This is a genomic window from Ochrobactrum sp. WV_118_8, from assembly GCF_039631535.1.
In the GTDB taxonomy this organism is placed as follows: domain Bacteria; phylum Pseudomonadota; class Alphaproteobacteria; order Rhizobiales; family Rhizobiaceae; genus Brucella; species Brucella anthropi.
Map to the genome: position 1 here is coordinate 1,935,205 of NZ_JBDIUZ010000001.1, position 112,198 is coordinate 2,047,402.

Genomic DNA, 112,198 nt, shown 5'->3' on the forward strand with positions numbered 1-112,198 from the left:
TTCGTCGTCGCGGTGTCAACGGACAAGTTCGTCTGCCATGGGCGCGAGCTTATGGGCATATCGACGATGGCGCCGATCTTCGAGGTAATCGACGGGGCTCAGGCTGGCGAGACGGTTCAATTCAACGGCCGAGAGCTGAAGGTCGAAGCTGTCTCATAGCAAACGGTCGCCGGGGCCGCAGCGCTAGTTCCGAACGCTCTGCGGCTCGTCCTGGGTTCGTATCATCGCATCGAGAGAGGCGGTGATCATCGGCGTACTCGGACAACGTGTCGCCTTTACCTCGATTGCGGAGCGAGAGCGACCGCGTAGGCCCGCTAACACCGCTAGCATGGTCAGCAGGACAGCAGCATAGACGAACAGCCCACCAGGCCCGACACGATCCATCACCACGCCCCCGACAAGTGGTCCGGCCGCCGTTCCGATCCCGTTGAGCAGCAGAAGCCCTCGCGCGGTGCCGAGCAGCCGCCCTGGAGGAAGGTCGTCGTTCGCGGCGGCGAGACACAGCGAGTAGATCGGGATGCCAAAACCGCCGAAGAGCGCTCCCGCCGCAAGAAGGACGGGCAAAGGGGCGTCTGCCGCCACCGACACGCCGATGGCTGCCACGGCGGATGCCAGCGCCGCTCCTGCGATGACCAGGTTCCTGGACACCCGGTCGGAGAGCCAACCGAGCGGCCATTGCAACACAAGCGTTCCTCCGAGAACCGCGGCCATGAAGGCGGAGATGCCGGCGACGTCGAGACCAATCCTTTGCGCGAAATTAGGCCCCATGCCCCAGAAGCCGCCTATGGCCAGCCCGGCCAAGAAGACGCCGATCGACGCCAAGGGCGAAACAGAAAAGAGATCCCTGAATGCAACCGACTCGTGCCGTACGTCGGCCGGCGAATGACTGGGGAGTAGAGTGATCGGAACCACTGCGGCAGATATCAGCAGCGAGACGATGAGGAAAAGTGTAACATCGGCGGGTGGAGCGATGTTGAGGAGCGCCTGTCCGGTCGCCCAAGAACCCATGGAGACAACGCCGAAAATCGACAAAAGCTGACCGCGTGTGGATTGAACCGCGTGGGCATTGAGCCAGCTTTCCGTTGCGAGGATCATTCCCGCATATGCGAAGCCGGTCACGAGCCGAAGCGGCATCCAAGCTACCGGATTTACGAACGCTACATGGAGAAGGGCGGTCATCGATGCGATCGCCGCAAAGCCGGCGAAGGTCCGTACGTGCCCCACCGACACAATGATGCGAGGCAAAACCAGCGCGCCAATCGTGAAGCCTGCGAAGTAGAACGACATCATCGCGCTGATCGCGGCGGCCGAGAAGCCCTCCTGACCAGCTCTGACGATCAAGAGCGTGCCCAGCAGCCCGTTGCCGAGCAGCAAGATGGCGACGCTCAACAGCAAGGCGGCTACTGGCGCGAGGACGAGACCACGCGTGCAAGCAGCCTTCACGTTGTCCAATGCCTGGCTCATTTCAGAGCCTGTCGCGGAACTCGATACTCCGCAGCGCTGATGAATTGATCAAACGCCTCGCACCAGATGACAACTGCGCTGTAATCGTCAACGTCGACGCCTCTTGGCACCGCCACGATGAACCCAGCGAAGGTCTTCACATCTCCCAGCAGAACTGAAGAGCCTTTGGCTTCAAGGAAGTCCTGTTTGGTGTCTACAAACCGGGGCGCGAGGTAGACTTTGTAATCCGGACCAGGAGACAGACGCCCAAGGTGCACGATCCGATCGGGCGCGACACGAACCTCTCCGTCACCCCAGTGCAGTAGATCACTGCCCTTAAGATCGCGTGCAAACCGCCCCACGTAGACCGCTTTCGAAGCAGAACTCTGGAGCGCGGCTTCAGTGGGCGCAGGCGGCGCAGTCAGGATCGGCAGCAGATAGATCCCACCGGCGAAGCCTATGGACATGACGAGGATGTGAGTCCCGGTGAGGATCAGCCAACGCGGCATAGCGTCACGCCCGCTCCAGTTCCGCCACAAGACGATCTGCTTCTAGATGGAAGTCAGAGAAGACAATGTAGCCATCGGCATCGATCACCACAAACCAAGGCGTTCCCCGGGTATGATAATCCCCCATGAGCGTTGGGAACGGTGCACCTGGTGGTGGCTCGTCGTGACCAAAGGCGACAGGTAAGCCGTACTGGAGCTGATTGACGCGCAGTTTTTCGAATGTGTTCTCTTGCGCGCCTTCGAAAACCGTTTGGACGACCGCAAACCCGACGCCTCTGGATTCCAACGCCCCATGCAATCTTTGAAGCGTGGGAAAGCCATGCAAATGGCAACCACGGCACCAGTGCTGGAACGCGAACAGAATCTTCGGTCCGCTACCGATGTCTGAGAGCTTGAGGGGCACGTCAAGGCGGTGTCCGTCTCCGCCGATCCAATGTTGCACACGAAGCTCGGGCGCTTGTGCTCCGGTAGCGCTCATCCGCTTTCTCCAACCTCAATGCAGAAGCCCGATGTCTGGCCGAGCATTGCGGCGGCAGGCGAACTGCTGTCCTGATCTGCGCTCTTTGGCTTGAGGTCTCTTGATCGATTCGATCGAGTTTTCGTCCGATCCTTGCCTCAGGAAACCAAGATTTCCGCAGCAGCAACTATGAATTGTTACGATCCACAATACCAATAGCTGCTCGGTATAGTTTCCATACCACGTACCCCGTTGGTGGGGCGGTTCTCCCTCAGCGCTCTTGACGGCCACTTCTCGAGCTGTGCGCCACAGGGAGCGCGCGCTTGTGCGCCGTCGCGCGGTATGCGCTTGCGATCGTCCCCGCAACTGACTCATTCACGGCTTTACCTTCGAGGAAATCGTCGATTTGGTCGTAGGTCACGCCATAGACATCCTCGTCCGGTCGCAACGGCGCGCCATCATCCAAGTCTGCGGTAGGAACCTTGCCGATCAGCTTTGCCGGTGCGCCTAAGTACGATGCTATCGCGCGCACGCGCCGTTTGTTCAGGCCCGCTAGCGGCAAGAGGTCGGCTGCTCCATCGCCGAACTTAGTGAAGAATCCCATCACCGCCTCCGCAGCATGGTCCGTCCCGATGACCAAACCCCGCAAGCTGCCTGCAAGTGCGAATTGCGCCACCATGCGCTGACGCGCCTTGATGTTCCCGAGAACGAGATCGCGTTCGCTCGAATCTGCGGGGGCGAGACCAGCATTCAACACCTCTTGCCAGATATTGTCCGTCGCCGGTTTCACATCGATCGTGACTGTTCGGTCGGGCTTGATCGCTTGCAGGGCAAGTTGCGCGTCGGCTTCGTCGGCCTGCGTGCCGTATGGCAATCGGACTGCCACGAATGCACTGTCGTAACCGCGCTCGCGCAGTGTCCTCACAGCCGACTGCGCAAGCAGACCTGCAGTGAGAGAGTCGATACCTCCACTGATGCCCAGGATGAATGCGCGAAGACCCGATCTCTCCAGGTAGTCGCTAAGAAACCTGGTCCGGCCTACCGTCTCACGTCGCGCGTCGAATGAAACGGAGACGTTGAGCGCACCGATGATCTCGGTCTGGATGGTCATCTCGATCTTTCATTGTCGCGCAGCGCGCATCCACGCTCGCAGCGAAGCGTGTGCGCGAGGGAGCATACCCTGGCAGTTTGCCGAGGGGAACGCAGTTGCGACTCTTGCAAAAAGCTATCGAAACTATAGCGAACAGGCATTGGTCAAACTTGGCGATATGCCGCTATAGTATCTATGCAATCGTCGCAGCTCATAGCGGGCGAAACTATTGTTGTATCGTAGAACACGCCGGTGATCCAAGATTCAGCCTATCGGAAAGCTCGACCTTTGCTTGCGCGAAGTTGTTGTACCTAATAGTCTGTAATGAACCCGGCTCCGGTCTGTCGTGACAAGCAAGGGGGTTCGACATGGTCACCAGAGGTTTTACCGGCCGCGGTTCAGGCGGCGACCACTCGAACCGAATCCCGCCTGGTCAGCACCTCGTTGAAAATTTTCCGGTTCTGACAGCGGGACCGACGCCGCGCATTGAGACATCCGACTGGAAGTTCACGGTCAAGATCGGCCCGAGACCCATTAAGGTCTGGAATTGGGGCGAGTTCAACGCCCTGCCTAAAACGAAGGTGACCAAAGACATTCACTGTGTGACGTCCTGGTCCAAGCTCGATACTGCATGGGAGGGCGTGCTCATCGAGGACATCCTTGCGGCAGCAGGGATTGAGCGGCCAACCGACTTCGTCTTGGCGCATTGCTACGACGGGTATTCGACGAATGTTCCTTTGGCCGACATGTTGTCGGGGAAGGCGATGATCGCTCTGAACTACGAGGGCCAGCCACTTCCACGCGATCATGGAGGACCGGCGCGCCTCCTCGTTCCTCACCTATACTTCTGGAAGTCCGCAAAATGGGTGAACGCGCTGCAATTCACAACGCGTGATGAAGCCGGCTTCTGGGAGCTGCGTGGATACCACATCTACGGCGATCCTTGGCGCGAGCAGAGATACACCCATGACTGAGATCGGCGCGCAACCCGCGTTTTGGCAGTCCTGCTTCATCGAAGAAATCGTCCAACAGACTCCGAGTATCAAGAGCTTCTTCCTGCGGTTGGGGAACCCGTTCGCTCATGTCGCGGGCCAGCACGTCGATGTCCGTCTGACCGCGCCCGACGGCTACACCGCGATGCGAAGCTATTCGATCGCCTCGTCGCCCACTTCATCTCCGATCCTTGAACTTGCCATCGAGCGCCTTCACGATGGCGAGGTCTCACCGTTCTTCCATGATATCGCAGCAACCGGCGACGAGATCGAACTCCGTGGGCCGCTCGGTGGCCATTTCCTATGGCCGGAGCCTGCCGACGAGCCAGTCCTACTGATTGGGGCGGGCTCCGGCGTGGTGCCGCTGATGTCGATGATCCGCCAGCGCCGATCCCTAGCGCAGACGGTCCCAGTTGCATTGCTCCTGTCGGCGCGGACCGCCCAAGACGTGCTGTTCTCCAGGGAACTGCACTCAATTGAAACGGACGATCCAGCATTCAGCTTGGCGCTGGCGATCACCCGCGAGGCGCCCTTGCGCGCGTCGGACTTTGATCGGCGCATCGACGGCTTGATGGTCAAGGAGACAATCTCCCGTCTCGGCCGAAACCCTTCGCAGGTGTTCGTCTGCGGCTCCAACGGCTTCGTCAACATCGCAACGGACGGTGCGCTCTCGGCAGGCCTCGACCCCTCAATCATCAAGACTGAGCGGTATGGTGGTTAAACGCAGCGAACCGCCCACGCTCATCCTTCTTTTTCCGATTCCCAGGAGATCAGTATGAGTCGCTTTGCTGAACCTGTTTTCGTCGCGGCTGGGCTGCGGACACCCTTCGGTCGAGGTAGCGGGGCGTTGGCGAACTACGACGCGGTCTCGTTATCCGTGCCCGTGGTTCATGCGATGGCGAATTTAGCCGAGCCCGATCTGGCTGTTTGGGGAACCGTCATACCCAACCTGGGATGGAGCAACATCGCTCGGGAAGTTTGGCTGGACGCCAAGCTCAACCCCAGCATCCCCGCGTTCTCCGTTGTCCTAGCGTGCTCGACCAGCATGACTGCAACCTTCGCTGCGGCAGGACTACTTGGTGGCGGGACAGACCTGACAATGGTCGGCGGCGCAGAGGTCATGAGCAGGCCGTCGCTCGCCTTAACCGCTGAAGCATCCAAGCGATTGACCGATCTGTTCGGGCAGGATCCGGCCGCGGCACTTTCGGCGCTGCAATCGCTGACGCCGCGCGACTTCGTGCTCCCAACCAAGGGGTGGGCCAACCGTATCACCGGTCGGACGATGGGCGATCACATGGAAGAGACCGCCAAAGCTTGGCGTGTCTCGCGCGAAGCTCAGGACGACTGGGCTCTGAAGAGCCACCAGCGAGCCGTCGCCGGTTGGGACAACGGCTTCTTCGACGACCTTGTCATCTCTCTGCCGGAGTTGGCGCGCGACGCGAACCCGCGAGCAGATACGTCTGCCGAGCGCCTCGCCGCCCTAAAGCCAGCCTTTGATCGGGAGAGCGGACAGGGCAGCCTGACGGCCGGCAACAGTTCCCCCATCACCGATGGAGCGGCCGGCTGCTGGGTTGCCAACGACGCGGGTCTGAGGAGACTCCCTGCCGGTACGCCTTTCGCGCGGCTCGTCGACTACGAAGTGTCGGCAGTCGACCTCCATTCGGAAGGGCTCCTGATGGCGCCTTCCTACGGGATACCGCGCTTGCTCGCGCGGCATCGCCTCGGCTTCTCCGACATCGCTCTGTGGGAGATCCACGAAGCGTTCGCTGCCCAGGTGTTGGCCAATGTCGCGGCCATCGCCGATCCGGATTGGGTACGCGAAAAGGCCGGCGTCGAGGCCGCCATGGGCGAGTTCGATTGGAATCGAGTCAACCCCAATGGCGGTTCGGTAGCCATCGGACATCCCTTCGGGGCGACCGGCGCGCGCGATCTTAGCCAAGCGGTGAAGGAACTGTGGGCCCTGCCGGTTGGGTCGCGAGGGATCGTCAGCATCTGCGCTGACGGCGGCCAGGGCACCGTTGCTCTTCTTGAACGCGTTTGACCGGAGGATATTGATGAAGGCAATCCGCTTCCACGAATTCGGTGCTCCCGGCGTACTCCGCTACGAGGATGCTCCAAAGCCCGCCGTCAGGCCAGGCGAGGTTCTCGTCCGAGTGCATGCGGCTGGCCTCAATCCTCCAGATTGGTATCTCAGAGAAGGGTACAAGGCGCTGCCCCCCGAGTGGAGACCGTCGATCGAGTTGCCGGCCATACCCGGCTCGGACGTGTCTGGGATCGTTGAGGCTGTCGCCTCAGATGTCACAGCGTTTTCGCCGGGTGACGAAGTTTTTGGAATGATCCGATTCCCAAGTTTTGGCGAAAGCCTGGGATATGCAGAGTACGTTTCGGCACCGGCATCAGATCTGGCGCTAAAACCTCGCGGCCTCGACCATGTTCATGCCGCTGCAGCGCCGATGTCGGGACTGACCGCGTGGCAGTACCTGATAGAGCTGGGTCATAGCGAACCCAATCCCCTGCAGCCCGGGAGGCACGACCCGGTCCCGTTGGAAGGCAAAAGCGTCATGATCAATGGCGCCGGCGGCGGTGTCGGTCACCTCGCACTGCAGTTAGCAAAACACAAGGGCGCGCGCGTGATAGCTGTCGCGTCAAGCCGACACGAGACATTTCTGCGCGATCTCGGCGCCGACGAATTCATCGACTACACGAAAATCAAGGCGGAAGACTCGGTGCGCGAGGTGGACCTCGTCGTCGATGCAGTAGGTGGCCCGACAGCCAGTCGCTTCTTGCGTTCGATACGTCGCGGCGGCGCGCTTTTTCCAATCTTTCCGCTTGGCTTCGAGGGACACGATGAAGCCGCTAACCTTGGCGTTACGGTCTCTGCAACACAGGTCCGATCCAACGGAGCCCAACTCGCCGAGTTAGGCCGATTGCTGGACAGCGGGACCGTTCGCGTCGCGGTCGATAGCACGTACCCCCTCTCGGAAGCGGCTGCCGCCCACGAGCGTGCTGAGGCGGGTCATATTCAAGGCAAGATTGTCCTCATCGTCGAAGGTGGCGATGCTGCAGTGACGCGTGAGGCTGGGACATCGGCGCGGCAGTGGCCGCCTCGCGTGCAAGGACATTGACGTGCTGAGCCTGAGCGCCAGTGCGGCCGACGTGGGGGCGGTTCAGCGAGCGAAGGCGCTTGCTGAACTCATGGTTCTCGACACACCGGACGAGCAGTCCTTCGACGATCTCGTGTTCGTTGCGGCCAAGGCCTGTGGCGTTCCTATCGCTCTGATTACGCTTCTCGACACAGACCGACAATGGTTCAAGGCCAAGTACGGGCTCGACGTGTGCGAGACGGATATCGAACATTCGGTCTGTCGGATCGACATCGATAAAGGCGACCTCCTAGAGATCGTCGATTTGACAGCCGATGCGCGAACGAAACGCAATCCACTTGTCACCGGCGAAAAGCACTTCAGGGCATATGCTGGCGCGCCGCTTGTCCTTCGATCCGGGGCGGTAGTCGGTCGGCTGTGTGTTATCGATACAGCTCCGCGGCCGGCAGGGCTGAGCGAGATGGAAAGGGCGATGCTCCAGGCGCTTGCCCGTCTCGCCAGCGAGAATCTCGAACTGCGTCGAATCGCCAAGGCTAGCGAGCGCCTAACTGAACTCCAGACCGCTCTTGTTGAGATCGGTGAGGTAATCCGCAGCAGTAGCGGCACAGAGGAGATGACGTCTGGCACCTCTGCCATCGTTGGTCGGACCCTCGCCACGGACCGAGCCGGGTTTGGAACCGTCGACCATGACGTTGAGACGATCAACGTTGAAACACACTGGACCGCACCGGGTGTGATGAGCATCGCCGGTCGACACCGGCTTGACGAGTTTGGGAGTTTGCACAAGCCACTTGTCGATGGCGACCCTCTGATAGTTAGGGACGCCCTGTCTGACGAGCGCGCGCTGCACAATCTCGATGGCGCGTTGCGTATTGGTATTCGCGCAGTGATCGACATGCCAGTGCGCGATCAGGGCAAGACAATTGCCGTTTTCTTTGTGCATTGCGGCACCCCCCGGCTATGGCCTGCCGAAGAGATTGCATTCTTGCGGAGCGCTGCAGACCGACTTGAAGCAGGGGTCGCTCGGCATCGTGCCGAGCAGCGCCAGCACATCGTAAATGGTGAAATCGCGCATCGCCTGAAGAATACGCTCACCATGGTTCAGGCTATCGCGAGCCAAACCTTGCGAACCGTCACCGACCGCGATGCTGTTTATGCCTTCGAGCGCCGGCTGATGGCGTTGAGCGCAGCACACGACGCCCTGCTCCAGACAAGCTGGACACAGGCTGATCTCCAAGCTGTTGCGGCGACCGTCATAGACGCGATCGGATTTTCGGATCGGGTTAGAATGACCGGATTGCCCGTGGCGCTAGGGCCAAGAGCGGCGCTGTCCTTTTCCCTCATCGTGCACGAACTTCTGACGAACGCCTGCAAATACGGCGCTCTGACGAATGACTATGGGAAGGTGTCGCTGTCTTGGGGCGTCAAAGACAGCCAGGACGGCGATCTGCTGAAGATCGAGTGGCGAGAGAGGGGCCGACCTCCCGTTGTGCCGCCGACGCGTAAAGGCTTCGGCTCAAAGCTAATCAGCATTGGTTTGGTCGGTACTGGTGGCGTCGATCTTCGCTTCGATCCAGAAGGCCTCGCGGCGGACCTGCATGCCTCTATGCGCCAGTTGGTCCAGGCTTGATGGAGTACGTGTGTGGAATGAACAAACCAGTCGTGCTTGTCGTGGAAGATGAGCCACTTCTCCGTCTCTTTGCATCGGACATGATTGAAGAAGCCGGCTTCGAAGTGCTGGAAGCATCAGATGCCTCTGCTGCGCTCGTGGCTTTGGAAGAACGGCGCGACATCCGGGTCGTCTTCACCGACGTGGACATGCCGGGCGGCATCGACGGCATCATGCTAGCCATCCGTATTCGAAACAAATGGCCGACCATTCAGATCATAATCACGTCCGGAAGGCCGTGGCCGGAAGAAGCTGTTGTCCCAGCGGATATTCCATTCTTCTCCAAGCCATACCGGCAAGACCGGGTGCTGGATGCGGTCAGGAAAATGGCTGCGTGATGACCTGGATCTTGCGGCCTGCCTCAAATCAGCCGTCACGTAGTTTTGCGCCCTCGCTCCCAGCCGTTCGAGAGTCGCGGTGATACTTAGGTTCTGCCGCGAAGGACTCACGTCACGCGTCAACGATTGGAGATGCAAAATGAAGCCAGAAGTCCTCCTCTATGTCACGAGTTGGTGCCCATACTGCCGCAGAGCGAAAGCGCTGCTTACAAAAAAGGGGGTAGCGTTCACGGAAGTCGACATCGAGGCTAGTGTGCGGGTTTCACTAATTCACGGACACCTTTTTCAGTAATATGCGGACAGCCATTACGGTAATTCGCGGACAGCGATTTCAGTAATGTGCGGACAGTTCGCGCGCGTTTTTGCAGGTGCCGATTGCGCATGATTTTCTTCCTGTTTTCACCAGGAGGAACGATGCCAAGACGGAAGCAAGCAAAGCGTATTACGATGAGAGATATTCGTTCAATATTACGACTGACCTTCGAACAGGGGCTGTCGGTTCGCGAGGTTTCAGAGCGACTTCGCATTGGGAAGACTGCGGTTTCAACCTATCTGCACCGGGCTCGGCAGGCAGGTATTTGCATGTGGCCGATACCTGCTGCCTATGATGATGACATCCAGCTTGAGAGACTGTTGTTCAAACAGGCCGGCCGGCCAGCCCAGGATACGCAGGAACCGGATTTTGCGTATGTTTCGCGGGAACTGAAGCGTAAGGGCGTGACGCTGACCCTTCTGTGGCAGGAGTATCGCACGGCGCATCCTGATGGTTATGGATACACGTGGTTCTGCACGAATTTTGCAGCTTTTGAGCAGAGGCTGTCCCCGACCTATCGCAATCGGCATGAGGTCGGAGCCACCATGCAGACGGATTATGCGGGCCAGACGGTGCCGCTCATCAATCCGAAAACCGGAGAGATCCGTCAGGCACAGATCTTTGTCGCGGTTCTTCCCGCGTCCAATCTGGCCTTCTCCTATGCCAGCGAGAGCCAGAAACTTCCAGACTGGATCGAAGGGCAAAAGCGGGCGCTGATCTATTTTGGCGGTGTGACGAAGGCCATTGTCTGCGATAACCTCAAATCCGGTGTCGCAGTTGCCCTATGGTTCGAGCCAACGATCACCGCGACCTTCGAAGCGTTTAGCGAACATTATGGCACGACCGTATTACCGACACGGGTGAGACGGGCCCGGGATAAGGCAAAAATCGAGGGATCGGTTTTAATCACCGAGCGCTGGATTCTGGCACGGCTTCGCAATCAGACTTTCTTCTCACTGGAGGACCTGAATGCCGCCATTGGCAAGCTTCTGGAAGATATCAACAACCGCCCCATGCGCCATTACGGCAAATCCCGGCGCGAATTGTTCGAGGAGCTTGAGCGCACTGCTCTTGCTCCACTGCCCGCGACAGACTTCGAATATGCGGAGTGGAAATCGGCGAAGGTTCACCCCGATTACCATATTGATGTAGCCAAAACCTTCTATTCGGTACCGCACCAACTGATCGGCAAAAAGGTTACCGTGCGCCTCACACATCAAGTGGTCGAAATATTCTTTAACCACAAGCGGGTCGCATCTCATCGCCGTCGTTCCGAGCGCAACGGGCACGTCACGGTGAAGGAGCATATGCCCAAATCCCATCAGCGGCATGCCGGGATGAATGCGGCAAGCCTGATCCGGGATGCCAGCAAGATCAGCGTCAACACAGGTATCTTCGTTGAACGGGTCATCCGCGACAAACCACATCCCGAACAGGGATACCGTGCGGCGCTCGGCATTCTTTCCCTTGCCCGGCGCTACGAGCATGATCGCCTCGACGCCGCCTGCGAGCGGGCGCTTGTCATCAATGCGCTGACCTACACCTCCGTCCGTTCCATTCTGCAGGCGGGTCTCGACCGGGCAAGCCCGGCCGAGGAAGTCAGAAAGCCACTGCCCACTCATTCCAACATTCGCGGTCGTGGCTATTACCATTGAAATCGCTGGCAATAATGCTGGCGCCCTGCCTGAAGCCCTGAAGCGCTACGCAATGTGGGAAGCTTCGCGCCCCAGGGGCTTCAGGCCTATCGATCGAGCTGACAGCACTAAACGTAGTCTATCAGTATCGGCACCCCCCAAGAAAGAAGGAATGACAATGCTGACCAATCCAACGCTTGAAAACATGTACACGCTTGGTCTGTCGGGCATGGCAATGGCCTGGCGGGAACTGTCTGAACAGCCAGACGCCCGGGCGATGAACAAAGAAGAGTGGTTGGGCCTTATGCTCGACAGGGAGATCGCCGTACGCGCCGACAAGCGGCTGACGACACGTCTGGCGGCCGCAAAGCTACGCTTCCCGGAAGCCTGTGTCGAAGACATTGATTTCCGCGCGGCCAGAAACCTCGACCGCCGTGCGACAATGGCGCTGGCGCAAGGGCAATGGCTTAAGAACCATGAGAATTTGATCGTGTGCGGGAAAACCGGTACGGGCAAGTCATGGCTGGCCTGTGCTCTGGGCCGTCAGGCCGCACGACATGACCATTCGGTTCTCTATGTCCGCGCGCCTCGTCTCTTCGAGGATCTCGCCATGGCAAAGTTGGATGGCCGCTATCCAAGGCTCATGAACCGACTGATGAAAGTGCAACTGCTGATCCTTGATGACTTCGCCACTCATGTCCTCAGCGAACAGCAGCGCTTCCATCTCTTCGAGATTATCGAAGAACGATACCAGCGCAGGTCAACGCTCATCACGGCTCAGGTCCCCGTGAATGCCTGGCATGACCTCATCGCAGACGCCACGGTCGCCGACGCAATATTGGACCGCGTCGTGCACAATGCTCATCGCATCAATTTGGAAGGAGATAGTATGCGCAAAGCCAAATCCGGAATTGACACCATACCCAATATGCACGACGAAAGAACAGAAGGCTGATTAACAACAGACCTGAAAAACGCTGCGGCTGAACTGTCCGCGAATTAGCGAAACAAGTGTCCGCGATTTAATGAAATCGCTGTCCGCGAATTCTGAAATACGCAGCTAGTGCGGAAAACCGAAAAGCGATGATCGACGTCTCAGGTCGAAGGACCGTGCCGCAGATATTCATCAACGGCACGCATGTGGGCGGCTCTGACGAACTCCATGCCCTCGATGCCAGAGGCGGGCTCGACCAGCTGCTCGCCATCGGACGGCCACCAGTGACGTGAAATGGAGGAGAAAGAATTCGATACGGCTTTCGCTAAGCTACCGGACGGATATAGTGGGGGCACTTACAAAGCCCGGCGCTTCGGCGTTACAGTCCGCCGCTCCAAAGATGGCCGACGTAACAGCCTTTTTGCCCGAGAGCTGGCTGGAACCGATATCGTTAGCTTCAACCTGTACCGCGTCTCAGCGGGCAAGGCTTCACTCAAGCCGTGTGAGATGTCCGCAGAAAAGGTCGTGGCGTTCGTGCTCCACTTTCGACCGGACGCATGAGCTTGGCTTCACCGCTAAACGTGGTGACCGTGATGGGCGCGAACCTAGGCCCCTAGGCTCGTTTCTGGTCGCCTGAACTATCGAAACTATAGTTACAGGTCATTGGACTTCATCCTGACGTAAATTCATTTTCTGTACCTTAGCGTGCGAAAGAATCGGCGCTGGTCTGTTGTGCAAGCCATGATCGAGAAAGTCCAAGCGATGACAAACTCCAGTGCTGCAACCGCGCCTTCACCTTCTGACCTGGACGAAAGCGCGACCATGACGGTCGCGGATGCGCTGAAGATCATTTTGGCGAACAGCTATGCGGTCTACCTCAAGACCAAGAACTTTCATTGGCATGTCTCGGGCCCGTACTTCAGGGACTACCACCTGCTTCTCGACGAGCAAGCCGCGGAGATCCTCGCTGCTACCGATGCTATGGCTGAGCGCGCCCGGAAGACCGGTAATACGACCATCCGATCGATCGGCGATATCGCCCGCCACCAGACGATCAAGGACAACGACGCGGAGTTCGTCACGCCGCAGGACATGCTGACGGAATTGCGCGCTGATAATCTTCATATGGTCGAGTCGCTGCGTCGCGCAAAGGACGTCGCCGATCAGGCGAAGGACAATGCGACCTCCGGCCTGATCGATACCTGGACCGACGAGGCGGAACGCCGTGCGTGGTTTCTTTTCGAAGTCAGCCGATAGGATTGCTGCTCAACGGATCGGATCGTTTCATGGCGTCTAACGATGCGCAGACCCAGTTTATTCAGACAGAGGGCGGTAGGATAGCCTTCGACGACACGGGCAAGTCCGACACCGCAGCGTTCCTAGACGAAGTCTCCGTGCCAAGCCTCATCGTGATGGGCTCGAAGGATCCAGACTTCCCGGACCCTGTCGAAGAAGCTCGGAGCTTGGCTTCGAGGATCAATGGCGGAACCATGATTGTCGCGGGCGCCGGGCACTACCCTCATGTCGAAATGGCGGACGATGTCGGACAGCGTATCATCGCGTTCGTAAGCCAGCTCGATAGGTCCGGCCTAGCCGTTTTGCCTTTGCGCAGGAGTTGAGGATGGCAAAGGTCGGCTTTGGTGGAGGCTGCCACTGGTGCACCGAGGGTGTTTTCCAAGCGTTGCGCGGCGTCACGCAGGTCGACCAGGGTTTTCTACAATCGACGGCGCCGGCAAACACCTGGGCAGAGGGGGTGATCGTCACCTTCGATCCCACGGTCATTGGTTTGACGACGCTGTCCGAGGTCCATCTCAGAACGCACTCCGCCAAGCGAGCCCGATCGCTGCAAAGCAAATATCGCAGTGCGATTTATATATTTGAAGAGAGCCAGCGCCATGAAGCTGAGCAAGCAATTGCCCGCTTGGGCGAAGAGACTGGCGAGGCGGTGCACACCTTAGTTCTATCGTTTGTGGGCTTTAGGGCATCGGATGCGCGCTATCAGAACTACTACCGCACCGATCCGAGCAGGCCTTTCTGTCAGAGCTACATTGATCCGAAGCTGGCGTATATCCGGCAGCACTATTCAAAGTTTGCTCTGCCGGGATAGCCAATACGAGTACGCATTTTCCGGGGATCCGCACGCCGAGCCAGCACCGTGTGCTGGGTGACTGCTTTGGCTAGTTCAACGTAGATGAATGATCCGACGACGGGGTCACGACTCGGCCAAGCGCCATAACTTTGGACCATCTCGGAGAGAGACAGCGCACCGAACACGACTCGAACGTGTGGTCTCCACCTTCAACGGTAGCACTGAATGATGGTGCGGGTGGCCGGGGTCGAACCGGCACTCCTCTCGGAACTGGATTTTGAAGGGAATCGCGTCTTTCGTATTCCGCCGTACCCGCCAGAAACTCGGGCCCGAAATCGCCCACATAACCGTTGCGCAGCATCTGCGCGGCACCTGGCGAGTCAACGGAAGCAGTTCGTCCAACCCCGCCTATGTGGCCTATACGGTATCCGTTTCTCCGACCCGAGCCGGGAACGTCTTTCGCGGCGGCGAATGGCGCAGCATGTATGTCCGTGCGGCAGCGTGAGGCACCGGTCTTTGGCCCTTAAAATTAAACCCGAAGCGCCCCTCAAAGAACTACCGCGATGATCAACTCAAGACGCGGCGGCAAGGCCTTGGTCATGCTGCCGAAGGAGGCGGCAGTGCCAGATAGCAAATACCTTACGCCTGAGGAGGTAGCTGAGCGCTACCGAGGTGGTATTTCGGTTGGGACCCTACGGAATTGGCGCGCGATGCGTCTTGGACCGTCCTTCGTCAAAATCGGCAAGGCCGTGCTCTACCCCCTCGATGAGCTTGATGCCTGGGATGAAAAGAATAAAGTGCAATGCCGTGCCCCAAGGGACACGGCGAGCACCTAGGTGATCAAACGTGACGGTCACGTTCACGCATGATCAACCGCCCCCATTCTCCGGCACCAGTCATTATGAAATTTACATTATTTGCTTATTGATCAATGTCTTAGCGTAATGGATGGCATGGTCCACAACCATCCTTCCGGTGATCCAACGCCATCGCGCGCCGACATCGATATGACCAAGCAGCTCGTCAACGCTGCCAAAGCACTCAACATCACGGTGCATGATCATGTCATTGTCGGGAAGCACGGCCATGCCAGCTTCCGTGGACTGGGATTGATCTAACAAAAATTTCCGCATCCAGCAGTTACCGATTGTTAAGCATAGCGCGAAGAATGGTTGCGCATTGCATGGAAATCGCTCGAATTTTCTTAAATTTGGACACAATCAGAGGTGAGACGAGAGCCAGTTCGAAGGCACGGCCTTTCGATGGGTATAATGAATTCAGGCATGTTTCCCGCCAGCGTTTCCAGACGGGAAAATCGGAGTAAAAAATGTTGAAGCGTTCTATCACCGCAGTGGCGCTTGGCGCCGCAATCGTTGCTTTTGCAGGTTCGGCTTTCGCTGCCGACATGATGGGAGCAACCGACTATTCCTATAATGATCCTGTCGCCGCAGGCCCGCATGACTGGTCCGGCAACTATATCGGCGCACAGGTCGGCGCTTCTTCGTCCAGGGTTCCCGGTCCTTTCACCAACCGCACTGGTGCTCTTGGCGGCGTTGTCGTAGGCAAAAACATGCAGAGCGGCAATGTCGTGTTTGGCGGAGAACTCGAAGGAAACTTCGCCGAAGCCGAACATCGCATCGGCAATGGCGGCAGCCTTCAGCAGTCATGGAACGGCAATGCCAAGGGCAAGGTCGGCTATGCTTTCGACAAGACGCTCGTTTACGGCACGGCTGGTTACGGCGTGACCCGCTTCAAGGCCAAGGACAACACCACCTCGGCTCCGGGCTGGGAAGGTGGCGCACTGGTTGGCGCTGGTGTTGAACAGGCCCTGAGCGGCCCGCTTTCCGTAAAGGCCGAATATGACTTCCAGCGCTTTAACGACGTGAAGTCCCGCGTCAACGGCGTGGAACAGCGCAACAATCTGAAGAACCATTCGATCAAGGCCGGTCTGAACTACAAGTTCTAGGCCTCGCGATCCGATGCGAAACTTCATTCTGTTTTAGCATCAAGCAATTCTGCATTTGCACAAAGGGCTGCGTTTCATAGCGCAGCCCTTTCGTTTTGCATAAATTTATCTTCATTTCGCAGTCTGACTACGTCATTCGATGGCTTGACTCCGACAGGCACTAACCGATTATAAATTGGTAGTGGAAGTGCGGGGAACAATAAGAGCGAAAAGCTCAACCACCATATCGGGAGGTTATCTTACCTTGCCGTGTTGTCTCCTCGCGCCTGAACACTTGGATATGTGGCTCTGCTGTCGCAGACCATGCAGTCAGGAATGAAAGAATGCAGCGCGTTTTTGACGGACACAACGATGTCCTTCTGCGGCTTTGGGAAAATGCCCGCAAGGGCCAAGACCCGATCAAGGAATTTATCGACGGGACGGATATCGGCCATATCGATCTGCCCCGTTCGCGCAAAGGCGGTCTCGCCGGTGGAATATGCGCTATCTACATACCTTCGGGCGAGCATATCGAACTGGGCAAGCCTGATGCCAATGGCCACTACGAAACGCCGCTTTCAGTGCCGCTGGAACGTAGTCCCTCCCTCGACATAGCTCTCGAAATCGCAGCCATCGCGTTGAAGCTGGAAGCTGCCGGGGGCTGGAAGCTCTGCCGCAACGGTCGTGAACTCGATGAAACGCTGAACAGCGACACATTTGCCGCCGTGCTGCACATGGAAGGCTGCGAAGCCATCGATGCCGATCTGGCTGCTCTTGAGGTCTTTTATGCTGCCGGCTTACGTTCACTCGGACCGGTGTGGAGCCGCAACAACGTTTTCGCTCACGGTGTTCCATTCGCCTATCCGATGAGCCCCGATACTGGCCCGGGCTTGACCGATGCAGGCAAGCGTCTGGTCAAAGCGTGCAACACCAAGGGCATTCTGATCGACCTGGCGCATATCACCGAAAAAGGTTTCTGGGACGTGGCCAAACTGAGCGATCAGCCGCTGGTCGCCAGCCATTCCAACGCACACGCCCTCACCCCTGTCGCCCGCAACCTGACCGACCGTCAGCTTGATGCGATCCGCGAGAGCAAGGGTCTTGCCGGACTGAACTACGCCACGACGATGCTGCGCGCGGACGGTAAGGAAGACGCCAACACGCCGCTGTCCGATGTAGTTCGCCACGTGGATTACATGGTTGAACGCATGGGCATCGACTGCGTAGCGCTCGGTTCAGACTATGACGGCGCAACAATTCCAGCCGAAATTGGCGATGCCGCAGGCACGCAAAACCTTGTCGATGCACTGCGAAAAGCGGGCTATAGTGAACAAGAGCTAGCAAAACTTTGCCAGGACAATTGGGTACGGGTTCTGAAACAGGCTTGGCACGAAGCGGCCTGATCTGGTGCGCATCCCGAAAAGTGTGAAATGGTTTTCGGAATAAGATGCGCGAAAAAACAAAGACAAAATCCCAAACAAAATCATAGGAAGGGGACTCTCAACATGATGCATTTCGGACGTTTTCGTATTCTGGCTGCGGGTGCAGCACTTGCCGCGGTACTGGCCGCAAATCCAGCCTGGTCGGCCACGCCAGCCGACACACTGGTTCAGGCATGGGCCATCGATGACACGATCACGCTGGACCCGGCAGAATCCTTCGAACTGAGCCCGGCCGAATTCATCGGCAACGCTTATGACATGCTCGTTCGCCTCGATATCAACGACACGTCGAAAGTTATACCGGGCGTCGCTGAAAGCTGGACCGTTTCCGACGATGGTCTCACCTATACGTTCAAGCTGAAGAAGGACATCAAGTTCGCTTCCGGCAACCCGATAACGTCTGCCGACGTGGCTTATTCTTTCGAACGCGCTGTGCGTCTCGACAAGAGCCCGGCTTTCATCCTGACCCAGTTCGGCCTGACCAAGGATAACGTCAACGAAAAGGCGAAAGCCGTAGACGATACTACCTTCGTCTTCACCGTCGACAAGCCATATGCACCAAGCTTCGTGCTGAACTGCCTGACCGCGACCGTCGCTGCTGTCGTCGACAAGAAGCTCCTCGAAGAACACGCCGAGAAGGTTACGCCGACCGACGATTATAAATACGACACCGACTATGCCAACGCATGGCTGAAGACCAAGTCGGCAGGTTCGGGCCCGTTCGCGATCCGCGAATGGCGCGCCAATGAAGTCGTCATTCTGGAACGCAACGACAATTTCTACGGCGAAAAGGCAAAGCTCAAGCGCGTTTTCTATCGTCACGTCAAGGAAAGCGCGACGCAGCGCCTGATGCTTGAATCCGGCGACGTCGATGTGGCGCGCAATCTGGAACCGGGCGACTATGAAGCCGTTCTGAAGAACGACAAGCTGACGACCGCCAGCGCTGCCAAGGGCACGGTCTATTACATCAGCCTCAACCAGAAGAACGAAAACCTGGCCAAGCCGGAAGTTCGCGAAGCGTTCAAATATCTGGTCGATTATGATGCAATCGGTTCAACCCTCATCAAGGGCATCGGTGAAATCCGTCAGACCTATCAGGCAAAGGGCGTTCTTGGTTCTCTCGATGCTGCACCCTACAAGCTCGACGTAGCCAAGGCGAAGGAACTGCTCGCCAAGGCAGGCCTGAAGGATGGTCTATCGGTCACGTTCGACGTCCGTAACGGCCAACCGGTCACCGGCATTGCCGAATCCTTCCAGCAGACCGCTGCTCAGGCTGGCGTGAAGATCGAAATCATCCCCGGCGACGGCAAGCAGACACTGACCAAGTATCGTGCCCGTAACCACGACATGTATATTGGCCAGTGGGGCATGGACTATTGGGATCCGAATTCCAATGCCGAAGCTTTCACCAGCAACCCGGATAACAGCGACGACGCATCGACCAAAACGCTTGCATGGCGCAACGCCTGGGACATTCCTGAGCTGACCAAGCAGACGCAGGCAGCTCTTCTGGAACGCGATAACGACAAGCGTGCTGAACAGTACAAGAAGCTTCAGCAGGAAGCTCTCGACCAGAGCCCGTTCGTCATGCTGTTCCAGCAGGTTGAAGTTGCAGGTATCGCCGGCAACGTGAAGGGCTACAAGCTCGGCCCGACATTCGACTCCAATTTCCTGGCGCCCATCAGCAAGGAATAGTTGGCTGCGCCTCAGCGCATGAAAGCTTTTCATGCGCTGAATCGGCTTAAAAACAAAAGGATGGAGCGGTTTTCTGAATCAAAACGGAAAGCCGCTCCAGAGCATTTCCAGCGAACCGGTTTCGCTCCCGGAAATGCGTCACAACAGGAAATGGAACGGCTCATCGAAACCGTTCTAGGGCTTTTCAAGCAAAGATGACTGAGGCTTCAGACCAGAACCTGTTCTGAAATGCTCTCATTGTCGGAAGCGGTCAAAACATTGAGCAACACTGGAACCACCAAAAAGGTAAGGCGAGCGCCAAGGCGTTCAACGGTCCTTGCCGCGTCGTTAGCCAGTTTTCTGGTCATCGTCGTCACGACCTATCTGGGCCTTCTGGCTGTCACATTCTTTATCGGCCGTGTGGTGCCGATCGACCCCGTGCTTGCCATCGTCGGCGACCGCGCTCCTGCGCATGTCGTGGCGCGCGTGCGGGAAGAAATGGGCTTTAACCTGCCCTATTACCAGCAGTTCTATCTTTACGTTAAGGGTGTGCTACAGGGCGATTTTGGCACTTCGGTACTGACGACCAATCCGGTCATGACCGACATTCGCCGCGTTTTCCCCGCGACCATGGAACTCGCTACCGTCGGCACCATCATCGGCGCTTTGTTCGGCATTCCGCTCGGCGTTCTCGCCGCCGTGAAGCGTGGTAGCCTCGTCGACCAGATTGTGCGCGTGATCGGCCTCGTTGGCTATTCGGTGCCGATCTTCTGGCTCGGTATGCTGGCACTTCTGATCTTCTATGCGCGGCTCGGCTGGACCTCGGGTCCCGGACGTATCGACATCACATTCGAATACACGTTCACGCCGATCACCGGTTTCTACCTGATCGACGCGATCATCCAGCGCGACTGGCCAGCTCTCAAGGATATCGTCTCCCACCTTATCCTGCCGTCGGCTTTGCTCGGCTATTTCTCCTTGGCCTATATCAGCCGCATGACCCGTTCCTTCATGCTCAACGAGTTGGAACAGGAATATATCGTTGCTGCTCGTGCCAAGGGTATTTCGGAAACCCGTATCATCTGGGGCCATGCGCTGCGCAATGCCGCCGTCCCGCTCGTGACTGTGATTGCGCTTTCCTATGCCGGACTTCTGGAAGGTTCGGTTCTGACCGAAACCATCTTCTCCTGGCCCGGCCTCGGACTCTACATCACCAATTCCCTCCAAAACGCTGATATGAATGCCGTTCTCGGTGGCACTATCGTCATCGGGTCGGTCTTTATCGCGCTCAACCTCGTGTCCGATCTTCTCTATCGGGTTCTCGATCCAAGGACGCGCGTACGATGAGCCAAATGACAGTTACTTCCAACCTCTCATGGCGTGAATGGCTGCTTACCGAGCGGCCACAATCACGCACGCAAGCCCGTCTCGGCCGGGCCTATATGGTCTGGCGGCGTTTCACCGCCAACAAGCTGGCCGTCCTCGGCCTCCTGATCATCATCGGATTGCTCGTCGTTGCAGCGCTGGCCGATGTGCTGGCGCCGCATTCGCCAGTTATCGGCGATCTGGCCAATTCCCGCCTGCTGCCGCCGGGAACACCCGGCTATCTGCTCGGCACCGACGATCAGGGCCGCGATATTCTTTCGCGTCTGATCTATGGCTCCCGCCTCACTCTCTATGTGGTGTTGCTGGTCGCCATCATCGCCGCGCCTATCGGCCTTCTGGTCGGTACTGTCGCCGGTTATGCCGGCGGCTGGGTCGATGCCGTACTGATGCGCATCACCGATATCTTCCTTGCCTTCCCGAAGCTCATTCTCGCGCTGGCCTTCGTTGCTGCTCTCGGACCCGGCATCGAAAATGCCATCATCGCCATCGCGATCACCTCATGGCCACCCTATGCGCGTATTGCGCGCGCGGAAACGCTCACGGTGCGCAACTCGGATTATATCTCCGCTGTTCGCCTGATGGGCGCTTCGCCAATCCGCATCGTCGTGCGCCACATCATGCCGCTCTGCACATCTTCGCTGATCGTGCGTGTAACGCTCGACATGGCAGGTATCATCCTGACGGCAGCGGGCCTCGGCTTCCTCGGCCTCGGCGCACAGCCGCCATTGCCGGAATGGGGCGCGATGATCGCTTCCGGTCGCCGCTTCATTCTCGACCAGTGGTGGGTTGCAGCCATGCCGGGTATTGCGATCCTGATCGTCAGCCTCGGCTTCAACCTTCTGGGCGATGGCCTGCGCGATGCGCTCGATCCGCGGGGTAACAATCAATGAAGCCTCTTCTGACTGTTGAAGACCTGCGCGTCACCTTCCCGACGCGCACAGGCGCAATCGAGGCCGTGCGCGGTGTCAGCTTCGAGCTTGGCCGCGAGCGTCTCGGTATTGTTGGCGAATCCGGTTCTGGCAAATCCCAGACCGGCCGCGCCATCATGGGGCTTACCCCGCTCCATGCGAAGATCACCGCCAGAAAACTCGAGTTCGACGGCATCGACCTTCTAAACGCGTCGGCCCGCGAACGTCGCGCCTTGCGCGGCGGCCGCATAGCCATGGTGTTGCAGGACCCGAAATATTCGCTCAACCCTGTCATGACCATCGGCAAGCAGATCGCCGAAACGCTGAAGGCCCATGGCAAATTCAGCAGCGATGAAATCCGCAAGCGCTCAATCGCCATGCTCGAAGCCGTGCAGATTCGCGATGCTGAACGCGTCATGAGCCTTTATCCGCACGAAGTTTCGGGCGGTATGGGCCAGCGCGTCATGATCGCCATGATGCTGGTCGCCGAGCCGGAAATGCTGATCGCCGACGAACCAACTTCGGCCCTCGACGTGACGGTTCAGCTTGAAGTGCTCGGCATTCTGGACAAGCTGGTTGCCGAACGCGGCATGGGGCTGATCTTCGTCAGCCACGACCTGCGCCTCGTTTCTTCATTCTGCGACCGCGTTATCGTCATGTATGCGGGCAAGATCGTGGAGGAAATTGCGGCGAAGGACCTCGCCAATGCGAAACATCCCTATACGCAAGGATTGCTGAACTGCATGCCGAAAATCGGAGCCGATCGCCATCCCCTGCCAACCTTGCAGCGCGAGGAGGCTTGGAAGCTATGACAGGGGAAACTATGAGCACGGCATCTGCACTGAGCGTCGACAATATCGACGTCTATTTCGACCATTTCCATGCGCTGAAATCGGTGAGCATCGACGTAGCGCGCGGCGAATCCTACGGCCTCGTGGGTGAATCCGGTTCCGGCAAGTCGACCCTGCTACGTGCCGTTGCAGGACTGGCACCCGTTGAAGACGGCGAAATCCGCATAGACGGGCAATTGCTGAAGACGCCGCGCGACAAGGCATTCTATCGCAATGTCCAGATGGTGTTTCAGGACCCTTACGGCTCGCTGCATCCCCGGCAAACGGTGGACCGGCTGCTGCTGGAACCGCTTGCCATCCACGGCGTCGGCGACACCGAACAGCGCATCGTGAAGGCGCTCGATGAAGTCGGCCTCGGTTCCGGCTTCCGCTTTCGCTATCCGCACCAGCTTTCAGGCGGCCAGCGCCAGCGTATCGCCATTGCCCGCGCCCTGATCGTTGAACCCAGCATATTGCTGCTCGATGAGCCAACCTCGGCGCTCGATGCATCGGTTCAGGCGGAAGTGCTGAATCTGCTGGAGCAGGTTCGGCGTGACCGCAACCTGACCTTCGTCATGGTCAGCCACGATCTTGGCGTTGTGACCCATATGTGCGACCGGCTTGCTGTCATGCGTAATGGAGAGGTCGTGGAACAGTTGCAGGCAGACGATCTTGTTAGCGGCAATATCCATGCCGACTATACGAAGAACCTGATGCAGGCCAGCGAAGGCTTCCGCAGGTAATGCAAAAGCTTGTCTCCCAGAAGTGGCAACCGGTTTTGGGATAAAGACATGCAAAAAACAAAGGGGACCTGCCGGTCCCCTTTTTCATTGCATCAATCGTCGGATGCCTTGCGCGGTGTGTCGCCATCCTGCCCGCGCCGCCAATAGGCGACAATAAGCTGGCGATCCTTCGCAACATTACGTTCCTTGCGCATATAGGTGCGGATCGACCGGAATGCGTTGAACTCGCAACCGGCCCAGACGTAAATGTCTTCCTCGTCTTCCGGTAGTTCGACCACACGCACCGCATCCTGCAGCAATGTCGTCGTTCCGGCTTCCGCGCCATCGCGGTTCAGCCACTGCAGATCGACATCGGCACGAGAGACAAGTTCCTGCTCTTCCGAAGCACTGCCGATCTCGACGCGCACGACCGCCTTGGTCCCTTCCGGCAGACGCTCCAGAATGCGCCCGATGGCAGGTAGCGCGGTTTCGTCACCCGCAAGCAGATACCACTTCGCATCGCCCGCATCGCCACCGCCCGGCCCCGTCATCCCGACAATATCGCCCGGCTTGGCGCTGACAGCCCAGCCGGAACCCGGCGCGTCGCAATCATCGCCATGGACGACCATATCGATATCCACCCAGCCGGCTACGCTATCGATGTTGCGGATCGTATAGACACGTGTGGCAAGCTTGGCTTCGCCATCCGGCCAGACAGGACGGCCATCTTCGCCGGTTGTGGGCCATTGCGGTTTGGCAAGACCTTCCGGCGGAAACAGCAGGCGGATATGAAGACCCAACTGCGAGAAGCGGAACAGGTTGTCGCCCTTCAGACGAATACGACGCATATGCGGCGTTACGTTCGATACTGCAACGACCTGCATCTCGCGGAAGTAAGGCAGCGGCAACCCGGCGGCCCCATCACCTTCCCAGATGATTTTCGGTTTGGCGCTGCCCTTGTCGAGAAATTCCAACACATGCTCGGCGATGGAATATTTCATATAGGCAAGACCGGTTTCGTCCTCGCTTTTGACGTCGACGCTAACCGTTTCATCATCCCATTGCACATCAGCCTGACCGAAGCTCAGCACCAGCTTGGCCGTGCTGCCCTGCCGATGCACGTCGGCATGCTCGACAAAATGATCGAGGAGCTGATTGACCACATGACCGGCATTTGTGAGCGCAAAGCGGGTATTGGCGTTGAGTTCGGACATGCCCCGTCCTCCTTTGGGAAACAATTTCCCCAGCCTTACCCGAATATAACATGACTATTCAAGTCATCATTTCGATTTGAACCCGCAATAAATTGTGACGGGCAGTGCCTGTCGCCAGACATCGAAAGAGCCAAGTGCACCCGCTTGCGCAACGCCAAGACGCGTCAATTCTCCGCCGAATTTCTCACGCCAGTTGAAAAGCAGCATCTCGCTTTGCAAGGTCACTGCATTCGCGACAAGCCTGCCACCCGGTTTCAGCGCGTTCCAGCAGGCTTCCAGAACGCCGTCATCCGTTACACCGCCGCCGATGAAGATCGCATCCGGCGCTTCCAGCCCTTCCAGTGCACAGGGCGCCCCGCCCTTGACCAACTGCAATCCGGGGACACCCAATGCCGCGCGATTTCGCTCGACCATCCCCTGCCGCTGTTCGTCCGCTTCTATGGCAATCGTGCGACATGAAGGATGAACACGCATCCATTCAATGCCGATCGATCCGCAACCGGCGCCGACATCCCAAAGCAATTGACGCGGCAATGGCTGCAATCGCGATAGAGTGACAGCACGAACGTCGCGCTTGGTCAGTTGTCCGTCATTCTCAAACGCTTCATCGGGCAGACCCGCGACGGGAGAAAACACGCGCGCATCCGGCGCAGCGACACATTCAATCGCCAGTACATTGAGATCGGCGCATCGCTCATGGGACCAGTTTTCGGCGGAACCCTGAACCCGGCCTTCCTTTGGCCCGCCAATATGTTCAAGCACCGTCATCAGGCTTTGGCCAAAACCTTTATCCGTGAGCATTGCCGCGGCTTTGGCTGGCGTCGAACCGTCATCGCTGAGCACAAGAAGTTTCTCGCCCGGCAAGATATGCGGAAACAGCAATTCGAACGGGCGACCGTGCACGCTAACAGACCGCACATCCTGAAGAGGCCAGCCCATGCGCGCAGCGGCGAGTGAAAGAGAGGACGGATAGGCAAGAACAAGCATTTCCTCCGGCGAGAAATGCCGGGACAAAGTCGCTCCCACACCAAAAAACATTGGATCGCCGCTTGCCAGCACAACCACCGGCTGGCCGCGATACGCCTCAATCATCGTGAAAGCTTCGTCGAATGGAGATGGCCAGGCTACGCGCTCGGCTTTGATATCGCCACTCAGAAAGTCCAAATGGCGCTTGCCGCCGAAAATGACCGCAGCAGAGTTGAGCGCCGCGAGCGCGGTATTCCCAAGCCCGTCAAACCCGTCCTCACCGATTCCGATCACTGTCAGCCAGCGTGCCATGCGCGATGCTCCTTTTCCCTGTTCGTATGGCGGGGCAGTAGCAAGTGCAAGCGGCAAGGCGTATAAGGCTGAAATGTCGAGCCAGCAAATCACTCAGTCGCGGCAAGCCCAACCCGACAGGCGCAACGCCTGCCCCGGTCTTTCGCGTATGGTTATGGCCAGGGATGGGGCTATTGCCCGTATCAAACTGAGGCTTGGTCGCCTGTCAGCTGATCAGGCGCGTTCAATTGCAGCAATAGCCGAACGTTTCGATGCAGGCGCGATAGAGCTGTCGATTCGCTCCAATATTCAGTTGCGCGGTATTACGCCCAGACATTGGAACGATGCCGTCGCGGCACTTCACGAGGCTGGCCTTGGCGCCGACAATCCCCGCGCGGATGATATTCGCAACGTGTTGGTCAGCCCCACGGCTGGCATTGACCGGGGCCAGATATGCGACGTCACCGGACTGGCATCGTCTGTGCTGGACATGCTGCAGGCGAATGAGGCTTTTTATGCCCTGTCGCCGAAATTCTCGCTGCAAATCGACGGTGGCGAAAACTGCGCGATGATTTCTCATCCGGGTGACATCTGGCTTTCGGCGATAGACGGCGAAACCTTTGCTTTTGGCCTTGCTTCGTCTCCCGACAGGGAAGCGCTGGGGGCTGTAGACGCGCAGCATGCCCTGCCCTTCATCGAAACGATGCTGCGTCGTTTTTTACGCCATGCCAGCTTTGCGCGGATGAAACATCTGTTTGAAGCCATCCCAGCATCAGAGTTTGTGGCAGGTCTGAGCCGGGAATTGTCGTTCCCGATTCATCCCGCAACCGGCTGGAAGCGCAAGGCACCGATGCCATTTTCGCATCTTGGCAACAACCAGCAGTCTGACGGTTCATTTTATGTCGGCGCCGTGCCGCTCCTGGGACGCCTGACATCGGCGCAACTAGCAGGTCTGGCAGACCTCTCCGACAGCGGAAGGCGTGGACTGCGTCTGACGCCGTGGCAAGGCGTTATCCTGCCTTACGCAGGCGAAACCCAGATTGGTGAACTAACCGAAAAACTTCGTTCGCTTGACCTCGAAACGACAGCCGAAGCCCCACATGCGCGGCTTCGTGCCTGTTCGGGATCAAATGGCTGCGTCTCCGCACTCGCCGACACACAGACAGACGGTAAAAGGCTGGCAACATATCTGGCGCCGGGAAAATCATCCGTGCACATCACGGGATGCGCCAAGTCATGCGCAGCACTTGCACCTTTGCCGCACACGCTTCTGGCGCGCTCGACAGGTCGCTACGATCTTTATGCGCAAGAGACGTTTCCGCAAGACGGGGCTGGACCATCGCGCTTTGGACGGCTATTGGCGACTGATATCACCATTGACGAAGCGGCGTGCCTTCTGAACGCCCGACACTGATTAGAGCGGTCACCATGACAGACTATATTCGCGATGGGCAGGCCATTTACGACCGGTCCTTCGCCATCATTCGCGCCGAGGCCGATCTAAGCCGGATACCAGCTGATCTGGAAAAGCTTGCAGTCCGTGTCATTCATGCCTGCGGCATGGTGGATGTGGTCAATGACCTCGCTTTCTCGCAAGGAGCCGGCAAAGCCGGACGCGACGCTCTGCTCGCCGGTGCGCCCATTCTCTGTGATGCACGCATGGTGGCCGAAGGCATTACCCGCTCTCGTCTGCCTGCCAATAATGAAGTCATCTGCACGCTGAACGACCCATCGGTTCCCGAGCTTGCAACGAAGATCGGCAATACCCGCTCGGCTGCAGCGCTCGACCTCTGGCTCCCGCATCTCGGCAACAGCATTGTTGCAATCGGGAATGCACCGACCGCCCTTTTCCGCCTGTTCGAATTGCTGGATGCTGGCGCGCCAAAACCTGCGCTCATCATCGGCATGCCGGTTGGCTTTGTCGGCGCGGCAGAATCCAAAGACGAACTCGCCACAAACAGCCGCGGTGTACCTTATGTGATTGTACGCGGAAGACGTGGTGGCAGCGCCATGACGGCAGCGGCAGTCAATGCGCTCGCGTCGGAGCGCGAATAATGACGGTAAAAGGCAGACTGTTCGGCCTGGGCGTTGGCCCCGGCGATCCCGAACTGATAACGCTTAAAGCCCTGCGTCTCCTCAAAAGCGCACCGGTTGTGGCTTATCACGCAGCCAAGGGGAAGAAGGGCAATGCCCTCACAATAGTCGAGGAATATCTTTCACCGGAACAGGTTCTGGTGCCGTTGATCTATCCAGTGACGACGGAAAAGCTTCCCGCGCATATGGATTACGAACAGATCGTCAGCGATTTCTACGGCGAGATAACGAGCACGATAGCGAGCCATCTTGATAGAGGTCAGGATGTGGCCGTGATAGCGGAAGGCGACCCGTTTTTCTACGGCTCGTTCATGTATATTCATGACCGGCTTGCCGATCAGTATGAAACGGAAGTCGTGCCTGGTGTCTGCTCCGTTCTTGGCGCTTCAGCTGTGCTGGGCGCCCCACTGGTCTATCGCAATCAGACATTATCCGTTCTCTCCGGCGTCATGAGCGCAGAAGAACTGACGCGACGGCTCGCGGATACAGGCGCTGCAGCTATCATGAAGCTTGGCAAAAATCTCGATAAGGTCCGCGCTGTGCTGGGCGAGCTCGGTCTCATGGACCGTGCGCTCTATGTTGAGCGCGCCACCATGGCCAATCAGCGCATTGTGCCACTTGCCGAAGTCAATGGTAGCGACTGTCCCTATTTCTCGATCATTCTCGTTCCGGGGCAAAAATGGAACGGCGCGTGATTCCTGCGATTCTGGTTCTCGGAGAAGCCGCGGTTCCTGCCGCGCGGCGGATCGCATCGGTGCTGGAACGCGCCGAAATACGCGGCCTCCAGAACCGTGTTGCGTCGCTGGATGAAACCTTCGTGCATTTCGGCGATGCGGTCAGGTCGCTTTATGAGGAGGGCCGCCCCATCATCGCGCTTTGTGCAGCCGGTATCGTCATCCGGGCGCTGGCACCATTGCTGCAGAACAAGCGCGTCGAACCGCCGGTTCTTGCTGTCGCCGAAGATGGAAGCGCAGTTGTGCCGCTTCTGGGTGGTCTCTCCGGTGTCAATGACATGGCTCGGCAGATTGCGGCAGCACTTGAGGTTGCGCCTGCCATAACCACGTCCGGCGAACTGCGGTTCGGTATCAATCTGCTGCACCCGCCTGCCGAACTGACCCTTGCCAATACTGACGACGCGAAAAATTTCACGTCGAACCTACTTGCGGGACAGAAGGTGCAGCTTGACGGAAAATCACGCTGGCTTGCTAATTCCAAACTGCCTTTCGCCAATGACGGTGCGCTGACGATCAGCATAACGCCCCACATCCGCACACCCCAGCCAGACGAGCTGATTTATCATCCGCGCAGTGTGGCGATTGGCGTCGATAGGGTCAGCGAGAACATTCAGAACGATATTGAAGATGCACTTGCCAAGGCGGGGATTGTCCCAGCGTCGCTGGCATTGCTTCTCGCCCACGAAAAAGACTGTACTTCGCCGCGGCTCCAAGAGGCTGCGGCGAAAATTGGTGTCCCGCTGCGCTATGTGGCGAATGCAACCGATGCTCGTGAGATCGTTCTTCATTCGGTGGAACAGCCGGTTCAACTGATGGAGAGCTTGGGGCTTGCCATTGCCGTGGCTGCCACCCCGGCAGATGTTCTGTTTGTCGGTCGAAAACGTGGCAAGCTGGTCGTTATCGGCCTTGGGCCCGGATCACGAGAGCTAATGACGCCTGCCGTTCAGCACGAACTGGAACAGGCCGAAGACATTCTCGGCTATGAGACCTATGTGCGGATGGCGGAAGAAAACCTTCGTCCTTTCCGCGCCGATCAGATCGTTCATATGACTGATAATCGGGAAGAAATGCAGCGGGCGCGTCATGCATTCGAACTCGCTGCTTCCGGGCGACATGTCGCCATGGTTTCTTCGGGAGATCCCGGTGTCTTCGCCATGGCTGCGGCAGTCGTGGAGGCGCTTCACGAAACGGAAAATGCGGCATGGCACGGCGTGGAGCTCGTCATCCAGCCCGGCATTTCCGCTGCAATGGCCGCCGCATCGCGGATCGGAGCGCCGCTCGGACACGACTTCTGCATCATTTCACTGTCGGACAATCTGAAACCCTGGGAAATTATCGAAAAGCGCCTTGCGCTTGCCGCTGAAGCGGATCTCGCCATGGCGTTCTACAATCCCATCTCCAAGGCACGTCCGCATCAGCTTGGTCGCGCGCTTGAAATCCTGCGGCAATATCGGTCTCCCGAAACGCCCGTTGTCCTTGGGCGCGACATAGGCAGACCGGCTGAGACTACACGGACAACCACGCTCGGCGCACTGACACCAGATGATGTCGATATGCGAACCGTTGTGATTGTCGGCTCGTCCCACACGCAAGTTTTTGCGAAATCTGATAGCAGGGAGTGGGTTTATACACCGCGCTGGTACGGCGAAAAGCCAGAGAAATGACAAACAAAAAAGGCAGGGAAAACCCTGCCTTTTTCATGTGTTATCCCTGATTGTTGAATCAGTTCTTCTTCGCCTTAGCCTTTTTCGGCTGGGCAGCGGCGGCTGCATCGGCCTTGGCTGCTGCCGCTTCAGCTGCAACCTGATCGGCGCTCTTCGGCGACGTATCGATAACAGCGCGCACACCGCCCTTGGCGGTCAGCTGGCAAACAGCGGTACGCAGATCAACCTTGAGATCGACATCGGTGCCGCCTGCTGCACCCGGACGGGAGTTGATGGCAGAGATAGCGTGTTCCGGCAGGAAATACTTGTTGGCAGCGGCAGTGATGCACGGCTGCGCGAGCGCCGGATCGACATAAGCCGTCGGCGTGAAGCGAGGCATCGAAATCGTCGGCGCGCTGATCGGGGCATCGGTCTTGCCCGGCGTCGCCGTCGTGGTTGGTACAGTCGTCGTGCAGGCAGCGGCAAGCGGGGCCAACATGGCAATGGCTAGAAAACGGGCTCCGGTGCGGGCGCGTCCGTACATGATCTACCTCATAGGATCTGCTGAGTAGGTAAAATTTTAAGTTCGATAACTATTCGGTTTTGCTCGATTGTCGAGTGGCAGGAAGGTCACATTGCCAGAATTTCGATTCGCATCCACAGTCTGGCATCACTGTTTTGCTAGAATCCAGTTCAGCATCTCGCGCCAGTCGGACATGCGGATCGGCGTGCCGTGATTACCACTTTCGAAACGCCGGAACTGGACCGGATAACCCGGCGCGCGCTTGCGTATCTCGCGATAGAAGGCTTCCTGCTTGTCGATTGCAAAAACCGGATCACGGCTGCCATGTCCGAAGAAGATCGGCACACGTTTCTTGAATGCGGGTGACTTGAAAAATCCGTCATCCCAAAGCGAGCCGAGCAGAATAAGTCCTGCGAGCTGGTTCCCCACCTTTTCATTAGCCGCTATGCGCCAGCATAGTGTTCCGCCTTGCGAGCCGCAGGACAGGATCAACGGAGCGCTCGGTGATGATGCCTTGGCTGCTTCGATCAATCCGGCAATCTGCGCCTCACCCGCATCGGCAAAATCCTTGAAATCCGGCGTGATATAGAGACCGCCATTCAGTGCCGCGAGATTCTTCACACGGTTGAAATTGCCGCCAAAGGTAAAATCATTCATACCTTGCAGGCGATTACCACCCCTACCATGCAGGTAGATGACGATAAAGGACGCGCCTTCGCGCTTGCCTGCTGTCATGGCCTTCACCGGTCCGGCAGCAGTCTGAAAGGTAACGTCCTTCTGGTAAGCGCGCGCCTTCAGCGAGACATAGGCATCTTTCACGCGCTTTTCAGGCACCGCATCGCGCCCGTTGATATCGCGCATCTCGTTGTAATCGATAACCTTGTAATCACCATTGTCAGCGCTGCTGATAATGCCGGGATAGGCGAAATAATCGTCCTTGTATGGCGGCAAAGACGCTGCCCCGGATGCCATCACAGTTGAAAACAGAAACAATGCCCCAAACAGGCCACCTATTCCATGCTTCAACATTCTATGGCTCATCGGATTACAGCTCCAGCGTATGATAGCGCCTGTTGAGATAGACCAGCGCCTCGTCCTCGGCTTTGGACCGCAGGCCCACGACTTCCCCGAAAAGGACGTGATGCGTGGAGTGATCCTGCACGCTGACCACCCGGCAATCGAAAGCAGCAAGTGCACCCTGCAATATGGGTGCTCCGGTCACCTGAACATCCCAGCGCGCCAGTTCGAACCGCTCGTCCTGGGTCAGGCCGATACGGCCCGAAAAAGCGTCTGCGAGCTGTTGGTGCGACCCCGCGAGCGTGTTGACGGCGAACACGCCGTTTTCGATGAACAGCCGGTTTTCTTCATGAATCTTTTGCAGGCAAATTAGGATCGTCGGCGGATTATCCGAAACCGAACAGGCCGCCGTCAGCGTCAGACCACGCCTTCCCGCACTACCGGCAGTCGTGACGATCTGTACTGCGCCGGCGTAATGACTCATGGCATCCCGATAGGACTTGGATTCCACCGAAGCTGCACTTGAAATGATGTTCTTAATCGTTTGCACGTCCAACAGAATCCGTCTCGCCCTATGGCATGTTATCTGAAGCCAGCTACCCTGGTAACAAGTCCGCATAACGAGCCCAAATAACGGGCCCACATAACGGGCATTGCACAAAGGCCAGGAAACAGCTACCCACTTTTCGTTGAAAATGCCACGAATTGTTTAATGAAGACGGATCACGTGATCGAGCTTGGGAAACGTCCGACCGCAGCGCTGACAAGTATCATCCTTATACTGCTTGCCAGTTCAGTACTGGCGCAGGCGGAGGATATGCGCGTCGGGCTCGCAGCACCGCTGTCCGGAACGTTCGCTCCATTGGGCAATCAGCTGGCGGAAGGCGCTCGTGTAGCCGCCACGGCAAAAGGCGCAGAACTCGTTATTTTCGATGATCGCTGCGATGCTGAAGGCGGCAAGGAAGCCGCAGAACGCTTCGTCAAGGAAAACGTCCGGGTCGTCACCGGCTTTCTGTGCCCGGAAGCACTTGAAGCAGCACTTCCGGTTCTCGCAGCCAGCAACATACCTGTTGTGACATCAGGCGTCAGCGAAGCCACGCTAACTGAAAGACGTGCGCCCGCGCCGATGGCGGTATTCCGTCTTGCAACCGGCCTAGACAAGGAAACGCAGGCAACCGGGAGCTTCCTTGGCAGCCTTTGGCGCGCGCAATCTTTCGCAATCATCGATGATGGCACCATCGAAGGACGTGAACGAGCTGCACGCGTTTTAGCCAGCCTTAAAGAGCAACAACTACAGCCGGTTTTCACAGACACCTACCGACCGGGTCTCGATAACCAGAATGCTCTGGTCGCCCGGTTGCGGCGCGCAGGCGCTACCCATGTTTATGTCGGCGGTGAGCGCGACGATATCGCCGCTATAGGCGCAAGCGCTGCCGCGCTCAACTATTCCCTGACGATTGCTGGCGGCAGCCTTCTTGACGCAGCACCTGGCACACAGCCCTTAAGTCAAGGCACGTTGATGATTGCCCCGCTCCGTCCGCAGGAACTCTCGACGGCAAAGCCAGCAATCGATGCATTGCGTCAGGCCGGGAAACTTGCAGACGCCTATGCAATCATTGGTTATGCCAGTGCGGAAATCCCTGCGGATGTGATCAAGCGTGCCGACGAGCAGAAGCTGCCGATTATCGACACACTCCGCAATAATTCCTTTGAAACCGTTCTTGGCTCGATCAAGTTCGATGGCAATGGTGTCCGAACCGACAACCCGAACCGCCTGCAGCGTTTCGATGGCAAGCGGTTCGTGCTAGCCGACAAGTAGCCCAATCAGGCTCGCAGCAATCACCAGTCCGGTCATCAGGCTCATCGTCGACCAGAAAAGATGAAGCGCGGCATCGATATCATCAGCGTTGGCGTCGCGCTTGCCGGATGCATTCAGCATCGGCCCTTCGACTTTCTCCGCCCCATATTGGCGCGGACCGGCAAGCGCCAGCCCCAGCCCGCCTGCAAAAGCCGATTCCGGCCAGCCAGCATTGGGCGAGCGATGTAGACGTGCATCACGGCGCATGACGGAAAACGCTTCTTTGCCTGAAAGCCTGTCTTTCGTGATCGCGGTGGCAAGGGAGGCGAGCAGTCCGGTCAGTCTGGCTGGGATATAATTAGCGACATCGTCCAGCTTTGCGGCAAAACGACCAAAGTCACGATAGCGATCATTCAGATGGCCGATCATGGAATCAGCGGTATTGATCAGCTTGTAGGCGAACAAACCGGGTAACCCACCGACCAGAAACCAGAACGCAGGTGCAACGATACCATCTGAAGCGTTTTCCGCGAGGCTTTCTATCGCTGCACGACTGACACCGCCTTCATCGAGATGTTCGGGATTGCGCCCGACGATCATCGACACAGCCCGACGACCGCCTTCGATCCCTTCCTCACGCAATGCCAGTGCAACCGCCTGCACATGATCGGCAAGGCTTTTCTGTGCAAGCAGCACCGTCACGATCAGGATTTCGGCAACTGCACCGGCAGTCCCGGCGAAGGGTAACGAGAGTTCAAGGATGAGCCCCAGAACCACACAGCCCATCACCAGCCCGATCGTCAGCCACATGCCGTTTCGGCGAAGCACCGAGGCAGAGAGATTGCGATTGTTCCAGCGCTTTTCGCCCCACGAAATTGCTTTCCCGAACAGGACGACGGGGTGCGGCACCTTCTGCCATAGCTGCGGCGGGTCGCCGACAAAGCGATCCAGAAGAAGCGCCAGCGAAAGAATAATCAGCTTTATTTCCATGAGCTTGACCAGAAAAACTGAATCAAAATTTCAACGCCTTTTCGAACCGCACAAGCGCCACATCATCCAAAGGCAAACCAATGCGCAACCAGCGCGGGGCGTAATCGAATTTCCGGATCAGAATATGTCTCTCGCACAATCTGGTGTAAATCCCGATTGCATCCGCGTGTTCGACGAGAGAAAACAACGCCGTGCCGCCAATTTCCCTCAGACCGCTTTTGTCCAGAACAGCCGACAATTCCGCCCGCCGCAGATCAATACGTGTGCGATAATCCGCAAGCGTTCCGGCATCGCTGAAAGCATGATTGGCGATTGCCAGTGCCGGGCCAGAAACCGCCCATGGTCCAAGCCGCCGCTCCAACGCTTCAACAAAACGACCGCCTGTAATTGCAAAGCCCAGACGAACGCCAGCAAGCCCGAAAAACTTGCCGAAGGATTTCAGCACGATCATCGGTGCATCTTCTGCATTTGCCGCAATGGTGACGGCCTCATGCGCGTCGGCGAACGCCTCATCAACAACCAGAAAGCCCCCGCGAGCACCGAGTTTCTGTGCAAGTTGCAGGAGAGCCTCTTTCGAAATCACGCGACCGTCTGGATTGTTCGGATTAACGATGACTGCCGCTGTTGCCTCACTCGGAATTTCATCAAGCGTCACACATTGCACAACCTTCCAGCCGGAAGCGGCGAACGAAGCAGCGTGTTCCTGATAGGTCGGTCCGAGGATGGCTACCGTCGACGGCGCGATCAGCGTTGGAACGAGCTGGATCAAAGCCTGCGTGCCCGGCGCTGCAACGATCGGTGCTTTCTCGTTCAGCCGATAATAGCTGCGGGCCAGTCGCAACGTTTCCTGTAACAATCCTTCATCAGGCAGACGGTTCCAGATTTCAGGTGTCAGTTCGGGAAGCGGAAAATGCTCTGGATTGATGCCCGTCGAAAGGTCGAGCCAGTCTTGCGGCCTGCCACCAAAACGCGCGACGGCCTTGTCGAGCGCGCCGCCATGCTCGATTTCTGCACTCAAGCTTTCTCTCCGCAAAAATCGATGACATGCATGAACGAGCCTGAAACGGAGCCGACTCTCAGGCCTGCCTCGCCAACATCGTCGCCGACAGCATCACGCACACGGAAAAGACGATCAGCCTTTCCTTCACGCACGATGCTGGCATAGTGAAACTCATGCGCGTTCAATGTCTCAGTCCATGGCGAGCCTTCAAGCGGTTCCAGCATGCGGTAGCCGAGATGCAGCTTTCTTTTTGCAAAGCTCGTTTCGAGCGGCAGAAGATCCAGCATCGGGTGTGTGACACCCTCTGCATCCTGCAAGCTTTCGCCGAGAACCATGTAGCCACCACATTCGCCGTAAACTGTTACCCCACGGGCTGCAGCTTCGCTTATGCCCGCCTGAAAACGTCCTGCCTGCGCCAAACGCCCTGCATGCAATTCAGGATAGCCGCCCGGCAGATAGATTGCATCGGCATCCTGTCTCGGAGACTCATCGTCGAGCGGTGAGAAGAATGAAATCTCCACCCCTCGCCTGCGCCAGCCTTCAAACAAATGCGCATAGGCAAAGGCAAATGCGTCATCGCGGGCAACGGCAATGTGGTTGCCCAGCGGCTTCAGGCGCGGCACATTGGCCATCGCATCGAAGCGCTTCGGTCGCGACCAGATCGTTTGTAACGCATCGAGATCGATATGCGTTTCCATTGCATCTGCAGCGTGTTCGAGAAAGCTCTCAAGATCAGAGTGCTCGCCCGCCTGCACCAGCCCCAGGTGCCTTTCCGGCAAGGAAAGAGCAGTATCGCGGGGCAATGCACCAAGAACCGGAATACGGAGCGGCTCCAATGCGCCGCGTAACATAGCCTCATGCCGGGAGCTGCCAACGCGATTGAGGATGATGCCCGCAATCAGCACATCCTTGCGAAACTGGCTGAAACCCCAGACAAGAGCGGCAATGGAATGTGATTGCCGGGCACAATCCACCACCAGCACCACCGGCAGATCGAGAAGCCGGGCAAGATCGGCAGATGAACCCTTGCCGTCCATCGCTCCGTCAAAGAGCCCCATCATGCCCTCGGCAACCAATAGCTTGGCACCACTTTCCGTCATGCGGGAGGACAGTGCACTGATAAGTTCAGGGCGCATCGCCCAAGGGTCCAGATTGAAGCAATCCACCCCGCTTGCAGCCTTGTGGTAGGCGGGGTCGATATAGTCGGGACCGGCCTTGACCGGCGCAAGCGCTTCTCCCCGCCGTTTCAGGGCGCGCAGCAAACCCAGCGTTACCGTTGTCTTGCCAGACCCGGAAGCCGGCGCTGCTATCATGAACCCCTTCATGCGCTTCTCACTCCCTCATTTTGATTTCGTCTGGCAAGCGGATCGCTGGACAGGATTTTACCGTTCAACGCACCCATCCAATCCAGCCCGGCGCGCAGACGAACCACTTCACCTACGACCACAATGGCAGGCGGGTTCAGCCCCGCCGCTTCAACATCTTTTGCAGCCCGCGCCAATGTCGTTTCAAGCACGGTCTGGTTGGGGAGGCTTGCATTGCACACGAAGGCGACAGGCTCATCCGGCGAACGCCCAGCCTCGATCAGCCGCCTGGCGATAAGGTCTATATGTTTCATCGCCATATACATGACGATAACCGGCGCAGACTTGGCGATGCCAGTCCAGTTGATCCCGTCAGGTATCGAGCCGCTGGCATCGTGACCGGTCAGAAAGGTCACCGATTGATTGATATCGCGATGGGTGGCGGCAATACCCGCATAGGCGAGGCCGCCAATTCCGGCAGTCACTCCGGGAACGATGCGAAACGGAATGCCATGCTCCACCAAGGTCAGCGCCTCTTCTGCTCCCCGTCCGAATACGAACGGATCACCGCCTTTCAGGCGCAGCACCTTCTTTCCCGATTTTGCAAGTTCAACAAGCCGCAGGGATATATCACGCTGTTTTGGCGAAGGCTTGCCGCCGCGCTTGCCTGCATATTCCAGAACAGCATCCGCATTCTTGAGAGACAGGCAGGCATCATCCACCAGCGCGTCGTAAACGATGACATCTGCCTGCTGTAAGGCGTTGACAGCGTGAAGCGTCAAAAGACCGGGATCGCCCGGCCCGGCCCCAACGAGCCAGACATGGCCGGGTTCCATCGCAGGCAAGGTCACTTTGCTCCTCGCAATGACACATGCAGCCGTTTCTTCAGCCTTGTTCATTTTCATCAACCACTATTCTATCTGGCGGCACAGCTATCAGATACATTATAAGGCGTCCATGAATGACGAAACCGCTCCAACGAATAAAAGTCAGGAAAAAGCCGAACTCCGCCGCGGCTGGACCACGGGCGCCTGCGCAACCGCTGCCACCAAGGCGGCATTGACGGCGCTTATTACCGGTGAATTTCCTGATCCCGTCGGTATAATTCTGCCCAAGGGGGAAGTACCCTATTTCCAGCTCGCCTATGAAGGGCTGGGCGATGGCTATGCGATGGCAGGCATCGTCAAGGATGCCGGCGACGATCCCGACGTGACCCATGGTGCCACGATCATCTCTACCGTATTCCCGGCCCCACCCGGAACCGGCGTCGTCTTTCGTGCAGGTGAAGGCGTTGGCACAGTTACGCGGCTCGGCTTGCAGATTCCTCCGGGTGAAGCTGCCATCAATCCGGTCCCGCGTCGTATGATGACCGAAATCTGCGAGCAGATTTGCGCCGAATACGGCCTGCCCGCGGATATCGTCATTACGATATCGGTGCCCGGCGGCGAAGAGATTGCCAAAAAGACATGGAACCCGCGTCTCGGTATCGTCGGCGGTATTTCCATTCTCGGCACCACTGGTGTGGTCCACCCATTTTCCTGTTCAGCCTGGATACATTCGATCCATCGCGGCATCGACGTTGCCCGCGCAGCCGGGCAGAAACATGTCCTCGGCGCGACAGGTTCGACGTCCGAGGATGCTGCGCAGGCGCTCTATGATCTGCCCGATTTTGCCATTCTCGACATGGGCGATTTCGCTGGCGGTGTGCTCAAATATCTGCGCGAGCATCCTATCGACAAACTTACGATCGCAGGCGGTTTCGCCAAGCTGACGAAGCTTGCGCAAGGTGCGCTCGACCTCCATTCTTCACGGTCGCAAGTGGACAAGAGTTTCCTTTGGACCCTCGCCGAAAAGGCTGGCGCGCCGGAAAGCATGAAGGATCAGATTCTCTTTGCGAACACTGCGCTGGAAGTGCTTGAACTGACTCAATCAATCGGGCTCGACATAGCCACGCCAATTGCGCTCAAGGCGAAAGAAACAGCGCTCGAAACCCTTCGCGGCGCGCCGGTCGCAGTCGAGATTATCGTAACTGATCGCAGTGGGAATATCCTTGCGCGCGTCTGACCCCAAGATACTCATTCTCGGCGGAACGACCGAGGCTGCGGCACTTGCAACGGCCTTCGCAGGGCTGCCCGTCAATGCCATTACCTCGCTTGCCGGGCGTACCAGCAATCCAGCCAAACTGACCGGAACGGTTCGAAGCGGTGGCTTCGGAGGTGTTGATGGTCTTGCTGCCTATCTCGACGAAGAACGGATAGACCTCATCATTGACGCGACCCATCCCTATGCCGCACGTATCTCGCAAAATGCAATGCAGGCGGCAGGCAAGCGCAGCATATCATTGGTGAGGCTGGAGCGCCCCGCCTGGGAGGAAAAGCCGGGCGACCGCTGGATCAATATTTCCGATGAAGCCGAAGCAGTAAATGCTATCCCATCCGGTGAGAGTGTATTTCTGGCGCTCGGTCGCCAGCACATCGCGCCTTTCGCGGAGCGCGCTGATGTTTATTTCATCATCCGCATGATCGATCCACCGGATGTGACACTACCACAGGATTGCGAAATCGTTCTGGCGAGACCCGGCGATTACGCTGCGGAGAAGCGTTTTCTGGAAAACCACCGGATCGGGCTGATCGTCAGCCGCAACTCGGGCGGCACCATTTCCTATGCAAAAATCGAGGCTGCCCGTGCACTGGGACTTCCGGTCATGATGATTTCCCGTCCACCGGTTGCGGCCAGAAACGTTGTCACCTCGCCAGAAGAGGCAATCATATTCGCCCGCAAAGCACTAGGTTTTTGAACGCGCCGCGTGGCTGTGCGCTTCATGGTAAAGCGCTGAATCGCGAAAGCTTTTAGGGTCCAGTCCGCGCCCGACAAAAATCATTGCCGTACGTTTCAACCCGGATGCAGCCACCTTCTCCGCTATATCTGACAGCGTACCGCGTAGAATTTGTTCATCAGGCCATCCAACGCGATAGGCGATAACCACCGGACAATCAGCACCGTAAAGAGGTGTCAGCTCGGCCTCGATTTTGTTGAGGTTCCGGATGGAAAGATGGATCACCAGCGTCGCACCCGACCGCCCGAGTGTGGTAAGGTCTTCGCCTTCAGGCATAGCAGACGATTTCATCGAGGTACGGGTCAGGATGATTGTCTGATTGACCTCGGGAATGGTCAGTTCCTGCTTCATGGCAGCGGCAGCGGCTGCAAAAGCTGGCACCCCCGGCGTCACATCATATGGAATGCCTAGACTGTCCAGCCGACGCATCTGTTCGGCCATAGCGCCATAAATCGACGGGTCGCCCGAATGCACTCGCGCAACGTCGAGGCCTTGCATATGTGCTGCTTCCATCTCAGCGATAATCTCGTCCAGCGTTAGCGATGAACTGTCGACCAGACGCACATCCTTCGGTGCTCCGGCAACAACCTCCTTCGGCACCAGCGAGCCCGCATAGATGCAGACAGGACATTGCTCGATGAGGCGCAGACCGCGCACGGTGATAAGATCCGCCGCGCCGGGGCCGGCTCCAATGAAATGAACAGTCACGATTTACCCTTCCTGAACCGCGGACATGACTTTCCGTGGCGTCGAAAGTCAATCCGTTTCCGGCAGAAGCTCTTCGATATCGTTGAAGATCGACTGCCATTCTTCGTCCGTCAGTTCGAAGAAATTGAAGCTGCGCAACAGGAATGCACCTTCATTGGCTATGAAGGCCAGCCGAGTCCTGCGCCCTTCCGGTGTGGAGACGTCAAGCCCATCCCATTGCTTGCGATACCAGAGACGGGTTTCATCCAGATGTTCGGTGTTGGGAATGAGACTGGTCATCATGGCCGCAAAGCGCGAGTCGTCTTCGGCATCGCTTTCGCGGGTCACGCGAATATGGGCGGCAATATGAGAAAGCGCGTCCATGCGGCCTTGCTTTTTCTTGTCGACCTGTGCGTCGAAACGGTCGCCCCACCGCCCGATCATCGCTTTCAAAAGCCCGTCCTTATTGCCGAAGCAATACTGAACGCCCCCTTTGGTCACACCAGAAGCCTGTGCGACGGCATCCATGGTGAGGGCCGCCAGCCCACCTTCGGCGACGAGCTTTTCAGCCATATCGAGCACATGGTCACGGTCGATTGAGCGCGGCCTGCCTATTTTGTGCAAATTTTCACTTTCCATACAGACGGATTTATATTAAGTGAGCCCTCCTCGCAAGTTTGAATACAAGCGTATTGAAAAGGTGCTATCCAATGTTGCCGAAAAATCGCTGGCTGGTTCTGACCATTGTTTCCAGCGCATTGTTTCTGATCGTCGTGGACATGACGGTGCTTTATACGGCGCTACCCCGCCTCACCCACGATCTCGCGGCCAGCGCTTCCGAAAAGCTCTGGATCATGAACATCTATCCGCTCGTCGTTGCAGGACTCCTGCCCGGCCTAGGCACGCTTGGCGACAAGGTCGGCCACAAGCGCATGTTCATGTCTGGACTCGCAGTCTTCGGACTTGCCTCATTCTGCGCGGCCTACTCGCCAAACCCGGAATTCCTTATTGCCGCTCGCGCATTTCTCGCTTGCGGCGCAGCCATGATGATGCCCGCAACGCTCTCTATCATTCGGTTGACGTTCACCGATGACAAGGAACGCTCGCTTGCAATCGGCATCTGGGCGGCTATTGCATCAGGCGGCGCCGCCATCGGCCCTGTGGCAGGCGGCGTTCTGCTGGAATATTTCTGGTGGGGATCGGTCTTCCTTATCAACGTACCCGTCGTACTGGTTGCGCTGTCACTCTCCGTCTTCACACTTGAAAACCGTCCGCTCGGCTCCAAGCGCAAATGGGATTTGATCGGTTCGATCCAGATTATGGTTGGATTGATTGCACTCACCTATGCCGTGAAGGAACTCGCAAAGCGCGATGCGTCCATGACTGTATTTACAGCCGCGCTGGCAATCGGGTTGGTCGCATCATTCATCTTCGTGCGCAGGCAGCTCGCAAGCGAAGCACCGCTGATCGACTTCTCTCTGTTCAACAACAAGCTGTTTTCGATGGGTGTTTTCGCAGCTCTGGTGGCGTCCGGTTCAATGACGGGGATGGAGCTCGTCTTCAGCCAGCGCATGCAGCTGATCGAAGGCATGACACCCTTGCATGCCGGATTATCAATCCTGCCTATTCCTCTGGCCGCTTTCGTTGCAGGGCCGCTCGCTGGCATCATGCTCCCGCGCCTTGGTACCGGCAAGCTTCTGTGGTCGTCGCTGGGGATCACAGCACTTGGCGTTATTGTCTACATTCTGACTTACAAGACTTCGGCATCGTTCTATCTGGTCGGGCTTGCGATTCTCGGCTTCGGCGTGGGAGCTGCCATGACAGGTGCATCGTCGGCAATCATGACCAATGCACCGGTTGAAAAGGCAGGCATGGCAGCTTCCGTTGAAGAAGTTTCCTTTGAACTCGGCAACGCTCTCGGCGTTACGGTTTTCGGAAGCATTCTGTCCGTATTCTACACGGCAAGCCTTGTGATCCCTGAAGGCGCAGGTATTCCCGCAATCGTGCGCGACAGTCTGGACGAAGCGCTTCTGGCAGCTCAATCCCTACCGCCAGCAGATGCACAAACTCTGACGGCACTGGCATCGGCGGCTTTTGAGAGTGCTTATGTTGCCGTCATCACAGCGACCGCAACTCTGCTTTCGATCGCTACGCTCGTGGCCTACATTATTCAGCGACGTAAGACTATTACCGCATAATCCGAAGTCAGGACCGGGCGACAGCCAATGCGGCAGTTGCCCGGCCTGATACGGTCTTTTCGACCACAAGAAAGCCATTCGGACCGGTGGCAGCAAGCGCAGCCGCTTCAGCGACACCATGACATCCAACTGCCTCGAGAACAGTCTCCGATGGGTTTTCGAGACGCGGAGTTTCCTTTTCCAGCCGCTCGGCATCGAAGAAACAAAGCGCACATTCATAGTGCGCTGCAAGCTCGTTCCATGCGAGCTCGCCACACTTGGTGTTCAAAGTTGCGATAGCGTCAGGCCGCGAACAGCAGCCTTGTGACAACACCTGATCGGCCAAAGCCAAAAGCTCATCGAATGTCACGCCGGACGAACCGCCCATGCCGAGGACTGTGCTGTAGTTTCTAGAACCCACAGGGAGACGACTGGCGTGCTTTGTGCAGCTCTTCCGGCTTGACGCCGAGTGTATCGGCAATGCGCTGGATCATCGTTGCCTCGGAACGGTCGAGCCGGTGATCGGAACAGGCAATCTTTACGAGGTCACTAAGCAGCGCCAAACGGCGATCCGGTGCCATCTCGGCCAGCATGTTGGCAGCTTGCTTGGTTGTGGTCTCGTAGGCGAAATCCTTGAGATACTCGGCCACTTCCGGAAGCTCTTCCGGCGGAATGCCAAAATTCCTTTCGGCAATTTCCTTGAACGCCGCTATTTCAGCCGGATGCTGGTCGCCATCGGCAAACACCACATGCAACAGCAAAAGCAGTTCAGAAGCGAGCGCCGGATCATCGGCCACGCGCTGCACGGCGCTCTTCTTGCTGAGAAAAGCGGTAATCCGCTCAAAGATGCTCTCGCTCATGGAACCCCTCAAAACTTTCAGCCTGGATATAATGAATAACGCCGGATACACCGGAAAACAATCTCGCTCAACGCACTGGCTTTCTTCGGAGATTATCCTTGTCCGACTAGCGTTAGGAAAGCAGCTGCTCTATGTTGCGCCCACCTCTCCCTTGGGCTTCCCCGATGCTTGAATTTTTCGATACGCTTACCCTGCTCCTGACGGCTGCGGCATTCATCGCCGGGATCATCGATTCCATCGCCGGTGGTGGCGGAATGATTACAATTCCCGCCTTGTTGCTGGCCGGAGTTCCACCCGTTGAAGCGCTTGGCACGAACAAGCTGCAAGGCTTGTTCGGCTCGTCATCGGCAACCATCGCCTATGCGCGCAAAGGGCATGTAAACATCAAGGAACAGTGGCCTGAAGCACTTGCATCGCTCATCGGCTCAGTGTTCGGCGCTTTACTCGCAACGGTTCTGCCGGTCGACATCATGCGTGCAGCGCTGCCAATCCTCCTCATCGCGATTGCGGTTTATTTTGCCATCAAGCCGAGTCTTGGCGATGTTGATCGTGCGCGACGTATCGGCCCGTTTCTTTTCGGCGTAACACTCGTTCCGCTGATCGGATTTTACGATGGCCTCTTTGGTCCCGGAACCGGATCGTTCTTCATGCTCGCATTCGTGGCACTGGCCGGTTTCGGTGTGCTGAAAGCTACGGCCCATACGAAACTTCTCAACTGCGCGTCCAATGTCGGCGGCTTTGCAACCTTTGCCGCTGTCGGCGTCATCAACTGGAAGATCGGTATCTGTATGGGCGTCGCCCAGTTTATCGGCGCACAGATTGGCGCAAGCCTCGCCATGAAGGTCGGCTCACGCATTATCAAACCGCTTTTGATCGTTGTCAGCCTGGCGCTGGCAGTTCGCCTTTTGATGGACGGAACCAATCCGCTGCGCCAGTGGGTTGGCTTTTAAATCCGAAGCGCTACCAGCACCACGCCGCAGCCGATAAGCAGAATGCCAAACCAGTTGAGGGTGGACATGCGCTCGCCAAGGAATGCCGCACCGAACAGTGCCACCAGCACAACCGACAATTTATCAATCGGCGCGACGCGCGATGCATCCCCGATCTGCAAGGCCCGGAAATAGGCAAGCCACGAAGCACCGGTCGCCAGACCTGAAAGCACCAGAAACAGCCACGACTTTCCGGAAATCTCGCCGGGTTTCTGCCATTGGCCGGTAACGGTCAGGAACAGGCACAACGCGCCAATGATGACCAGCGTGCGCACGAGCGTGGCGAAATCAGAATTGATGCCCTGAATACCAACCTTGGCGAAGATGGCGGTCAATGCGGCAAACACCGCCGACATCAGTGCCCAGAATTGCCAGCTAGCAATCATCAAAACTCAATACCCTTCTGTGCCTTCACACCAGAGCGGAATGGATGCTTTATCATTTCCATCTCCGTCACGAGGTCGGCCGCTTCAATCAGCTCGTCCTTGGCATTGCGACCGGTAATGATGACATGCTTCATCTCCGGCTTGGCTTCGAGAACCTCGATCACTTCCTCGACCGGCAGATAATCGTAGCGAAGCACGATATTCAGCTCATCACAAAGCACCATATCGTAGCTTTCATCCAATATCATGGCTTTGGCTTGTTCCCATGCCCCACGCGCCATGGCGATATCTCGCGTCCGGTCCTGAGTCTCCCAGGTAAAGCCTTCGCCTAGCGCTGAAATAGTCACCTGTTCGGGGAACTTTTCGAGCACCCAGCGCTCACCCGTGTCCCACGAGCCTTTGACGAACTGCACGACGCCGATTTTCATTCCGTGACCCAGCGCACGGAAAACCATCCCGAAACCGGCAGTCGACTTGCCCTTGCCTTTACCGGTATGGACGATCACCAGCCCTTTTTCTTCAGTCTTTGTCACCTGAATCTTGTCGCGGGCAGCTTTCTTCTTGCGCATCTTGTCCGCATGGCGTGCATTCAGTTCCTCTTCCGTCATCGAAAGAAGTTTTTCCGATTTCTCAGCCATTTACCGCCCTTTCCGGATTCAATTTTTGAAGATTTGAACTCAATGTTTCCAGCTCGAACCGCGCAGAGTTGGAGCGAGGCGTCCAGAAGCCGCGCAAGATAGCATCGTTGAGTTTCGCTGCCGTCTCGACAAGTGCTGCCGGGTTTTTCTCGGCCATGAAATCATGCACCGACTTGTCGGCGATATAAGCCTGATAGACCGCCTCGAAATGATGGTTCCCAACCTTGCCGGTGGTCGCCGCGAAGGCGAACAGATAGTCGACAGTTGCCGCAATCTCTGCCGCACCCTTATAGCCGTGGCGCATGACGCCTGCGATCCATTTGGGGTTGGCTGCGCGACCGCGTACGACGCGCGAAAGTTCTTCTTCCAGCGCACGGATCACCGGCTTTTCCGGGCGGGAATGGTCGTTATGATAAACTGCGGGCATTGCGCCACTCAAACTTTCAACGGTCGCAGCCATCCCACCTTCGAACTGGTAGTAATCGTCGCTATCGAGAAGGTCGTGCTCACGATTGTCCTGATTTTGCACAACAGCCTGAACCGAACGCAGCTGTTCTTCGAGAAGGCCGCGCTCAGCCTGCCCTTCCTCGCCTGCGCCATAGGCGTAACCGCCCCAGACAAGCCAGGCTTCCGCCAGATCGTTGCGTCCCGCCCAGCCGTTCTCGTCGATCAATGCCTGCAGGCCTGCTCCATAAGCGCCGGGTTTGGCCCCGAAGACACGATAGCCTGCACGCCGCTCCGCAGTCTTTTCGTCTGCCCCTTCTGCAACGAGGCGCGCTTGCTCAATCCGCATGCGTGCTGCGATTGGATTGTCTTCGGCATCCTCATCAAGAGCGCCTACTGCACGCACGGCCTTGTCGAACAATGCAATCTGTTCTGGAAACGCGTCGCGGAAAAAGCCGGAAATGCGCAATGTCACATCGACACGTGGACGGCCAAGCTTTGCAATCGGAACAATTTCGTATCCGGTTACCCGGCGGGACGCCATATCCCAGACCGGCTTGACGCCGATCAGCGCCAAAGCCTGCGCAATATCATCACCGCCGGTGCGCATATTCGATGTACCCCACGCGGTTAGGCCGAACGATGTCGGCCATTCACCGTGATCCTGCGTATAACGGGTAATCAGGAGCTCCGCCGATTTGCGTCCCAGTTCCCATGCTGCCGGAGTGGGAACGGCGCGACTATCAGTAGAGAAGAAATTGCGACCGGTTGGCAGCACATCGGGACGGCCGCGTGTCGGTGCACCGGATGGTCCCGGCGGCACAAACCGCCCGCCAAGTGCGGCAAGAAATCCATCTATTTCCGAAGGCCCACAGGAAACCACCATGGGGCGCAGATGCCCCTCGATGGATTGGAGAACCGCCTGCGTCTGCGGCCAGTCTACGGGGCACTCTATCGCGCCTGCAACAAAGCTGGCTGCCAGCAGTTCGATACGCTCCACCGTATCGCCCGCAATGCGCCATGTTGCAGGGCTCGCAGCCAGCAAGAGTTCCGGTTTGGCACCTGTCCACGCCTCTGCCATATTGCAGTCCAGCGGATCGAATGTTTCGCCAAGCCCGCAATCCGCAGCGATTGCACGCTGGAGACTTTGATCTCCCGGCGCACCGCCAAGCGAAACCGGCACGCCACGTGGCACACGTGCCAGCGCAACCAGAAGATCGGTTAGCAACCTGCCTTCAGGCGCCAGCCCGAAAATATGCAGACCGTCGCGTATCTGCATTTCCTTGAGATCACAGAGATAGGCGTCGAGCTTTTGCAGCGCCATGTCTTCATCGTCATGATCGTGAATGCCCGCATCGCGATCAAGCCCGATGTCGCGCACGAGATCGAGTATCTGTCCTTTCAGTCTGAGCAGGCGGCGCGGATCGACGCCGGAGGCCTCGTAATATTCGTCCACCAGCGCTTCAAGGTCTTTCAACGGCCCATAACTTTCAGCGCGCGTCAGCGGCGGCGTCAGGTGGTCGATAATAACCGCGCTGGCGCGACGCTTGGCCTGCGTGCCTTCGCCCGGATCATTCACGATGAAAGGATAGATATGCGGTGTAGGACCGAACACGGCCTCGGGGTAGCAGTTTTCGGACAGCGCAAGCGCCTTCCCTGGCAGCCATTCCAGATTTCCATGTTTGCCCATATGCACAATGGCATCGATGCCGGCGACCTCGCGCAGAAAAGCGTAGAAGGCAATATAACCGTGCGGCGGCACCAGATCAGGCGAGTGATAAGTCTCTTTCGGGTCGATATTGTAGCCCCGTGCAGGCTGGATACCGACAAAAGTTTCGCCCAGCCGCATCAACGGCAATGCGAAAGCGACAAGCTCCTGCGCAAAATAAGGGTCATCTTCCGGCGCCCCCCAACGCTCTTCGATTTCTTTCTGAATCGCAATGGGAAGTCTTTTGAAGAAAGCCTTGTATTGATTCAGTGAAATCGTTTCGCGAACCTCACGTCCGTCACGCGCAGCATTGGTCGGGCCTGCCGTCAACGCACGCATCAATGCATCACCGTCCACGGGCAGGTCAGCGACGGGATAGCCGCCCTTCGCCATGGCGTGCAGTACTTCAACCGTTCCGGCTGGCGTATCGAGCCCTACCCCGTTTCCGAGCCGCCCGTCGCGGTTCGGATAATTCGCAAGGATAAGCGCAACACGTCTGTCATTGGGCGATTTCCGCTTCAACCGCGCCCAGTTTGCAGCGAGCTGCGCCACAAAACCCACGCGGTTTTCATGCGGCTCGTGCGTCACGATATTCGCTTCCACTGCCGAATCAAACTGTTTTGCCGACTTGAAGGACACGGCACGCGAAAGCACACGCCCGTCCACTTCGGGCAAAGCGACATTCATCGCCAGATCGCGCGCCAACATGCCCTGCTGTGACGTTTCCCAAACTGCCTTCGGTGTGCCGGAGAAAATCACCTGCAACACCATATTGCCGCGCTTGTCGAGGACAGTCGGCTTGCGCTCCGCCCCCGGCGAAGAAATTGCAAACCCCGTGGCATTCAAAACGATATCCAGCGGACAATCCTCGAACAGACCGTCGACGACTGCGGCAGACAATCGATCCTTGAGGCTCGAAACGAATATCGGAAGCGGATTGAGACCTTTTGCCTGCAAAGCAGCAATCAGCGCATCGACGGGCTGCGTCTGTCCGCTTTGCACCAGCGCCCGATAGAAAATAATGCCAGCGACAGGTGCTTTTGCATCGCTCCAGTGCGTGCGAATACTATCCAGCGAGGAGACATGCTCTCCCGGCCACCACAGACCAGCCTTGAGCAGAGGTGCAGCACTTTCAGGCTTCTCGGAACCCGCAATCAGCGCAGCGCAGTAGTGAAGGAATGCGCCGGCATTCACAGCCCCGCCCTCGATCAGATACTGCCAGAGTTCATTTCGCTCGTGCGCAGAGATCGTTGAAAACCGGTCCAGCCCATGATCCGGCTTGTCGTCTCCCGGCAATACGGCAATCTTGATACCGTGATTGAGTGCGCAAGCATGCAGCGCTTCTAACCCGTAAGGCCAGTATGTCTCGCCGCCAATGATGCGCACCACGATGAGGCTCGCATATCTGGCAGTACGCTCCACATAAGCGTCCACCGACATGGGATGGGTGAGACTCAGGAAATTGGCCAGTCGCAAGCTTGGCAAATCCGGCGCAAGTCTGTGTGCCTGCGCCAGACTGGCCAGTTCCGTATCGGCGGCGGAAAGGAACAATATCTCTCCCGGCGTCTGGCCGAGATCGACAGCCTCATTGCCGTCGCTGATTGTTCCTTTCTGGGCAAGAAGAAGATGCATCGGTCAGACAGCGTCTTTCACGGCCTTGGCAATGGCTGCTTCATCGATGTCATGCAGCCCGATCACAACCAACCGCGTAGAGCGCGTTTCATCCTTGCCCCATGGACGGTCAAAGTAATGTTCGATACGCGAACCGACCGCCTGAACGACCAGACGCATCGGCTTGCCCGGCACATCGACAAAGCCTTTCAGGCGAAGAATATCGTGTTCCGCGATGACTGCTTTCAGCTTTTCCGTGAATAGCTTGGGATCCGCCACAGAGCCCGCTTCGACCACGAAGCTCTCGAACTCGTCATGATCGTGCTCGTGTCCATCCGCATGATGGATTTCATGGTGGGATTTGCGGTTGGCGATGTCGTCTTCCGTGCCAACGCCAAGGCCGAGCAGAACGTCAACCCCAAGCTTGCCAAAGCTCGCAGGAACCATATTCACCCGGCGCGACGAACGCTCGGCCACATCGGCCTTAACACCGTCGAGCATCGAGGCGTCAATCAGATCGGCCTTGTTGAGAACAATCAGATCGGCTGCATGAATCTGATCCTCAAAAAGTTCTTCTAAGGGGCTTTCATGATCAAGAGATTCGTCCGCCGCCCGCTGCGCATCCACCCTGTCGTGATCATCGGCAAAACGCCCCTCCGCGACGGCGGCGGCGTCGATCACCGTCACCACGCCATCGACCGTCACCTGCGTCTTGATTTCCGGCCAGTTGAATGCCGCGACCAGCGGCTGCGGCAAGGCCAAACCGGACGTCTCGATCACGATATGATCGGGGCGATCAGCGCGGTCCAGAAGCCTGGTCATGGTCGGGATAAAATCATCGGCAACGGTGCAGCAGATGCAACCATTATTGAGTTCGATCACGTCTTCTTCGCGGCAAGTCTCGATACCGCAACCTTTCAGAATACCGCCATCGACACCGAGGTCGCCGAACTCATTGATGATCAACGCAATGCGTTTTCCATTGGCGTTTTCCAACAGGTTGCGGATCATCGTCGTTTTGCCCGATCCGAGAAAACCCGTGATGACTGTTGCGGGAATTTTCTGTCCCTGCATCGATTTATCCCTTCATCCTGAGCGGCAACCCTGCCGCCATGAAATAAACTTCATCCGCAATCGCGGCCACTGCCTGATGCAGAAAGCCTGCATGATCGCGAAATTCCCGTGCCATGCGATTTTCAGGCACGATCCCAAGTCCAACTTCGCTCGAAACAAAAACCACAGGCCCGGCAAGATTCGGCAGCATGGCGACAAGACTTGCCGTCTCTGTCGTTATATCGCGCTCGGCCATCATCAGATTGGTCAACCACAGGGTCAGGCAATCGACCAGCACGAACCGATCCGTAGCAGCATTCAATGTCAGTGCACCGATCAGATCGAGTGGCTCCTCCACCGTCTGCCATTCGGAACCACGTCGGTCGCGATGAATGGCAATGCGGTTTTCCATTTCCTTGTCGAAGGCGCGTCCTGTTGCCAGATAGAGCGGCTGAAGCCCCGAGGACTCAACCATCTTCTCGGCATAGGACGACTTACCCGAACGGGCTCCGCCAAGAACCAGAACCGATTTTCCCGGCGAAGCCATTTTCATCAGCCCTCAATCTCGGACGATGCGTAGTGCTGGATGAACCAGCCAAGTGCGAGGCCGATCACGGCCCACATGAACAGGTTCGTCGCCAGCGATGCGACCGCATATTGCGAAGCAAGCAGTGATGGAATCGGTGACGAGATGTCTTCGGGATGCGGAGCACCATAAAGATGCGGCGCCACGATCAGCACCAGACCGAGGGCCTTTGCCCAGATTTCCTGGCGCAACACGATGAGATAGAGGCCTAAACCGCTCAGCACCACGGTAGCGAGCCACCAGAGCTGACGTTCAGCCAGATCAGCCGCAGGCATTGCCGGTAATTCGGGTGATAAGCCCAACGCGGGTAGAAACGCGACCGCGAAGAAACCGGCAACGCCCCAATAAATCCCATTCTGCACCGTAATGCGGCGTCCGAGAAGCAAGGCCACGCCACCAAGCAGCAAGGCAAAACCTGCACCTGCTACGAGATTGGCAAGGATCGTATTGCCCAACCGCCCAAATGGTAGTTCAGCCCCTTCTTCCTCGGCACTTTCGGCAGCGGCGCCATGATCATGCGGTGTGGCTTCCGCCTCGCCGTGACTATGGCCACCGCCAGCATCTTCATAGGTTTCGGCCTGCAGGATCAAAGGCACTGTCTTCAAATACATGGCGGGAGTAACCAGCAGCCCGGCCAGAAGCCCCGCAGCAAGCGTCGCCAACAAATAACGGATCAACATTTCTGTCCCTCAATAGCAATTTCGCGCCGATGGCCGTCCACCATCGAGCTTTGCTCAGCTTCAATTCCGAAAGATGTTAAACTGCTCAGTGGCAGGGAAAACCATAGGAATGGCGCGTATCGTGCGCTGAATCGTGCAACGTATCAGAATGGGCAAGCCCTACGCCGTAGATCAGGAACGCGCCGAGAAGCAGTGAAACCACAGCCGTGCCCAGACGAGCAGCGAGCGGCATTGCGAGTGTGCTGGAAACAGAATTTTGAGTACGTGCAGCCATGACAACCTCCGTGCAGGCAGCAGGGAAAAACCTCCCATGGGGCTCGGGCTCAATGCCCTCACGCAGCAGGCAGGTCTCCTGGCTCACGGGTCACGGGGATTGAAACTACCTTCCCAGAAGCTTTACAGCCTCCAGTGGTTACCGGTTGCCCGGCTTGCCTCATCCCTCTCCGCTCTACAGTCGCGGGGTCGGCTGCGATAAAGACGCCCGGATTGGGTCCGTCCGTCGCATTCCCTTTTTGGTATTGCCGGGATTCGTCCCGGCAAAAACCTGTTGCATGGTTTCGACACTAGGCTTTCGCCCCATCGTCGTCAATCGCGACCGATGATTGACGACCTCATTTCAAGTTAAACAGTGCATCGATATCGAGACATGCGTCCAGCCCTTCGGCCAGCTCATCCAATGCAGCCTCAACGCCAGCGCGATAGTTTACTGAACTGCTACGCACACCAAGATCCTCCAGAAATCTCCGGCGAAATTCGTCTGCATTGAAAACACCGTGGAGGTAAGTTCCCATTATGTGCCCATCTGGCGATATGGCTCCATCGTCATGCTCGCCAATTCGGGCGAAAGGCCGCCCCATATCCGGTCCGGTCGTTCGTCCGATATGGATTTCATAACCTTCCAGCGGCACATTATGGAGAAGCGCGGTCGCCTGCACGTTGCGGACCACTTTTTCAGGTTCCATCACCGTTTCGATATCGAGCAGCCCAAGACCATCAATGTCGCGTACATGCCCCTCGATACCAGCAGGATCGCTGATGTGGCGACCAAGCATCTGGAACCCGCCGCAGATACCAAGCACATGACCGCCTCGTTTCACGTGGGCAGATAATTGGCGATCCCAGCCATTGTCCCGAACCGCCTGCATATCGGCTATCGTGGACTTTGTCCCCGGCAGAACGACAAGGCCCGCATCGCCGGGAATGCTCGAACCAGGCGGCACCATGACCACTTCTACATCCGGTTCAGCCTTTAGCGGATCAAGATCATCGAAGTTGGCGATGCGCGGCAACATCGGCACAGCAACCACAAGCGGCTTCTTGTCTCCGCGTACAGCACGCTCAAGAACGACAGAATCTTCGGCTGGTAATCGCGATACCGCTTTCAGCCACGGGACAACGCCGAAAGAGCGCCAGCCGGAAAACCGGGTAATGGCAGCCAGCCCGTCATCAAAAAGCGAAATATCGCCCCGGAACTTGTTGATCAGAAATCCGCGAACCATGGCGCGGTCCTGTTCGGACAGAATAGTGTGCGTGCCGACGAGAGACGCAATCACGCCACCTCTGTCTATGTCACCGACCAGAACAACCGGGACATCGGCCTGTGTGGCAAACCCCATATTGGCGATATCACCGGCCCGGAGATTGATTTCAGCCGGTGACCCTGCCCCTTCCACCAGCACAAGGTCCACGCCTTCGCTGACCTTGGCGAAAGATTCCATGACAGCCGCCATAAGTTGTGGCTTCAATTCCTGATAATAGCGCCCGCGCGCCTCGCCTCGCACTTGTCCCTGCACGACAACCTGACTACCCATGTCAGTCTGCGGTTTGAGGAGTACCGGATTCATATGGACAGACGACGACACACCGCAAGCCAGCGCCTGCAGCCACTGCGCCCGACCAATTTCGCCGCCGTCGTCGCTGACCGCCGCATTGTTGGACATGTTTTGCGGCTTAAACGGCCGAACATTCAGGCCGCGATTGCGCGCAACCCGGCATAATCCGGCAACAAGAACACTTTTGCCGACGTCTGAACCCGTTCCCTGAAACATGATTGCGCGTGCCATGGACTGCTGCGTAGCTTAAACTGAACTTTCTGGCAACGGGACCTCCATCGGCGAGCGTCTATGCAAAAATGCGCATCAGTTTATTACAAATGTGAGCAACATTATTCCAATGGAGCGTTGGCAGTCTCACACGGTTATGATCTAGTCCGGTGACAAGGTGCGGTGCTACAGGGAGGAAACCATGGATGCTGCCGACCAGAACCAGTACGAGCTGAACGAAGATCAGCTTGCCATTCAGGATATGGCGCGAGCCTTCGCCAGTGATCGCGTTGCCCCGCATGCATTGCAATGGGATCGCGACAAGCATTTCCCCGTCGACATATTGCAAGAGACCGGACCGCTCGGCATGGGCGGCATTTATGTGCGTGAAGATGTGGGCGGCTCGGCGCTGAAGCGGCTCGACGCAGTGCTCATTTTTGAAGCACTGGCAACTGCATGCCCTTCATTCTCGGCTTTCGTCTCCATCCACAACATGGCCGCATGGATGATCGACACTTTCGGCAATGACGAACAGCGCCTGCGCTTTTTGCCAAAGCTCACGTCAATGGAATGGCTTGCCAGCTACTGCCTGACGGAGCCCGGATCGGGTTCGGATGCGGCGGCGCTCAGAACACGCGCTACACGCGATGGCGATCATTATATCCTCAATGGTTCCAAGCAGTTCATTTCCGGTGCAGGCGCCACGGATGTCTATGTGACGATGGTGCGTACCGGCGAGGACGGCCCCAAGGGGATTTCCACCATCGTTGTGCCAAAAGATGCACCCGGCCTTTCGTTTGGCGCAAATGAATTCAAGATGGGCTGGAACGCACAACCGACAAGAACCGTCATTTTCGACAATTGTCGCGTCCCGGCTGAAAACCTTCTCGGTGATGAAGGAACGGGTTTTCGCATAGCGATGGCCGGGCTTGACGGCGGTCGGCTCAATATTGCTGCCTGTTCGCTCGGCGGCGCACAATCGGCGCTCAACAAGTCACTGGAATATTGCAGCCAGCGCAAAGCCTTCGGTCAGACAATTGACCGTTTTCAAGCGCTGCAATTCCGCCTGGCGGACATGGAGACGGAACTCTCCGCGTCACGCCTTCTTCTTTACTCCGCTGCCAGCAAGCTTGATCGCAAAACCCACGATGCGGGCAAATGGTCGGCAATGGCCAAGCGCTTTGTCACTGACACGGGTTTCAATGTGGCGAACGAAGCGCTGCAGCTCTTCGGCGGCTACGGCTATCTGCACGAATACGGGATCGAAAAGCTTGTCCGCGATCTGCGCGTACACCAGATCCTCGAAGGTACGAACGAGATCATGCGTGTGATCATCGCACGCCAGATGATCGGACGCTAGTTCTGAATTAGTAACCGCCAAGGGAGGATTTTTTTATGGCCACAATAGCATTTATCGGCCTTGGCAATATGGGTGGCCCGATGGCCGCCAATCTTGTGAAAGCCGGTCACACCGTTCGCGGCTTCGACCTCCTGCCGCAACATCTCGATGAGGCAAAGGCCAATGGTCTCTCGATAGCCTCGAGCGCGCAGGATGCGGTTGCCGACGTTGACGTGGTGATCACCATGCTGCCCGCCGGAAAGCACGTTCTCTCCGTCTATAAGGACATTGCACCAAATGCTCGAAAAGACTCACTTTTCATCGACTGCTCGACAATCGATGTAGAATCAGCACGCAAGGCACATGAGCTGGCCGCAAGCCACGGACATCTTTCCATTGATGCGCCTGTTTCCGGTGGCACCGGTGGCGCTTCCGCAGGGACATTGACTTTCATGGCTGGCGGCAGCGACGACGCATTCACACGCGGAGAGCCGATCCTGCAGCCAATGGCTGGAAAGATCGTGCATTGCGGCGGTGACGGCGCAGGACAAGCGGCGAAAATCTGCAACAACATGATCCTCGGCATATCGATGATCGGTGTCAGCGAGGCTTTTGTTCTGGCTGAGAAACTGGGCCTGTCCCACCAAGCGCTCTTCGATGTGGCGTCAACATCATCGGGGCAATGCTGGTCACTGACAACCTACTGTCCGGTTCCGGGACCGGTTCCAACATCACCTGCAAACCGCGACTATAAACCCGGTTTTGCGGCAGCTTTGATGCTGAAAGACCTCAAGCTCTCGCAGGAAGCCGCGCAAAGCGCTGGCGCTGAAACACCGCTCGGTGCACATGCACAGGAGCTTTACAGTCTTTTTGATGGTGAAGGCCATGGCGCCGAAGACTTCTCAGGCATCATCAATTACCTGCGCTCCAAATCAGGAGCAAAGTAAACAATTGCCCACGCAAAAAAATCGCATTGTTTAGATTTGCTTAAGTCTCTGATAACCGTACGGTAACGATGTTGAGCTAGAAAGGAGCACGAGACGGGTTCACCCGGCTCGACGCTCCGGATCTGGTACTGCGTACCGGAGCTCAGTATATCCCGCCAGTGTATTGTTCGGCGGAGATGCCATGCGTAATTGGCAAAACCGTGCACCTCTGGCAGCGCGGTTTTTGCCATTTCAGCCTACAAATAGTTGCCTGAAACTGGCCCGTTGCCCTTGATCACAAGGGAATGCACAATTACACGCCTTTGTTACAAAACATTTAGAGCTGTTCGATTGAAATCCGGACATAATCCTGTGAAATGCAGAGCGCTTCCAATGAAGCCTGCTACACAGGTGATTTTTATTCAGGGCAATGAATTTGACTGCACAACGACCAGCCACCGCTGTTTCCACTGCCGATAAGAAACTTTTCGGCCTGCCTTTGGCTGTAATTTTTGTGCTGTGCTATTTCGCGTTCCAAACCATTCTCGTCACCGTTGTTTCCAACGGCGCAGGCCTTGATGACGCCGAGCAGTTGGCCAATATTGGCTACCTGGACTGGGGGTATGGCGGATCACAACCCCCTCTCTATACCTGGATTACCAATCTGGTTGCATCGGTGCTGGGCACATCGATGCTCACACTCCAGATCGTGAAATTCAGCATTCTTGCAAGCCTGTTCCTAAGCGTTTACGGCGCTATGAGACTGCTCGGTTTTTCGCGCATCGTCGCGTCAGCCGGTATGCTTGGTCTGTTTCTCATCCCGCAAATCGGCTGGGAATCACAACGCGCCCTGACCCATTCAGTTGCAGGCACCGCCGGTTGTGGCTGGGCCTTCCTGGCCTTTGCCTGGCATATGCGCAGGCGCAGTGTCGTCTCTGCCGCCGCATTAGGCATCGCGATGGCTGCAGCTATCCTCGGCAAATTCAATGCCTCATTCTTCCTGATCATGCTGATCATGACAGGACTTCTCATTCCCGAATACCGCCGGATACTGCTCTCCAAGCTGAGTTTCGTTACGATTCTGGCATTCGCCATCTGCTTCGGACCAACTGCGCTCTGGATGTTCGCACACAAATCCAGCGTCATGGCGCGCGCGAGCAAGTTTGAAATCGGCGCTTCCGGCAATGTCTTCTTCGACCGGCTGATGGGCGTCGAGAGCCTGATAGAAGCAGCCTTTCTGTTCTCGATCCTTGCCCTGGCAATCGCGGGTATCATCGCACTCATTCACTGGCAGAAGAAAACCGCCCCCTCCGTTCCGCTGACCACCGGCGAGAAATTCCTGCGGCTCTTGATCCTAGTCGGACTGGTTATTGTTCTCGTTGGCGTTATCGCCACCGGCGCAAATAACGTGAAAGATCGCTGGCTGCAGCCCGTTCTGTTCCTCACTCCAGCACTGATAGCGAGCCTTTTTGCTCGTTACAGGACCGGAAACCGGGCCTTGATCGACTTCGCTGTCGTGAGCGCTGTCGTAGCTCTTATCGTCCCACCGGTGCTAAGCTATTACCTGACCTATGGCTCCAGCTCTCCGCCTTACGGTCAGCTCGACTATCGTCATTTCTACGAGGAAGTGCAGGCGAAAGGCCCGTTCAAGACGATCTTGACGGACAATGCACAGATACCGGGCAATTTCAGACTATTTGATTCGTCGTTGCGTGTGGTTCATCCCGAAACGCCAGATGCCAGAGCTCACCTGACATCACCCGTACTCGTTATGTGGTTCGGTGGCGCTGAACCCAATGAACGCATTGCTACCTTGTTGCAAAATGCGAACATCACAATACCTCATGACGGTATCGCTACCACCGAGATTGAATATAAAACCCGACCAGACAAGCACATAACCGTCAGCTATTTTCTGGTTCCATAAAGGAAAGGCCCGGGAAACCCGGGCCATTTATTCTCTTATTCTACTGTTTCCTGAACCGCATTAGCGGTGCCTTTTACGTCGCGGCCAACGCCGCGTACAGTATTTGCACAGGACGCAAGCGTGAATGCGCAGAGAACGATAGCAACTGGGACAAGTCGGGTCAGCTTCATGACAGTCTCTCCAATGGGATGTGCAATCCTCCCCCTTCAGGGGTAGGTGCATAGAGTTCCAAGTCTATTCAAACCAGTTATGCCTCCCGCCACATACGAAGCCCCTGCCCGGCATCTGGCGGTGAAGCCGATTCACTCGGCTGTCACAAAAGAAATCTAGCGCAGCGTTTTTCGCTGGCAAGAGAATGCATTAGTTCACGTCCCAATAAACTGTGATCTGTCATCAGCTGGAACGAAAAGTCTCAAACCGGCCGGAACGACGATAACCTTCGAAAACATTCCGCAGATGGTCAGCAACGACCTGAATGTGCGGCCCGGCTTCCGGCTTCACAATTATACCCAGCTGATAACGTCCCAGAGCGGGCAAACCATGTTCCGGCCCCAGAGCGACAATTCCATCGCTCAATAGCGTTTTACCAAATGGCGCAATGGCAAGATCAGCCATGATCGCAGCCCGCTGTCCTGTCGAATGTGAGCTCATATAGGCAATGCGGTAAGGACGGCCGCTAGTCTCAAGCGCTTCAAGCGCATTGCCGCGCCAGGCACATCCTTCTTCCCAAATCGAAAGAGGCAGAGGCTCCCGACGATAAGCCGTACCACACTTGGCACCCGCCCAGACGAGTTCCTCATCCAGCAGAACTTCCACATCGCCTTTGTTTAGTATCGTATGGGACATGTTGATCAGCGTAACATCGAGCCGTCGCTCATCGAGCCGCTTGCGCAGATTGCTACTCTGGTCGATCACGACATCCACTGTTACGCCCGGATGGCTTTCGGCAAAACGCTTCAAGACAAGCGGCAATACGCATTCGCCGATATCATCCGGCGACCCAAGCCGAACCACTCCGGTCACTGTGGGCGCAACAAATTTCGAGACTGCCTCTCGATTGAGAGCCAGAAGACGACGCGCATATCCGAGCAGAATCTCGCCATCGCTGGTCAGCGTAACCGAGCGTGCGTCCCGATCGAAAACGGCAACACCAATCTGCTCCTCTAACTTCTTGATCTGCATCGAAACGGCAGAGGGCGTGCGGAACACCGCGTTCGCAGCAGAGGAGAAACTTCCCGTATCGGCAATTGCCACAAATGTGCGCAGCACATCGATATCGAGCATCGGAAGGGGATGTTGAACGGGCGCTGTCATGACGGACTCCGTTTTTCCGCTCTTTGTTCAAATTTTCTGATCTTAAGCCTTTCTATATTTCGTTTGATTGAACGTCAAGCAGAATGCACATTGAGGACACGAACAAGCAGAGCTGCAGCGAGCGTATCAACCGAACTTCCTGAATGAGGAGAGAGAAAATGACCGTTCAATGCCAATCCGCTCCCAACGGCCGGGCATCAGTCGTGCGCTTTACATCAACGTCATCCGTTGCGAACGCACAGTCATGGTTTCTGGCATTTTACTCCGAAGTGCAAAAACGGATCGAAGCCTGGTCGTACGAACGTCGGGTGAAGCGCAGCCGTCGTGTGCTGGAATCGCTACCTGAACACATATTGCACGATATCGGCTGGCCAAACGTTGATGATCGTCTGCCGGGCATCGCCAAAAACACAGCAGAGTTCAAGCGTGGACAGTAAAGCCAATTGAGGGCGATCATGCGATCCGCCCTCAATTTCCCGACATTAAAATACCTTTTCGCGGCAGGCATTTAGCCGCACTTTGCAACCTACCCGTTCTGTGTCTCAATAGAACACTATCTTGTTTGCGCCATCGCCCTCCCCCTGTGAAACCGGGCCAACGCAGCAAGGTTGCCGGTCTGAAAGCGACCGGAGAAAACCGGGCCCAAAAGACCCGGAGTCGTGACGGAGACACAAGGCTTCAACTGCGTCGGGAACCGCAGCCAGAGCCTTTCGAAAATGGGAACGATCGGGCATGATCCAAGCTTCATCGGTTAAGCGGTCTATTGTCTTTTTCCTGGTTCCAAACTTTTCGATGATTGCATTCGCAACCGCCATTGAGCCATTGCGCATTGCAAATCGGATGCTGGGTTATGACGCCTATAGATGGCGACTGACATCGGTTGATGGAAAACCGGTGACCGCATCCAACGGTGTGGAATGCGCCGTCAATGCATCGCTGGAAGACGAGCGACGTTTCCTGCAGCGCGAGCAGCGGCCCTCAATGGTATTCGTCTGTTCCGGCGTCTACGTGGAAGAATTCAGAAACAAGTCGGTCTTTGCGTGGCTGCGTGAGGAATATAATCGCGGCGTGGCGGTCGGTGGACTTTGTACCGGCGCCCATATACTGGCCGCGGCCGGGCTTCTATCTGGCAAACGCTGTGCCATTCACTGGGAAAATCTCCCTGGTTTCTCGGAAGCCTTTCCCAAGGCCGAGGTCTATGCCGATCTCTTTGAGGTCGATGGCAACCTTTACACCTGCGCGGGCGGAACCGCCTCTCTCGATATGATGCTGAAGCTGATCGGGGATGATTTCGACGCCAATCTGGTCAACAAGATCTGTGAACAGGCGCTGACTGATCGTGTCCGCAGCCCGCAGGATCGCCAGCGCCTGCCGCTGCGGGCCCGTCTCGGCATTCAGAACTCCAAGGTGCTCACCATTATCGAGATGATGGAAGCCAATCTCTCGGAACCGCAGGCGCTGATCAATGTCGCCCACACGATTGGCCTGTCGCGGCGTCAGGTGGAGCGCCTCTTTCGCCAGGAAATGGGACGGTCTCCGGCACGCTATTATCTGGAAATTCGACTCGATCGCGCACGGCATCTATTGTTGCAGTCGTCCATGCCTGTGGTCGAGGTCGCAGTCGCCTGTGGCTTTGTTTCGGCGTCGCATTTTTCCAAATGCTATCGGGAATTATACGGACGCTCGCCGCAACAGGAACGGGCCGAGCGCAAAATGCTCATCGCCGCTTAAGCACGACACTAAAGAAAGATAGAGCTGCATCTCGAATGGAGCAGCTCCACTACTGTCAGCTTTCAGAATAAAATCAAAACCATACAGGCTTTTCCGGAATCAGTTCTACAGACCGACCATCTGTGGATGCAGGATTGTTGGATATGTCGCGAACAGGACAGCCGATGCTCAACCTTCCGGGATTTCCAGAAGCTGCGATGCAGTCGTCTGACGCTGCGAATATGTCGTATAAAGGCAAATGTCGCGACCGGGCAACGACTATGGTTTTGTCAAATACCAACCAGAGCTGTTTCAGGTAATACGGAGTCGTTGGAACCGCTCTATCCATCTTTTTCACGCATTATCCGACGCAAAACCGCTACGCACTTTTGCTGGAAATGCTCTAGGGACGCATAAAATGGCAGAGTTTCCTAAGAAGGCAAAAGTTGTGATCGTCGGGCTTGGCGGTATCGTCGGCGCCTCGGTGGCACACCATCTGATCGAGCGCGGCTGGGACGATATCGTCGGCATCGACAAATCGGGTATCCCGACCGACATCGGCTCTACTGCCCATGCATCGGACTTCTGCTATGCGACCAGCCATGACTTCCTGTCGTGCTGGACAACGCTCTACTCCATCGATTTCTATGAAAAGATGGGGCATTACGCCCGCGTCGGTGGCATCGAGGTAGCGCGCGTCGGTGACGATGCCCGCATGGACGAAATCAAGCGCAAGGTCGCATCGGGTAAAGCTTTCGGCACTCGTGCTCGCCTGATGGAACCGTCAGAGATCAAGGAAAAATTCCCGCTCATCGAGGAAAGCCTGGTTCAAGGCGGCCTGTGGGACCCCGATGCCGGTCTGGTCATTCCGCGCTCGCAGACCGTCGCCGGCAAGCTGATTGATCAGGCTGAAGCTGCAGGCAAGCTACAAAGCTTCGCCAACACACCGGCCCAGTCGCTAATCGTCGAAAACGGACGCATCAAGGGTGTCGTCACGCATCGCGGCACCATCGAAGCTGACTATGTCATCATCTGCGCTGGCCTTTGGGGACGTCTGATTGCCGAAATGGTTGGTGAAGACCTGCCAGTCATGCCAATTGACCATCCGCTAACATTCTTCGGTCCCTATAACGAGTTTGAAGGCACCGGCAAGGAAATCGGCTGGCCGCTCATGCGAGATCAGGGTAACTCCGCCTATATGCGCGACACCGGCGATCCGAAAACTGCCGAAGGCGGCCAGATCGAATGGGGCTATTACGAGGAAAAGAACCCGCGCTTGTGCCATCCGCGTGACCTTCTGGAAAAGCATGAAGCACGTCTCTCGCCATCACAGCGCGATCTTGAGATGGACCAGATTCTCGAACCGCTTGAGCGCGCCATCGAGCTGACGCCCATTCTGGGCGAGCTTGGCTACAATGAAAGCCACTCCTTCAACGGCTTCCTGCAGGTCACGACCGACGGCGGCCCATCCATGGGCGAAAGCCAGAAGGTGCGCGGCCTATGGTATGCAGTCGCCATCTGGGTCAAGGACGGTCCCGGCATGGGTAAGCTCATTGCCGACTGGATGACCGACGGTCGCACGTCCATTGATCATCACGCCGTCGACTATTCCCGTTTCTACCCGCATCAGATGACCGAGCAGTTCATCTGGGATCGCTGCACGGAAACGGCGATGAAGGTGTACAATCCGGCGGTTCATCCGCGTGAACCCTTCTCCAAGGGCCGCAATATCCGCCGCTCACCATTCTATGAACGCGAAGTCGAACTCGGTGGCCATTTCATGGAGCTTGGCGGCTGGGAACGCGCGCACGGCTATGCCGCCAATGAACACCTTCTCGAAAAATATGGTGATCGCGTACCGGTGCGCGAAAACGAATGGGATAACCGCCACTTCTGGCGCGTCTCCAATGCCGAACACCTCGAACTGACCGAAAATTGCGGTATCATCAATCTCTCGCACTTCGCCATGTACGACATTGAAGGCCCCGACCATGTCGAGCTGATGGAGTGGCTCTGTGCAGCTAAAATCGGCGGCGATGCCAATATCGGCAAGGGCATCTATACCCACTTCCTCGACGACGAAGGCATGGTGCGGGCCGACTTCACGGTAATCCGCATGGCAGACCGCATCCGTATGATCAATGGTGCCGATGCCGGACCTCGCGACTTCCACTATATGCGTCGCGTGGCCGAAGATAAGGGCTTTAACGTTACGATCACCGATGTGACGGAAAAATACGTCACCATCGGCATCTGGGGTCCGAATGCGCGCGAGAACCTGAAGAAGGTCGTTGAGAGACCTGAAGGTCTTGATGCGGAAAACTTCCCCTTCGCTGCCATCAAGCCAATCCGGATTGCGGGCAAGGATGTTACCGCGTTCCGCATTTCCTATGTCGGTGAACAGGGTTGGGAATTGCATATGCGTTACGAAGACGGCCTTGCCGTCTGGGATGCGCTTCGCTCCACCGGCGTGATTGCGGTAGGCGTCGAGACCTATGCCAACACGCGTCGCATGGAAAAGAGCTTACGCCTGCAGAACGCCGATCTGCTGACCGAATACAACCTTCTCGAAGCCGATCTTGCTCGCCCGAAGGTCAAAGAAGCGGATTTCCGCGGCAAGGCAAAGCATGTGGAATATCGCGCCCGCGAGCATCAGCCTGCCATGCTCTGCACGCTGGCCATAACCGACAATGTCGATTCGAAAGGTGTGGCCAGGTATCCTGTCGGCATCATGCCAGTACAGGATTTGGATACCGGAGAAACACTCATCGACGAACTTGGCCGCCGGTCTTTCACGACCTCAGTCGCCTATGGCCCGACGATTGGCAAGAACATCACGCTCGCATACCTGCCATGGGCCTATTGTCAGGAAGGTCGCAAGCTGAATGTGGAATATTTCGGTGAGACTTATCCGGTTGAAGTGCTTTCGATAGGTTACAAGCCTCTCTACGATCCGGAAAACCTCAAGCCTCGCAGCTGACCGAGACACTTTCCATACAAAAAAGCCGAGGCAACGCCTCGGCTTTTCACATTCCGCAATGGTAAAACTATTTCAACGTGGCCTTGCCACCACTGATCGTGATCGTTTCATCGCCGGTCAACGCTTCGCGGTCCCCGTTCGGAAACGTTACGAAGCAGCCCGAGGCGCAAAATTCAACAGTTTCACCGGGCGCGACAATCATTTCGCGCTTGGAAGCGCCTTCCGTAACGACAATCGTCTGAGGGCCGCTATCATTATTGGAAATCTGCGCGGCATAGGCGCTGCCAGTTGAAACTGCAAAACCGATTGCTGCACCAAGAACAAGCTTCCCCAAGCTGTTGGCCTGATTTCTGTTCATACCGTCCCGACCTTTCCATCGCTCCCGCCGCGATATGTCCAATGTCGCAAGAGCCCTATTGCCCTCTGTCATCCCCTTTATAAGCGGACAAAACTGAACTGCAACTGAACGAAACGTTCATCAAGCCCGGTCGTCGGCATCCTCGTCGACTTCCGGCTTCTCTGCCACGGCCTTTTTCTTCTTGGCTGATGATGACGGCTCTTTCTCCTTCTGCATCAGATCGGAGAGTTTTTCGATTTCAGGCACACTGAGCACCAGATCAGTCCTGGTAGACGACAGATGTAATCCTTCCTCATGGAAGCGCTCGACAATCTGGAATCGCAACTCATTCTTGATACCACCCGTCGCTGTAATATCGGCCACATAAGCGTAGATATCAAAAATCATCAATGAATCGTTCATGTTCTGAAACGAAACGAACGGCTCAGGATTCTTCAAGATCGACGGATGACCGCGAACAATTTCGAGAAGCAGCGCGTGGACCCGGCGTGGCTCCTCCGTATAAGAGGCCTGCACATTGATATCGATGCGCCCGAGCTTGTTGCGATGCGTCCAGTTGCCGACGTTACCGTTGATAAGCGTCGAATTCGGCACGATGATCGATTGCTTCTGGAAAGTTTCCACTTCCGTTGCGCGCACGCTGATCTTCTTGACGATACCGCTGACCGTGCCGGCTTCTACCCAGTCGCCGACCTTGAACGGACGTTCGGCGAGCAGAATGAGACCAGAAACAAAATTCTGGACGATATTCTGGAGACCAAAACCGATACCGAGAGACAAACCACCGGCGATAAGGGCCAGGTTCGACATATTGAACCCGGCTGCCGATACACCGACCAGAGCGGCAAGACAAAGGCCAACATAGCCTATGACTGTGCGGATTGAATTGCGTACACCAGAATCGACCCGCCCGCGCGCCATAACGCTGTTGTCGAGCCAGTTCTGGAACCAGCGCGTCAGAAGATAGCCGATCACGAACAGCAGCACGCCGGTCAATAGTCCCATGAGCGAGATCGAAATATTGCCGATCTGGAAGCCGGTCATCAACTGATAGAAGGTGCTTTTAAGTTCGGCCCACTGGAAGCCGAGCTGCATCAAAACGAGCGGAATGCCGATCAAGGCAACGACGAGATTGATCAATATGCCCGCCACAAGGCCAAGCTGATCAAGGGTTGCGTCGTCGAAATGAAAACGCTCTCGCATTGCCTTGCCAATCTGGCTGGATGCGAAAGCCTGCTCTTCGGAAATTGCACGCCCAGTCAAGAAGCCCATATACATCGTAACCAGAAATGCGCCCGTCACCACGATCTGCTGCGATATGAAGCGCGCCATGCCGATATAGCCAAACAGCGCGGTCAGAATGGGTAAAAGCCCCAATATGATTAGGAATGTTCTGAATGCGCGCGGCCATGAACGGACAGCGCCATCCTTTTCGCGCTCAACCGGTTTCAGAAACGCAATCGCCAGGATGAGAACGCCGACCATCACCGTGGCAAGCAGGCTTTTCGCCATCGTCAGCGACAGAGGCGATGACAAAATCTGGTTGACCTTTCCGAAGAAAGAATCGAGCCCGCTTGTCAGCGCCGTGGCAGTTATCAGCAACCCCAACACGCGTCCTGGACGTGGTGCGACCGGAACCAGTCGCCACTGCGGCATATCCGAGCTGATACAGGCAGACGCCAGCCTATGAATGAAGAAAACGAGCCCAAGAACGAGAAAAAGCGACTGAATCAGAGCGGCAATATCTGTTCTCAAAACGTTGAAATAGTTCATTAAAAAGTAAGTCGTCGCTAGAAAAACGCCCACGGCTGCGGACGGTATAACCGTAGACCAGAAAGCCACTGAGAGGCGACTTAGATAGGAGGGCGATTCGATCGTTGGATCGCGTTGATAGAGCGTTCCGAGGACGCGCCTTGCACCCAGCTGGATGACCAGCGCCGCCGCAAACGCAAAAAACGCGGCAGCGAGAAATGACTTGAGCTTGAACGTACTTACAAAACGCCACCACGACTGAACGATGCGCCAGAGTGAAACCATCTGGTTACTGGCAGCCGAAGCAACCTCTGTACCCAGCGTCGTATCGAGATTCACGCGTTGTGAAAGTGTGCGTGCAAAAAGGTCTCGGCGCATGTCGCCGATCTTTGCGGACATCTGATTGACGGAAAGCGATGTGTCCTCCGTCTCACCGACAATGGCATTGATCTCGGCCTTTTCGGCGGTCAGTCGCGCGCGTTCTTCACTGACGATTGTCGGTTCTGGCGGCTGATCGCCAGAGGGTGCGGGGCCAAGCTGTTCCAGCCGCGTATTTATTTCGGTCAGACGCGGACGGAATGAAACGCCAGCATCCAGAAGCTTCTTTGAAAGAGAGTCCAGCTGGAGCTTGAGATTGGCCAGCGTTTCATCGTTCGAAGTGGCCTTGGGAAGCTGATCACTGATCCGTTTCGTCTGTTGCTTCAGATCGTTGATGACAGGCTTTTGTTGCTGAACCACGCTGGAAACAGGCGCTGGTGCCTGTTGCTGATCGGTGGCAGCGGGCGCTTGCTGGGCTGAGTCGTTTTGCGGAGCGGCAGCGGGCGCAGTTTGTGCCGCCGGCGGAGTCGAGGGCTTGTTATCCTGCGCAAAGGCAGGCGCAATGCCACCCGGCGACAGAACGCCGATCAGAAGAGAAAATGCAAGAACACGAAACGTCGATGAATATGCCAATTCAATTCTGCCGTTAAACAAGACATGGTTTCAACATAAAGCGCCCTAAAACGGATGCAAGGCGTAGGCCGTCTACAAGATTTCACGGTGCGCAGGAAGCGGACCCATAACGTATAAGACGAGCCTTGATGCCAGTATTTCCTTGTTCGTGCGAACACAAATGATTAATGAGGATTCGCAATGAGTGTGAAAAGCTGGCTCAACTCCACGGATAGACTCTAAAGAAAGTCTTGGCGATTTGATGAAGGGCATGAAAAACACGGAACAGCACAAGCGGCATGGTTTCATGCTGTTCGTTACGTGCGTTCTGTCGTTTACGGCTTTTCTGTTTGCCGTGGATTTTTCAACGCCGGACGAAGATGTTGCCCGTGGTCACTCTGGCGGCATCGTGGCAAGACAGGTCGAAGGCACTCCGACAACCCCTGTTCGCCAGCAATCCACCCCCTCGCCGCAGCCCATGCGGGCGATCTTGATCGAAGCGATCGCAGCCAAGATCAAAGCTGTTTACCTTGATGGCACCGGAGCAGCGCTGCCCGTGGCGGCAGTGGCTTTTGCTCTTCCAAAGTCGGCAGCAGCCAAAGCGGCGCTGAATTTCCAGCGCCTCGCAGTTTTGCAGAGACATTTTGGCTCTGCCCGTGCGCCTCCTAAAAGCGCATAATATGCCATCCTCGAAGATTGGCTTTAACCAATCCTGACACCATTACAAACGATGCCCGCACCGCTGCTTGATGAGTGGCAATTGGGGCGTACCAACCGGAACCTTAATTCATGCGTACTTCCAAATGGGTGGTTGTGCTTTATAGCCTGATCGTTGCGATCGGCGTTATCATTGCCTTGCCCAACTTTTTCACCCAAAAGCAACTTGAGGCGATGCCGTCCTGGTTCCCGAAGCGTCAGGTCACGCTCGGCCTCGACTTGCGCGGCGGCTCGTATCTCGTGCTCGAAGTCGATGCAGCGAGCCTGAAGAAAGACCGTTTGCGCTCTCTGCTTGACGATGCCCGCAGCAAGCTGCGTGCCGAACGCATCCAGCCGCAGTCGATCCGTGCTGTCGGCGATGCGGTCGTTGTGACCATCCCTGATGCGGACCAGCGTTCCAAGGCGGAAACTGCACTTCGCACCTTGATTTCGCAGGTCAATACCAGCGGTTTCGGTACGGCGATCAACGACATAGATGTTGCCTCGAACGACAATCAGGTACGCCTGACCCTCACCGAGGCAGGTTTCAACTATCGTCTTGATGCCGCTCTTCAGCAGAGCCTTGAAATCATCCGTCAGCGCGTCGACCAGGTCGGCGTTGCAGAACCGTCCATCCAGCGCGTAGGCTCGGACCGTATCGTCGTTCAGCTTCCCGGTCTTCAAGACCCGGCGCAGCTTCGCCAGCTTCTGGGAAGCACGGCGAAAATGAGCTTCCATATGGTCGCCGATGCCAATCCGAACGATGCGCCGCCTCCGGGCGTGACCATCATGCCGGATTCCAAGGATCCGAATATCAAGTATCCGATCGAGGATCAGATCGCCCTTTCCGGCGAGCGTCTCACCGATGCGCGTGCAGGTTTCGACCAGCGCACCAACGAGCCGATCGTGTCTTTCCGTTTCGATAGCCTCGGTGCTCGCCAGTTCGCGGACATTACGACGAAAAACGTCAATCGTCCGTTCGCAATCGTGCTCGATGGCAAGGTGCTAAGCGCCCCGGTCATCCGTGAACCGATCACCGGCGGCTCGGGCCAGATTTCCGGCAGCTTTACGGTTCAGGACACAGTTGTTCTTTCGGCACTCCTGCGCGCTGGCGCCCTGCCCGCTCCGCTGACCGTTATCGAAGAACGCACAGTCGGTCCTGATCTTGGCGGCGATGCCATCAAGATGGGTCTGATTACCGGTATCGTGGGCTTCGTACTCGTCGCGGTCTTCATCCAGCTCCTTTATGGCGTCTGGGGCACGATTGCCAACGTGGCGCTGTTGCTCCACACCTTGCTTACCTTCTCTGCCTTGAGCCTCATTGGCGCAACGCTGACATTGCCCGGTATCGCCGGAATTATTCTCGGTATTGGTATCGCGGTTGACGCCAATATTCTCATCAATGAACGTATCCGCGAAGAAACGCGACGCGGCCTCGGAGCCATGGCCGCGCTGGACAAGGGCTTCCATAGCGCCTTCTCCACCATTGTGGATGCGAATGTTACATCCCTGATCTCGACCTTGCTGTTGTTCACCTTCGGCACAGGCCCGGTTCGCGGCTTTGCGATCACCATGATGCTCGGTATCGCGATCTCCATGTTCACTGATGTGACGTTGGTACGCATGGTCATGGCGTGGTACGTTCGCAAGCGTAAGCTGAAGGTGCTCGTCATCGAGCCGTTCCTGAAATTCGTTCCTGAGAAGACGAATATCAGCTTCATGAATGCGCGCTTCATCGGCATTGGCGTCTCGATTGTGCTGTCTATTCTGTCCATTGGTCTGTTCTTCAAACCGGGACTGAATTACGGCATTGACTTCAAGGGCGGCATTCAGGCGGAAATCGTCACGTCACAGCCAGCCGATCTGGCGCAACTTCGCGCCAAGCTAGGCGCACTGGGTCTTGGCGAAGTAGCGCTTCAGTCAGCCGGTAGCCCGAATGATGTCCTGATCCGCGTCCAGCGTCAGGAAGGTGGCGAGGAAGCGCAGACAGTTGCTGTCAACAAGATGCGCGAAGCCGTGACCGAGCTTGATCCAGGTGTGAAAATCGAGCGGACAGAAGTCGTCGGCCCGAAAGTCTCCGGTGAACTGGCCCGTTCAGGCTTCATCGCCGTCATCCTGTCGGCACTCGGCATGCTCATCTATCTCTGGTGGCGCTTCGAGTGGTTCTTTGCGATGGGCGCAATCATCACGCTTATCCTCGACACCACGAAGATGGTCGGCTTCTTCGCGCTGTTCCAGCTCGATTTTAACCTGACAGCCATTGCAGCGCTTCTGACCGCTATCGGTTACTCGGTAAACGATAAGGTCGTGGTTTATGACCGCATGCGTGAAAACATGCGTCTTTATAAATCAAAGCCGCTACGCGAGATTGTCGATATGAGTATCAATCAGGTGCTCGTCCGGTGTGTTTACACATCGATGACGACGTTCCTGTGTATGCTCCCGATGGCAATCTGGGGCGGTAGCGCGGTTCATAATTTTGCCGTGCCGATGCTGTTCGGTATCTTTATCGCTACATCGTCGTCGATCTTCATCGCCGCTCCGATCCTGCTTCTGCTCGGCAACTGGTGGCAGCACCGCAAGGAAGCCCATCAGGCAATTGAAGACAGCGCCGCAGCGCAGAAATAACCCGCTTGCCGGGCAAGGCTCAGGCTTTGCCCGGCTCCCACTTACATAATTGAAAAGCCAGAGGGGGAAGGCACCTGATGCCCCATGACACGCCTTTGATAGCGACAATCGTCATCGGGTTATGCCTGGCCTTCATCTTCGGTGCGATAGCCACCCGCCTGAAAATCTCCCCCCTCGTCGGCTATCTTCTGGCCGGTGTCATTGCTGGCCCGCACACGCCCGGATTCGTAGCTGATCAGGATCTGATTCTGCAGCTAGCCGAAATTGGTGTCATCCTGCTGATGTTCGGCGTCGGCCTGCACTTTTCCCTCAAAGATCTTCTTTCCGTCAAAGCCATAGCAGTACCCGGCGCGCTCGCGCAGATTGCGGCAGCCGTAGCCCTCGGCACTGGCCTTGGGCTCGCCCTTGGTTGGGATGTACAGGCAGGTCTGGTTTTTGGCCTCGCACTTTCGACCGCCAGTACCGTCGTCCTGTTGCGCGCCATGCAAGAGCGCCGCCTGATCGACACCGAACGTGGACGCATCGCAGTAGGCTGGCTGATCGTCGAAGACCTTGCCATGGTCATGGCACTGGTGTTGCTTCCGGCAGTCGCCAGTGTAACCGGCCGTGCAGAAGGCTTAGCAGCGAGTGATCCTATCGTTTCATGGCTTGGCCTCGGCATTGGCGGCATCATCCTTCTCACCATTGCCAAGGTTGTTCTGTTTGTCGCCCTGATGCTCATAGTCGGACGTAAGGTCATACCGTGGCTTCTGAACGTCGTGGCTCAGACCGGCTCTCGCGAACTGTTTCGTCTTGGTGTGCTCGCGATTGCGCTGGGCGTCGCTTTCGGCGCAGCCCATCTGTTTGGCGTTTCCTTCGCATTGGGCGCATTCTTCGCCGGCATGGTGATGAGCGAATCCGAACTCAGCCATCGAGCCGCGGAGGAGTCCCTCCCCTTGCGCGACGCTTTCGCGGTGCTGTTCTTCATCTCTGTCGGCATGTTGTTCGACCCGATGAGTCTACTTCGAGATCCGCTGCCCCTGCTCGGAACGCTCGCCATCATTCTGATCGGTAAATCGGTCGCAGCATTCTTCATCGTGCGCGCCTTCCGTCGCCCTGTCAGCACAGCGCTCACCATTTCGGCGAGCCTTGCGCAGATTGGTGAGTTCTCCTTCATTCTTGCGGGATTGGGCGTCAGCCTAAATCTCCTCCCGCCAGCCGGACGCGACCTCATTCTCGCAGGCGCAATCCTCTCGATTTTCCTCAATCCGGTCATGTTCATTGTCGCGGAACGGATGCGACCATGGATCGAAAAGCGAAGCAAAGGCGAAACGTCAGCCGGTGATAACACCAGTGCCGAACTCAGTATTTCCGAGCCCGAGCCATTGCCGCAGACTTTACTGACCGCACACACGATTATCGTTGGTTACGGCCAGATCGGCGAAAGGATCGCAGCAGGATTGCAGGCAGAGACGCCTTTTCTCGTCATTGAGGATTCGTCGAAAGTCAGCGCCTCGCTCAAGGATAAAGGCATCCAGGTTATTACAGGGAACGCCTCGGATTCAGATATACTGAAGGCGGCCAATCCGGTAACGGCTCGAAACCTGGTTATTGCAATACCCAACGCTTTCGAGGCTGGGCGGGTGACGGCATTGGCCAGAGCCTCCAATCCGGAAATCAGCATCGTCGTGCGGGCCTGTTCAAAGGCAGAAGCACAATATTTGCATGATCTTGGCGCAGATTTCGTCATTCTGGGAGAAGAAGAAATCGCAGCAGCCATGGCAAAGGCAATCGGAACTGAGATCAAGAGGAAAAATACCGAAACCGTTTCAGAGGAAAACGAATTTCAGGCCGACGCATTAGGGATAGTATCGGGAGATGGGTCGACCGATATCATGGGCAAAAAAGGGGATGATATGAAGCATGAAGGCATGGTGACCGGTTGATGAAAGCAAAGGATTACATCTGGCCGGTCGTGGGCATTTGCGCAGTCGGTATTTCGGCTTGGCTTCTCTATCGCGAACTTCGCAGCATTTCGCTCGATGATGTTCTGGACAGTCTTTACGCCATCCGCGCCCATCATTGGGCGCTCGCGGCGGCTTCAGCACTTCTGGCCTACAGTTCGCTTGCTGGTTATGATCGCATCGCGCTGCTGCACCTCAGACGCAAGATTTCCTGGCTGTTTATCGCGCTTTGCTCCTTCACCACCTACGCGCTGTCGCACAATATTGGCGCTTCAGTCGTCTCCGGTGCGGTCGTGCGTTACAGGGCATATTCTTCTCAAGGCATGCCCGGCAGCGAAATCGCCGTCCTCATCGCTTTTTGTTCATTCACATTCATTCTTGGTGTTGTCATTACTTCCAGCGTCGTTCTCCTGCTGGAGCCGCATATTCTCATGCGCTTCAACGAGGAACTGACACCAACCGTCTCCATCGTCATTGCGCTTTTGATGCTGGCATTCGTACTGCTTTATGTCTTCGGTAGCTGGCTGCGCCTGCGTCCGCTTCAGATCGGCAGTTTCCGTCTGGAATATCCGCGGCTGTCGGTTGTGGTGCAGCAGCTCATCGTCGCACCGCTGGAGCTGATCGGTGCCGCTGGTATCATTTATTTTGCCTTGCCAGAGGCCGGCAATCCCGGTTTCCTCATTATTCTTGGCATCTTCCTGGTCTCATTCTCTGCAGCCCTGATATCGCACGCACCGGGCGGCCTTGGTGTTCTGGAACTCGTTTTCCTGACTGGCTTGCCGGATATGAATCAGGCTGATGTTCTGGCTGCGCTGATCGTCTTCCGTCTGCTCTACCTGCTTATCCCGTTCGCGATGTCGCTTGTGGTCGTGCTGGTCTTCGAGAAATCCCAGTTTCTCCTGCGCTGGAACGATAAACAGAGAAAATAGAAGCAGATAACGACGGAGCATATTTTTTACAAAACCCGCCATAATTTGAATTTGTTTTCCTTAAAATGGCGGCCATGGCCGCCTATCTTGGAACCAGTTTCGCAAACGGAACGAATTGCGAAATTAAACGCCCTCCGGTAATCCCCCCGTTTTTAACGGGGCTCGTCAGTAGAATTCACGCGGCCATTTTCAGTTTCTGTGCGGGCGTTACGCCGCCGATGCCCATATTGGGACGTTCGTTGTTGTAGGTCCATAGCCACTGCGTGGCAAATTCCTGCGCCTCCTCAATGCTTTCGATGATATATTGGTCGAGCCATTCATTCCGAACGGTGCGATTGTAGCGCTCAACATACGCATTCTGTTGTGGCTTGCCGGGTTGGATATGGCTCAAGGCGATGCCTTGGTTGGCAGCCCATTCCATCAGTTTGCCACTGACGTATTCCGGCCCATTATCAACACGAATTGCGAATGGTTTGCCGCGCCATTCGATGATCTGGTTGAGGCTGCGGATGACGCGTTCGGCAGGCAGCGAGAAGTCTACCTCAATGCCCAGACCTTCGCGGTTGAAGTCGTCCAGGACGTTCAGCAGCCGGAATTGCCTTCCATCCTCCAGCCGGTCGGCCATGAAATCCATGGACCAGACCATGTTCGGCGCATCTGGCACGGTCAGAGCATCGGGCTTGTCCCGCTTCAACCGCTTGCGCGGCTTGATCCTGAGGTTCAATTCAAGCTCACGATAGATGCGGTAAACGCGTTTATGGTTCCAGTGATGCCCCCGGACATTGCGCAGATAAAGGAAACACAGACCGAAGCCCCAGGTCTTCTTTGCCCGCGTCAGTCCGATCAGGAGATCGGCAATCTGCCCGTTCTCGTCGTTCAGCCTGGCGCTGTAACGATAGCATGTCTCGCTGACCTCGAAGGTGCGGCAGGCAAGCGCAACGCTCACCCCTCGCAACGCCACTGCTTTCCCGGCCATCTCCCGGCGTTGAGATGGCCGTGTCACTTTTTTCCAAGAGCCTCTTTAAGCAGTTCCGCCTGCATGCTCATCTCCGCATACATCTTCTTCAGGCGACGGTTTTCGTCTTCCAGAGCCTTCATCTGACTGATCATCGAGGCATCCATGCCACCGTATTTGGATCGCCATTTGTAGAATGACGCAGTGCTCATTCCATGTTCCCGGCATAACTCGGGTACAGGAACGCCGCCTTCCGCCTGGCGAAGGATGGCAAGGATTTGTGGTTCGCTGAATCTGCTCGTCTTCATTAAAATCTCCTCGATCATATAGCCCGAGAAAATTCTACTTTTGAAGCCCGTTATTTGGTGGGGGGATTACCCTCCCAAGGCTTTATCCAAGAGGAAAAACGCATGCCTGCGACATTGATCATCCCCGGCTACAAGGGATCGGAAGCAGGCCACTGGCAGCGCCAATGGTTGCATGACGATCCGTCAGCATTGCTCGTCGAACAGGACGACTGGCACTATCCGGTGCTATCCGACTGGATGCACGCACTCGAAGCCAAACTCGCCGAAAATCCGGGCGCCGTTCTGGTCGCCCATAGTCTCGGCTGCGCACTGGTCGCACATCTGGCCAGCCGACCGTCGGCAGCACATGTGGCGGGCGCCCTTCTCGTTGCACCTGCCGACGCGGAAACTATGGCCCGCAAGGACAGCCGTTTCCAGAGCTTTGCCCCGCTGCCGCGCCATGAGCTGGGCTTCCCTTCCATCGTCGTGGCAAGCCGCAACGATGAATATATGAGCTTTGCCAAAGCTGAAGCCCTTTCGCACGTTTGGGGATCGGGATTTGTCGATCTCGGCCATGCCGGCCATATCAACGTAGCAAGTGGTTTCAGTCGCTGGCCGGAAGGGATTATCCTTGCATCCTCTCTTCACAGAGAACCGGTAGCCAACACGCTTTCCCAAGCAGCGTGACCGTGAGAGCGGTTCCAGTCAAAATGGAACCGCTCCAGCTCTTTTGTATTTAAGCACCTTGCCTGCGTTCAAGCAGAACCTTCAAGACGAGCGTCAGAAGAGCGATCAAAGCGAGCGTCGAAGCCGCAGCGAATGCACCAGCGACATTATAGTCATTGAACAATAGTTCCACCTGAAGCGGCAGCGTATTGGTCTTGCCTCGGATTGCACCCGAAACGACCGACGTTGCCCCAAACTCTCCCATCACGCGCGCATTGCAAAGCACCGCACCATAGAGCAAAGCCCATTTGATATTGGGCAAGGTGACATAGAAGAAGGTTTGCCAGGCATTGGCGCCAAGCGTCAGAGCCGCTTCTTCTTCATCGCTCCCCTGCACTTCCATCAGCGGAATCAGTTCACGCGCCACGAAAGGTGAAGTGACGAAGAGACTGACAAGGAAGATCGCCGGAACCGTAAACATCACCTTGATGTCATAAGTTTCCAGCAATGGCCCCAGCAAACCTTGCGATCCATACAGGAAGAGATAGGTCACGCCGGCCACGATGGGCGAGACTGAAAACGGTATCTCAACGAAAGTGATCAGCAACCGCCGCCCCGGAAAACGGAACTTGGTTACAAGCCAAGCAACACAAACACCGAACGCCATATTGATCGGCACCACGACGATTGCTGTGAAAATGGTCAGCCAGACCGCATGCAATGTATCAGGCTTCAATATTTCACCGAAGAAGACATCGACGCCCTTGCTGAATGCGTAGGAGAAGATAATGGCCAGAGGCGCTCCAATGCAGACCACCGACAAGCCAGCCGCCAGCCAGATCAACAGATTGCGCACCGGTCCGGAATTTCGTGCCTGCAGGCTTGCGCTAGCGTTCTGCATAACGAAGCTGCCTTGCTTGAATGAGATTGGTCACAAGAAGCATCACGAAAGCCGTAACGAGCATCACGAATGCAAGTGCAGCGGCCGCGGGATAGTCATACTCGTCAAGTCGGATGAAAACGAGCAACGACGTCACTTCGGTTTCAAAGGGGAGATTGCCAGAGATAAAGACAATCGAACCAAACTCACCGAGGCTGCGGGCAAAGGAAAGCGACGAGCCTGCAAGGAAAGCTGGAAAGATGGTCGGCCAGATAATGTGTGAGAATGTCTGCCAGGAGCTGGCCCCAAGACTGCGGGCAGCTTCTTCCACATCAGCACTCATATCTTCAAGCACCGGCTGAACCGTGCGGATAACGAACGGGATGCTGGTGAAAAACATCGCGATCATGATGCCGAGCGGCGCATAAGCAACCTTTATCCCGATCGGTTCAAGGAACCGTCCAAACCAGCCATTTTGGGCAAATAGCGTCACCAATGCCAGACCGGCTATGGCAGTCGGCAGCGCGAAAGGAAGATCGACGGCGGCATCGATCAGACGTTTGCCGGGAAATTCATATCGCGTCAGTACCCAAGCCAGCAGAAGACCGAACAAGCCGTTAAAAATGGTGGCCACTGCGGCTGCGCTCAAGGTGATCTTATAGGTCGCTAGCGCCCGATCTGAAGTCACAATGCTCCAGAAGTCACTCCAGCCAAGACTTGCCGTTTTCAGAATCATGGCCAGCAGTGGCAAGGCCACGATAACAGCCAGATAAAGCAAAGTGCAGCCGAGGGTCAGTCCGAACCCCGGCAGCACAGAATTACGTTTCATGCTTAGAAGCGCCACTGGATTTTTCCAAAAAGCAAGGCGATCCCGTTAGGGATCGCCAGTTGGCTCTGTTTACTTGCCAGTGAAGAGCTGATCGAGCACTCCACCTTCGGCGAAATGTTCCTTCTGCACCTTCTCCCAGCCACCGAAAGCATCTTCAACCGTCACGAGACGCACATCAGGATAGATGTCCTTGTGCTTTGCAATGACATCCTTGTCGTGCACACGGTTGAAGTTCTGAGCCAGAATTTCCTGACCTTCCGGTGAATAGAGATAGTTCAGATAGGCTTCCGCTATCTTGCGCGATCCACGCTTGTCTACCACCTTGTCGACGACCGTAACGGGAAACTCCGCCAGCAGGCTGACTTCTGGGACAACGACATCATACTTGTCCGGTCCGAGAACTTTCTCAGTCCCACGTGTTTCAGCTTCAAACGTCACCAGCACGTCGCCAATGCCACGTTCGGCAAAAGTCGTCGTTGCTCCACGTCCGCCTGTATCGAAGACGGGAACATTCTTGAAAATCTTTCCGATGAACTCGTGTACCTTCGCCTGATCACCCTTGAACGCCTCGTTCGCGTAAGCCGTCGCAGCAAGATAAGTATAGCGCGCATTGCCTGAGGTCTTCGGGTTCGGGAAGATCACCTTCACGTCGTCACGCGCCAGATCGTCCCAATTCTTGATGTTCTTCGGATTGCCCTCACGAACGAGGAATGCTGGGAGGGAATAGTAAGGCGAAGAGTTGTTCGGAAGCCGCTTCTGCCAGTCCGCGGGAATCAGATTACCCTTGTCATGGAGGACCTGAACGTCGGTCACCTGATTGAAGGTCACCACATCCGCCTCAAGCCCTTCCAGAATCGAACGCGCCTGCTTGGAGGAGCCAGCATGGGATTGATTGACGGTTAGGTCCTCGCCGGTCTTGGTCTTCCAGTCAGCGATGAAGGCTTGATTGACCTGTTCGTAGAGTTCCCGCGCAATGTCATAGGAAACATTGAGTATTTCCTTCGGCTCCTGTGCCTGAACCGGTGCAGAGCCGAGACCGAGGGCTACCGCCGCATATAGAATAATTTTTCTCATTAGACCCATCCCCACCACGCTGTTTGCGAAAAGCGCTCTAAACTGGATTGTTTTCGGAAAACAAATCTAACGAGAGAAGAGACAAAATCAATCTAAATCATTGATTTAAATATATAAACTACTTTCAGAGTCATTCATGGAACCTGCGCCCAAACCACATGCTGGCATGAGAAAATAATTCTCATCAGGAGCGAAACCATAAAATGAAATGCAAAAAGGCAGGAGACCTCCGTCTCCTGCCTTCATAACTTTCTTAGACTCTGGACTTACCAGAAACCGCGATGCTGCCAGCACCAGAGAAAATTATGCTCGCCACGCTCCAGCCGACTACGGCGGCGGGCTGCAATCTCTTCCGCATTCAACTTCATCTCGCTCCAAGGCCGCTCCAGAAAGCCCGGAACACGCAAAACCGTATTCTTCATTTTCGTAGCGAGCAGCTGAACGGTTCGCTTCATGCCTGGCCTCCTCATTGCCTTACGCTCAAATATCATCGCGTTTTCGCCGCAACAATGAACGATAGGTTAATTTTGAAGGCTTCTCGGCTTTTGTCAATAACCCACTTATTTTATCGGAGTTAACTGCGTGAAATAATTTGCGAGCCAGACCAAACAACCCGCAAATTCATTCCTGTTAAACCTCATAGTCGGTTGAGGGCGTAATGCGTACCTTGCCGATATGACGACCATTCATCGACTCGATCTTGAACTCCAGACCATCGGCAACGAAGCTTTCTCCACCCAAAGGCAGGTGCCCGAGATGCCAGAGAACATAGCCGGCAAGGGTAGTATAACGGTCACCGTCATCCAGAAGGTCGCGTTCCAGAAGGCCGCTTAACCGGCGAATATCGGTAAAGCCGTCTACAAGATAACCACCTTGCCCGTCCGACTGCGCGACAGCCGCCTCTTCGTCTTCATCCGGAAACTCACCAGCAATGGCTTCCAGAACGTCGGTCGGCGTCACGACGCCTTCGAAAGAGCCATGCTCATCGACGACGACTGCGATCTGGACAGGTGAATTACGCAACTGCTCCATAACGCGCAGCACGTTTGCATTTTCATGCACGACAAGCGGCTGCTTTACAATCTTGTCCCAGTCGACAGGCTTCTTGTCACCAATGTCGAGCAAAAGGTCCCGGACCAACGCCACACCGATGAACTCGTCCACCTGACGGCGCGCGACGATGACGCGAGAATGTGACAGCTCCCGAATGGCCGCATCAAGTTCTGCTTCGTCTTCATCGAGGTCAAGCCACTCGATCTCGTTGCGCGGCGACATGATGGAACGCACAGGTCGATCAGCCAGATCAAGAACGCCGCGGATCATTCCCTTTTCTTCCGGCAGGAAGACATCACTGGCCGCTGTCTGCTGGGCAATCACGTCAACCGTGTCGGAAAGCGGGCTTTCGCCGCGACTGCCACCGAGTAGACGTAGGACGGCACCCGCAGTGCGCTCTCGCAGATCGTTGGTCGTGACCAGCTTTTCGCGATTGTGTCGCGACATCTGGTTGGCCGCTTCGATCAACACCGAGAAGCCGATCGCCGCATAAAGATATCCCCTTGGAATATGGAAGCCGAAACCCTCCACGACCAGACTGAAACCGATCATCATCAGGAAGCCAAGACACAGGATGACAACGGTGGGGTGTTTGTTGACAAAATCCATCAGCGGCTTGGAAGCAAGCATCATCACGCCGATGGCGATAATGACAGCAATCATCATGACCGGCAGATGCTGAACCATGCCCACAGCCGTGATGACACTATCCAGCGAGAACACGGCATCAAGCACGACAATCTGAACGATCACCTGCCAGAACACAGCATGTACGACCTTGGAACTCTTAGGCCCATGATCACTCTCCAGCCGCTCATGCAGCTCCATCGTGCCCTTGGCAAGGAGAAACAGACCACCAATTAGCATGATGATGTCTCGGCCCGAGAAAGACATCCCCATCAGCGAAACCAATGGCTCACGGAGGGTGACGATCCAGGAAATCGACGCCAGCAACACCAGACGCATCAAAAGAGCCAGAGTAAGGCCGATAAGTCGCGCGCGATTACGTTGGTGTGGGGGCAGTTTGTCGGCCAGAATGGCAATAAAGACGAGATTGTCGATACCGAGAACGATCTCGAGCACCACCAATGTCACCAAACCTATCCAGGCATTGGGGTCGGCAATCCAGTCCATGGACCAGTCCATGATATGTCGGCTCCTTTAAAGATCAGCAGAAATGGAAATTGGGAAATTCGTCGCAACAGCTTTGTGACCGGGCTGCATTTGTGCAGTCCAGTCTCTTCCGGGCGAAGTCTATCGGGAATTGTTCAATGCGCTGGAAGCCCGAACACCCCTCCGGGGAATTCGGACTTCGAGAAGACGAATCGTCAGAACTGTCGTCGGGCATAAAGCGCGATGAACCTTATATGAGGTGTCGCGAGGCCTGAATCCTCAGCCACACCGGTTGCCACATGGAACATATGGTCTGTTATTATGCAGACCGAAGCCTGTAGCACAAGAGGTCGATTATTCGGCTGGAGAGACCTGAACGCGGCGCTTACGCTCCCGACGTGGACGAGCTTTGAAAAAGCGCACACCGATAACCGTCGCAATGATGGTGACGATAGTGATTCCGATCACGAACCAAAACATGTGATCGCCATCCATTCTGGCGAAAACGCCTGCTCCACGACCTGCCAGCCAGCCCGGAAGGAACATCAGCGGAGCCCATACAAGCGCGGAGAGGACATTGGCTGTCTGGAAGCGCGTCTGATCCATAGACATCATACCGGCAACCATCGGCACGGTACAGCGCACGGGGCCGAAGAAACGACCAAGGAACACTGCAGAAAAACCATAGCGACGGAAGAGAAGGCGTGCACGCGCCACACCGCTGCGGTGCTTGTTGAGCGGCCACTTGTGAATAATATTGCGGCCCAGCCACCAGCCCAGGAAATAGGAGATGATATCGCCAATCACTGCGCCGATAATCGCACCGATTATAACGGGAATGGGTTCGATGATTCCGGCACCCACGAGGCCGCCAATAGCGATCATGATCGGCGTAGCTGGAATGAACATTCCTATAATGGCGAGAGATTCGCCGAAGGCGATAACGCCCACGATAGGCCCAGCCCATGCCCGATGATCGGAAATAAACTGTCCGAGATCGCCTATTATACTTTCCATTCCGTCCTCAAATGTCGCGAACCGGATTTTGAAACGATATGAGCCGTTTCTGTTTTCTTCGGCAAGGGCAACCCGGTGCATAAAGCGCCTTGCTCTGACAAATCTTAGGGGCGGCGCCGGTGTCCGTGACTTCAGAACCACTACCAACCGATCAAGTCTTTTATATGCCGTAGTTTCTCAGACAAGCATCAATAATTGATGACATGGCTGCGACATTTGCAGCGTGACTCTACTCCCTGAACGAAACCTCCCCACCGCACGTATTAGTCCAGCATCGGCGAATATGGAGCCGCAGGGTTCCGCTTACAACGCCGAAAACGTGAAAAAATGAATCAAATCAAGAATCTCTCATTTTTGATTCTCAAAAGAGCGACCAGAAAACACAACCAGAATGCACATACCCTGAAAAAGACACCGGTAACGCGCAGATATGGATTTTCGGAAGGCCCGCATTTCCGGGCTTTTTACGCAAGCTGTTATTTTTTTCAGAAATTTTGCAGTTGGAGGCTGGACAGGTGGAAAAGAGGCCGTTATAGAACCGCTCACTTCACCGGGGCCGCTGCCTCGGCAAAGCGAGTGGGTGATTAGCTCAGTTGGTAGAGCAGCTGACTCTTAATCAGCGGGTCGTAGGTTCGATCCCTACATCACCCACCATTTTTCGCTTTATTCTCAATGAGTTACCGCTGATAACCAAGGTCACGAGAAACACCCAAGGTCACGACAGGGTCACACACCCTCCCCGCCTCAAGGTCACAAAAAATCCAGACGGTTTATGCTCCTGACAACATATTTGGTTTTATGTCCTGTAAGCCATATTGTTGAAAAAATATGATTAGCAAGCTATATAGCGGTCGGAGACCTTGCTATGAGCAAACCACATCTGTCCATTTTTACTGGAAAGCCAACACACGCACATCCGCTCGATGTCACATGCATAAAATGTGGACGAGTGAGTCGCGCGTATACGCGTGAAAAAGCTGAAAAGCAGGTTGAAGAATCAAACGACTGGATCAACAGCCTGCCTGCGTCTGAGCAATCTCGACATACGCGCGCGAGCCTAAATATGTATGTGTGCTTGGGATGCGGCGGCACCGAATTCAGAAAATCTGAAAACGGTGATTGTCCAGACGGAGTGACTTTATCGCCCGTTATTTACACTCCTTGAAAGTCAACATATAGTGCTAATTTCAGCGACACTCGCAACATATGGCGTTTCATGCTATTATGATGGTTCAATTGAATCGCGAGGTCGTGAAAATGAAATTGAATGCCGTTCCGTATGATGAGAATCTCATCATGATTTTCCGCGCTGACGAGTGCTTTAACGCACAAACTCGTCATATCATTGAAATGCGTCCTGCAACCAGTTCTGAGTATCTATACGAAGTGGATACTGAGAGATTCTATATTTCAAATCAGAAACGTATTGATGACGAAATCAAACATTTTGGACACGCATTTTTTCGTCTTAGGTCATACAAAGAAAGAGAAAAATCTCGGCATGAGGTTATTCTCCGTGTTCTTAATGAGTGCGGTATCTTACAATAGAAACCGACGCTAAAATTATATTCCTGCTCGGTAATATCCGACGTCTAAATCAGCCCAAAATTACCGAGCGGTAATACGCATCGTTGGCAATCCATTTCAAATTGAGATGATTTGAATTTATCACCTATCGGTGACATAATCCGAATGCGAGCAGAAAGGGGCTGTTGATCCGAGGCACCGTGATCCTGACGCCGACGACATCGGATCTAATGCGAAAAAGTTGGGCTATCGCTCCCTTCAGTCGTCACTTTCCTTTTAATCTAACAGACAATAAAAAAGGCCTCCGAAGAAGCCTATTTTTGATGTCGTATTACAATGGAATCCTACTGTTAGATTCCAATGCTTTTCTGCTGTCACGCCGCGACTAGCACCAAGTCGTCTTCATATTTTCTCGCTAGCTGAATCAAGTCGCCCAATGTCGCCGTGCAATCATCCAGTCGCCAAAGGCGTTCATTGATTTGCGATATCCGATGCCCCTCTTCTCTCAACAGCGATATCATCTGATCCTGCGCAATCGGCGTATCTTTCATACCATACCTATGCGCTTCAAGCACGATAGCAGCGGCTGCTCCTCGATATCCCCTGATCACATCACGGAAATCAGCTTCAGCTTCACGCTGTTTTTTCTCTTGAAGTGCAGAGATTTTCACTGCTTCTGGAAGTCGGGCGATAAGCTTGTCGCCAGACGCTTCGAAAGTGATATCTGTGAGCGGCATGTCCTGAGCAGAAATTCGGGCGTTATTTCCGAGAAATTCGAGCACGAAGGTCGGCTGAAATCGTATAGCTTCAGGCTCTTTCAGAACAGGTGCTGTCGGTGATTTTGAATGTCGGATTATTATTATTCCGACTTCATCACCCTTTTCTACCGTATATCTATCTCCAATTTTAAGGCCGATAGATTGAAGAGCGGATGGGTCTAGATGTAAGCAGCCTTTCGACACCGATGTGTATCGCTCTGCGTTAGAATACTTTTGTCTAAATTTAAAAAGTCCTATTTTCCCGGTATAAGTCATCTCGATTTCCTTTCAACGACTAAGTAGAAGGAAATCGTGCACGTAGTTTATCGTCGGCGCAAATTGCATAATCAATACAATATGTTGACGATATTAGATAAAATCTTATCTAGTTAACCAATGTTGCTTGAAAATAATTTAAAAAATGCCCGGACAAGACTCCGAGATCCTGCTATATCGTCGAGCAACCAAGGAGATCAACAATGTCACGCGAAGGCAACAACGTCATTTTTGGATCGGCTGCTACTATCGCATTTCTGGCTTCGGGTGCGTACGACGCACACCAACGAGGAATGGCTGCTGTGCGTGCTGCTCGACAAGCTGAAGACGATGCTCGTTATGATGCGGCGGTGAATGAAATTGTCAGGGACGCTGAAGAGATGGGCAAGCTTGCAATGAAATTGGCTCAGGAACTCGCCGCTGAACGTCAGAAAAACGAAAGCCTGACACGTCTTTTGGAACAGCGTCAGGCTTTGTTAGAGCGTATGCGTAAAGCTTAAACGTATCATTTTCCGGGCAGAGTTGCGTAGCAAGCCAGCATTGCTTTCAGAGCCGCTGATGACTGTTTGAGAGAATATTTATAAGGCCCGACTTCGAGCAAGCTTGAAGATGAGATTGTTTCGATGATATCGGCTTTCCACTTAGTAGACGCAATTATATCTGCTTCGCCTTCTGTTTCCGTTTCCAGTTCAAAACCATCAGCTTTTACGATGATATTTTTCTGTGGCGATTTCATTTTCTTATCTAAAAAGACAAGAACCATGAGGTTCGGACTTTCCTGTTCTGGGGTAGATTTTATCGCATGCACAAACATCAAGCTGGTAGGTTTTCCGGTCGTCGTAGCCGAGCATGAACATTTGGATTTCAGGATTTTCCACGGCCCAATCGTTTTCTGAAGATACGTCTTTGAATTAGGTGGCGCATAGCAATATTCGAATGATTGCGCATTAGCTTGCCCTAGAAAAAAGGCGCTCATTACGAGCGCCATCGACATCACTATTTTCATGCCCATATCCCCTTTAATGAGCAGATATTGCCTGAACCGAGGCGGTCAGGCAAAGACTTTAAGCAAACGCAGGATTCAATCTGTATGCATGAATCCTCTCTGCCATTTTTGATGTCTGAACAGACTTTTCAGCAGATTCATTCCTTTCAAATTTCGGCAGGCCACCAACACCGCATTTTTTTCCGCTCATAGCTCTCGTGCATGCGTCTAATCCTGCCTTTGAAAGCCTAGCGAGATCGGCATCCGAGAGCTGAAAAAGCCAGTATTGCTGATCATCAGTGAGCGCGCTGAGATCGATAGTCGAGCGCTCAGACGGCGACTGTGCACACGCATATCTATAGAGAGTGTGTCCAGCGTCAGATGTTGGTTTTAGAAGCTTATCGGAAGTCGGAAGACCTATATCAGTATCGCTTTTTCTAACTTCCGATAATATATCTGACGGCTTAATTGCCAGCTGCGGAATCTGACGGCTAGGCACAGGCATCGGCTTCATACCGAAGATTTTCAATATCAAATTCAACACCGCGATAATCATTTTCTCGATCCAAATCAGCGTATTAGCTGCCATTCGGAACGGTGCGACAATCTGACTTTTGAACATGGGTTTTCTCCTTAATTACTCATAGAAGACCATTCTCGCGTCGTAACACGCAAGTTACAAAAAACTATTCAACATGTTGAATAAACGTAGTTTTCCATAATGCACTCAATTGAAGCATGTATTGAGTGTATTATGGAAATATAGAGCCGTGATTATGTCGGCGTAATTATCACTTGTATTAGTCATCAATACGAACCATCATTTTTATACATACATTATTTAAGGAGTAGCTATGTCACTAAGAGAGTTTGAAAACCAAATTGCTGAATACGCAAAAATCGTTGACGTGAAAGAATGGATGCACGGTTTCGATCTAGTCACCGTCGATACAGTGAATGGACATCGGATGACGTTGTATGTCGACGAAACGCTTGATGCTATCGAACATGTAAAAGCACTCGCTGAGTACGGCATCTACGCGCCAAATTTCATTGAAAATGAAGACGGCGATTTTGTCGAGCAACTGACAGACGAAGACATCGAAGAGAGGTTGATCATCCGCGAAGAAAAAAGGGGAGAAAAGCTGTGGTCTATGTAAGCGCAAAAAAAATGAACCCGCATCCGATTCATCCGTCACACACAACGGCCGACCAGATCCGCGACGCTTTCATGCATATAAAATGGCAGCTAGTCCGCAAAGGCTGGAAAACAGAGGACTTCACAGGTCTTCTCGGAATCCCTCGTCAATCCTGGTATCAGTATGGACATAAGCTCGAAAGCGCAGGATATCGTCAGATATCCGCTGATTCATTGGACGTACTTCGTCAAGAAGCCGCTCAGGAAATCGTGGCTATAGTAGACGGATATCATGACCCATTTGGGCGCGAGCGCGATACATGGATTGTCGGCGATTTGACGACAAAATCGCGTACCAGAGCTTTATATAGAGCAGCTCTGACTGGTGAAGCCGTAGTACCTGGCGTTCACAACAAGCACGCAGACGATCTGAGTGATGACGAAGCTCTGATGATGAGATGGTTTCGCGCTGCACAACATGCGTCTCGCGATCAACTCGTCGCGGCAACTGACCTTTCAAAATACGATGTTGGACGCGTCGGACTTCATGCCTGCAAATGGGGAATTCCGCCGACAGAGGCGTGGGTCGACAATCTCGAACGAGCAATCGGCGTCTAAAAAGCGCCGATTTTTTCGTCGGCGGAAATTCATTTAAGATAAATCGGCCGATGAAAATGGTAGTTGTCAATTATTAATTTCAAATAATGCACCTGTATTCATCAATGTTGGACAACAAATTTTGCAGTAGACTAAAAATCATATAAAAATGATACTTGTATTGATCATAAATACGAAACATCATTTATACATGAGCAGCGAAACAAACAACCCAGAATAGCTCATGAGAGGAAATAATATGTCTAAGAATGATATTGAAGTATGGAATAGCTACGCAAAGAAGCTTGTAGAAGCACATGGTTTTACTATTGAAAAATATTATGAGGATGGCGTCACACCAATAAAATATTTATCGAAGAAAGTTGGTGTAAGACTCGGAGAAGCCAGTAAATATGTTTACGGATATAGCATAAACATAGAAGAAGATTGTATTCGAGCTGGAACATACGTTGATAAAGATTATGATGTTGATCAAGATATACATAAATTTGCATTCGAAAATGAAAATGGAATACTAAATTTTGAATATATAATGAATTTAGTTCTAGAAGACCCAGAAAAATTCGCTACGATGACTATATTTGAACTGGTCGGCGAAGTCCAAGATGATTGGTATGATTGATTTAACATTAAAGAGAATGGAGGCCTTGGAAACCGTGGCCTTCACAACAAAAACAATAATGAGAGGAACTCTAAAATGAGCAATAAATATTCACCCTTGGTAAAATCTGTTGACTATGACGGTGACCGCCGAGCAATTGTATGGCTGACAGGACACGGCAGATGCATGCTCGATATCGCGAGCTACTTTGAGATTTATATCAACAAAAACAATATCGTAATCGACTGGATGAATGATTGTCGCGAAGAGCAAAGCATTAAAATTTCAACACTGAATCCGATGCGGTATATGGAATTTCCATCTGAAGCCATTCAACATATAGAGAAATATAAAGATGAGATTTTGGCTGAGGAAGAACGGTGCTTCAGCTACTGAAGAATGATCAGCCTACAAGCCACCAACCCTCGGATTTCCGAGGGTTTAAGCGAAGAGATCTAGTTCCGTATGATGAAGCAACAAGATACCAGACATATCCGCTAGTTCACGGGCAGACTTCGTAAAAGACTGATTGGTTACCACTGCCGCCATGTCGGTTCGGTAGTATTTTTGAGCGGCAATAGCCTCTTGAACGGCCTTATTTCCAATTGGCTTCGAATATTTTTTGCACTGTAGCACAAGCGAGTGGCCATCTTTATGAGCCAAAACGTCAGCTCCTTGATCACCACTTGCCCGAGTTATTGATGACGCCCATCCCATGGTTTCAAGCCTGCGTGAGCAATATTGCTCGTATTCTAAGGGATTCAGTTCATCGATTTTGGTATCTTCAGACAGCAGTGCTTGGTATTCGGTGTCGATAAGATCACGCAATTTTTGAACGTTTTTCTGTGACGATAGCCACAGAACGCCAAAACCGTGGTACTCAGGATTTAATTTCTGCGGCAGCACGTCTCTTATGTATCTGCGCAGTTCTTTTTCCCATTTTTCTGTATTTGGAATACCGAACTCATCTTTTGTGGAAAGCTGCATCCGCTTCTTAGCAAGCGTTTTGCCGTCGTTTCTAATCACACCTAAAAATATTGCTTCCCGATCTGGCTCGTTTCCCTTCCCACCGTATCGGCGCACCAGAAAACTCCAAATTAACGCGCCAAAGATCCATACTAAGAACAATGTGATGAAAAGGGATATGATCCAAAGCGGGGTAAAGGCGAATGCGATAATTTTTGTAAAGAAATTCTCTGTGTACCAACCGTTTTCAACGAGTAAGACAAATATCCAGTTCCCCGCCACGGCACATATCGCGAAACCGATGTATTGAAGTGTCACCAGCACAATGCTTGTTTCTTCACGATCTATGGAAAATTCTCGCAAGGATGGTTCGTTTTTACGTCTATTTCTACTCATTTTGGAGTGGCCCGCCCGATTCTAATTCAGTAGTCAAATAGCAAAAATTCGCTGATTCTACAGCTTTGACTCAGCCAACAGCCGCCTGACGCCGCCCAACTTTTGACGACAATCCTCTCCCGCCTCCGATACCTTGATCAGGTACAAAGCGACCTCTTTCTGGCTCTTCCAGACTTCCCGCGCTTCAGGCTCCGACATGCACGTGAGCAGCGCTTCAGGAATCTGAATCTGTCGCGTTTCGACCTTCGTCACGACTTCTGTCGCAGGCTTATGAGCGCACCCGGAAATCAGTAAAATGGCCGTAGAAAATCCGATTAACATCTTCACTGGACACCTCCAGCAAACTTCTTCTTTCTCAAATTTTCCAAGACAGGTGCCACTGGCCCATCATTTTCAGGTGCCGTCGATGCAATTTCACGCTCCAATTCCCGATTCAAAACGGATGTTTCGTTGAGAGAAGTTTGCACATCATTTAGCAGATCAAGCGTTCTCTTATGCTCGGCATCAGCCTGTTTCACGGCCTCCGCGTTGGCGTTTGCGACGTCGACTGTGATTTTCAATTGTGCATTCGCGAGGGCGAGCTGGGCGTCGGATTCATCCAATTTCGATTTCAGATGCGAAATGTAGAGCCAGCCGCCAATAATGATGGCTGCGAGTGAAAGTCCGAGGATGAGACGGATGTTGGAGAAGATCGTCATTATTCCTCTCCTTTAGATTCCGATTTTTCATCTCGACGGCGCTTGAACGCCAGCCCGAGTATGTCGGTAAACAAGCCCGGAATGCCTTTCGAAGTGCGGAAATCCATGTGTCCAACGCCCATGTAGATCGCGAGCAATGCCACGACCCATGGGCCGAGTTCACCAATTATGGCGGCGGTATCTGGATTGCGAATTAGTAGGCCAACGCCTGCTATACAGAAAAAAGCCGCAAGCGATGCGACAGTGATCTTCTTTGAAAATCGTCTTGTGATCTCTTTTTCCGTGTTCATGCGGACACCTGCAATCTGGCTTGGAGACCGCTTGCCTCGGCTATCGACAGAAGCATTTTCATGCCCAGCTCGTGACCATTTCCTGTGCGAATTTTGCGTATGTGGCCGTCTCGAACAGACGGATATCGCGTCGCTATTTCGGCCGCAGATAAATTGTTTTGTCTGATGTGATTTTCTAGAGCGACGACTAAGTCGTCCTGAAGATTACGAAAAGAAGCGCATCTGTATGAGAATGGAGAGATCGGGCGGGCCATTATTTTGACCCTCCTTTTAGCAGATCCGCGTATTCAGATTTTGCATCGAATGACGGACAGGCTTTACCTTTGTCGAAATCGCGATGTCCAACGAGCGTGGTGATCTTGTATTTTTGGACAAGGTCACCGAGTAATTTGCGCAACGCAACTTTTTGCTCAGGTGTCCGCGTGTCCTTGGGCTTCATGTTTTTATTGACGCCGCCGACGTAAACAACCCCAATTGAACCCGAATTATGGCCCGCTACGTGCGCTCCGACCTGGTCAACTGGACGGCCAGTGTGAACAGAACCATCGCGATAGACGACGAAATGGTAACCAATGTCTTTCCATCCGTTATCGCGGGTGTGCCACATACGGATGGTTTTTACGTCGACGTCGCGGCCTTCTGGAGTAGCTGTGCAGTGAATTACTAAAGTATTGATATTTCGCATTAAAATGGGAACTCTGAATTAATGTTCCCATTATGTTCTTTTTAAATGTAAGTTGCAAGAATTTAGTTTAACCGTCGCTCCATCTTCCGTCTGATGTTAAATAAAGGCCATCTCCGAGATAAACTGGGCCTCCATCTCCACCAAATATTTCGTATAAGTTTTCTCCGATATCATTACTTCTATTGGTTCTTTGTTTGAGACCATTGGTTCGCTTATCGGACCTGCCTTGTGGAATCATATACTTAGCGTAATCACCAGTATTTTTTTGAAATTCATCTGCGAATTCTACAATCATTTCATAAAGATTGATTTTACTATGAGATAGAGCGTGCCTGACTATGTTACTGTTATCAAGAAACAGACGAAGCCCAAGCCTTCCATCAGGTTGTATTGCACCATTAACAGTATCATTTACGATCTGAAGATCTATTCCATTTGAGCGGAAGATAATATTGCTGAATTGTGTCTGATTTCGGTAGCTAAAACCAGATCGGAACATTCGGCTTACTGTACGATGCTGTCGCCATCGTCTTGAAATCAAATGATTGTAAACGTCAATATCACGACATATACCTTTATGCGCAAAAGATCGTGGAGGGAGAACCATCCCATTTGTCGATGAGGAGGTTTCAGAAACTAAACAAGCAACGTAGTTTTTACAATCCCAATTAAGATACTCCAAAGCCATTACTTGGGCTCTCTTAAATTTTGCATTGTCGGCATAATTTCGAATAATGACTTCGTCGCCGAACTTGACATCAGTTCTATTGCAGTCGACGCAATATACCTTTGAACTGTTTGAGAATCTCACGAATGCGATTATGTAACTCAAAGCATCCCCCGCCATGAAACCTATTAAGCCCCTTCATAGATAAAGAGGCTTAATAAAACGTAGGGTTGAATTCCAGACATATCTTTATGCTGCTATCCGCATCCGAACACGGTCGCCCATCGCCTGGCATCTGCCATCAGCAGACATCAGGAGTAGCGTGCGTTTTCCATTGTGGTACTGAACAATATGCGCATGTGCCCAAGTCGTTGGCCCTTTGTTATACCCCTGATCTAGCTTCGCCGAGACACCCGACACGTATGCACCTTCGGAGATCGATGGTGTATGAGTGTGTCCTGTCGATGTGCGTACGCCGAAACGCTTGAACTGGTTTGGGCTTCCACGACTTCCAGAAATTCCTAGATCACCGTGAAGACCGCATTCTATTCCGTCAACTTGATAACCTTGTCCCGCACCCACAAATTCGACGCTATCCGGTAGATTTGCGAGCCTGAGACCATGCTCGACGACATTAAAACTGTCGTTTCCTGCACGTATCGCTTTATGCCAAGCGGCATTCAAATCGTGCCAGTAATAAGCGTTTTTGACATCCGCCGCGCCGTCAACATTTTTAAGCCAGCGAGCAAGCGCATTGTCATGGTTGCTTTCTACAACGACGGTCGTGCAAAAATCACGTGTACACGCTGCTATAAAGTCCGAGGCTTCCTGCACTTCATGCTCTACGGATTCCGATCCGCTAGCCGACACCAAGGCCATCACATGCGGATCTGCCAAATTGTGGTGATTACGACGTCTGAAATCGAGCGTGTCGTGAAAGAACTGAATTTCGGGCTGAAGGCCATCCAAAATGTTGATGTTGTTCAGTATCTTCTTGGATTTCCGGTCATAACCGAAACTAGCGGCCGCAATCGTGGCATCGAGCTGTTCGTGATGGATATCACCCCATGATATTGCTCGGACACGCTTGTCGCCCTCACAAATTCCATTGACAACGAGCGTATTCAGATCCTGAAAACTGCCATCATCATCGGCCGAAACAGGGCGCAGGAACACTTCGCCGTCGACGTCTATCTCGACAACAGTAAAGCCAAATGTGTGATGAAAAATGCTCTTCTGACCCGCAGCTCTGGCAGTGTAATTCGGCATTGTCACAGTGCCCGTAGACACTGCAAATCTCGGATCTTGGCCCTGTAGACGCGGGATAGATTGAAGAGCAATGCGGCTATGAGGGACAATGACATGGTTGCCATGGTTTTGCGTGAGCCAGCCGTTCAATGGATTGGCAGTCGTCGGAAGCACATTAGCACTTCCTAAATAAAGAACATCCGGCGTCAACTGGACTCGGTCGTGACAAAGATATTCGTGAATGGCAGGGTCATAAACGTTCGCCGCCGCCGCATGATCTTCGAAAAGCCCGAGCTGATACGTATGCCCACCGATAATGATATGAGCGCCAATATAAGCCGCGTAAGCCTGCATATTTCTCAGGAATTCGGTATGAACGGGCGTGTCATCTTGAGCCGCCGAGATGAGAAAACGATGGACTATTCCAGGTTCTAAATCAGCCTGGATTGTCGGCAATTCTTGAATTCGTGGGGCTTTCTTTTTGGCTGGTTTTTCGTCTTCGGCAGGAGCTTCAGGGGCTTCCGATGGCCATACTTTTTCGACTGCCTCGGCTGCGGATTTTGGTGCCGATGGTTTATTTATGGAAAGCCAGATTTTTCGAGCAGCATAAAAAGTAAGTTCACATTTTTCGGCAACTTCGCGGATTGTAGAGCCGCTTTCGAATAGTTTTTCTGGTGTTGGCTCCTCCTCGGAGGAGCCTTCTTCTTCTGCTTCATCGTAAATTGACTTCACAATATGAAGTGGAATATTTAGTTGCTTAGCTGTATCATTTTTAGAAATACCGGATTTAAAAGATGATTTAATTTCATTCACAATTTTAGTCATTTTCTTTGAAATTTCATTCAGATGTTTATCTTTAATTTCTTCCGAAATTTCTCCGTCGTAAAAGTGATCCTGAATTTTATAATAGTTTATACCGAGATGACGGGATGCTGCATCGAATAGATTTTCTTTTTTACTTGTCATTTTGAATTCCTTTCACTCTTGATGACAAGTAAATTATTCGGTGTATTCATGATCAATACAAACACTTTTTTCAATAAAATCAATTACTTGTCGCAAACATTGTTGACGTTTTCAGACGTCACAAGGAGAAAATAGGTAAATTATATTCCAAAATATTTTCTTGCGAACGGCACAATGAACGCCATAGCCGTGCCGAAAAGCGCCGACAGAGTTGCAAATACAGCTTTATCTGCTTTACGCGCTGCTTTTAATTCTGCGACGTCTGTCTCAATTGACGTCAATTTGGACTGCATGGAATTCGAATTTTTCAGAAAGCTATCAAGCTTCTCTTCCATGCGCGCTTGCGAGCGGATAACTTCTAGAAGCTCTTTCGAAGGGAAATCGGTTGTCATAAAAATGGTCTCGTAAACATATCTTTGATAGCTACGAGACCATGTGCTAGTGCAAGATTCTAGCTCGTTGTGGGTATTAGTGGGGGATTTTAATGAGAAAACATTTAATAGTATTGTGCGCTTTATTGGTCATATCATTGCCTGCTATGGCACAATATCATCTTTCGACATCTCCAGATGAATTAAACAAACAGACGCCGGAAGAAATGACAAGAAATGGAATAATTGAAAACCATCTTCGTGATACTTTCGTGTATATTAGAATGGCGCACTCATGCAATAAAAAAGGTCTTATGTTTACGGATGAAGATATTAAAGTAATTGATACGTGGAAGTTAGATGGTGTGGACAAAACAAAAATTGACAGAAAAATAATCGATTACTATCTGAACGACAAACCATGGACGAGTGATGTTGATGATCAATCTTGTAGAGATGTCAAAGAGTCCCTCAGAAGCCAAATTCAAAGACCGATATACAGCACTATAGAAGGTTTATTTAAAGGAACAAAATTGGACTTTAAATAAATATATTCCCGGACAAATCCTCCAGATCTCTGTATAGCGCTCATCGGAAATGGAGATGCCGAATGAGCCAAATTACCGCACTTAAAGTCAAGATCAGCGCAGAAGAAGCTGAAGAACTGAAGACACAGTCAGAAATCACTTCGCTCCCCGAAGACGGTCTCTATCTTCTTTCTGCAATTGAGAAAGCAGTCAGTTTGGGGACCGTAAATGCGGATGACATGATTTCCGGACAAGACATGCTGATTGCAATTGCCGAGAAGCTTGAGAATGAAGGTCATAACCCCGCTGTTCGCGCTGAGCTTGTCGACAAACTGCGCCTCACTTCTTATTATGCGACGACGAGACTGGTGCCTGTCGAAATTCCGTGATAGAGAACTAAAGCATTAACTTGTTGTTAATGTTTGCGGTCTAATGATAGCCGCACAGTTGAGGCCTGCGCCAAGCGCATATAGGTAGACATGATGTCGTTCTCAACTTTCGGTGCAATTCCGACTTGTCCCTTCCATTCATTTTGGGGACTTTTTTTATGTCCAGCATTCTGACTAACGCATCTGCAATGACTGCATTGCAGACCCTTTCTGCTACTAATAAGAATCTTGCAACGACCCAGAGCCGTATTTCTACGGGTATGAAAGTTGCAGAAGCTCAAGATAACGCCGCTTACTGGTCTATCGCAACGACAATGCGTTCGGACAACAAGGCAAACGACGTTATTTCCAGCTCGCTTGGTCTCGGTGGCGCGAAGATCGACACTGCTTACACCGCAGTGAAAGACACCATCTCTGTCGTCGACCAGATCAAAGAGAAGGTTCTTTCGGCGAAGAACGCTTCGGCAGATGACCGTGCAAAGATCCAGACCGAAATCCCCGCTCTGCAGAAGCAGCTTGGTGAAAGCGTTAAGGCTTCTTACGCAGGTTCTAACCTGCTGAGCACGGACTCAGCAAAGGACACTGGAGCAGATGCTCAGCCTAACTTCAGTATCGTTTCGTCTTACAATCGTAACGCTGATGGCACCGTCTCAACAGGTTCCATTGATGTTGCATTGAAAGATATTCGTCTCGTTGATTCTGGCGCTGCTGGCGGAACAGCTACTGGTGGCATTCTTGACAAGACGTTTGCCGTCGATGCTACTACGAATGTCAGTGTACTTGATCTCGATGTTTCCGGTGCTGATATCGATAACGCCGCGCTTGACAAAATGTTGGCAGGCATTGAAACGGCCGCTGGTGGACTTGCTACCGCTGCTTCTACGCTTGGTGCCGCAAAGACGCGCGTTGATCTGCAGACGACACTCGTAAAGAGCCTGTCTGACGCAATCGACCGTGGTATCGGTGCAATGGTTGACGCTGACATGAATGCTGAATCGGCTCGACTTTCAGCTCTTCAGGTTCAGCAGCAGCTTGGTGTTCAGGCGCTCTCGATTGCAAATCAGAGCACCCAGAATATCCTGTCGCTCTTCCGTTAAAATTAACGGATTTTGGGCGGGGCAAGAAGCGGGTGGGCAACTACCCGCTTTTTTTACGTTGCTACTCTGACAACGTTTGTCGCGACAATAGCGCTCGACAGATCACACTTTTCTGTCGAGCCCATCACCAATTTCGTTGACAAGCTGTCTCTGCGTCGAGCGCTGCTATCTCTTATAGAACCTTTATTCGGCTGTGAAATGCGATCTCGACGTGCTTGATCCTGCGCTTGTATACGCATCGCATTCATCGCACCGAATAATTCGCTCGAATTCTCGATTTCCATGTCCATGTCCGTTCTCCTCTAGCTTCCGATAACTGCTTCTTGCGGCAGAAAAATCGGTTTACAAGTCACCGTGATATTTCTGGTCAAAAGGTCTTCTTCGCGGATCGGATCGACGTCGAGTTCTATCCTCGTCGGCAGGCTCTCAATGACAGCTACGGGATCTTGCTCATAGAGCGCCGAAGATTTTTGGAACGCGTAGTCGTTGACGACGTCCACAAAATGCACCTGTGCACGCAGAGCTGAAGCATTCGTCGGCTGAGATGCTGGTGTTGCTGATAATCCATACGTGACTAGGCCTGTTTGCTGCTCCCCAGCTCCAGGTACAGGAGCTAGACTGCCGTCGCCGAGATACGCCAAAAGCGTGATTTCCGCGTATCTTTTTGCGCCAGCGGCCACCAGTTTTATGCTCGAAATCTTCGACTGAACGGTGCCAATTTTGCGATTATAAATTCGACAAAAATCCCCGCACTTCATTGATCTCGCGGTAGACCATTCGCATTGAAAGCTTATTTCAAGACATCTGGCTCGGACATAAACACGGCGCTGGAGCATACGTATGGCGTATCTGACTGCGCGAGTGCCACGGGTCGAGTCAAAAAAACGAGCAGATATCGGATTTATGGCAGCGCGCTTTTCGACTTGTACGAAAGATGAATAAGAGAAGAGCGACGACGCAGTGTGAGCAGTTATACAACGCCACTTGTGCCCATTATATATGACTTCATCACCCACATTGTATTGCATCGGCTCAAGCGTTGTCGGGTCTTCAGCCGTCCAGAGTGGTGTGCTTGGATCTAGATTCAGCGGCGCTAAATTGATGATATCTGCAGTTTCATTTTTGTCGTCGCCCAATATTTCCTGCTGTGCCACAGGCATCGAGATCGTCAAAAGTTCTTCGCGCTGTTGCTGAAAATCATATCCAAGTCGAATTTGCACGCCGACCGTTGCCGCTTGCATCAAGATTTGGCAACCAATGACTTTTTCGTCATTCAGCGCGTATTTTTCCAACCCTGCATCGAATGAATCCAGAATAGAATGTTGGTTGAAATACGTGATCTCAGATTCCGCTACATGCCAGCCAGTGTTTTCACCGACTGAAGTGCCTGGTTGCGGAAGATTCTGCATCAGGTCTTGCCAGCTGTACGTATCAACTGGAAGGCTCACCGCAGGCAATGACTGCACGCCTTTTGCTTCCTGCGTCCAAGAAGCCACTACGCGAAGGCGCGTTTTTGCACGAGGTGGATTCCGCAATGTGACTTGCAGAGTAGTCTCAAATCCATCGGAATCGATGACGTGAGTAGTATCCCCAGTGACCATATTCACGCGTCCAATTTGAAGGGTTTTCCGATCCCATCTCCAGAACTCCAGTCGGCCAGCAAGCGCGCTCATAGGGTCATCTGAGGCATCGCGGCTATGAAAAAGAGCGTCGTACGTCTCGAATTTTTCACGGTCGTCGGGATGCCCATACGGGTCGTATCCATCAATTTCGCCAGTTCTCAGAGCATTAGCGGCGGCTTTTAAGACCACGTCTTCATCAGGGGGTACACACTGAAATCGCAGTGTCAAAGTCTGTTGACCAAGTTCGGACGGCACAGCGATTACTCGGCCGCGAGCGAGTTCGACAGGAATATTATCGGAAGCCAGCTTTTCCGACAGTACGGCATACCTTTCACTCCTGCCGAGCCCAATAAGCCCAAGGCCAGGATTCGGGATTTCCACTTCGAATCCTGATGTGATTATGTCGCCTTCCTCTTGCTCGAAAATGCTTCCACGAATGCAAAATTCGTCTTCGCGAGCGTGCGAGACTGGATCAAAAGGTGTGTTGTATGCGGGGAGCCACGAGAGAAATAACATTAATTATCTCCCTGCCATGCCAAGCCGCCGACTTCTTCAGCTGTAAGGCTCCACTGCACCGTAGCATTTTGTTCATGAGAGCTTACAGACCACGGTTCAGTGACAAAAAGGTCAATCCATGGCCTGTAAAAAATGCGCACAGTCTCCGTCGCTGGCTGGGCTAACGTGATGACTTTATTCCAGACAGTAAAAGGTACAGGCTCAAAATTCTTCGTCAGACAACGTATCGAGGTGTAGCCAGTTTCGTCATCTTTATACGGATAGCGAATGAGCGTTCTGGTCTGCGCACCAGGCTGGATCGCGTCGGCGAATTCGCAAGGTGGAATAATTGTAAAAGTCGACCCAGGCCACATATGAGAAAGCGCAGGCGGACGCATATCGTCGGACGACGAAATCGTGCACTGAAATAATTTGAATTCATCGGCTGCTAGATTTCGCGCTTGGCCGTTCCAGCTTCTGACGATTTGCGCGGAGTCTTCTATCGGTGCAAAATCGACAGTCAGGCCGAGAGCGGTCTGCCAGCCGATAGCTAAATCATCAGATATAAGTGTCGTTGTAATCGGAAAATCGGCCATCAATACCCCCCGTTTCGTTGCATGGAATAGAGGGTTTGATTCATTTTCCGAGCAGTCAGAGGATCTGTCTGAAGCGTCCCCAGATTACGATCATTCAGCGTCAGGTTCACGTTTACGGTTTCAGTCGAAGACCTTGATTTATCGTAATCTTCTTTAGTAGATTTTATATAATCGATTTCTCCGGGTGAAAGTTTAGATTTCCACACGTCGAGTACACCGCCTGGAAGCATGTCGGGATTTTCTAATCCCATCTGCGTGTTGATGCCGTGATATCTAAAGTAATCCCCTTTTCTCTTATCGCTCCAAGTCACAAAACTTTTATCGAAACTTGCGTTTCCAATAGTTCTCAGATTCTTCTGAACTTCTGACTGACGAGCTTCTGCGGCTTCTTTCATTCCCGACAATTCGTAAACTTTTTTGCCGCCCTCCCAGCCGATCATTCCAGCACCGATGGTTGTAGCTATCACTGCCCCAATGGGGCCAGCACGCGCCGCAAGACCTGCTGCTCCTGCAGCGGCTCCAACTCCACCAGCAGCTCCAGCGCCAGCTCCAGCAACGGACGTAGCAATTCCCGCTATACTAGATGCTAAAGCGCCGCCTCCGCTCATAGCGAAGAGCGTTCCTAGGGCTTTCATGAGCTGTCCAGCGGCAGTTTTTGCAAGTCCAAAAAGACCTATAAATTTAAGCATACCGACGAACAGGAGCATTGTTGTTACGTCGATTCCAAAAAGATCGGCGATGGGCTGAATCAGTGAATGGATCGCAGTCAAAACGGTCTTCACCATTTCCAAAGCGTCCATGAAATCTTTACCAAAAGCTTTCGCTTGATCGCGTAAGTCATTGAGCCATTTAAAGTTTTTGGCATCCTGACCAGTCAGAACAGCGTATAAATCCTTTACAAGTTTGATCGCGACCTGGATGCCATCACGGATCTTGTTGAGCCACTCAAACCGCGAATTTTCGCCGTCCCAAAGTTTTTTCAGCTCTCCGTACATGTCCGATATGTAGGCGCGAGCTGATTCCAGCTTCTCAAAAAGGGTGTCGAGCCAAGGCGTTTTGAAGCCAGCTCGTTTTCCTTGAAAGATAGAAATAATATCGCTGACTAGGTTTCTCGCATAGACAAATCCGTCTTTCAGAACCGACGCTATACGCTGACGGTAGCTGACCATAAATTCCGTCATCGCGTCGGTGGATTCCGTGAGAAGTGGCAGGACTTCACGAGCGACGGCCATTTTTACGCCGCTGATGGAACGCCTGAAATTTTCAGCAGATGCTTCGTAAGCTTCACCGATCTGGGTGTCTTTTTTGGAAACTACGCCGCCGAGGCGTTCCAATTCCTTTCGATAATTTTCAATAGCTGTCCGACCGCCTTCTAAGAGCGGAACCATTTTTGCGCCAGCGTCTTCACCGAAAAGTTGAATTGCGAAACGCAGACGCTGGGTCGGATCATCGACTTTCTGCATCGCGTCGGAAAGCGCAAGCAGGCCCTCCATGCCGCCCTTGCTCGCTTTTTCTACGTCTAACCCATACTTTTCTAGGCCGAATAACGCTTCACCTACTGGGCCAAAAGACTTCTTCAGAGTGCGCTCGGCTTTCTCAAGCTCGTCCAACTGTTGACGCAATCCGTGTACAAAAGTCTGCGTTTGCAGGTTATTGTTTTCATATGGAGCCGCGCGAGCAATGTAGTTTTCGAGCTGACCTTTTCGCTCTTGGATGCCTGCAAGTGACGACATCCGCGCTTGGCCAACAGCATCCCCTGCAGACGTCAGACCACCAACATCGCCTGCTCGAAGTGAGAAAATGGCATCTTTACGCGCGTTATCTTTAAATGAGCTGAATTCGTCATTGGCTTCCGAAATCTTCTGTCGAATTCCCAGAAATTCATTGCCGATTTTAGCAAGGCCTTTCACGATCTCATCGCCTGGCACGCCTTCACCTGCACCAGCAAAGCCCAGTACCGATAAGTCTTCAGGCGACACACCGAGCGATCTGGATTGCTTGGAAAGCTTGTCCCACTCGCCTGCGGTGTCTTTGCTCATTTTGATGGCAGCGGCGCTAACCGTGGCTAAAGCGGCGACAGCTGAGGCGGCACCGATGGAAATGGTTTTGAAAGCCGTTTCCGCGCCAGTTTTAAGACCGCCGAAGCCGACCTTGCCGACTGACAAGCTGGCTGATTGTAGCGTGGCCAGAGATCGCTTCGACTTCTCGATGTCTTTTTGAAATGGTTCTAAAGCCTTGGCACCGCTCTGCTTTATATTATTGATGCTGTCGCGAGCAGATTGCTGGAATTTACGAAAGCCAGAAACTGCCTCGGACATACCGCCCAGGCTGAATTTCGTTTTAATTTCTGGCGTTACATTAGACATTCCTTACAAACTCTTCCCAAACTTTTTTATCTCCACTTTGTGCTACCAAAAACGCTTCAGCCATTTGAATCTGCTTGCGTTTTTCGTCGCCTCGGAGAACTTTCATTCTCATTATCAACGCGCGCGGTGAAAGATTTAAGCCCGAATTTCCGGTCTGATTCTCGTAGCTGATGGCGTCTTTCACGAGACCAACAAACACCCCTGTAAGATTCAGACCGCCCTTGCGCCGAGGACGCGGAAACGTCATTTTTTGGGAAAGATTGCTTGAAGCGCCGCTGTGACTTTCATAAAAAAATCTTCGAGTGATCCTTCACCTAAGGTCACTTTCACGGATGAAGAGAAAAGCGCTAGCGTCAGATCGTCTGGCTTCTGAGTGATCAGCGTCTCAAAAGCGAGATCGCCTTCTTTTCCTGCAGCACATGCAATGAATGCGGCGGCGGCTTCGATGCCAGAATCCATAAACACGGATATTAGTGATGGCTGAAGCTCCTCGGGCAAAAGATTGCCATCCTTATCGAGTTTTGGCTCGAACAAATCGATAAGTTTTGGAAAGCGTTTTACGAGGCGCAAGCACTCTAAAATAGTAACTGGACGCAGTTTTGTAGTCATACCAAGAATTTCTACTTCTTGATAGGAATGGTCTACTGCTGTCAACAAATCATCTATAGACTTAATTTCTTGTTTTACTGTTGAATTCATTAGTATAACTCCTTGAAATATTTAATGAATTATTAATATTAGACGGCAGTCTATATTAATGCCGTCTTTTCAATGTTTTAGGATGCTTTCGGGATGGTTCTCATCTGACCGTAAGACTTGCCATTACCCTTTCCAGACGTCGCAAAAACGCGGCCTGTGAGGGTAGCCTGGTTCAAGCTCTCGGTATTGATCGACGGCACGGCACCGCTCGGACGAAGTTCGACGTCCCAGTACGTCTGCTCCACTTCCTGACCCGGCATACCATCGGCAACAACGCCGATAATCACCAGCTCGCCGCGAACACCGGACGTTGCCATAATGCCAAGATCCAATAGCTTTTCTGCTTCGGTGATAGCTGGAAGCGTGAATTCAACAATGGCGTCGGTACCAAAGCCCGATGGCAAAGCAATGATTTCCACAAAGCCCGTGCGATGAACGGTGTAATGCTCATCTTCAACAAGCACACCAGACGCGTCGTCGGTGATCTCGGTGATGACAGGATTCAGGCCATCGACGCGGAAAATATCGCCAACTGCGACGTCTTCGAGGGTCATCGTTCCTGCGGTTACAGCCGTCTGCGTCAGATATTTCTTCTCCGACATGAAAAGCGCCTGGTGCAGGATTTCAGTCCAGCTTTCGCAAGTGATATTGATCGTGCCGTCCTTGCCGACTGCCCAAGATCCAATAAGCCTGCGGTCGCCAAACTCGGCGGAATAGCTTTCAACCTCGGTCAGATTTGGCGTGAACTCAACGGTCGGACACGATCCGAGAGACACGTATTTATTTGATCCTTTAATTTTAAAAGCGACCTGACCGCCTGAAATTCTCTGTTTGTCGGTGATCTGCTGAAATGCGTAAGTTCCCATATATTTTCTCCAAAATTATTGATGTAAATTGACGTCTGGCTCAGTGTCTTTTGTCATCACCGAGCATGAAAAATTGAGTGGCTGAACGACGATAATGCCGTCTTCTGTCGACTCTCCTGACATTGTGCCGGAGCCGTTGAAGCGCCAGAACATGAGCTTTCCAGCGTTCACCGAGGACGGCATCAGAAGTGCCTTCTCTACAACTACGGATAGCTCATCCAGGATGTCCTCAGCATCGTCGTGCGCGTCACGCACGGCTAATGTAACCGCGATCTGCATGTTGCGCTGAAGGACACGGTTTCCGACTGGATTCTTGTCAGCCAGATCGACATTCTCGGTGACAGAAACAATTGCCATGGGAAATTCGTTTCGCTGTGCTGCGCGATATGTACGGCTCTCCGAATAAACAGAAGCGAGATCAGGAAGGGTCTTAAGAACCTCCTTCACACCATCCCTAATCTGTTTCTTCACATGAGCCATCAGTCAGCTGATTTCCTGAAAAGTTTGATCTCAAGTTGATGGTACCCATCCCCTCTGCAAGATTCTATTCCGTATCTGATGCCTGAAATCGCCAGCTCATCGCGGTTAGAAAACATCAAATCCAGAGACCCCGACGCGCGACCAGGTGCCAGTCGCTTCGCATCTTCGATGAGCACGAATGCCGTTGGCTGGGCTTCCTCAACTTGCACTCCGGCCGCATCGACAGGCGCATATGCGTCATTAAAAATCAGCTGAATCGGCTGCGGATTGTCTGCATCGTGTTGATGCCAATAATGACTTCCGCGTTCACGAAAAACGCGGTTGGCTGTGCGTGCGAGTGTGCGGAAAGCGGGATGCTTAGACATTTGCACCAGCTTTCATCTGCTCGATCTCGTAAGCTAATTTGCTGGTGAGCAAGTTCAGAGCGTCGATTTCCTGTCTCTGAAGATTTATCAGAGCTTCGATACCTTCCTGACCTCCGACATACGGGCTGTATCTGGAGATAGCCGACACATCTAATCCTGAGTCGAAATTCTCGACGGCCTTGTACGAAAGCGATTTGCCTGACAGACCTAAGACCTGAGCTATTGCGCCGCCTGTGATGCTGATCTCTCGATCAGTAAATGAAAGCGAGCGCACTTCCAGACGAATGCCGCCTGCGAAAAAATTAAAAAAGCAGTCAGGTATGCCTGCCGTATTCAAATTTCCAAGAATATTCGGTACGTCTAATATCGAACCTGCTGAGATCGAGTATGGAGTACCGTCAACTGTGATTTCAAACGTATCCGTATCAGTCAAATACGCAGAAAGATCGCTATTTTCTGACAGAAGATTCCCCGTATTATCGGGAAAAATGTATCCGGTATTGATGATCATCGGCTGATCTAGCAACGGCAAACTAGCAGACCGAGATGCCGCCGAAGCCGCCGCTCTTGCATCTAGTGAAAGTCGCTGAATCTGTTTGTCGACTGTACCCTGAGACGTCCATACGTCAGTATCACGAAGAGAAAAAGGTACCTCAACAGCCGTCGAAATAGCGCTCTGGCCTGCTAAACCAAGCACATACCACATATGCTGATAGTCCGGAAAACCGGGCGTCGGGAATACAATGCTATCGCCACCGCCAATTTCAAATTTGATCTGCCCGCCAAATAGTTCGACAGTGTACGAGACACCATTCATCGACGCGATGTCGATGAATTTCGACAGGACGTCGTTCATCGTGTCAGTCGCAACGAACTGGATTGCTTTATCTTCTCCGTTTACTTGGAAGATGTAATCACGCTCGGTGACACCGTATTCGGCCAATTTCGAAGTTTGCGAAAGCCAATTGTTGGGCTGGCCGAAAAGCCAGGCTGCTGTGTAATCATTCCTATTTTCATCGACTAGAGCAAAACGAATATCGCGAAGTGCCGTGATTTCTTCGTCGTGCATTTCGATGGTTGACTGCATTGTCGACACGTCAGATGCGACCTGAGATACCTGCGTTTCCATCGGTGCGACCTGACTATCTCGCATAAAAGCAATGTCGTCCGACAGCAGACCAAGGTTGTTTTCGAGATCAGTTACACGGCCTTCGAGAGCCGGATCGACCCCGCCAGATGTTGCTTGTGGGAGGATAGGATTCATCATTGCTTAGCCCTCCAGAACGTACACGAGAGCCGATTTCTCGGCTGAAAAATGCAGAGTGCATCCAGCGTCTACAGAGAAGCTGAAATAACCGCCTGCGGTGAGCGGTAAGCCGAAATACGGAGTGAAAGGTTCGCCAGTCTTATCTGTATAAAATAGAACGTCTGAAGTCGCATAAATCTGCACAAGTGATGTATTTGCTAAGACTGTGTAAGAAAAAGGCACATCCTCACTTACAGAAATTTGGCTAACATTCATCGAAACAGCTGATGGAGCTGGATGCGCAGGCATGCCACCGTTTGGCGCAATAGCGGTCTTTACAACAGGTATGGTCATCTAAAAATCTCCTAAAAATATCGGCTCCGAAATATGAAAGCCGAAGGCAAGAAGGAGCCACTCGCCCTCGGCCTGATGCCCGCGCTAGGAGGAGAAAGCGCGGGGAAGGCAGATTACTTCTGCTTGATGCGAACGATCGCTTTCGGAAGAACGGCGTAATAAATTGCGTTCTGCTCGGTAGCCAGATCAACACCACGGCCAAAAGGCATCGGCTCCGACATCATATAAAGCGGTAGTCCAATCGTATTAGCAGCTTCCACTGTGTCAGCTGGCGCAAAACGGCTCTGGAAGAGATTCTGCGAATTCGGCACAAGATAGCTTTCGCCTTCGGTGATGAATTCCACATCGCCGACCGTATTATTGTGATAGCTGACGACCTCAATATCGTCGGCGATCATGAAGCCTTTGCGATTATCAGCGCGCAAGAATGCCCCATCCTGCCAACGCTCATATGCCGCCACGACGCTCGGATGCGAGGTAATGGCTGAAAAAATCGTAGGAGTGCAAACAAGTTTCCAACCGCTGTAAAGCAATGTCCCACCGATGGCTTTTTCACCCTTGCGCTTAGCAGCGATGAGTTCATCACGAATATTGATAGACACATCGGTGAAATCGATATCGTGCGTGTTGCGAGATACCTTGAATTCCTGATGCCAATCGTAAATTACTGAGCCATCAGCATCGCGCAGGATACCCGAGATTGCACCAGCTTTGGCGAATTCCTCGGTCACGTCATGATTATCACGCATCGAAACGTACTTTTCAGCAAGCTTCGCTTCGACGGTTTCAAAATCACTGGATGAGCCGAAAGCACGAACGCCCTGGACTTCAGTTGCCTTAATCATGTCGTAGTGCGGGTAATGAGGAATAACGAAAGAGCGAGCCTTACGCTTCGGATTTGCCTGTCCCTTACCGATAGTTCCTCGAGCCGCTGAAGGAATAACAGCAAGACGACCTTCTAGCTCTTCGACAATGATCGAAGTTGTGTTCACACCCTGACCATTCCAGTTAAACCAGGTTCCCAGCTGGTGAGGCTTTTCAGGAATCATGTTCACAGCGGACGTCAACGACGTGAAGCTGAAGAGATCGCTATTAAAAATGTTTGCGAGATTACTCATAAAATTTCTCCAAGTATCTGTTTTGTTTAATTATTAAATGGTGTCGCGAACCTTGATGCCCTTGGCTGCCAAAAGCGGTACGACATCATCGACGTCGATAGAAGCATCGAGCACGAGTTCGGAATCCTTAACCTCGGCATCGCCCGTGATAGCAGCGGCATCAGCATCGCCGAGCGTGGCATCGGTGAAGCGAGCTACGATAGCGAGGTCGCCAGCCAATCCATCGGAGCCATCGTCCAGGTTTGTCGCGGTCGCTAATTCATACTTTCCAGCAAGCAACACGACGATAGAACCTGGCTGGTAGACGGCTGTTGACTGCTTCAAAGTGACGGCATCGCGGCTTCTAAACCCGTTCGCTTCGCTGATAAGAAAAGCCTCATCGCGAGGACTCATAATTAATTCAGGCATTATATTTTCTCCAAATTTGATCTGTTAAAATGTTCAGAAACGGCCCCTTACTTGAGGCCATTCCTGCGTGCGTAGATTGCTGATGTGTCGAGAACCTGCGGAGCAGAGCGCTTGCGCGGTTCGATGTCTGATGCTTTCGAACCGAAATCCGAAGTCGCAGAGCGAGCCGCGATGGCATCGCCGACCGCTTTACGGATCTTCGAGGATCGCGTTCCGAGCTTTGCTAAATCAGTGACGAGCTGGCCGAGACCGTAAGACTTCGCGACGGAGCGAATAGAACGGATTTCCTGTTCTTCCTTCTCTTCATCTTCGTCATCAGCACGCTTCTTGCGCTCGTCCTTGAGTTCATCCTCGTCGTCGTCATTGCGCTTCTTGCGCTTGCGTTGCTCCTGGTCTTCGTCATCATCTGCACGAAGCTTGCGAGCACGCTCGATTAGCTCTTCAGGTGCTTCATCGCCAAGTTCAGCGACAGCGTCTTCAACGGCAACAACGGCTTCTTCTACTGCCGCAACCGCGTCTTCTGCAGTTGTGATCAGGTCTTCAAGAGTGGATTCATCCATGTTTCTTTTCTCCAATTTTCTAAGTTTTCGGGTGGAATTGGCCTTCGGCTTCGCCACCTTGGGCTTGTTGCGGAAGGAAATCGTTGGTGTCGGAATAATTCGACCTGCTGACCTGACGGACGCATTGGGGTCAGCGCCAACAGCTACAAGGCTGGCCTCATAAAGCGTCCATGACGTCGCATAAGCGACTGGCACGTCACCGTCTCGATGTTCGATTTCGTATGAATTTACGCCGTATCCGGCAGAAATCTGGTTGTAATGGCCGTCGACAATATCGCCGATGAGATCGGAATTGCGTGAATTCAGGACGGCAGTGCCGTGTACTTCAGTGCCTACACTTCTGACGTCGTCAACTTTTCCCAAAATCGTGTTGACGCCTGAAAAAGTGTCATGGCAGTCAACCAGAGGCATCCCGACCGTACGAGAGAAATCAAGGCCAGATGCCAGCAGCACTTCATCGACTTCTATATATGCGTCGTCGGCATCTAACTTAGGCTGATCCGGATTACGGATCGACGTCCTGACAGGCGTCTCTGTGCTGATGACGATGCCGAAAGATTTCTTATCGACATCAACAGAAGCTGGCACGCGAGCAAAAGCCCGTGTGCGCAGTTGTCCTTGATTTTGCTGAAGTTTCTTCGGCATTCATCGTCCCAGAAATTGTTATCTGAGATGATGATGAATGCCGCTTCTGCAAGATTCTACTTCGAATTCTTAAAAAATCGGGACTAACAAATTAAGTTGTAAACTATCAGCGTTCGGCTGTATCTCTACATGTGCTAGCATTATCGGGGGAAGTATGCGCCTACAATTATCCATTTTAACAACCTGCGTCATCTCAGTCTTATTCGTGCCGGAGTCAAATGCGGATTCATATTTATGTATTTCTGAAGCGTCCGGTGGGGTTGCGTTAAATAACGGTAAGTGGATCGGAACGTCATTCAGAGTCAATGATGAAAAGTATATAATCACATCTAAAGATAACCGAAATTATTCCATCAAACTTATTGGAGATAATAGTAATTTATTCACTTGTGAGAGAGCTTCCACGGGAGGAGAGCTCTCAACCCGTATTATTTGTGGCGGTCTTGGATATGGCGCGATATTTGATTTCACAACTAATAGATTTCAATATTACTACAGTTTCGGCTTTATAGATGGACAGGATGATGGAAAAACACGCCGTCAATAACTGTTACAAAATGTAGTGAAATTGAAGTGAATTAATGAGACATCAACTTACAGGGAATTCTGGGCTTTATCACGTAGCCAGAGAACTTTCTCGACGCGGATGGCATGTTATGCCAACTGTTAGAAATGCCCGTGGTGCCGATCTTTATGCGGCATCCGACGACGAGAGCCGCGTATTGCCAATCCAGTCAAAGGCGCTGAGCAAACGCGCTCCGGTTCCTCTCGGCACATCGCTCGACAATTTGCGCTCGCAATGGTGGATAATCACCGTAAACGCGGTATCCGATTTGCCGACGTGCTATGTGATGAAACTGGACGAAGTTAAAGCAGCGGCTCATGAAGGCGTAAGTCCGACAACTGGCAAATTCTCATATTGGCTTCAGCCGAAATCTTATGACCGTGACGAATTCAAAGAAGCATGGCATCGTCTGGGTGATCCATCTGGGCTGTCACTTAAATCTCTACAATCGACTGCCGAATTATGAATTTTTCGGCAGCCGTCGCAGTTTTTCGGCAGATCAGTGAACTGGCGGCGATATGTCTTCTGCCGCGACGGCGGCAGTTTCCGAAGAAAGAGTAATAGGTTGCTTAATACCGCCTGTTGACTTCCAGAATTCATCAACAGCAGGCGACATGACCGGTAGACCGAAGGCATCACGGAAAGCGGCTTCATCTTCAGATTGCGGTGTAATTGCACCAGCACGGACGGCGACGCCATATTGCTCAACTGACGACGTCAAGTCGTCCTTCACGACGGCTGGGTAGAGCGGATAAGCCACATTTATCTCGCGAGCACGACGCATATCTTCAGCATTTTCTGCATCTATATCTTCAGCATCTTCACCGAAGGATGCGGCTACTCGCTTGCGACTTGTGAAGCCATTTTCGACGGCTTTTACGAATGCTTCGATCTCTTGGACTGGATGAATATGTCCGCGCGCAGGAGCCATCCATTCTACATCGTACAAATCTTCGATGTCCTGACCTGCAGGCAGTGTCCAAAGACCATGAAGGACAGCATAAGAAAGGAACCGCTTCCAAACAGGAGCACAAAATTGGTTGACAAATAGGTGGTATTGGATGCTCTCGATGAAGCGCTGGGCTTCGAGCATCACAGCTCTGTAAGTGCGGTCATTGAGCTTCTCAAAATTCATCGTGATATGTTCGACGGCCAATCCCATGGCTACCGCGAGGCCAGATAAATGCTCTCGACGGAAGACACCATAATTAGCGTCAGACTGCGTTTGAGGCGCAAATTCGACATCCCAGTCCTCGGGCACGACTGCAAATGAACCGCGTTCGACGGCAACAAAATCGGTGCCGTTTTCGTCTGTTTCTGCTTCGAATTCTTCCGATGGCTCATCTGTCGAAAGTCGTGGTTTCTTGAAAGCGCCAGCGAATCCAGCTTGCGTAAGCTGCTTCTCGACTTGAGCTTCATCGCTAGTGCGAATTCGTTCAGTGATATTGAGCGCCGATGCTCCCCAAGGATACCCACGTGAATCTGATAGGCGCTCTGGCATATAAATATGTAATACGTCTTCAGCAGATACACGTTTAGGAATGAGTGACTGCTGACCGGTGCCTTGCCAATCCTTGGGATGAAAATCGTATAACCAGTAGCCAGATGGCCGCTCGATGCCGTCTCTTTCCACTCCAGATACGATCCAGTTGCCGTTTGGAGCTTGCATCGTGTAGTCGAGTGGCAAATGGTCGGCTTCTAGCATCTGAAGCTGAAAATTGATACCGCTGCGCATATCACCTTCGCGGCGTTCCCTGAATCGTATAATGGCTTCGCCGTCGCGTGGAATGACAAAACCAGCTACATATTGAAGACCATAGAAATCCATTCGGCCGCGAACGTCGGCCTCTTTCTGCCAACGATTCCAGAGTTTCAGAAGCGCTTTATCTTTGATGACGGGTTTGATCCCATAATGAACCACATTATTCGCAACCTGCCTGCAAGCCTGTCGATAAAAACTGTCATTGGCATACATCCAACGTGAGCGACGTCTGACTTTTTCGATTTCGGAATTGTATCCGTTAGGGCCGACGTCAACGGATTGTTCGATTGTTTTTGAATTTGAAGCTGCTTCAAAGAAGTGTTTAGCGGACTTGAAAATATTAGAAAAAATGGATGACCTGACACTGCGCACATGCGTGCTGATGCGTCTGGATTTTGGTGCTGAAGTGCGTGTTTGTGCTTGCTGAATAGACATATTAGTACCCCCTTTTCACGACAAAGGGGAGCAGCTTCACGTAAGCTTTCTTGCGCTTGCCTTCGAGTTCGTCGATCCGTGCATAAAGCTGATCTAAAATGTTCGTTGCGTTTTCGAAATTCGTATAAGAAAGCGAACCGCCTGCTGGATAGCTGATGCTCTGAGCACCGGATGAGATACCTTCTTCAAGTGCAAATATTGCTTCTTCTAGTTGTGGCTTTGTCCAGCGCCTGAATAACTTCATTCCAAAATCTCCAAAATCTCCAAAATATACCCCGTATTACCAACGTCTCGCCGTCGAGCTGACAACTCTTCCGCCTTGTTTTTTCCGCTTAGCGACAGGCTTCGGAGCCACCTTTGGCACCTCGGCCTGAACTTTTTCGGCACCATGCCGAAGCGGTTCGTTCTGCTTCTGAATACCCTTTGTTCTCTTTATATTAGAGGCTGTGGATAAACTTGTAGCAGGCGCGTCGTCCAACAGTTCCCCCGTTTCGGGGTCATGCGGAGGTAGCGCATCACCAATTCCGAGCTTCTCGGCTGCAAGATTCAAGTCGCGATAAACCGAGCTGGATGCCTGCAATCCACAGAGAGCGGCATACGCGTAGACGAGACAGTCCCACGCCTCACCGGTGTTCTTGCCTTTTCGCTTCCAGTAGCGACGTCCTTTTTTGTCGACCATCAGCTTTTCGGCAGTTAGATCGTCAAAATAGGTTTCAGGTAAAGTATGAGGAAACGACGACGCACCAGGGCCGCGAATGGTCAGGCATCGGCCGACGAAGTCCTTCGCGAGCTGGGTGTCGATCATATACCAGCTTGTGCCTGTCTTTCTCGAACGGGACGGTTTCTTTGGGAACACCAGGGCAGATCGCGTGCCAAGTGCATTGTTCCGACCCTTTACGGCCCATACTCGGCTGGTAGCCCGAGCCTTGGCATAGGCCTTCGTCTGATCCCCATAGTGACCGCCCATATCGATAGCCGTGGCAAGGATCTTCATCTCCGTACCGTCAGCTTTTCGATAGATTTTCGTTCGGATGGCATCGAGTTCGGCATCAGCCGATGCATCTCCCGGTTCACCCTCGACGACATGGTGAGCTATCACGCGAGGAATCTTGTTACGAGACCAACCGACGATAGTGATCTCTCGCGATGCTAACTGGTCGGAAATACCGCCATCCTTAAGCCCTTCCTTGTTCGACTGGGTATCAACGCCTGCAGTGAGGGCGACGACGTCGTCCGGCACTTCTGCACGATATTTGGTCTGGAGAGACCGAATGCTCTCTGGATCAAGGGTTTCGCCGCCGAGATCATCCCAAGGCTCGGCCATGCAGTTGTTAATGAATTCCTTGAGCTTTTCGGTGTCTCCTTTGATGCCTAACCACTGTTGCGCGATATCTACCCAGCAGGCTTTTGGGGCAGGAGAATACCAGCGTGGCCAGTGATAACCACGATGTCCAGGTCGCGTTGGAATGGCGGTCGGAACGAATTCACCCGCCTCAACCATGTCCTGCTTATGATATTCATCAATCCGGCAACCTTCGCCTTCGCAGACATACCAGCAGTCGATGACATGGTCGTGCTCGTTGGTCTTCCACCTGAATCCGTAAGGTGTCTTGTCAGAACCCCATTTCAAAACCTGACGCTCGCCGCAGTGAGGGCAGGACACGAAGAAGCGTCGTTGATCAGATTCCAGCCATTCACGGTAAATGAGAGATGTCTCTCGATTAACCGGGGTCGAACCAAGAAACATTTTGGCATTGGAGAATGCAGATCCACGGGCCATAAACATGGCCACTTTGTCGCCCTGCGACCTCTCTGTTGACTTCCATCCATCGGCGTCCAACTCGTCGCCCATCATCCACTGGACAGAAATTCGTCGGAAGGCATCGTCGCTGGCAGCACCACGGAAATAGAGCGCAGCGCGGTTCAAGAAGCGCCATTCATCCCACGTGTCGTGGATATCTCCCTTCTTGGGAGTGCGAATTATTTCCTTCAGGATGTCGTCAAAGTGAGGCTTAATCTGATCCTTGAAATACCCCTCGGCATCGCCTTTTGTCGGCTGTGCGAGTGCAATTTTTACGCCGAGGTATTTAAGACCATAGAATAGAATACCCTTCATAAAGGTCGACCAGCCGACCTGAACACCTTTCAGAACAGTTATCTGATCAACGTCCGCGTCCATCATATCGAGCGCGACAGGACGCTGAAATCCCAGCAGTTTTAGATTACCAGGCCGAAAAGTATCGCCTTGCGGGATCTTGATATTCTCTTCGATCCACTCGACCGGATTCAGATAAGGGGGGATTTGAAGGGTATTATTGCGAAGGTCATCAAGCGCCACGTCCAAAAGACGTTCGCTT

Annotated in this window: 118 protein-coding genes, 1 tRNA gene, 1 pseudogene and 1 riboswitch (2 of these 121 running past the window's edge); of the genes and pseudogenes, 56 read left to right on the forward strand and 64 right to left on the reverse strand. The window is 54.0% G+C overall.

The window, feature by feature from the left end; all coding sequences use genetic code 11:
- Window positions 1-159 carry the end of a hypothetical protein gene (locus ABDF71_RS09385; protein ID WP_088217331.1) on the forward strand. It extends 291 nt beyond the left edge of the window, so only the last 159 of its 450 coding nucleotides appear in the window; its start codon lies off the left edge, out of view; the stop codon is at window positions 157-159.
- 24 nt (window positions 160-183) lie between these two features.
- On the opposite strand, the gene ABDF71_RS09390 is transcribed toward ABDF71_RS09385, so the two are convergent.
- From ABDF71_RS09390 to nadE, 4 genes are all read right to left on the reverse strand, one after another.
- Window positions 184-1,464 carry an MFS transporter gene (locus tag ABDF71_RS09390; RefSeq protein ID WP_231771191.1) on the reverse strand — a complete coding sequence of 427 codons (1,281 nt, stop codon included), beginning with the start codon at window positions 1,462-1,464 and terminating at the stop codon, window positions 184-186.
- On the reverse strand, window positions 1,461-1,952 hold the full coding sequence (locus ABDF71_RS09395; protein ID WP_088217330.1) for a DM13 domain-containing protein: 492 nt from the start codon (window positions 1,950-1,952) through the stop codon (window positions 1,461-1,463). Before ABDF71_RS09395 ends, ABDF71_RS09390 begins: the two co-directional genes overlap by 4 nt.
- Before the next feature lie 4 nt (window positions 1,953-1,956).
- A complete protein-coding gene (locus ABDF71_RS09400) occupies window positions 1,957-2,430 on the reverse strand; it encodes a TlpA family protein disulfide reductase (RefSeq protein ID WP_088217329.1) in 474 nt (157 codons plus the stop codon).
- A gap of 250 nt (window positions 2,431-2,680) precedes the next feature.
- The gene (gene nadE, locus ABDF71_RS09405) at window positions 2,681-3,520 is read right to left on the reverse strand and encodes an NAD(+) synthase (protein ID WP_094514268.1); all 840 of its coding nucleotides are present in this window, start codon (window positions 3,518-3,520) and stop codon (window positions 2,681-2,683) included.
- Window positions 3,521-3,867: 347 nt separating this feature from the next.
- Here nadE and ABDF71_RS09410 point away from each other — a divergent pair, with 347 nt between their 5' ends.
- From ABDF71_RS09410 to ABDF71_RS09520, 23 genes and pseudogenes are all read left to right on the forward strand, one after another.
- A complete protein-coding gene (locus ABDF71_RS09410; RefSeq protein ID WP_088217416.1) occupies window positions 3,868-4,473 on the forward strand; it encodes a sulfite oxidase-like oxidoreductase in 606 nt (201 codons plus the stop codon).
- Complete coding sequence (locus ABDF71_RS09415; protein WP_088217417.1) at window positions 4,466-5,212, forward strand: ferredoxin reductase; 747 nt, start codon at window positions 4,466-4,468, stop codon at window positions 5,210-5,212. The genes ABDF71_RS09410 and ABDF71_RS09415 overlap by 8 nt, the downstream gene beginning before the upstream one ends.
- A gap of 54 nt (window positions 5,213-5,266) precedes the next feature.
- Entirely contained in the window at window positions 5,267-6,532 is a 1,266-nt protein-coding gene (locus ABDF71_RS09420) for an acetyl-CoA C-acyltransferase (RefSeq protein WP_088217418.1), read from the forward strand.
- A 13-nt stretch (window positions 6,533-6,545) separates the two neighbouring features.
- Window positions 6,546-7,616, forward strand: coding sequence for an NADP-dependent oxidoreductase (locus ABDF71_RS09425; protein ID WP_088217419.1), 1,071 nt, complete (start codon window positions 6,546-6,548; stop codon window positions 7,614-7,616).
- A 1-nt stretch (window position 7,617) separates the two neighbouring features.
- Window positions 7,618-9,225, forward strand: a complete 1,608-nt coding sequence (locus ABDF71_RS09430; protein ID WP_500061481.1) for a sensor histidine kinase — start codon at window positions 7,618-7,620, stop codon at window positions 9,223-9,225.
- A gap of 17 nt (window positions 9,226-9,242) precedes the next feature.
- A complete protein-coding gene (locus ABDF71_RS09435) occupies window positions 9,243-9,602 on the forward strand; it encodes a response regulator (RefSeq protein ID WP_088217421.1) in 360 nt (119 codons plus the stop codon).
- 139 nt (window positions 9,603-9,741) lie between these two features.
- Window positions 9,742-9,894, forward strand: coding sequence for a glutaredoxin family protein (locus ABDF71_RS09440; RefSeq protein WP_500061482.1), 153 nt, complete (start codon window positions 9,742-9,744; stop codon window positions 9,892-9,894).
- 122 nt (window positions 9,895-10,016) lie between these two features.
- Entirely contained in the window at window positions 10,017-11,570 is a 1,554-nt protein-coding gene (gene istA / locus ABDF71_RS09445; protein WP_080514310.1) for an IS21 family transposase, read from the forward strand.
- Window positions 11,571-11,727: 157 nt separating this feature from the next.
- On the forward strand, window positions 11,728-12,504 hold the full coding sequence (gene istB / locus ABDF71_RS09450) for an IS21-like element helper ATPase IstB (protein ID WP_012090960.1): 777 nt from the start codon (window positions 11,728-11,730) through the stop codon (window positions 12,502-12,504).
- Window positions 12,505-12,596: 92 nt separating this feature from the next.
- Complete coding sequence (locus ABDF71_RS09455; protein ID WP_500061661.1) at window positions 12,597-12,776, forward strand: glutaredoxin domain-containing protein; 180 nt, start codon at window positions 12,597-12,599, stop codon at window positions 12,774-12,776.
- 448 nt (window positions 12,777-13,224) lie between these two features.
- Entirely contained in the window at window positions 13,225-13,740 is a 516-nt protein-coding gene (locus ABDF71_RS09460; RefSeq protein ID WP_231771192.1) for a Dps family protein, read from the forward strand.
- A 29-nt stretch (window positions 13,741-13,769) separates the two neighbouring features.
- Window positions 13,770-14,102 (forward strand): alpha/beta fold hydrolase, encoded by a 333-nt coding sequence (locus ABDF71_RS09465; protein WP_088217424.1) that lies wholly within the window; start codon window positions 13,770-13,772, stop codon window positions 14,100-14,102.
- Between the two features lie 2 nt (window positions 14,103-14,104).
- Window positions 14,105-14,590 carry a peptide-methionine (S)-S-oxide reductase gene (locus tag ABDF71_RS09470; RefSeq protein WP_088217425.1) on the forward strand — a complete coding sequence of 162 codons (486 nt, stop codon included), beginning with the start codon at window positions 14,105-14,107 and terminating at the stop codon, window positions 14,588-14,590.
- Window positions 14,591-14,849: 259 nt separating this feature from the next.
- A complete protein-coding gene (locus ABDF71_RS09475) occupies window positions 14,850-15,077 on the forward strand; it encodes a hypothetical protein (protein ID WP_088217426.1) in 228 nt (75 codons plus the stop codon).
- A gap of 94 nt (window positions 15,078-15,171) precedes the next feature.
- Window positions 15,172-15,408, forward strand: coding sequence for a helix-turn-helix transcriptional regulator (locus ABDF71_RS09480; protein ID WP_254915512.1), 237 nt, complete (start codon window positions 15,172-15,174; stop codon window positions 15,406-15,408).
- Window positions 15,409-15,525: 117 nt separating this feature from the next.
- Window positions 15,526-15,690: pseudogene (locus ABDF71_RS09485) on the forward strand (JAB domain-containing protein); the annotation flags it as partial.
- 209 nt (window positions 15,691-15,899) lie between these two features.
- Entirely contained in the window at window positions 15,900-16,538 is a 639-nt protein-coding gene (locus ABDF71_RS09490) for an outer membrane protein (protein ID WP_010659869.1), read from the forward strand.
- A gap of 323 nt (window positions 16,539-16,861) precedes the next feature.
- Window positions 16,862-17,920 carry a dipeptidase gene (locus tag ABDF71_RS09495; protein WP_029928876.1) on the forward strand — a complete coding sequence of 353 codons (1,059 nt, stop codon included), beginning with the start codon at window positions 16,862-16,864 and terminating at the stop codon, window positions 17,918-17,920.
- 102 nt (window positions 17,921-18,022) lie between these two features.
- Window positions 18,023-19,654 carry an ABC transporter substrate-binding protein gene (locus ABDF71_RS09500; RefSeq protein ID WP_151663000.1) on the forward strand — a complete coding sequence of 544 codons (1,632 nt, stop codon included), beginning with the start codon at window positions 18,023-18,025 and terminating at the stop codon, window positions 19,652-19,654.
- A gap of 228 nt (window positions 19,655-19,882) precedes the next feature.
- Window positions 19,883-20,980 carry an ABC transporter permease gene (locus ABDF71_RS09505; protein ID WP_373418737.1) on the forward strand — a complete coding sequence of 366 codons (1,098 nt, stop codon included), beginning with the start codon at window positions 19,883-19,885 and terminating at the stop codon, window positions 20,978-20,980.
- Window positions 20,977-21,909 carry an ABC transporter permease gene (locus ABDF71_RS09510; RefSeq protein WP_500061483.1) on the forward strand — a complete coding sequence of 311 codons (933 nt, stop codon included), beginning with the start codon at window positions 20,977-20,979 and terminating at the stop codon, window positions 21,907-21,909. Before ABDF71_RS09505 ends, ABDF71_RS09510 begins: the two co-directional genes overlap by 4 nt.
- Complete coding sequence (locus ABDF71_RS09515) at window positions 21,906-22,739, forward strand: ABC transporter ATP-binding protein (RefSeq protein ID WP_010659864.1); 834 nt, start codon at window positions 21,906-21,908, stop codon at window positions 22,737-22,739. Before ABDF71_RS09510 ends, ABDF71_RS09515 begins: the two co-directional genes overlap by 4 nt.
- An 11-nt stretch (window positions 22,740-22,750) precedes the next feature.
- Window positions 22,751-23,500, forward strand: coding sequence for an ABC transporter ATP-binding protein (locus ABDF71_RS09520; protein ID WP_029928879.1), 750 nt, complete (start codon window positions 22,751-22,753; stop codon window positions 23,498-23,500).
- 92 nt (window positions 23,501-23,592) lie between these two features.
- On the opposite strand, the gene ABDF71_RS09525 is transcribed toward ABDF71_RS09520, so the two are convergent.
- Window positions 23,593-24,693: a DUF2218 domain-containing protein gene (locus ABDF71_RS09525; protein ID WP_437260050.1), complete on the reverse strand. Its 1,101-nt coding sequence runs from the start codon at window positions 24,691-24,693 to the stop codon at window positions 23,593-23,595.
- A gap of 66 nt (window positions 24,694-24,759) precedes the next feature.
- Entirely contained in the window at window positions 24,760-25,971 is a 1,212-nt protein-coding gene (cbiE, locus tag ABDF71_RS09530; RefSeq protein ID WP_479883547.1) for a precorrin-6y C5,15-methyltransferase (decarboxylating) subunit CbiE, read from the reverse strand.
- 73 nt (window positions 25,972-26,044) lie between these two features.
- Between cbiE and cobG the strand changes: the two genes are divergently transcribed.
- Genes cobG through cobJ form a run of 4 tightly spaced genes read left to right on the forward strand, consistent with a single transcriptional unit; the run spans window position 26,045 to window position 30,442 of the window.
- A complete protein-coding gene (cobG, locus tag ABDF71_RS09535) occupies window positions 26,045-27,364 on the forward strand; it encodes a precorrin-3B synthase (RefSeq protein ID WP_500061484.1) in 1,320 nt (439 codons plus the stop codon).
- Window positions 27,365-27,378: 14 nt separating this feature from the next.
- The gene (locus ABDF71_RS09540; protein WP_043063115.1) at window positions 27,379-28,005 is read left to right on the forward strand and encodes a precorrin-8X methylmutase; all 627 of its coding nucleotides are present in this window, start codon (window positions 27,379-27,381) and stop codon (window positions 28,003-28,005) included.
- A complete protein-coding gene (locus ABDF71_RS09545; RefSeq protein ID WP_029928889.1) occupies window positions 28,005-28,739 on the forward strand; it encodes a precorrin-2 C(20)-methyltransferase in 735 nt (244 codons plus the stop codon). Before ABDF71_RS09540 ends, ABDF71_RS09545 begins: the two co-directional genes overlap by 1 nt.
- On the forward strand, window positions 28,724-30,442 hold the full coding sequence (gene cobJ, locus ABDF71_RS09550) for a precorrin-3B C(17)-methyltransferase (RefSeq protein ID WP_437260048.1): 1,719 nt from the start codon (window positions 28,724-28,726) through the stop codon (window positions 30,440-30,442). Before ABDF71_RS09545 ends, cobJ begins: the two co-directional genes overlap by 16 nt.
- A 58-nt stretch (window positions 30,443-30,500) precedes the next feature.
- Here the strand turns inward: cobJ and ABDF71_RS09555 are convergent, their stop codons facing one another.
- From ABDF71_RS09555 to ABDF71_RS09565, 3 genes are all read right to left on the reverse strand, one after another.
- Complete coding sequence (locus tag ABDF71_RS09555) at window positions 30,501-30,965, reverse strand: hypothetical protein (RefSeq protein ID WP_010659856.1); 465 nt, start codon at window positions 30,963-30,965, stop codon at window positions 30,501-30,503.
- Between the two features lie 126 nt (window positions 30,966-31,091).
- Window positions 31,092-31,985 carry an alpha/beta hydrolase gene (locus ABDF71_RS09560; RefSeq protein WP_437260047.1) on the reverse strand — a complete coding sequence of 298 codons (894 nt, stop codon included), beginning with the start codon at window positions 31,983-31,985 and terminating at the stop codon, window positions 31,092-31,094.
- 4 nt (window positions 31,986-31,989) lie between these two features.
- Window positions 31,990-32,511: a flavin reductase gene (locus ABDF71_RS09565; protein ID WP_010659854.1), complete on the reverse strand. Its 522-nt coding sequence runs from the start codon at window positions 32,509-32,511 to the stop codon at window positions 31,990-31,992.
- Between the two features lie 177 nt (window positions 32,512-32,688).
- On the opposite strand from ABDF71_RS09565, the gene ABDF71_RS09570 reads away from it, so the two are divergent.
- The gene (locus tag ABDF71_RS09570) at window positions 32,689-33,780 is read left to right on the forward strand and encodes a branched-chain amino acid ABC transporter substrate-binding protein (RefSeq protein WP_437260125.1); all 1,092 of its coding nucleotides are present in this window, start codon (window positions 32,689-32,691) and stop codon (window positions 33,778-33,780) included.
- Here the strand turns inward: ABDF71_RS09570 and cbiB are convergent.
- The 4 genes from cbiB to cobA are packed head-to-tail and all read right to left on the reverse strand — an operon-like array spanning window position 33,766 to window position 37,952.
- On the reverse strand, window positions 33,766-34,749 hold the full coding sequence (gene cbiB / locus ABDF71_RS09575; RefSeq protein WP_437260046.1) for an adenosylcobinamide-phosphate synthase CbiB: 984 nt from the start codon (window positions 34,747-34,749) through the stop codon (window positions 33,766-33,768). The two genes, ABDF71_RS09570 and cbiB, sit on opposite strands and share 15 nt — an antisense overlap.
- A 22-nt stretch (window positions 34,750-34,771) precedes the next feature.
- Window positions 34,772-35,767 carry a threonine-phosphate decarboxylase CobD gene (cobD, locus tag ABDF71_RS09580; RefSeq protein WP_500061485.1) on the reverse strand — a complete coding sequence of 332 codons (996 nt, stop codon included), beginning with the start codon at window positions 35,765-35,767 and terminating at the stop codon, window positions 34,772-34,774.
- A complete protein-coding gene (locus ABDF71_RS09585; protein ID WP_500061486.1) occupies window positions 35,764-37,074 on the reverse strand; it encodes a cobyrinic acid a,c-diamide synthase CobB in 1,311 nt (436 codons plus the stop codon). The genes cobD and ABDF71_RS09585 overlap by 4 nt, the downstream gene beginning before the upstream one ends.
- Window positions 37,071-37,952: a uroporphyrinogen-III C-methyltransferase gene (cobA, locus tag ABDF71_RS09590; protein ID WP_500061487.1), complete on the reverse strand. Its 882-nt coding sequence runs from the start codon at window positions 37,950-37,952 to the stop codon at window positions 37,071-37,073. Before cobA ends, ABDF71_RS09585 begins: the two co-directional genes overlap by 4 nt.
- A 58-nt stretch (window positions 37,953-38,010) precedes the next feature.
- Between cobA and ABDF71_RS09595 the strand changes: the two genes are divergently transcribed.
- Together ABDF71_RS09595 and ABDF71_RS09600 are read left to right on the forward strand one after the other, a co-directional pair.
- A complete protein-coding gene (locus tag ABDF71_RS09595) occupies window positions 38,011-39,117 on the forward strand; it encodes a cobalt-precorrin-5B (C(1))-methyltransferase (RefSeq protein WP_375849760.1) in 1,107 nt (368 codons plus the stop codon).
- A complete protein-coding gene (locus tag ABDF71_RS09600) occupies window positions 39,104-39,850 on the forward strand; it encodes a cobalt-precorrin-6A reductase (RefSeq protein ID WP_500061488.1) in 747 nt (248 codons plus the stop codon). The genes ABDF71_RS09595 and ABDF71_RS09600 overlap by 14 nt, the downstream gene beginning before the upstream one ends.
- Here the strand turns inward: ABDF71_RS09600 and cobM are convergent.
- Window positions 39,839-40,597 (reverse strand): precorrin-4 C(11)-methyltransferase, encoded by a 759-nt coding sequence (gene cobM / locus ABDF71_RS09605; protein ID WP_437260041.1) that lies wholly within the window; start codon window positions 40,595-40,597, stop codon window positions 39,839-39,841. The two genes, ABDF71_RS09600 and cobM, sit on opposite strands and share 12 nt — an antisense overlap.
- Window positions 40,598-40,645: 48 nt before the next feature.
- Entirely contained in the window at window positions 40,646-41,200 is a 555-nt protein-coding gene (locus ABDF71_RS09610; RefSeq protein ID WP_437260040.1) for a TetR/AcrR family transcriptional regulator, read from the reverse strand.
- 86 nt (window positions 41,201-41,286) lie between these two features.
- Here ABDF71_RS09610 and ABDF71_RS09615 point away from each other — a divergent pair, with 86 nt between their 5' ends.
- A complete protein-coding gene (locus ABDF71_RS09615) occupies window positions 41,287-42,774 on the forward strand; it encodes an MFS transporter (RefSeq protein ID WP_437260039.1) in 1,488 nt (495 codons plus the stop codon).
- A 7-nt stretch (window positions 42,775-42,781) separates the two neighbouring features.
- Here ABDF71_RS09615 and ABDF71_RS09620 read toward each other — a convergent pair whose 3' ends face one another.
- Both ABDF71_RS09620 and ABDF71_RS09625 read right to left on the reverse strand, forming a co-directional pair.
- Window positions 42,782-43,141 (reverse strand): cobalamin biosynthesis protein, encoded by a 360-nt coding sequence (locus tag ABDF71_RS09620; RefSeq protein ID WP_437260038.1) that lies wholly within the window; start codon window positions 43,139-43,141, stop codon window positions 42,782-42,784.
- A gap of 22 nt (window positions 43,142-43,163) precedes the next feature.
- On the reverse strand, window positions 43,164-43,613 hold the full coding sequence (locus ABDF71_RS09625) for a tellurite resistance TerB family protein (RefSeq protein ID WP_010659842.1): 450 nt from the start codon (window positions 43,611-43,613) through the stop codon (window positions 43,164-43,166).
- A gap of 164 nt (window positions 43,614-43,777) precedes the next feature.
- On the opposite strand from ABDF71_RS09625, the gene ABDF71_RS09630 reads away from it, so the two are divergent.
- Window positions 43,778-44,563 (forward strand): TSUP family transporter, encoded by a 786-nt coding sequence (locus tag ABDF71_RS09630; RefSeq protein ID WP_029928915.1) that lies wholly within the window; start codon window positions 43,778-43,780, stop codon window positions 44,561-44,563.
- Here ABDF71_RS09630 and ABDF71_RS09635 read toward each other — a convergent pair.
- The 8 genes from ABDF71_RS09635 to ABDF71_RS09670 all read right to left on the reverse strand — a co-directional run bounded on the left by ABDF71_RS09635 (window position 44,560) and on the right by ABDF71_RS09670 (window position 53,771).
- Window positions 44,560-44,988 carry an EamA family transporter gene (locus ABDF71_RS09635; RefSeq protein ID WP_012091859.1) on the reverse strand — a complete coding sequence of 143 codons (429 nt, stop codon included), beginning with the start codon at window positions 44,986-44,988 and terminating at the stop codon, window positions 44,560-44,562. The genes ABDF71_RS09630 and ABDF71_RS09635 overlap by 4 nt on opposite strands.
- Window positions 44,988-45,626, reverse strand: coding sequence for a cob(I)yrinic acid a,c-diamide adenosyltransferase (gene cobO, locus ABDF71_RS09640; protein ID WP_500061489.1), 639 nt, complete (start codon window positions 45,624-45,626; stop codon window positions 44,988-44,990). The genes ABDF71_RS09635 and cobO overlap by 1 nt, the downstream gene beginning before the upstream one ends.
- Window positions 45,619-49,410 (reverse strand): cobaltochelatase subunit CobN, encoded by a 3,792-nt coding sequence (gene cobN, locus ABDF71_RS09645; RefSeq protein ID WP_500061490.1) that lies wholly within the window; start codon window positions 49,408-49,410, stop codon window positions 45,619-45,621. Before cobN ends, cobO begins: the two co-directional genes overlap by 8 nt.
- A 3-nt stretch (window positions 49,411-49,413) precedes the next feature.
- Window positions 49,414-50,463, reverse strand: coding sequence for a cobalamin biosynthesis protein CobW (gene cobW / locus ABDF71_RS09650; RefSeq protein WP_029928919.1), 1,050 nt, complete (start codon window positions 50,461-50,463; stop codon window positions 49,414-49,416).
- A 4-nt stretch (window positions 50,464-50,467) separates the two neighbouring features.
- On the reverse strand, window positions 50,468-50,989 hold the full coding sequence (cobU, locus tag ABDF71_RS09655; protein ID WP_029928921.1) for a bifunctional adenosylcobinamide kinase/adenosylcobinamide-phosphate guanylyltransferase: 522 nt from the start codon (window positions 50,987-50,989) through the stop codon (window positions 50,468-50,470).
- Window positions 50,990-50,994: 5 nt separating this feature from the next.
- The gene (locus ABDF71_RS09660; protein ID WP_029928923.1) at window positions 50,995-51,708 is read right to left on the reverse strand and encodes a CbtA family protein; all 714 of its coding nucleotides are present in this window, start codon (window positions 51,706-51,708) and stop codon (window positions 50,995-50,997) included.
- Window positions 51,709-51,793: 85 nt separating this feature from the next.
- Entirely contained in the window at window positions 51,794-51,982 is a 189-nt protein-coding gene (locus ABDF71_RS09665) for a CbtB domain-containing protein (protein WP_006467114.1), read from the reverse strand.
- Between the two features lie 51 nt (window positions 51,983-52,033).
- A riboswitch (cobalamin riboswitch) is annotated at window positions 52,034-52,271 on the reverse strand.
- A 48-nt stretch (window positions 52,272-52,319) separates the two neighbouring features.
- Entirely contained in the window at window positions 52,320-53,771 is a 1,452-nt protein-coding gene (locus ABDF71_RS09670; protein ID WP_500061491.1) for a cobyric acid synthase, read from the reverse strand.
- A gap of 181 nt (window positions 53,772-53,952) precedes the next feature.
- On the opposite strand from ABDF71_RS09670, the gene ABDF71_RS09675 reads away from it, so the two are divergent.
- The 3 genes from ABDF71_RS09675 (at window position 53,953) to ABDF71_RS09685 (ending at window position 57,942) form a co-directional block, all read left to right on the forward strand.
- Window positions 53,953-55,110: an isobutyryl-CoA dehydrogenase gene (locus tag ABDF71_RS09675; RefSeq protein ID WP_151615709.1), complete on the forward strand. Its 1,158-nt coding sequence runs from the start codon at window positions 53,953-53,955 to the stop codon at window positions 55,108-55,110.
- A gap of 35 nt (window positions 55,111-55,145) precedes the next feature.
- Window positions 55,146-56,036 (forward strand): 3-hydroxyisobutyrate dehydrogenase, encoded by an 891-nt coding sequence (mmsB, locus tag ABDF71_RS09680; protein WP_151615710.1) that lies wholly within the window; start codon window positions 55,146-55,148, stop codon window positions 56,034-56,036.
- Window positions 56,037-56,445: 409 nt separating this feature from the next.
- A complete protein-coding gene (locus ABDF71_RS09685) occupies window positions 56,446-57,942 on the forward strand; it encodes a glycosyltransferase family 39 protein (RefSeq protein ID WP_010659831.1) in 1,497 nt (498 codons plus the stop codon).
- Between the two features lie 35 nt (window positions 57,943-57,977).
- Here ABDF71_RS09685 and ABDF71_RS09690 read toward each other — a convergent pair whose 3' ends face one another.
- Complete coding sequence (locus ABDF71_RS09690; RefSeq protein WP_010659830.1) at window positions 57,978-58,112, reverse strand: entericidin A/B family lipoprotein; 135 nt, start codon at window positions 58,110-58,112, stop codon at window positions 57,978-57,980.
- Between the two features lie 223 nt (window positions 58,113-58,335).
- Window positions 58,336-59,256, reverse strand: coding sequence for a LysR family transcriptional regulator (locus tag ABDF71_RS09695; RefSeq protein WP_012091849.1), 921 nt, complete (start codon window positions 59,254-59,256; stop codon window positions 58,336-58,338).
- A gap of 158 nt (window positions 59,257-59,414) precedes the next feature.
- On the opposite strand from ABDF71_RS09695, the gene ABDF71_RS09700 reads away from it, so the two are divergent.
- The 3 genes from ABDF71_RS09700 to ABDF71_RS09710 all read left to right on the forward strand — a co-directional run bounded on the left by ABDF71_RS09700 (window position 59,415) and on the right by ABDF71_RS09710 (window position 63,946).
- A complete protein-coding gene (locus ABDF71_RS09700; protein ID WP_043063134.1) occupies window positions 59,415-59,693 on the forward strand; it encodes a DUF1127 domain-containing protein in 279 nt (92 codons plus the stop codon).
- A 295-nt stretch (window positions 59,694-59,988) separates the two neighbouring features.
- Complete coding sequence (locus ABDF71_RS09705; RefSeq protein WP_012091847.1) at window positions 59,989-60,987, forward strand: GlxA family transcriptional regulator; 999 nt, start codon at window positions 59,989-59,991, stop codon at window positions 60,985-60,987.
- A 397-nt stretch (window positions 60,988-61,384) separates the two neighbouring features.
- Window positions 61,385-63,946 (forward strand): GcvT family protein, encoded by a 2,562-nt coding sequence (locus tag ABDF71_RS09710; RefSeq protein WP_500061492.1) that lies wholly within the window; start codon window positions 61,385-61,387, stop codon window positions 63,944-63,946.
- A 67-nt stretch (window positions 63,947-64,013) separates the two neighbouring features.
- Here the strand turns inward: ABDF71_RS09710 and ABDF71_RS09715 are convergent, their stop codons facing one another.
- Window positions 64,014-64,304, reverse strand: a complete 291-nt coding sequence (locus ABDF71_RS09715; protein ID WP_012091845.1) for a hypothetical protein — start codon at window positions 64,302-64,304, stop codon at window positions 64,014-64,016.
- A gap of 120 nt (window positions 64,305-64,424) precedes the next feature.
- Entirely contained in the window at window positions 64,425-67,007 is a 2,583-nt protein-coding gene (locus ABDF71_RS09720) for a mechanosensitive ion channel domain-containing protein (RefSeq protein WP_500061493.1), read from the reverse strand.
- Between the two features lie 241 nt (window positions 67,008-67,248).
- On the opposite strand from ABDF71_RS09720, the gene ABDF71_RS09725 reads away from it, so the two are divergent.
- The 4 genes from ABDF71_RS09725 to ABDF71_RS09740 all read left to right on the forward strand — a co-directional run bounded on the left by ABDF71_RS09725 (window position 67,249) and on the right by ABDF71_RS09740 (window position 73,182).
- Window positions 67,249-67,665, forward strand: coding sequence for a hypothetical protein (locus ABDF71_RS09725; RefSeq protein ID WP_010659823.1), 417 nt, complete (start codon window positions 67,249-67,251; stop codon window positions 67,663-67,665).
- A 110-nt stretch (window positions 67,666-67,775) separates the two neighbouring features.
- Window positions 67,776-70,310: a protein translocase subunit SecD gene (secD, locus tag ABDF71_RS09730; protein ID WP_012091842.1), complete on the forward strand. Its 2,535-nt coding sequence runs from the start codon at window positions 67,776-67,778 to the stop codon at window positions 70,308-70,310.
- Between the two features lie 77 nt (window positions 70,311-70,387).
- Window positions 70,388-72,235: a YbaL family putative K(+) efflux transporter gene (gene ybaL, locus ABDF71_RS09735; protein ID WP_500061494.1), complete on the forward strand. Its 1,848-nt coding sequence runs from the start codon at window positions 70,388-70,390 to the stop codon at window positions 72,233-72,235.
- Window positions 72,235-73,182: a lysylphosphatidylglycerol synthase domain-containing protein gene (locus ABDF71_RS09740; protein ID WP_012091840.1), complete on the forward strand. Its 948-nt coding sequence runs from the start codon at window positions 72,235-72,237 to the stop codon at window positions 73,180-73,182. Before ybaL ends, ABDF71_RS09740 begins: the two co-directional genes overlap by 1 nt.
- A 175-nt stretch (window positions 73,183-73,357) precedes the next feature.
- Here the strand turns inward: ABDF71_RS09740 and ABDF71_RS09745 are convergent.
- Window positions 73,358-74,445 (reverse strand): IS3 family transposase gene (locus ABDF71_RS09745; protein ID WP_086000475.1). Its coding sequence is split into 2 segments (ribosomal slippage): window positions 73,358-74,184 and window positions 74,184-74,445, totalling 1,089 coding nucleotides; the frame shifts between segments, so codons are not numbered across the junction.
- A gap of 102 nt (window positions 74,446-74,547) precedes the next feature.
- Here ABDF71_RS09745 and ABDF71_RS09750 point away from each other — a divergent pair.
- Window positions 74,548-75,111: an alpha/beta hydrolase gene (locus ABDF71_RS09750; protein WP_010659818.1), complete on the forward strand. Its 564-nt coding sequence runs from the start codon at window positions 74,548-74,550 to the stop codon at window positions 75,109-75,111.
- Window positions 75,112-75,160: 49 nt separating this feature from the next.
- Here the strand turns inward: ABDF71_RS09750 and cysW are convergent, their stop codons facing one another.
- The 6 genes from cysW to ABDF71_RS09780 all read right to left on the reverse strand — a co-directional run bounded on the left by cysW (window position 75,161) and on the right by ABDF71_RS09780 (window position 81,056).
- Window positions 75,161-75,991, reverse strand: a complete 831-nt coding sequence (gene cysW, locus ABDF71_RS09755; protein WP_500061495.1) for a sulfate ABC transporter permease subunit CysW — start codon at window positions 75,989-75,991, stop codon at window positions 75,161-75,163.
- Window positions 75,978-76,799, reverse strand: a complete 822-nt coding sequence (gene cysT / locus ABDF71_RS09760; RefSeq protein ID WP_375849749.1) for a sulfate ABC transporter permease subunit CysT — start codon at window positions 76,797-76,799, stop codon at window positions 75,978-75,980. The genes cysW and cysT overlap by 14 nt, the downstream gene beginning before the upstream one ends.
- 69 nt (window positions 76,800-76,868) lie before the next feature.
- Complete coding sequence (locus tag ABDF71_RS09765) at window positions 76,869-77,873, reverse strand: sulfate ABC transporter substrate-binding protein (protein WP_479883560.1); 1,005 nt, start codon at window positions 77,871-77,873, stop codon at window positions 76,869-76,871.
- Window positions 77,874-78,139: 266 nt separating this feature from the next.
- Window positions 78,140-78,328: a hypothetical protein gene (locus ABDF71_RS09770; protein ID WP_010659814.1), complete on the reverse strand. Its 189-nt coding sequence runs from the start codon at window positions 78,326-78,328 to the stop codon at window positions 78,140-78,142.
- 175 nt (window positions 78,329-78,503) lie between these two features.
- Window positions 78,504-80,072 (reverse strand): TerC family protein, encoded by a 1,569-nt coding sequence (locus ABDF71_RS09775; RefSeq protein ID WP_500061496.1) that lies wholly within the window; start codon window positions 80,070-80,072, stop codon window positions 78,504-78,506.
- A gap of 321 nt (window positions 80,073-80,393) precedes the next feature.
- The gene (locus ABDF71_RS09780) at window positions 80,394-81,056 is read right to left on the reverse strand and encodes a DedA family protein (RefSeq protein ID WP_010659812.1); all 663 of its coding nucleotides are present in this window, start codon (window positions 81,054-81,056) and stop codon (window positions 80,394-80,396) included.
- Window positions 81,057-81,634: 578 nt separating this feature from the next.
- Here ABDF71_RS09780 and ABDF71_RS09785 point away from each other — a divergent pair.
- From ABDF71_RS09785 to ABDF71_RS09795, 3 genes are all read left to right on the forward strand, one after another.
- A tRNA-Lys gene (locus tag ABDF71_RS09785) sits at window positions 81,635-81,710 on the forward strand.
- Between the two features lie 211 nt (window positions 81,711-81,921).
- The gene (locus tag ABDF71_RS09790) at window positions 81,922-82,221 is read left to right on the forward strand and encodes a hypothetical protein (protein ID WP_152848720.1); all 300 of its coding nucleotides are present in this window, start codon (window positions 81,922-81,924) and stop codon (window positions 82,219-82,221) included.
- Between the two features lie 92 nt (window positions 82,222-82,313).
- Entirely contained in the window at window positions 82,314-82,604 is a 291-nt protein-coding gene (locus tag ABDF71_RS09795) for a hypothetical protein (RefSeq protein ID WP_500061497.1), read from the forward strand.
- Window positions 82,605-82,957: 353 nt separating this feature from the next.
- Here ABDF71_RS09795 and ABDF71_RS09800 read toward each other — a convergent pair whose 3' ends face one another.
- Window positions 82,958-83,617 (reverse strand): hypothetical protein, encoded by a 660-nt coding sequence (locus tag ABDF71_RS09800; RefSeq protein WP_500061498.1) that lies wholly within the window; start codon window positions 83,615-83,617, stop codon window positions 82,958-82,960.
- A gap of 203 nt (window positions 83,618-83,820) precedes the next feature.
- Between ABDF71_RS09800 and ABDF71_RS09805 the strand changes: the two genes are divergently transcribed.
- Entirely contained in the window at window positions 83,821-84,117 is a 297-nt protein-coding gene (locus tag ABDF71_RS09805) for a hypothetical protein (RefSeq protein ID WP_500061499.1), read from the forward strand.
- Window positions 84,118-84,122: 5 nt separating this feature from the next.
- Here ABDF71_RS09805 and ABDF71_RS09810 read toward each other — a convergent pair whose 3' ends face one another.
- Window positions 84,123-84,623, reverse strand: coding sequence for a hypothetical protein (locus ABDF71_RS09810; RefSeq protein WP_146200200.1), 501 nt, complete (start codon window positions 84,621-84,623; stop codon window positions 84,123-84,125).
- Between the two features lie 58 nt (window positions 84,624-84,681).
- The gene (locus tag ABDF71_RS09815; protein WP_500061500.1) at window positions 84,682-85,224 is read right to left on the reverse strand and encodes a hypothetical protein; all 543 of its coding nucleotides are present in this window, start codon (window positions 85,222-85,224) and stop codon (window positions 84,682-84,684) included.
- Window positions 85,225-85,456: 232 nt separating this feature from the next.
- Between ABDF71_RS09815 and ABDF71_RS09820 the strand changes: the two genes are divergently transcribed.
- From ABDF71_RS09820 to ABDF71_RS09835, 4 genes are all read left to right on the forward strand, one after another.
- The gene (locus ABDF71_RS09820; RefSeq protein ID WP_109368762.1) at window positions 85,457-85,762 is read left to right on the forward strand and encodes a hypothetical protein; all 306 of its coding nucleotides are present in this window, start codon (window positions 85,457-85,459) and stop codon (window positions 85,760-85,762) included.
- Window positions 85,750-86,358, forward strand: coding sequence for a hypothetical protein (locus tag ABDF71_RS09825; protein WP_500061501.1), 609 nt, complete (start codon window positions 85,750-85,752; stop codon window positions 86,356-86,358). Before ABDF71_RS09820 ends, ABDF71_RS09825 begins: the two co-directional genes overlap by 13 nt.
- Window positions 86,359-86,596: 238 nt before the next feature.
- Complete coding sequence (locus ABDF71_RS09830) at window positions 86,597-86,980, forward strand: hypothetical protein (RefSeq protein WP_500061502.1); 384 nt, start codon at window positions 86,597-86,599, stop codon at window positions 86,978-86,980.
- A 75-nt stretch (window positions 86,981-87,055) separates the two neighbouring features.
- Window positions 87,056-87,355, forward strand: coding sequence for a hypothetical protein (locus ABDF71_RS09835; protein WP_500061503.1), 300 nt, complete (start codon window positions 87,056-87,058; stop codon window positions 87,353-87,355).
- Between the two features lie 45 nt (window positions 87,356-87,400).
- On the opposite strand, the gene ABDF71_RS09840 is transcribed toward ABDF71_RS09835, so the two are convergent.
- From ABDF71_RS09840 to ABDF71_RS09875, 8 genes are all read right to left on the reverse strand, one after another.
- The gene (locus tag ABDF71_RS09840; RefSeq protein ID WP_500061504.1) at window positions 87,401-88,321 is read right to left on the reverse strand and encodes a restriction endonuclease; all 921 of its coding nucleotides are present in this window, start codon (window positions 88,319-88,321) and stop codon (window positions 87,401-87,403) included.
- 57 nt (window positions 88,322-88,378) lie between these two features.
- Complete coding sequence (locus tag ABDF71_RS09845) at window positions 88,379-88,648, reverse strand: hypothetical protein (protein ID WP_500061505.1); 270 nt, start codon at window positions 88,646-88,648, stop codon at window positions 88,379-88,381.
- Window positions 88,645-89,019 carry a hypothetical protein gene (locus ABDF71_RS09850; protein WP_500061506.1) on the reverse strand — a complete coding sequence of 125 codons (375 nt, stop codon included), beginning with the start codon at window positions 89,017-89,019 and terminating at the stop codon, window positions 88,645-88,647. Before ABDF71_RS09850 ends, ABDF71_RS09845 begins: the two co-directional genes overlap by 4 nt.
- Window positions 89,019-89,309 carry a hypothetical protein gene (locus tag ABDF71_RS09855; protein ID WP_500061507.1) on the reverse strand — a complete coding sequence of 97 codons (291 nt, stop codon included), beginning with the start codon at window positions 89,307-89,309 and terminating at the stop codon, window positions 89,019-89,021. Before ABDF71_RS09855 ends, ABDF71_RS09850 begins: the two co-directional genes overlap by 1 nt.
- 253 nt (window positions 89,310-89,562) lie before the next feature.
- Window positions 89,563-89,994: an N-acetylmuramoyl-L-alanine amidase gene (locus tag ABDF71_RS09860; protein WP_500061508.1), complete on the reverse strand. Its 432-nt coding sequence runs from the start codon at window positions 89,992-89,994 to the stop codon at window positions 89,563-89,565.
- A 67-nt stretch (window positions 89,995-90,061) separates the two neighbouring features.
- On the reverse strand, window positions 90,062-90,682 hold the full coding sequence (locus ABDF71_RS09865) for a hypothetical protein (protein WP_500061509.1): 621 nt from the start codon (window positions 90,680-90,682) through the stop codon (window positions 90,062-90,064).
- Window positions 90,683-90,910: 228 nt separating this feature from the next.
- A complete protein-coding gene (locus ABDF71_RS09870) occupies window positions 90,911-92,875 on the reverse strand; it encodes a hypothetical protein (RefSeq protein WP_500061510.1) in 1,965 nt (654 codons plus the stop codon).
- Window positions 92,876-93,015: 140 nt separating this feature from the next.
- The gene (locus ABDF71_RS09875; protein ID WP_500061511.1) at window positions 93,016-93,267 is read right to left on the reverse strand and encodes a hypothetical protein; all 252 of its coding nucleotides are present in this window, start codon (window positions 93,265-93,267) and stop codon (window positions 93,016-93,018) included.
- 92 nt (window positions 93,268-93,359) lie between these two features.
- Here ABDF71_RS09875 and ABDF71_RS09880 point away from each other — a divergent pair, with 92 nt between their 5' ends.
- The 3 genes from ABDF71_RS09880 to ABDF71_RS09890 all read left to right on the forward strand — a co-directional run bounded on the left by ABDF71_RS09880 (window position 93,360) and on the right by ABDF71_RS09890 (window position 95,259).
- A complete protein-coding gene (locus tag ABDF71_RS09880; RefSeq protein ID WP_500061512.1) occupies window positions 93,360-93,794 on the forward strand; it encodes a hypothetical protein in 435 nt (144 codons plus the stop codon).
- A 62-nt stretch (window positions 93,795-93,856) separates the two neighbouring features.
- Window positions 93,857-94,162, forward strand: coding sequence for a hypothetical protein (locus ABDF71_RS09885; protein WP_500061513.1), 306 nt, complete (start codon window positions 93,857-93,859; stop codon window positions 94,160-94,162).
- A 158-nt stretch (window positions 94,163-94,320) separates the two neighbouring features.
- Entirely contained in the window at window positions 94,321-95,259 is a 939-nt protein-coding gene (locus tag ABDF71_RS09890; RefSeq protein ID WP_500061514.1) for a flagellin N-terminal helical domain-containing protein, read from the forward strand.
- A gap of 53 nt (window positions 95,260-95,312) precedes the next feature.
- Here the strand turns inward: ABDF71_RS09890 and ABDF71_RS09895 are convergent, their stop codons facing one another.
- The 14 genes from ABDF71_RS09895 to ABDF71_RS09960 all read right to left on the reverse strand — a co-directional run bounded on the left by ABDF71_RS09895 (window position 95,313) and on the right by ABDF71_RS09960 (window position 107,079).
- Window positions 95,313-95,549, reverse strand: coding sequence for a hypothetical protein (locus ABDF71_RS09895; protein ID WP_500061515.1), 237 nt, complete (start codon window positions 95,547-95,549; stop codon window positions 95,313-95,315).
- Between the two features lie 12 nt (window positions 95,550-95,561).
- Window positions 95,562-97,397, reverse strand: coding sequence for a carbohydrate-binding protein (locus ABDF71_RS09900; protein WP_500061516.1), 1,836 nt, complete (start codon window positions 97,395-97,397; stop codon window positions 95,562-95,564).
- The gene (locus ABDF71_RS09905) at window positions 97,397-97,972 is read right to left on the reverse strand and encodes a hypothetical protein (protein WP_500061517.1); all 576 of its coding nucleotides are present in this window, start codon (window positions 97,970-97,972) and stop codon (window positions 97,397-97,399) included. The genes ABDF71_RS09900 and ABDF71_RS09905 overlap by 1 nt, the downstream gene beginning before the upstream one ends.
- The gene (locus tag ABDF71_RS09910; RefSeq protein ID WP_500061518.1) at window positions 97,972-100,338 is read right to left on the reverse strand and encodes a phage tail tape measure protein; all 2,367 of its coding nucleotides are present in this window, start codon (window positions 100,336-100,338) and stop codon (window positions 97,972-97,974) included. Before ABDF71_RS09910 ends, ABDF71_RS09905 begins: the two co-directional genes overlap by 1 nt.
- Window positions 100,331-100,585 (reverse strand): hypothetical protein, encoded by a 255-nt coding sequence (locus ABDF71_RS09915; RefSeq protein ID WP_500061519.1) that lies wholly within the window; start codon window positions 100,583-100,585, stop codon window positions 100,331-100,333. Before ABDF71_RS09915 ends, ABDF71_RS09910 begins: the two co-directional genes overlap by 8 nt.
- The gene (locus tag ABDF71_RS09920) at window positions 100,582-101,037 is read right to left on the reverse strand and encodes a hypothetical protein (RefSeq protein ID WP_500061520.1); all 456 of its coding nucleotides are present in this window, start codon (window positions 101,035-101,037) and stop codon (window positions 100,582-100,584) included. The genes ABDF71_RS09915 and ABDF71_RS09920 overlap by 4 nt, the downstream gene beginning before the upstream one ends.
- Before the next feature lie 77 nt (window positions 101,038-101,114).
- Complete coding sequence (locus ABDF71_RS09925) at window positions 101,115-101,903, reverse strand: phage tail tube protein (protein WP_500061521.1); 789 nt, start codon at window positions 101,901-101,903, stop codon at window positions 101,115-101,117.
- Between the two features lie 15 nt (window positions 101,904-101,918).
- Window positions 101,919-102,383: a hypothetical protein gene (locus ABDF71_RS09930; RefSeq protein WP_500061522.1), complete on the reverse strand. Its 465-nt coding sequence runs from the start codon at window positions 102,381-102,383 to the stop codon at window positions 101,919-101,921.
- Complete coding sequence (locus tag ABDF71_RS09935) at window positions 102,383-102,748, reverse strand: hypothetical protein (protein ID WP_500061523.1); 366 nt, start codon at window positions 102,746-102,748, stop codon at window positions 102,383-102,385. Before ABDF71_RS09935 ends, ABDF71_RS09930 begins: the two co-directional genes overlap by 1 nt.
- Window positions 102,741-104,015, reverse strand: coding sequence for a hypothetical protein (locus tag ABDF71_RS09940; protein WP_500061524.1), 1,275 nt, complete (start codon window positions 104,013-104,015; stop codon window positions 102,741-102,743). The genes ABDF71_RS09935 and ABDF71_RS09940 overlap by 8 nt, the downstream gene beginning before the upstream one ends.
- Before the next feature lie 3 nt (window positions 104,016-104,018).
- Entirely contained in the window at window positions 104,019-104,348 is a 330-nt protein-coding gene (locus tag ABDF71_RS09945; protein WP_500061525.1) for a hypothetical protein, read from the reverse strand.
- Between the two features lie 113 nt (window positions 104,349-104,461).
- Window positions 104,462-105,466, reverse strand: coding sequence for a major capsid protein (locus ABDF71_RS09950; protein ID WP_500061526.1), 1,005 nt, complete (start codon window positions 105,464-105,466; stop codon window positions 104,462-104,464).
- A 33-nt stretch (window positions 105,467-105,499) separates the two neighbouring features.
- Window positions 105,500-105,874: a head decoration protein gene (locus tag ABDF71_RS09955; protein WP_500061527.1), complete on the reverse strand. Its 375-nt coding sequence runs from the start codon at window positions 105,872-105,874 to the stop codon at window positions 105,500-105,502.
- A gap of 47 nt (window positions 105,875-105,921) precedes the next feature.
- Window positions 105,922-107,079, reverse strand: coding sequence for an HK97 family phage prohead protease (locus tag ABDF71_RS09960; protein WP_500061528.1), 1,158 nt, complete (start codon window positions 107,077-107,079; stop codon window positions 105,922-105,924).
- 581 nt (window positions 107,080-107,660) lie between these two features.
- Here ABDF71_RS09960 and ABDF71_RS09965 point away from each other — a divergent pair.
- Complete coding sequence (locus ABDF71_RS09965; RefSeq protein ID WP_500061529.1) at window positions 107,661-108,110, forward strand: hypothetical protein; 450 nt, start codon at window positions 107,661-107,663, stop codon at window positions 108,108-108,110.
- 33 nt (window positions 108,111-108,143) lie between these two features.
- Here ABDF71_RS09965 and ABDF71_RS09970 read toward each other — a convergent pair whose 3' ends face one another.
- The 3 genes in view from ABDF71_RS09970 to ABDF71_RS09980 are tightly spaced (at most 36 nt apart) and all read right to left on the reverse strand, a layout consistent with a single transcriptional unit that may run on beyond the window.
- Window positions 108,144-109,841 (reverse strand): phage portal protein, encoded by a 1,698-nt coding sequence (locus ABDF71_RS09970; RefSeq protein ID WP_500061530.1) that lies wholly within the window; start codon window positions 109,839-109,841, stop codon window positions 108,144-108,146.
- Window position 109,842: 1 nt separating this feature from the next.
- Window positions 109,843-110,085 (reverse strand): hypothetical protein, encoded by a 243-nt coding sequence (locus ABDF71_RS09975; RefSeq protein WP_500061531.1) that lies wholly within the window; start codon window positions 110,083-110,085, stop codon window positions 109,843-109,845.
- A gap of 36 nt (window positions 110,086-110,121) precedes the next feature.
- Window positions 110,122-112,198: the 3' portion of a terminase gpA endonuclease subunit gene (locus ABDF71_RS09980; RefSeq protein WP_500061532.1), read on the reverse strand. The gene runs 53 nt beyond the window's last position; only the last 2,077 of its 2,130 coding nucleotides appear in the window; its start codon lies off the right edge, out of view; the stop codon is at window positions 110,122-110,124.

What these genes read in the sequence shown, in the direction of transcription:
- ABDF71_RS09390 (WP_231771191.1), bottom strand. Translation starts at nt 1,464, where the DNA reads ATGAGCCAGGCATTGGACAACGTGAAGGCTGCTTGCACGCGTGGTCTC.
- ABDF71_RS09395 (WP_088217330.1), bottom strand. Translation starts at nt 1,952, where the DNA reads ATGCCGCGTTGGCTGATCCTCACCGGGACTCACATCCTCGTCATGTCC.
- ABDF71_RS09400 (WP_088217329.1), bottom strand. Translation starts at nt 2,430, where the DNA reads ATGAGCGCTACCGGAGCACAAGCGCCCGAGCTTCGTGTGCAACATTGG.
- nadE (WP_094514268.1), bottom strand. Translation starts at nt 3,520, where the DNA reads ATGACCATCCAGACCGAGATCATCGGTGCGCTCAACGTCTCCGTTTCA.
- ABDF71_RS09410 (WP_088217416.1), top strand. Translation starts at nt 3,868, where the DNA reads ATGGTCACCAGAGGTTTTACCGGCCGCGGTTCAGGCGGCGACCACTCG.
- ABDF71_RS09415 (WP_088217417.1), top strand. Translation starts at nt 4,466, where the DNA reads ATGACTGAGATCGGCGCGCAACCCGCGTTTTGGCAGTCCTGCTTCATC.
- ABDF71_RS09420 (WP_088217418.1), top strand. Translation starts at nt 5,267, where the DNA reads ATGAGTCGCTTTGCTGAACCTGTTTTCGTCGCGGCTGGGCTGCGGACA.
- ABDF71_RS09425 (WP_088217419.1), top strand. Translation starts at nt 6,546, where the DNA reads ATGAAGGCAATCCGCTTCCACGAATTCGGTGCTCCCGGCGTACTCCGC.
- ABDF71_RS09435 (WP_088217421.1), top strand. Translation starts at nt 9,243, where the DNA reads ATGAACAAACCAGTCGTGCTTGTCGTGGAAGATGAGCCACTTCTCCGT.
- ABDF71_RS09440 (WP_500061482.1), top strand. Translation starts at nt 9,742, where the DNA reads ATGAAGCCAGAAGTCCTCCTCTATGTCACGAGTTGGTGCCCATACTGC.
- istA (WP_080514310.1), top strand. Translation starts at nt 10,017, where the DNA reads ATGCCAAGACGGAAGCAAGCAAAGCGTATTACGATGAGAGATATTCGT.
- istB (WP_012090960.1), top strand. Translation starts at nt 11,728, where the DNA reads ATGCTGACCAATCCAACGCTTGAAAACATGTACACGCTTGGTCTGTCG.
- ABDF71_RS09460 (WP_231771192.1), top strand. Translation starts at nt 13,225, where the DNA reads ATGATCGAGAAAGTCCAAGCGATGACAAACTCCAGTGCTGCAACCGCG.
- ABDF71_RS09465 (WP_088217424.1), top strand. Translation starts at nt 13,770, where the DNA reads ATGGCGTCTAACGATGCGCAGACCCAGTTTATTCAGACAGAGGGCGGT.
- ABDF71_RS09470 (WP_088217425.1), top strand. Translation starts at nt 14,105, where the DNA reads ATGGCAAAGGTCGGCTTTGGTGGAGGCTGCCACTGGTGCACCGAGGGT.
- ABDF71_RS09480 (WP_254915512.1), top strand. Translation starts at nt 15,172, where the DNA reads ATGCTGCCGAAGGAGGCGGCAGTGCCAGATAGCAAATACCTTACGCCT.
- ABDF71_RS09490 (WP_010659869.1), top strand. Translation starts at nt 15,900, where the DNA reads ATGTTGAAGCGTTCTATCACCGCAGTGGCGCTTGGCGCCGCAATCGTT.
- ABDF71_RS09495 (WP_029928876.1), top strand. Translation starts at nt 16,862, where the DNA reads ATGCAGCGCGTTTTTGACGGACACAACGATGTCCTTCTGCGGCTTTGG.
- ABDF71_RS09500 (WP_151663000.1), top strand. Translation starts at nt 18,023, where the DNA reads ATGATGCATTTCGGACGTTTTCGTATTCTGGCTGCGGGTGCAGCACTT.
- ABDF71_RS09505 (WP_373418737.1), top strand. Translation starts at nt 19,883, where the DNA reads ATGCTCTCATTGTCGGAAGCGGTCAAAACATTGAGCAACACTGGAACC.
- ABDF71_RS09510 (WP_500061483.1), top strand. Translation starts at nt 20,977, where the DNA reads ATGAGCCAAATGACAGTTACTTCCAACCTCTCATGGCGTGAATGGCTG.
- ABDF71_RS09515 (WP_010659864.1), top strand. Translation starts at nt 21,906, where the DNA reads ATGAAGCCTCTTCTGACTGTTGAAGACCTGCGCGTCACCTTCCCGACG.
- ABDF71_RS09520 (WP_029928879.1), top strand. Translation starts at nt 22,751, where the DNA reads ATGAGCACGGCATCTGCACTGAGCGTCGACAATATCGACGTCTATTTC.
- ABDF71_RS09525 (WP_437260050.1), bottom strand. Translation starts at nt 24,693, where the DNA reads ATGTCCGAACTCAACGCCAATACCCGCTTTGCGCTCACAAATGCCGGT.
- cbiE (WP_479883547.1), bottom strand. Translation starts at nt 25,971, where the DNA reads ATGGCACGCTGGCTGACAGTGATCGGAATCGGTGAGGACGGGTTTGAC.
- cobG (WP_500061484.1), top strand. Translation starts at nt 26,045, where the DNA reads ATGTCGAGCCAGCAAATCACTCAGTCGCGGCAAGCCCAACCCGACAGG.
- ABDF71_RS09540 (WP_043063115.1), top strand. Translation starts at nt 27,379, where the DNA reads ATGACAGACTATATTCGCGATGGGCAGGCCATTTACGACCGGTCCTTC.
- ABDF71_RS09545 (WP_029928889.1), top strand. Translation starts at nt 28,005, where the DNA reads ATGACGGTAAAAGGCAGACTGTTCGGCCTGGGCGTTGGCCCCGGCGAT.
- cobJ (WP_437260048.1), top strand. Translation starts at nt 28,724, where the DNA reads ATGGAACGGCGCGTGATTCCTGCGATTCTGGTTCTCGGAGAAGCCGCG.
- ABDF71_RS09555 (WP_010659856.1), bottom strand. Translation starts at nt 30,965, where the DNA reads ATGTACGGACGCGCCCGCACCGGAGCCCGTTTTCTAGCCATTGCCATG.
- ABDF71_RS09560 (WP_437260047.1), bottom strand. Translation starts at nt 31,985, where the DNA reads ATGAGCCATAGAATGTTGAAGCATGGAATAGGTGGCCTGTTTGGGGCA.
- cbiB (WP_437260046.1), bottom strand. Translation starts at nt 34,749, where the DNA reads ATGGAAATAAAGCTGATTATTCTTTCGCTGGCGCTTCTTCTGGATCGC.
- ABDF71_RS09585 (WP_500061486.1), bottom strand. Translation starts at nt 37,074, where the DNA reads ATGAAGGGGTTCATGATAGCAGCGCCGGCTTCCGGGTCTGGCAAGACA.
- cobA (WP_500061487.1), bottom strand. Translation starts at nt 37,952, where the DNA reads ATGAACAAGGCTGAAGAAACGGCTGCATGTGTCATTGCGAGGAGCAAA.
- ABDF71_RS09595 (WP_375849760.1), top strand. Translation starts at nt 38,011, where the DNA reads ATGAATGACGAAACCGCTCCAACGAATAAAAGTCAGGAAAAAGCCGAA.
- ABDF71_RS09615 (WP_437260039.1), top strand. Translation starts at nt 41,287, where the DNA reads ATGTTGCCGAAAAATCGCTGGCTGGTTCTGACCATTGTTTCCAGCGCA.
- ABDF71_RS09620 (WP_437260038.1), bottom strand. Translation starts at nt 43,141, where the DNA reads ATGGGCGGTTCGTCCGGCGTGACATTCGATGAGCTTTTGGCTTTGGCC.
- ABDF71_RS09625 (WP_010659842.1), bottom strand. Translation starts at nt 43,613, where the DNA reads ATGAGCGAGAGCATCTTTGAGCGGATTACCGCTTTTCTCAGCAAGAAG.
- ABDF71_RS09630 (WP_029928915.1), top strand. Translation starts at nt 43,778, where the DNA reads ATGCTTGAATTTTTCGATACGCTTACCCTGCTCCTGACGGCTGCGGCA.
- ABDF71_RS09635 (WP_012091859.1), bottom strand. Translation starts at nt 44,988, where the DNA reads ATGATTGCTAGCTGGCAATTCTGGGCACTGATGTCGGCGGTGTTTGCC.
- cobO (WP_500061489.1), bottom strand. Translation starts at nt 45,626, where the DNA reads ATGGCTGAGAAATCGGAAAAACTTCTTTCGATGACGGAAGAGGAACTG.
- cobN (WP_500061490.1), bottom strand. Translation starts at nt 49,410, where the DNA reads ATGCATCTTCTTCTTGCCCAGAAAGGAACAATCAGCGACGGCAATGAG.
- cobW (WP_029928919.1), bottom strand. Translation starts at nt 50,463, where the DNA reads ATGCAGGGACAGAAAATTCCCGCAACAGTCATCACGGGTTTTCTCGGA.
- cobU (WP_029928921.1), bottom strand. Translation starts at nt 50,989, where the DNA reads ATGGCTTCGCCGGGAAAATCGGTTCTGGTTCTTGGCGGAGCCCGTTCG.
- ABDF71_RS09660 (WP_029928923.1), bottom strand. Translation starts at nt 51,708, where the DNA reads ATGTTGATCCGTTATTTGTTGGCGACGCTTGCTGCGGGGCTTCTGGCC.
- ABDF71_RS09665 (WP_006467114.1), bottom strand. Translation starts at nt 51,982, where the DNA reads ATGGCTGCACGTACTCAAAATTCTGTTTCCAGCACACTCGCAATGCCG.
- ABDF71_RS09670 (WP_500061491.1), bottom strand. Translation starts at nt 53,771, where the DNA reads ATGGCACGCGCAATCATGTTTCAGGGAACGGGTTCAGACGTCGGCAAA.
- ABDF71_RS09675 (WP_151615709.1), top strand. Translation starts at nt 53,953, where the DNA reads ATGGATGCTGCCGACCAGAACCAGTACGAGCTGAACGAAGATCAGCTT.
- mmsB (WP_151615710.1), top strand. Translation starts at nt 55,146, where the DNA reads ATGGCCACAATAGCATTTATCGGCCTTGGCAATATGGGTGGCCCGATG.
- ABDF71_RS09685 (WP_010659831.1), top strand. Translation starts at nt 56,446, where the DNA reads ATGAATTTGACTGCACAACGACCAGCCACCGCTGTTTCCACTGCCGAT.
- ABDF71_RS09690 (WP_010659830.1), bottom strand. Translation starts at nt 58,112, where the DNA reads ATGAAGCTGACCCGACTTGTCCCAGTTGCTATCGTTCTCTGCGCATTC.
- ABDF71_RS09695 (WP_012091849.1), bottom strand. Translation starts at nt 59,256, where the DNA reads ATGACAGCGCCCGTTCAACATCCCCTTCCGATGCTCGATATCGATGTG.
- ABDF71_RS09700 (WP_043063134.1), top strand. Translation starts at nt 59,415, where the DNA reads ATGACCGTTCAATGCCAATCCGCTCCCAACGGCCGGGCATCAGTCGTG.
- ABDF71_RS09705 (WP_012091847.1), top strand. Translation starts at nt 59,989, where the DNA reads ATGATCCAAGCTTCATCGGTTAAGCGGTCTATTGTCTTTTTCCTGGTT.
- ABDF71_RS09710 (WP_500061492.1), top strand. Translation starts at nt 61,385, where the DNA reads ATGGCAGAGTTTCCTAAGAAGGCAAAAGTTGTGATCGTCGGGCTTGGC.
- ABDF71_RS09715 (WP_012091845.1), bottom strand. Translation starts at nt 64,304, where the DNA reads ATGAACAGAAATCAGGCCAACAGCTTGGGGAAGCTTGTTCTTGGTGCA.
- ABDF71_RS09725 (WP_010659823.1), top strand. Translation starts at nt 67,249, where the DNA reads ATGAAGGGCATGAAAAACACGGAACAGCACAAGCGGCATGGTTTCATG.
- secD (WP_012091842.1), top strand. Translation starts at nt 67,776, where the DNA reads ATGCGTACTTCCAAATGGGTGGTTGTGCTTTATAGCCTGATCGTTGCG.
- ybaL (WP_500061494.1), top strand. Translation starts at nt 70,388, where the DNA reads ATGCCCCATGACACGCCTTTGATAGCGACAATCGTCATCGGGTTATGC.
- ABDF71_RS09740 (WP_012091840.1), top strand. Translation starts at nt 72,235, where the DNA reads ATGAAAGCAAAGGATTACATCTGGCCGGTCGTGGGCATTTGCGCAGTC.
- ABDF71_RS09750 (WP_010659818.1), top strand. Translation starts at nt 74,548, where the DNA reads ATGCCTGCGACATTGATCATCCCCGGCTACAAGGGATCGGAAGCAGGC.
- cysW (WP_500061495.1), bottom strand. Translation starts at nt 75,991, where the DNA reads ATGCAGAACGCTAGCGCAAGCCTGCAGGCACGAAATTCCGGACCGGTG.
- cysT (WP_375849749.1), bottom strand. Translation starts at nt 76,799, where the DNA reads ATGAAACGTAATTCTGTGCTGCCGGGGTTCGGACTGACCCTCGGCTGC.
- ABDF71_RS09765 (WP_479883560.1), bottom strand. Translation starts at nt 77,873, where the DNA reads ATGAGAAAAATTATTCTATATGCGGCGGTAGCCCTCGGTCTCGGCTCT.
- ABDF71_RS09770 (WP_010659814.1), bottom strand. Translation starts at nt 78,328, where the DNA reads ATGAAGCGAACCGTTCAGCTGCTCGCTACGAAAATGAAGAATACGGTT.
- ABDF71_RS09775 (WP_500061496.1), bottom strand. Translation starts at nt 80,072, where the DNA reads ATGGACTGGTCCATGGACTGGATTGCCGACCCCAATGCCTGGATAGGT.
- ABDF71_RS09780 (WP_010659812.1), bottom strand. Translation starts at nt 81,056, where the DNA reads ATGGAAAGTATAATAGGCGATCTCGGACAGTTTATTTCCGATCATCGG.
- ABDF71_RS09790 (WP_152848720.1), top strand. Translation starts at nt 81,922, where the DNA reads ATGAGCAAACCACATCTGTCCATTTTTACTGGAAAGCCAACACACGCA.
- ABDF71_RS09795 (WP_500061497.1), top strand. Translation starts at nt 82,314, where the DNA reads ATGAAATTGAATGCCGTTCCGTATGATGAGAATCTCATCATGATTTTC.
- ABDF71_RS09800 (WP_500061498.1), bottom strand. Translation starts at nt 83,617, where the DNA reads ATGACTTATACCGGGAAAATAGGACTTTTTAAATTTAGACAAAAGTAT.
- ABDF71_RS09805 (WP_500061499.1), top strand. Translation starts at nt 83,821, where the DNA reads ATGTCACGCGAAGGCAACAACGTCATTTTTGGATCGGCTGCTACTATC.
- ABDF71_RS09810 (WP_146200200.1), bottom strand. Translation starts at nt 84,623, where the DNA reads ATGAAAATAGTGATGTCGATGGCGCTCGTAATGAGCGCCTTTTTTCTA.
- ABDF71_RS09815 (WP_500061500.1), bottom strand. Translation starts at nt 85,224, where the DNA reads ATGTTCAAAAGTCAGATTGTCGCACCGTTCCGAATGGCAGCTAATACG.
- ABDF71_RS09820 (WP_109368762.1), top strand. Translation starts at nt 85,457, where the DNA reads ATGTCACTAAGAGAGTTTGAAAACCAAATTGCTGAATACGCAAAAATC.
- ABDF71_RS09830 (WP_500061502.1), top strand. Translation starts at nt 86,597, where the DNA reads ATGTCTAAGAATGATATTGAAGTATGGAATAGCTACGCAAAGAAGCTT.
- ABDF71_RS09835 (WP_500061503.1), top strand. Translation starts at nt 87,056, where the DNA reads ATGAGCAATAAATATTCACCCTTGGTAAAATCTGTTGACTATGACGGT.
- ABDF71_RS09840 (WP_500061504.1), bottom strand. Translation starts at nt 88,321, where the DNA reads ATGAGTAGAAATAGACGTAAAAACGAACCATCCTTGCGAGAATTTTCC.
- ABDF71_RS09850 (WP_500061506.1), bottom strand. Translation starts at nt 89,019, where the DNA reads ATGACGATCTTCTCCAACATCCGTCTCATCCTCGGACTTTCACTCGCA.
- ABDF71_RS09855 (WP_500061507.1), bottom strand. Translation starts at nt 89,309, where the DNA reads ATGAACACGGAAAAAGAGATCACAAGACGATTTTCAAAGAAGATCACT.
- ABDF71_RS09860 (WP_500061508.1), bottom strand. Translation starts at nt 89,994, where the DNA reads ATGCGAAATATCAATACTTTAGTAATTCACTGCACAGCTACTCCAGAA.
- ABDF71_RS09865 (WP_500061509.1), bottom strand. Translation starts at nt 90,682, where the DNA reads ATGGCTTTGGAGTATCTTAATTGGGATTGTAAAAACTACGTTGCTTGT.
- ABDF71_RS09870 (WP_500061510.1), bottom strand. Translation starts at nt 92,875, where the DNA reads ATGACAAGTAAAAAAGAAAATCTATTCGATGCAGCATCCCGTCATCTC.
- ABDF71_RS09875 (WP_500061511.1), bottom strand. Translation starts at nt 93,267, where the DNA reads ATGACAACCGATTTCCCTTCGAAAGAGCTTCTAGAAGTTATCCGCTCG.
- ABDF71_RS09880 (WP_500061512.1), top strand. Translation starts at nt 93,360, where the DNA reads ATGAGAAAACATTTAATAGTATTGTGCGCTTTATTGGTCATATCATTG.
- ABDF71_RS09885 (WP_500061513.1), top strand. Translation starts at nt 93,857, where the DNA reads ATGAGCCAAATTACCGCACTTAAAGTCAAGATCAGCGCAGAAGAAGCT.
- ABDF71_RS09890 (WP_500061514.1), top strand. Translation starts at nt 94,321, where the DNA reads ATGTCCAGCATTCTGACTAACGCATCTGCAATGACTGCATTGCAGACC.
- ABDF71_RS09895 (WP_500061515.1), bottom strand. Translation starts at nt 95,549, where the DNA reads ATGGACATGGAAATCGAGAATTCGAGCGAATTATTCGGTGCGATGAAT.
- ABDF71_RS09900 (WP_500061516.1), bottom strand. Translation starts at nt 97,397, where the DNA reads ATGTTATTTCTCTCGTGGCTCCCCGCATACAACACACCTTTTGATCCA.
- ABDF71_RS09905 (WP_500061517.1), bottom strand. Translation starts at nt 97,972, where the DNA reads ATGGCCGATTTTCCGATTACAACGACACTTATATCTGATGATTTAGCT.
- ABDF71_RS09910 (WP_500061518.1), bottom strand. Translation starts at nt 100,338, where the DNA reads ATGTCTAATGTAACGCCAGAAATTAAAACGAAATTCAGCCTGGGCGGT.
- ABDF71_RS09915 (WP_500061519.1), bottom strand. Translation starts at nt 100,585, where the DNA reads ATGACGTTTCCGCGTCCTCGGCGCAAGGGCGGTCTGAATCTTACAGGG.
- ABDF71_RS09920 (WP_500061520.1), bottom strand. Translation starts at nt 101,037, where the DNA reads ATGAATTCAACAGTAAAACAAGAAATTAAGTCTATAGATGATTTGTTG.
- ABDF71_RS09925 (WP_500061521.1), bottom strand. Translation starts at nt 101,903, where the DNA reads ATGGGAACTTACGCATTTCAGCAGATCACCGACAAACAGAGAATTTCA.
- ABDF71_RS09930 (WP_500061522.1), bottom strand. Translation starts at nt 102,383, where the DNA reads ATGGCTCATGTGAAGAAACAGATTAGGGATGGTGTGAAGGAGGTTCTT.
- ABDF71_RS09935 (WP_500061523.1), bottom strand. Translation starts at nt 102,748, where the DNA reads ATGTCTAAGCATCCCGCTTTCCGCACACTCGCACGCACAGCCAACCGC.
- ABDF71_RS09940 (WP_500061524.1), bottom strand. Translation starts at nt 104,015, where the DNA reads ATGATGAATCCTATCCTCCCACAAGCAACATCTGGCGGGGTCGATCCG.
- ABDF71_RS09945 (WP_500061525.1), bottom strand. Translation starts at nt 104,348, where the DNA reads ATGACCATACCTGTTGTAAAGACCGCTATTGCGCCAAACGGTGGCATG.
- ABDF71_RS09950 (WP_500061526.1), bottom strand. Translation starts at nt 105,466, where the DNA reads ATGAGTAATCTCGCAAACATTTTTAATAGCGATCTCTTCAGCTTCACG.
- ABDF71_RS09955 (WP_500061527.1), bottom strand. Translation starts at nt 105,874, where the DNA reads ATGCCTGAATTAATTATGAGTCCTCGCGATGAGGCTTTTCTTATCAGC.
- ABDF71_RS09960 (WP_500061528.1), bottom strand. Translation starts at nt 107,079, where the DNA reads ATGCCGAAGAAACTTCAGCAAAATCAAGGACAACTGCGCACACGGGCT.
- ABDF71_RS09965 (WP_500061529.1), top strand. Translation starts at nt 107,661, where the DNA reads ATGAGACATCAACTTACAGGGAATTCTGGGCTTTATCACGTAGCCAGA.
- ABDF71_RS09970 (WP_500061530.1), bottom strand. Translation starts at nt 109,841, where the DNA reads ATGTCTATTCAGCAAGCACAAACACGCACTTCAGCACCAAAATCCAGA.
- ABDF71_RS09975 (WP_500061531.1), bottom strand. Translation starts at nt 110,085, where the DNA reads ATGAAGTTATTCAGGCGCTGGACAAAGCCACAACTAGAAGAAGCAATA.